Source organism: Flavobacterium frigoritolerans (assembly GCF_025847275.1).
Classification (GTDB): domain Bacteria; phylum Bacteroidota; class Bacteroidia; order Flavobacteriales; family Flavobacteriaceae; genus Flavobacterium; species Flavobacterium frigoritolerans.
The window spans coordinates 57,672-173,014 of the sequence record NZ_JAOZEV010000002.1; the positions used below are offsets into that span (position 1 = coordinate 57,672).

Below are 115,343 nucleotides of genomic sequence, written 5' to 3' on the forward strand. Positions count from 1 at the left end.
TTTGGAAAAATGTTCGCGATAAATGGCAAACTCTTTTTGACAGACATCAAGACTTAAACTTAGAAGCTAAAGTAGAAAGAAAAGCACTTTATTCTCTTTTGTTTGATCTAAAACCAACCGCTACAAAAGCAGAGACAGATGCAATCATCAACAAGTTTGTAAAAAAATAAAACATTTTGTGTTAGTTATAAAAAAGGAAGCTGTCTATTTTTAGACAGCTTCCTTTTTGTTATGCTACTCTATGAAAACTATTATCAGTACCAAAAACAGGAAACGTAAGCATAGAAGTTAGGAAGTGATTAGCCCAATTATTTTTGATTGCACGGGTTTTTGTTATATTTGCAGTTCTAAACTATCAGATTATGACTTCTAAAAAACTTTTGCCCGTGTTGTACGATGGCAGTATCCGAAAGGACTGCAACGCTCTGATAGGTGTAGAACATCTAAATTGCACGGGTTTATATTTTTCTAAACTATCAGATTATGAATGCAAAACACACACTAGCTACAAGCTACAATCCTGAAAAACTTACTGAATTTTTTAATAAGGACATTTCTCCCGAAACTATGGCTAAATTGATTCGTAACCTAAACTACGTAATCACATTGACCTTAATTAGAAGAAATGAAACATTAGAATTTCATAACAAAGAATTAGACCACGGTTTTTATTGGCTAAATGAATTAGCCGAAATTCTAAACCCCTATTTTAATATTGATTAAACAAAAAAAGGCTGTCTATGACAGCCTTTTTTTGTGTTCAGATTTCTGATATTTTTACATTCTTTCAGGAACTTCTATTCCTAATAAACTGAAACTTGATTTTATAATTTCTCCTACTTTCTGAGAGAACTGTACTCTGAATATTTTCTTAGTCAAATCTTCTTCTCCTAAGATATGTACCGATTGATAAAATGAATTGTACTCTTTTACCAGATCATAAGTATAATTAGCAATTAATGCCGGACTATGATTGTGTGCTGCATTTTGGATTACTTCTGGGAAAAGCTCGATTTGTTTTACCAATTCTTTTTCTTTTTCATGAAGCTCTTTAATTCCTGTTAATGTCACTCCAAAATCAAAATCTGCTTTACGAATAATTGACTGGATTCTGGCATAAGTATATTGAATAAACGGCCCTGTATTTCCTGCAAAATCAACAGACTCTTCTGGATTGAACAAAATACGTTTCTTTGGATCTACTTTTAAAATGTAATATTTTAAAGCACCAAGTCCGATTGTACTGTATAATTTTTGTTTTTCGTCTGCAGAAAAACTGTCTAACTTACCTAAACCTTCTGAGATTTCTTGAGCTGTATCGGTCATTTCCTGCATTAAATCATCGGCATCTACAACAGTTCCCTCGCGGCTTTTCATTTTGCCTGAAGGCAAATCGACCATTCCGTATGATAAATGATATAAGCTTGAAGCCCAATCAAAACCTAATTTTTGAAGAATTAAGAACAATACCTTAAAATGATAATCTTGTTCGTTTCCTACTGTATAAACCATTCCTCCAACATCTGAGTGGTCTTTTACTCGCTGGATTGCTGTTCCAATATCTTGTGTCATATAAACTGCCGTTCCATCTGAACGCAGTACAATTTTACGATCTAAACCTTCATCTGTTAAATCAATCCAAACTGAACCATCCGGATCTTTTTCAAAAATTCCTTTGTCTAATCCTATCTGAACAACATCTTTTCCTAATAAATAAGTATTACTTTCATAGTAATAACTATCAAAATTTACTCCTAGATTTTTATATGTAATAGCAAAACCATCATAAACCCATTGGTTCATTTTTGCCCAAAGTTCTTTTACAGCTTCATCTCCAGCTTCCCATTTTAAAAGCATTTCTTGTGCTTCTAGAATTATCGGTGCTTGTTTCTTAGCTTCTTCTTCAGTTTTACCTGTTTGAATTAATTCGTTAATTTGTTCTTTATAAACCTTGTCAAATTTAACATAGTAATTCCCAACCAATTTATCTCCTTTTAAACCTGTACTCTGAGGAGTTTCTCCATTTCCAAATTTTTCCCAAGCCAACATCGATTTACAAATATGAATTCCTCTGTCGTTTATAATTTGAGTTTTATATACCTTTTTACCAGAAGCTTTAATAATCTCTGCAACAGAATATCCTAACAAGTTGTTACGAACGTGACCTAAGTGTAATGGCTTATTTGTATTTGGCGAAGAATACTCTACAATAATTGCTTTATCTGAAGGATTTGGTTCTACAAAACCATATTTTTTTCCATCTTTTATACCGTTAAAGAAATTCACATAATAGGTATCTGCAATAACAATGTTCAAGAAACCCGAAACCACATTAAAACGAGCTACCTCTGGAAGGTTTTCTACAAGATAGTTTCCTATTTTATTTCCTAATTCAACAGGATTACTTTTAATCACTTTTAATAAAGGAAAAATAACCATTGTAATATCTCCCTCAAACTCTTTTCTGGTAGTTTGAAATTCGATTTTATCTACGGTTACTTCAAATAAGGCTTGTATTGCTTTTTGTATAGAAGGCGTAAGAATTTGTGATAATGACATGTAAACTTAGTTTTAAAGTGTGCAAATATACTGCTTATTCATCAATTACAGAAAATGTAAAAGATTTAAAATCTATGATAAGGAGTCTTCTTATTTAAAAAAACAATTAAGACTCATTACAAATAACAATCTTAAATCACTGAAAAACAAATCATACTTCGTAAAAAAACTGTTTTTTTTGACAAATTCTGTAACATAAAATCAAAATAATAGTCTTAATAGAAACTTTAAATAAATTTCAAACAAGAATAATCAACTTGCATTTAAAGAAAAATCATCAATCAAAAACTAATTAATCTATTCTAACAAAATCAAATCTTATGAAACTTAAAATTATCATGTTATTGCTTATTGGAGTAATAACATCGGTGCAAGCTCAAAATTCTGGAAGTATTTCTGGAAAAGTACTAGAGAAAGCCACTAATTCCCCAATATCTTATGCTACAGTTGCTGTAAAAGAAGAAGGGAAAACAATTGCAAGTGGAGTTACTGATGACAAAGGAGATTTTAATTTAAAAAATATTCCTTTAAAAAATTATATTTTAGAAATACAATACATCGGATTTAGACCATACAAAACCAACTTATACTTTAGTGATTCTAAAAAAGAATACACATTTAAAGTAGCTCTTGAGGAAGAAGCTACACAACTTAAAGGTGTAAACATTGTTAGCGAACGCTCAACTATTGAACAAAAAATCGATCGAAAAGTAATTACTGTTGGTAAAGATCTTACTACTGCTGGTGCTTCGGCTTCAGATATTATGAACAATATCCCTTCGGTAAATGTAGATCAAGATGGTAAATTATCGCTGCGTGGTAACTCTAATGTACGTGTATTAATTGATGGAAGACCATCTAACATTGATCCTGCTCAATTACTTAAGCAAATTCCATCTACATCAATCAAAAAAATTGAGTTAATCACTAACCCAAGTGCTAAGTATAACCCAGAAGGAATGTCTGGAATTATAAATATCGTTTTACATAAAAATGCCAATACTGGTTTTAATGGAAATTTCAATGCTGGAATAACTTTTGGTGAAACAGCTAAATACAATAATTCATTAGATTTGAATTACAAAGTAGGAAAGGTAAATTTCTTTGGAACTGCTGGGCGTAACTTTGGAGTTTATGCTAATGGCGGTCAAATTAATAGATTAGACAGAGATTTAACTCAAGGAATTGATGTTACAAGTGATAATGATTCTCACCTTTATAAAATTGGTATGGATTATTACATCAATGACCACAATACTATTTCTTTTTACACGAATCAAAACTCATTTGATGGTTTTACGAATGTAAATACTGATATTAACTATGGTGTAGGTACTACAAATGGTTTTCAAAAATCAAAGTATGACAATAAGAACAATAACAATACCTATAATTTAGCATACAAGCATCTTTTCAAAAAAGAAGGTCATACTCTTGACGTTGAAGGAAATTATAATGATTTCAAGCAACCTCAAACTGCTTATTTCGATTCAAAAAACATTAACAATATAGAGTCGTCAATTTACAACGATTACATAAAAGATGCTAGAAAAAATAGTACTGTAAACGTCGATTATGTTAATCCGTTAAATGAGAAAACAACATTTGAGGCTGGTGCCGAAGCAAGAATCACAAGAACAACAAATGATTACGCTACAGAAAATCCTCTAATTGTTCCTGCACAGCGAGCTTCAAATTATACATATGATATTGATATTTATTCGGCTTATGTAACTTTTGGTCAAAAATTCAAAAAATTCAGCTACCAATTAGGAGCACGTTTTGAAAGTTATAAAGTTCAGGCTAACCTAAATCATAATCAATATAAATTTGACGATGATTATATCACGCTATACCCATCGGCTTATTTCACTTATAACCTTAATGAAAATAACACATTCCAATTTAGTTATAGCCGTCGTGTAGATCGTCCTAGTTTAGAACAAACAAAACCAATCCGTGAATTTTCTACCCCATTGACAACGTCTTTAGGGAATCCAGAATTAAGACCACAATTCACTAATTCGGTTGAAATAAACTACACTAAACTTTTTGGTAAAAGTACTTTTACAGCAGGAGTTTATGTAAGAAGCATCAACGATCAAATTAGCCGTACGCTAAAACCTGATGACAGTGATCCAACAAATCAGAAACAAATTATGACTTATGCCAATTTCGACCGCAATACTGCGTATGGATTCGAAATGTCAGCAAATTACAAAGCTACAAAATGGCTAGACGTTCAACCGTCTATCGATTTCTCAAGTATAAAACAACAAGGAATTGTTTTTATTATTGACCCAGTAACAAACGCTTCAACAGCAATCGATAAAAAAATTGATGCTAACTCGTTTAACGCTAGACTTAATGCAAACTTTAAAGCAAATAAACGTTTGAGTTTCTTATTATTTGGATTTTACAGAGGCCCTGTTGATGGAATACAAAACAACAGTCACGATATGTACAAAATGGATGCTGGTACTCGCTACACCTTGCTAGACAACAAAATGACTTTAAGCTTACGTTTTAACGATATCTTCGATACTATGAAATATGCTTTCGATGCTACAAACCCTTACCCTCAAAACGGAGAGTTTACATGGGAAAGCCAAACCGTTTATTTTGGTCTTAGCTACAACTTTGGTGGAGCAAAAATCAAAAACTTACAACGCAAGCAAAGAGAAGACAATACGAATAAAGGTGGTGGTGGAATGTTTTAATCTATCACACTAATTCGATTTTTTTAATTTTTGAATTATTTTAGTAGTAAAAGCCCAGAGAATGCCACTCTGGGCTTTTTGTTATATATAAATTGCATAGATTGTCTAAAAAATGGATTACTTTCTTTTTTAATTATTTTTAAAAATCCGTTTTTATCCGCGTTCTCTTTATTTAGATAGCGTTTTACAACATGCCAAAAATTACAACTTCGCTTTTAGAGCAATAATTTCTATTGCACTTGCAGTTTCGCTAGAATCAGTAATTGCAGATGAATGAAAAAAAGTGTTTCCAAGCTTTTCTTTTAGTAAACCTATATTCGTAGATCGAAGTCCTCCTCCTGGCATAATTACTATTCTGTTATTTGCTTTTTGAACAACATCAATAAGGACATCTATCCCTTCTTCAACATTCTTCCCCTGACCTGAAGTTAAGATTGTTTTAAATCCACAAGTAATTACATCTTCCAGAGATTTACTGACATCGGTAACAACATCAAATGCACGATGAAATGTACAAGGAAGCGGATATGCTAAATTAACCAATACCATATTTTGTTCTCTATTAACACTTCCGTCAGCATTGAGATTTCCAAATACAAATCCATCTACTTTGCAATTTTTATATTCGATTATACTTTCTTTCATTTCCTGAAATTCAGCATCGGTATAAATAAAATTTCCTCCACGAGGTCTGATTATAACATTTAAATCAATCGTTGCTTTTTCTCTTGCAGCCTGAACTAAACTTAAATCCGGAGTTGTCCCTCCCTCTTTCATATTGACACATAACTCAATTCTATTTACTCCATTTGCCTGAGCAATTTCTACAGAATCAAGGTTAAAACACGCAATCTCTAATTGACTTTTTTCCATTTTTAATTATACTTAAACAATTGTAATGAGCTTTGACTTAGGTTTATCCTAAGCGGAGACGAATGACTCAACCTGACAATACGATGAAGATAAAATAACAATCAAAAACCGCAGTGTCACCCTGAGCGAAGTCGAAGGCTAATTTACTACTAAATCTTCTTTTTATTATAATTTTTAAAATGAGTTTCGTTCAAACATTCCGAGAGTTTTTTCAAATCTTCCCAATTATCAGTTATAATAGCCTCTTTCTTCTTTCTACTCCAACCTTTTACTTGTTTTTCAAATAAAATAGCTTGATTTACATCATTAAACTCAGTACAGAATACTAACTCTAAAGGCCTCTTATAAATGTATAGCAATCGCTATTTAATCCATAATTATGTTCTGTTAATCTTCTTTCAATATTATTTGTTACTCCTGTATAATAACTATTATCGAAGCATTTTAATATATAGACATAATATCTTTTCATTTTAAATAATTTTAATTGAAGCTAGCTTAGACTTCACTCACCTAGGCAAGCCTGCTTTAAAAGTAAGAAAAATAATTCAAAAAATATTGTTCTTGAAATTCTATTACAATATTGAAATAAGTTTACTGTTTGCCAATTGGAACGTGGCTTCGACTTCGCTCAGCCTGACAAGTGCGTATAAAAAAACCTATTCAGTACTGAACAGGTTTTCTTTTAGAAGTATTTTTTAACCATGTAAGTCATTTAAGAAAATATAAGTTTAAAAACATTTCGCTTAGTGAACTTATATAACTTACATGGTTATCTCTTTATAATTTTAAATTACCATTTGATGATTACACTTCCCCATGTAAATCCGCTACCAAATGCAGCAAGAACTACAGTATCTCCAGATTTAATTTTCCCTTGTTCCCAAGCTTCTGTCAATGCAATCGGAATAGATGCTGCTGTTGTATTTCCGTATTTTTGAATATTATTATGTACCTGATCATCATTCAATCCGAATTTCTTTTGGATGAATTGAGAAATTCTCAAGTTTGCCTGATGCGGAATCAACATATCAATATCAGAAACCTGCAAATTATTAGCTACCAAACCTTCATTAATTACTTCCGCAAAACGTACTACTGCATTTTTAAACACAAATTGTCCGTTCATATAAGGGAAATAACTTTCATCATTTGGATCATTATCTGCTAAAATATCTGTTACCCAACGCGCTCCCATTCCTGGTGCAGTTAGAGATAATTCTTCCGCATGTTGTCCTTCTGAATGTAAATGGGTCGATAATATTCCTTTTGTAGTATCTTCTTCTCTGCTCAAAACTGCTGCTCCTGCTCCATCTCCAAAAATTACAGAAACTCCTCTTCCTCTAGTTGTCATATCTAAACCAGTAGAATGTACCTCTGAACCTATTACTAAAACATTTTTATACATACCTGTTTTAATATATTGATCGGCTACAGAAATAGCATATACAAAACCTGAACATTGATTTCTTACATCTAATGCTCCAACAGTTTTTAATCCTAAATCACGTTGCACCAAAACTCCTGGACCTGGAAAATAATAATCGGGGCTTAATGTTGCAAAAACAACAAAATCGATATCTTCTTTTGCTACTCCTGAACGTTGAATAGCTATTTCAGCAGCTTTTACACCCATTGAAGTTGTAGTATCTTCTCCACGAATAATATGTCTACGCTCTTCAATTCCTGTTCGTTCTTGTATCCACTCGTCGTTAGTATCCATTATTTTAGACAAATCGTCATTGGTCACTACATTTGAAGGGACATAATATCCTAATCCCGCTATTTTTGAATGATACATATTTTTTTATTATTCGTTAAAAATTTGGATTGCAAAGCTAAACATCTTTTAAAAATCATGTACACAATTTAGTAATTTTTTCGTAATTACCAATTTTATATATCATTCTCACTGGCTACATTTTAAGGTCACATCTTAAATTGAAAGAAAACTACCCTGTATTTAAAAAAAAATTTATTGCAACACTTTTTCATTACTAGAATGTAACAAGTTTGAACTACTTTAGACAAATTATAACAATCTTTAACCATTAATTATAAAAGTTTCAACTATGAAATTAAAAATTATCTTATTTCTATTTTTAAATCTTGGCTTAGTAGCTTCTGCGCAAGAAAACGTAACGTATCAAAAGCCTTCTAAATCAATTTTAGATTTGGCTGATTACGAAAGAGCTCCCTCTGTATCAATGGATACAAAAAAAGAATACATGCTGTTAAGTTACAGAAATACTTATAAAACATTAGACGATTTAAATCAAGAAGAACTTCGTTTAGCTGGTTTAAGAATTAATCCTGTAACTAACATTTCTAGTACGGTAACCTATGTAAAAAATCTCAAATTGAGAAAAATTAGCGATACCAAAGAAATAGAAATAGCTGGTTTACCAACTGACCCACAGATTAGTTATACTACATGGTCACCAAATAACAAAAAGATATTATTTACTAATACTACAAAAACCGGAGTTGAACTTTGGATTATAGATGTTCCTACTGCAAAAGCAACCAAACTTACTGATGCAACATTAAATGCTAATATAGGAACTCCTTTTAGTTGGTTCAACGACAATGAAACTATTTTAGTAAAAATGCTTCCAAAAAACAGACCTGCATTATTGGATGCTAAAAAAGACTTACCAACTGGTCCAATTGTTTCTAGCGCTGATGGTTCTAAATCACAAAATAGAACTTATGCTGACATGTTGAAAAACAAAAATGATGAGGCCAATTTTGAGAACATCATTACTTCTGAAATCTACAAAGTAAACATTAATGGTACAGCTACTTTATTCAAAAATGCAGCAATGTACTCTTCTGAAAGAATTTCTCCTGATGGAAATTATGTAATGTTGACAACAATCCAAAAACCATTTTCATATATTGTTCCACTAAACAGATTCCCATCAAAGGCAGTAGTTTATGATAAAAACGGTACTGAAGTAAAAATAGTAAACGAAGTTCCTCTTTATGAAATCATGCCTAAAGGTTTTATGGCTGTCCGTAAAGGAAAAAGAGAAATGTCATGGAGAAATGACAAACCTGCAACACTTTCTTATGTAGAAGCTTTAGACGAAGGAAATCCAGCTAATAAAGTTGAGTTTAGAGACGAAGTATTTCTTTGGAACGCTCCATTTAACACCGAAGCAACTTCATTGGTAAAAACACCTCAACGTTACAGTGGAATTATTTGGGGAAATGACAATGTAGCAATCCTTATGGACGAATGGTATGACACACGTAATACTAAAACTTATTTAATCAATCCAGCTGACGCTACTCAAAAACCTAAATTGATTTTTGATAGAAACTCACAAGACATCTACTCTAATCCTGGTAATTTTGAATATAAGAAAAACCAATACAACAGATATGTTCTTGCTATAGAAAATGATAATGCTTTTCTTCTTGGAGAAGGTTTCACTAAAGATGGTCAATTCCCTTTTATTAGTGAACTTAATCTTAAAACATTAAAAACAAAACGCCTTTATACTTCTTCATTTAAAGATAAAAAAGAAGACATATTAAGCATTGAAGATTTTAAAACAGGAAAAGTTTTGGTGCAAATTCAATCTAAAAATGATTATCCAAATTACTATTTCAGAAATATTAAAAAACAAAATAGTTTAACTCAAGTTACTTTTTTCAAAAATCCATTTGAAAGCATTAAAGATGTAAGCAAAGAGGTTATTAAATACAAACGAAAAGATGGTGTTCAATTATCTGGAACTTTATATTTACCTGCAGGATACGACAAAGTCAAAAAAGAAAAACTTCCATTATTAATTTGGGCATACCCTGCAGAATACAAAGATAAAAACAGTGCAGGACAAAGTAGTCAGAACCCAAATGAATTTACATTTCCTTATTATGGATCATTTGTATATTGGGTAACTAAAGGATACGTTGTTCTTGATGATGCCTCTTTTCCAATTATTGGTGAAGGAACTACAGAGCCTAATGATAATTTCATAACACAGCTTGTTGACGATGCAGAGGCTGCTATAAATGCAGTAGATGCTTTAGGATACATAAACAAAAAGAAAGTTGCTATTGGAGGACATTCATATGGAGCATTTATGACTGCAAACTTACTAACACATTCTAATCTTTTTGCTTGTGGAATTGCACGAAGTGGTGCTTACAACAGAACTTTAACTCCTTTTGGTTTCCAGACTGAGCAACGTAACTACTGGGAAGTTCCAGATGTTTACAATACAATGTCTCCTTTTATGCATGCTGACAAAATGAAAACACCACTACTTTTAGTACATGGTGAAGCTGATAACAATCCAGGGACTTTTACTTTACAAACAGAGCGTTATTTCCAAGCTATAAAAGGATTGGGCGGACCGGCAAGAATGGTAATTTTACCAAAAGAATCTCATGGTTATGTAGCCAGAGAAAACATCTTGCACTTACTTTGGGAACAAGATCAGTTCTTAGAGAAATACTTAAAAAACTAGATTTATTTTTACAAATAAAAAACCCGACAGATTTTAAAAACCTGTCGGGTTTGTTTTTTATAGCGCTAAAAGAATTATCTAATTTCTAATTGACAAATTTTCCAATTAAAGATAATTTAAACTTAAGAATATTTCCTGCTCAAGAGGCAAATCAATTTCACTTTCAAAAAAAATCAATTGCCTTTTATAAACTGTTTCAATTAAATAGTGATTTCCTCTAAAATAAGTCCTTCTAATCTTTACTGGCAAGTTAGATTCTGCTACCATTTTTAATTGATGCGGATATACCAACGTTTTATGCATTTCATCTTCATAAGAAACCAATAAATGAGTAGCAACTTCATTTACTTCTCCAAAAAGTGACGCTACATAACGAGTCTCAGGATCTTCATATATTTTTGTTGGATTGTCTTTAATAATAACTTCTCCATTTCGCATTACAATCGCTTCATCTGCAAATGACAAAGCATCTGTACTATCGTGGGTTGCTATAATACAAGTAATTCCTTTTTGTTTTAAATATCGAAACAAATTTCGGCGTAAAGCATTTTTTCGAAAAGCATCAATTTGGCTAAAAGGTTCATCTAGTAAAATCACTTCGGGCTCTAAAGCCAGCACTCTTACCAAAGCTACCCTTTGCTTTTGCCCTCCACTTAAGAGGTTCGCTTTTACATTTGAGAATTGCTCCATTTCGACCATCTCTAATAATTCTTGAACGCGCAGTTTTTTCATATTGGCAAAACCATTAGAAAGAAACTTGCCTACATTTTCAGCAACTGTTTCAAAAGGAGACAAATCAAAATCCTGAGCCAAATATTTCATATAAGGCATTCCGGGAACCAAATTGAATTTAGGTCCTAAAATAGGCTTTTCATTATAAAAAATTTTACCTTCATTTAAATCATATAACCCGTATATTAATTTAAGAAGTGTACTTTTTCCGCAACCACTTTCGCCAATAATAGCAATGTTTTCTCCTTTATTTATAGTAAAAGAGACGTTTTTTATAACAGGCTTTTCGGTATACGAAAAAGAAATATCTTGAACTTGAAGCATTGGTTGGCATTGAAAAATTGAGGACACAAAGATAGTTCCTTTAACAAAACTAACTGAGAGAAAGTTATTAAATTATATACAAAAAAAAGCTGTTTCAAAAGAAACAGCTTTTAAGTTATTTATGTAAGATACAATGCTTATTTACCAGCTTTTGCGTCATTTACCATTTTGTCATTTGCAGTAATAGCAAACTCTACACGACGGTTTTGTGCTCTTCCTTCTGGAGTATCATTTGTTGCAATAGGATCAGCAATTCCTAAACCTGAAGTTTTGAAACGAGAAGATTTTAATCCTTTAGAAACTAAATATGCTTGCACAGAAGCAGCTCTTTGTCCTGAAAGTGTCAAATTGTATTCTGGTCTACCTGTGTTATCAGTATATCCAAAAATTTGAATATCAGTATCTCCGTATTCATTAAATACAGGAACTAATTTATCTAAATTTGCTTTTGCCTGTGTAGTTAATGTTGATTTATTAGTATCAAAACGAACAGAATTTTCATTTAGAGTTAAATGAATACCTTCTCCTACTCTTTCTACAGTAGCACCTGGTAAAGCCTGATCAATCTCTCTAGCTTGCTTGTCCATTTTGTTTCCAATAAGGGCACCAGTTCCACCACCTACAGCAGCACCAATAGCAGCACCTAAAGCAGCGTTACCACCTTTCCCTAAATTGTTTCCTAAAATACCACCTATAAGAGCACCTGCAGCAACACCTATTCCTGCACCCTTTTGAGTATTATTTGCATTTTTTACCGAATCGCAACTTGTAAAAAACCCTGCTAATACAAGTAAAGTACTCAAACCTAAAACTGTTATCTTTCTCATCTGTTTATATTTTTATATGTTTTTTTTAATATTAATTAGCTCTTTGAAATTGGTATGTTACATCCTTAACTTGTCCTCCAACATTAATATTATCAATTAATTGAAATGAATTTTCAGTTACCCCCCCTACTTTTAATAAATATCCGTCTCTCACTTTTTTTGCTTTTATACCAGCATCAAGAATCTTAAGTACAAGCATACCTTGATTATTGATACTCCACACAATCGGAGAAGAAAAAGCAGTACAACTAGATGATGCTAAAGCCATCGATCCTTTGTTATTATTTGAAATAAAATTCCAAGTACTACCAATAAAACATTTAGAGTCAGCAAGATCAAATGAATTTACTTTAATATACTCTGAACCCGGATAAGAAACATTGGTTAAAACCCAATTTCCTTTAATTGCTACTTGAGTCGACTTATCAAGTTTTGTTGAAAGCGGTTCAGCTCCATTAGACGTGGTCGCTGTTGAGGCTGATTTGCATGCAAAAACCGTTACGGCTATTATGCATATTAAAATAATTTTTCTCATCGTTTTAGCAAATTTAAAATTAATACTCCTACAAAGATACAATGCAAAAAAATTAAATTTGTTTAAAAATTATTTTTTTTTCTTGCAGAATTAACACTTACGACAATTTGTCACTCCTTTTGCAATTGGTATTCTATTTGAAGAATCTGAAATGCATAATGTTAAACTTAAAATTTAAAAAAATATGACAACAGGTAAAATTAATGTTTCAGTAGAAAACATATTTCCCTTAATCAAGAAATTCTTATACAGCGATCACGAAATTTTCTTGCGTGAGTTGATTTCTAACGGAACCGATGCTACTCTAAAATTAAAACACCTAATAAGTATTGGTGAAGCCAAAGTAGAATATGGCAACCCAATTATCGAGATTAAAATTGACAAAGAAGGAAAAAAAATTCACATCATCGATCAGGGTCTTGGGATGACAGCTGATGAAGTTGAGAAATACATCAACCAAGTTGCTTTCTCAGGAGCTGAAGAATTTTTAGACAAATATAAAGACTCTGCAAAAGATTCTGGAATCATAGGGCATTTTGGTCTTGGTTTTTACTCTGCTTTTATGGTTGCAGAAAAAGTAGAAATTTTTACTAAATCATACAAAGACGAACCAGCTGCTCATTGGACATGTGATGGTAGCCCTGAATTTACTTTGGAGCCAACTGACAAAACTACACGTGGAACTGAAATTGTTTTACATATTGCTGAGGATTCTTTAGAATTTTTAGAAGATTCTAAAATCTATGAATTATTAAATAAGTATAACAAGTTTATGCCTATTCCAATTAAATTCGGAACAAAAACAGAAACACTTCCTAAGCCAGAAGATGCTCCGGAAGACTACATAAACGAAACTATAGAACTTGACAATATCATCAATAACCCAAATCCAGCTTGGACAAAACAGCCAACTGAATTATCTGATGAAGATTACAAAAGCTTCTACCGTGAGTTGTATCCAATGCAATTCGAAGATCCATTATTCAACATCCACTTAAATGTTGATTATCCATTTAACCTAACAGGAATTTTATATTTTCCAAAATTAGGTTCGGATATGCAAATTCAGAAAGACAAAATTCAATTATACCAAAATCAAGTTTATGTAACTGATAACGTAGAAGGAATTGTTCCTGAATTTTTAACAATGCTAAAAGGTGTTATCGATTCACCAGACATTCCATTAAACGTTTCTCGTTCTGGATTACAAGCTGATGGTGCGGTTAAGAAAATATCAAACTACATTACTCGTAAAGTAGCTGATAAATTAAAAGCATTATTCAACGAAAACCGTGCTGATTTTGAAGAAAAATGGAATGACATTAAAATTGTTTTGGAATACGGAATGCTTTCTGAAGACAAATTTTATGAAAAAGCAGGAGCTTTCTTTTTATATCCAACAGTAGACAATACTTATTTTACTCTAGAAGAATTAAAAGAGAAAATAAAAGAAAACCAAACCGATAAAGACGGAAAATTGGTTGTTTTATATGCTGGAAATAAAGACGCTCAACACTCATACATTGAAACAGCAAAAGAAAAAGGATACGAAGTATTGCTTTTAGACTCTCCAATCATCTCGCATTTGATTCAAAAAATTGAAGGAGACAATACTGGTTTATCTTTCGTTCGTGTAGATTCTGATCATATTGATAATTTAATCAAAAAAGATGAAAACACAATTTCTAAATTATCTGATGAAGAAAAAGAAGCTTTAAAAACTTCATTAGAAGCATACATTCCTAAAGCCTATAGCGTTCAACTAGAAGCTATGGATAGTCAAGCTGCTCCGTTTATCATTACGCAACCCGAATTTATGCGTAGAATGAAAGAGATGAGTCAATCTGGTGGTTCTGGAATGTTCGGAATGGGTAACATGCCTGAAATGTACAACTTGGTTGTAAACACAAATTCTGAGTTAGCAACTAATATCTTGAACACCGAAGATAAAACACATCAAGAACATTTGGTAAAACAAGCTTTAGATTTAGCGAAGTTGTCTCAAAACCTTTTAAAAGGTGAGGCATTAACTGCTTTCGTAAAAAGAAGTTTTGAAATGATCAAATAAGATTAATTTGGTTCTATTATAAACCAATAATTACAAGGCCCTGCAAGTTATACTTGTGGGGCTTTTTGTTTAAAAGAATAAAATTTACTGCCTATGTTTCAAGCACAACCTATTTACATAACTTTAAATTATCTTATTAAAAACCTACCGAAAGAAAAACCGACCATTCAGATAATTACGAATAAGCCAAAAACAACATGAATTTAAGGCATTTTCAATAAATTCAAGAACGAAAACAATACCATAATTATCAATAATTAAATTAAAAACACTTTTTAAATCAATTACTAAAGCCTATCTTTGCCGGTCGTGTTTTTAAAAACAGAAGCAGTAAATTACATTAAATGATAAAAAATAACGTACTAAAAGGAGTTTTTCTAGTAGCACTTGGAGCTACAAGTTATGGCATGTTAGCCACCTTTGTAAAAATGGCATATGACGAGGGATTCACTACAGCAGAAGTAACTACTTCTCAATTTATATTAGGAATAATTGGACTCCTAACCATTAATGCTTTTCAAAAAGTAAAACATAAAAATAAAGTTGTAAATGCAACGCCAAAGAACATTGCTCAGCTAATGACAGCTGGAACTTCGTTAGGAATGACAAGTTTATTCTATTATTTAGCAGTAAAATATATTCCAGTTTCTATAGGAATTGTTTTATTGATGCAAACAGTATGGATGGGTGTTTTGTTAGAAATGCTTTTGGAGAAAAAACTACCTTCTAAACAAAAAGTAGTTGCTGTAATAATTGTTTTAGCAGGAACAGTCTTGGCTACTAATATTACTCAAAACGAAATCCAATTGGATTGGCGTGGTCTTGTATGGGGTTGTTTGGCAGCTGCATCATTTACTACAACAATGTTTACTGCAAACCGAGTTGCTACCGAGATTTCATCAGCACAACGTAGTTTATATATGCTTTTAGGAGGAGCAATTATTGTCTTTTCATTTGCATTAGCAACACAAACGGCTCCATTTAACTTCGAGATTTTTGCCAAATGGGGTATTGTCCTTGCACTCTTTGGCACAATTATAACTCCAATGCTTATGAATGCTGGCTTCCCCCTTACAGGAATTGGACTAGGAAGTATTGTTTCAGCTTTAGAACTACCTGTTTCTGTAATGATGGCCTACGTACTGCTAAATGAAAAAGTAATATTCCTTCAATGGGTTGGAATAATTTTAATCATACTTGCAATTATTATTATGAATCTAAATTTTCAGAAACAAAAATAAACAACTCACAATACTTGTTAAAAATAATTACTAATTATTTATTAAATTACTAATTATTTATTAAATTCGTAACAAATAAACTGTTATGGATCTACCTTGGCATATATACCTAATGGCTTCGCTTTATATTATTGCTGGAATAAACCATTTTAGAAACCCTAGGATATATCTAAAGATCATCCCCCCTTATTTTACAAATCCCAAATTATTGAACGTTTTAAGCGGTATCACCGAGATTACGCTAGGATTACTTTTATTAATCCCAGCGACATCTCATTTTGCCGCGTGGGGAATTATTGCGTTATTGGTCGCAGTTTTCCCAACACATATGTATATGTATCAAAACAAAAAAGCAAGTTTTGGGCTACCTAGATGGATTTTATTATCACGTATGCCTTTTCAACTCGTTTTGATTTTTTGGGCATATCAATATACTATTTAACATTTATACATTAATTAAACACTTTTCATCATGAAAAAACTTTTTGCAGAATTTTTCGGAACATTTTGGCTTGTATTTGGCGGTTGTGGAAGCGCTATTTTTGCTGCAGGGATTCCAGATCTAGGAATTGGATTTGCTGGAGTGGCTCTGGCTTTTGGATTAACTGTATTAACAATGGCTTACGCTGTAGGACATATATCTGGTGGTCATTTTAATCCAGCAGTATCATTTGGACTTTGGGCAGGAGGAAGATTCCCAGCAAAAGACCTAGCACCATATATTATTGCTCAATGTGTTGGAGCAATCGCAGCTGCAGGAACTTTATACACAATCGCAGCTGGCAAAGCTGGTTTCATGATAGACAACACCAAAGCCGGAGCATTTGCATCAAATGGTTTTGGAGCTTTTTCACCAGATGGTTACTCATTACAATCTGCATTTATAGCTGAGTTTGTACTGACTTTGTTTTTCTTATTAATTATTCTTGGTGCTACTGATAAATTTGCAAATGGAAAATTTGCAGGAGTAGCAATTGGTCTAGGACTAACATTAATTCACTTAATAAGCATTCCTATTACAAACACATCTGTAAACCCAGCTAGATCATTATCTCAGGCTTTATTTGTTGGTGGTGAACCATTATCACAAGTTTGGTTATTCTGGGTTGCCCCGATATTAGGAGCAATTGTAGCAGGAATTATATACAAAACATTGTTGCAAAATCATGACGCAGCATAATTTTTCTTAAATCGATTATTAATCCCTTAAACTTTTAAAATATGGAATTTTTATATTTCTTACTTATTGGAGCAATTTCTGGTTGGCTAGCAGGTCAAATATGGAAAGGTGCAGGTTTTGGAATCCTTGGCAATATTGTCGTTGGTATAGTTGGCGGACTTATTGGTGGCTGGATTGCAGGAAGATTAGGTATCGGTGGCGGTGGTTTGCTTTGGCAGATTATAATTGCTGTTGGTGGTGCTTGGGTTTTATTATTTATTATTAGTTTAATAAAAAAAGCATAACTCCACTTACATTACTTGTCGTAAACATTCATTAGACAGGTAATAATATTACATATAAAGAGAAGGAAAAAAAGTTTTACTACTTCATTTCCTTCTCTTTTTTTTCTTTGATAACATTCAATTCATAATTCATAAAGACCTAGCTCAACTACAACATTAAAGATCAAAAAAAGAACCTTATTTTAATTTCATATTATCAAAATCATTAATTTTGAGTAAATACTTTCGGTATGAATGAAATTATTTCTTATTTCAGTACTATTCCTTCTTTACATAGAAGTTTAATTCTCGTTAGCGGAATAACTTTATTTTGGCTCATAGAAAACACTTTCCCTCTTTTTAAATTTAACTACAAAAAATGGAATCATGCTGGAATCAATTTTTTCTTAACATTTACTACAATTATCATCAATTTTGTTTTAGCATTTATTTTATTAAAAACTGCTGATTGGACAATTAAAAACAATTTCGGAATTCTACAATGGTTACCAGAAATTCCTTTATGGATATATACCATTATCGGATTGTTATTATTAGATTTAATAGGTGCTTATTTAGCTCACTTTACGGAGCATAAAATTAAATTTTTATGGCGTTTCCACCTTATTCACCATACCGATACTTGGATTGACACCACAAGTGGCAATCGGCATCACCCTGGAGAAAGTATAATTCGGTTTATTTTCACAACTCTTGGTGTTTTAATTGTAGGAAGCCCCATGTGGATGGTTTTCCTATACCAAACACTCTCTGTTATATCTACTCAATTTACTCATGCAAATATCTCTCTACCCGATAAAGTCGATTCTTTTTTAAGCTACTTTATTGTTTCTCCAAATATGCACAAAATACATCATCATTATGTATTACCTTATACTGATAGCAATTACGGAAATATTTTTTCTATTTGGGACCGTCTTTTCGGAACATTTATGAAACTTCCAAAAGAAAAAATAATCTATGGAGTCGACACTCACATGAACCCTGAAGAGCACAATAATTTGAAGAATTTATTACAAATTCCGTTTCAGAAACAACGTTCGCAAAAAAAGGATTAAAATCAATAAAAAAAATCCACCATAAGCGACGAAGTAATTATTTTTTTCATTAATATTGATATCTAAATTGAAAATCAATCTATTATTAATCATTAACCCCTATTTGAATTAATTTTCACGTGATGAAAAAGAGTAACCGTAAAGAATTGAACTGGGAACAAACAGAAAAACTTGTTACATTAGCCCTAGAAGAAAAGAATCCTTTTGAAATTATCAAAAAAGAATTTGGATTGGCTGAAAAAGAGGTTTTAGAAATTATGAAAAAGAAAATGCCCGCAGAGAAATTTGAAATGTGGAAAAAGAAGGCTATTGCTAACAAACCTAAGCCAAAACCAGTTAAAATAGATGATTTTGATGAAGATTTGGATGGTAAATATTACATAAAGAACAAATTAGACTAACCATAAAACTCCTGGAAACAGGAGTTTTTTTTTATACCTATAAATAAAATTAAAATGTTTTTGTAACTTACTTCGATCTGTAAAGACCAATAGTAAAAATAAACTCATAAGTAATGAAAAAAATAATAGCCACATTAGCATTAGTAGCTGTATTTATAGGCTGTAAAACAGCTAGCTCAACTAGTAATACACTTACAAAACAAGAAATTGGAGTCAGCATTAATCTTACTGATGTAAAAGAAGACAAAGTACTCGTTACAATTACAGCTCCTAAAATCAATACCGATGAAGTAACTTATAGCATCCCTAAAACTGTTCCCGGAACGTATTCTGAGGATAATTATGGTAGATTCATTGAAGACTTGAAAGCATTTGATTCAAAAGGAACACTCCTTCCTGTAAAGAAAACAGATGATAACACTTGGTCAATCTCTAATGCAAAAACATTAAAAACAATTACTTATTTAGTCAACGACACTTTCGACACTGAAAAAGGTACAGGATTTGGCAATGACGATATCTTCTCCCCAGCAGGTACAAATATCGATGCTGATGTTAATTTCATAATAAACACTCATGGTTTTGTAGGCTACTTTCAAGACAAACTTGACATCCCTTACAAAGTAACCATTACTCATCCAGCAACACTTTGGGGAGCAACATCAATGACTGATGAAGATGCAAGCAATACTAGCGACGTATTCACAACGTCTCACTATGCTGTTTTGGTAGAAAACCCAATTATGTACTCTAAACCTGATTACACATCATTTGATGTAAATGGAATGGAAATACAAATAGCAGTATATTCTCCAACTGGAAAATTTACCGCAGAGAGCATCACTCCAGAAATGAAAACAATAATGACTGCTCAGAAAAACTTTTTAGGAAAAATAAATTCAACTAAAAAATATACTGTTTTATTGTATTTATCAACAATGAAACCAGATGACGCACATGGATTTGGAGCTCTAGAACACCCTACTGCAACAACAGTTGTTTTACCTGAGATGATGCCTAAAGATGAATTAATAAAATCAATGAAAGATGTAGTTTCTCATGAATTCTTTCATATTGTAACTCCATTAACAATCCATTCAAAAGAAATTCAATATTTTGACTACAATACCCCTAAGATGTCTGAGCATTTATGGATGTACGAAGGTGTTACAGAATATTTTGCAAATCTTTTCCAGATCAATCAAAGTCTAATTGATGAAACTGAATTTTACTCCCGCATTGCAGAGAAAGTAGAACATGCAAAAACGATGAACGACACCATGTCATTTACAAAAATGAGTACCAATGTCTTAAAACAACCATACAAAGACCAATACTTAAATGTATATGAAAAAGGAGCACTTATTGGTATGTGCCTCGATATTATTATTAGAGAAAAAAGTAATGGTCAAAGAGGAATTCTAGACTTAATGCATAAATTATCGGATGAATACGGTATTACAAAGCCATTTAACGATAATGAGCTCTTTGCTAAAATCACTCAATTAACTTATCCTGAAGTCGGAACATTTTTAAACACTTACGTTGCAGGAACAACTCCAATACCTTACGACTTTTACTTAGATAAAGTTGGAGTAACTAAAGCCGTAGAGAAAGTTCCTGGGACAATTTTCTTAAAAGGTCAAATTCCATACATCACTATAAACCCTGAAACCAAAGAAATTATGGTCATACCTGAAATAGAATTGAACCCTTTTTTCAAAGCACTTGACCTAAGAGGAGGCGATTACATCTTATCTATAAATGAAAAACCATATTCATTAGTAAACATTTACGATATGATAACCGAAAGTCAAACCTGGAAAGAAAACGACCCCGTAACCGTTAAAATAAAACGCAATGGCAAGGACCTAACTTTAAAAGGAGTAGTAAAACTTCCTTACGAAGAAAAGAATACTTTTAAAGCAACCGACAATTCCAAACAATCCCTTAGAAACGCCTGGTTAAAAGGTTAATAAGAAATGAAAACAAGAAAATCCCAATTTAGAAATAGATTGGGATTTTTTTATAAATTAAAAGTTTAGCAATGTTTTTTTTAAAACTATTTTCTTTATTTTGCACCAAAATCTATAAACAATGAAAAAAACTATTATTGCATTCGTTACCCTTGTTCTTTTAGCTTCATGTAGCAAAAACGAATCAAAAACCAATTTGCATATTACAGGAAATATTAAAGGATTAAAAAACGGAACCTTATACATACAAAGAGTTGTAGACACATCACTAGTAGCTATTGACAGCATTAAAATTGATGGTAATTCTGCTTTCGAAACTAACATCGAATTAAAATCACCAGAAATGCTTTACCTATTTCTAGATCGTGGAGTAAGTAATTCACTAGACAATAATATATTATTTTTTGCAGAACCTGGTAACATCAACATAGACACTAATTTGGACACTTACATTTCAAGTGCTAAAATTACTGGATCTAAAAACCAAGAATTATACGAAGATTACCGAAAAATAAGCTCTCGCTTTAATGATTCGAACCTTGATCTTGTTGCATTGAGATTTAAAGCAATGAAAGATAATAATCAAAAAACATTAGACAGTGTAAACGAAAAACAAGAGTCTAATATCAAACGAAAATATTTATACGCTACAAACTTTGCCATTAACAACAAAGATCACGAAATAGCGCCTTATATTGCCTTATCAGACATATACGACATCAACATTAAATACTTGGATACAATCCAAAAATCAATGACTCCTAAAGTAGCTCAATCACTTTACGGGAAAAAACTTACTGAGTATGTTGCTAAAATCAAAAAGCAGCAATAAATACACTCCTCTCATTACAACAATATCAATCCTGTTTTTTTTAAGCAGGATTTTTTTTTGGACTTTTCAAATAGTATTCTATAAATCATATAATTTCAAATACTTTTATAAAATCTACGAAGTCAAAACTCAGACACATTACAGATACTGAAGTCGGAACATAAACATCTTCATACACCCAACCAATGCGTTTATCACCTCTCTATCACAAAGTCACTCATTAAACATTAGTTTGTCTCTATATCCAAAATAAAGACTTTTAAAAGTCAATTTCGAGAGTTGAAAAATACAGAATTCTTTTTTTTTACAGACTAACTAATACTTATACCTAATTTTATAACGTCTAGATTTCGGTACTGATCAATAGAAACTGGATATAGAGCAAAAAAAAAAACCATCATATTTCTATGATGGTTTTAACTCTGAGCCGGCGGAGGGACTCGAACCCACGACCTGCTGATTACAAATCAGCTGCTCTAGCCAACTGAGCTACGCTGGCGACTCATTACGGGTGCAAATGTAAAGTGGTTTTTTGAATTTTCCAAAATAAATTTACACTTTTAATATAAATAAAAAACCATCCTTATCGGATGGTTTTACGTTGAGCCGGCGGAGGGACTCGAACCCACGACCTGCTGATTACAAATCAGCTGCTCTAGCCAACTGAGCTACGCTGGCGACTCATTACGGGCGTAAATGTAAGATTGATTTTGTTTTACCAAATAATTTCACATTTTCAATACTAATAGAAAACCACCCTTATCGGATGGTTTTATTTTGAGCCGGCGGAGGGACTCGAACCCACGACCTGCTGATTACAAATCAGCTGCTCTAGCCAACTGAGCTACGCTGGCGACTCATTACGGGTGCAAATGTAAGATTGATTTTTGTTTTACCAAAATAATTTTACACTTTTTTATCGTTTTTTTTTACTACAATTCGTTGATTTTTGCAATCAATTGATTAGCAGTTTCTTCCAATTCAACATTGATTTGTTTGAAATGAGCTTTTTTATTTTCTACGTTCTTTGTGTTCACTTTAGTGATCAAAGCATCAAAAGCAGCAATAGCTTCATCGATCAAAGCGTTAGTTTCTGTAGTTGGTTTTCCTGTAGTAGAAATTTCAAATAAGTAAACTGCTTCAATAATATCTCCTAAAACGTAGTTGATGTCTTTCTTTAAATTCTTAACGTTTGCCATTTTATTTTAATTTTAATTTGCGTTTGCAAAAGTACACATAATCTTTCTATTACCCGCTATGAAATGTAAATTTCTAAAATAGAAGCTTTTCCATTGAGAATGAACTCATTCAAAGTAGCTGGGATCAACACAGTATCTCCTTTTTTATATTCCAATTTATTTCCGTCGTATTCTATTTCAAAAGAACCTTCAATGCACATATAAACTGTAAAAGTTTCTCCACTTTTATTCGCCTCAACCTGACCATCTAACGGAATAAAATTTGTGGTGAAATAAGGACAATCTACTACTACATTAGATTCATTTGTCTTTTTCTTATACTCCTTATAAGTATCTACCTTATTATAATTAATAGCATCTAGCGCTAAATCTACATGCAATTCTCTTTTATTTCCTTGTGCATCTACCCTATCAAAATCATACAAACGATACGTAATATCTGATGTTTGCTGAATTTCGGCTACGACTAATCCTGCTCCTATGGCATGAACCGTCCCTGTTTCCAGAAAGAAAACATCTCCGGGTTTAGCTTTTACATCGTCCAGAATAGAAACTAGTGTATTGTTATTTAAATTCTCCAGATACTCTTCTTTACTTGAATCTTCTTTAAAACCTACAATAATTCTTGCATCGGCATCAGCCTGCATAATATACCACATTTCAGTCTTACCAAAAGAATTATGACGTTCTTTTGCCAGCTTATCATTAGGATGCACTTGTATTGAAAGATCTTCTCGAGCATCAAGATATTTAAAAAGTAATGGAAATTGTTTTCCAAATCGTTTGTAAACTTTTGTTCCCAAAACTTCACTTGGGAATTCCTCTATTATATCAGTAAGTGACTTTCCTTTCAAACTTCCGTTTGCAACAATACTTACATCTCCTTCTACAGTAGATAGTTCCCAACTTTCACCAGTAATCTTAGATGTAATCGGTTTATTAAGAACTGTTTTTAATTTTTCTCCACCCCAAATTCTGTCTTTCAAAATTGGCTCAAACTGCAAAGGATATAATTTTAAATCCATCAATATTTATTTTTTATACAAATCCATTCATTTGAGGAATCTTGCATACTATTATGTTTTTAACTTATGACACTAATTCTTTAATTGCCTCAAGTGCCTTAGGGATATGCTTGGCAGCAACCATACTATCATAGATCAGGATTATGACTCCATTTTTATCGACAACATAGGTTACCCTTCCTGGCAATAATCCAAGTAATCCTGAAGGAACTCCAAAAAGAGTTCTTATTCTTTTATCTGCATCTGAAAGAAGCACAAATGGCAAATGGTGTTTATGAGAAAATTTTTGATGAGAATCAACACTATCACTACTGATACCTATTACTTCGGCTCCTAAAGCTACAAAGTCTTCATATTGATCTCTAAAACTACAAGCCTCTGTTGTACAACCTGGCGTATTATCTTTAGGATAAAAATAAATAACCAAAGGTTTACGACCAAGCACATCTTTACTCTCAAACACGTCTCCATTAGCATCTTTAGCTGTAAAATTCGGGATAATATCTCCTACTTTTAATGACATTTTATTCTCCTTTATAGGTTACAAAATTACGAGCAGTTTCATATAACACGATTTCTAAATCAAAATCGGGATTTATTTTTTTTCTAATTTTATTCCATATCACAACTGCAATATGTTCTGCAGTTGGATTTAAATCTTGAAATTCTGGTACATCAAGATTAAGATTCTTATGATCAAATGGTAATTCTACTTCTTGATATATAATATCTGCCAATATTTTCACATCTATCACAAAACCTGTTTCTGGATCAACTTCTCCAGTAACACTAACAGTTAATTCATAATTATGACCATGAAAATTGGGATTATTGCATTTCCCAAAAACGGCATCATTTTTCTCTGCAGTCCAATCTTTTCTATACAGCCGATGAGCAGCATTAAAATGTGCTTTCCTTGATATCGTAACTCTCATGTAGGTTTTGGTTTAAATTTTATGGTCTTCCAGAAAATGATAAAACTCGTCAAAAATTATTTTGAACCAAACGGTGTAAATCTCAGGATGTAATTGCATATCTGTTTTTACATCTTCTATTTTCATCAATTTCCAAGCTTCAACTTCTTCTGGATTTATAGTAGGTACTCCATTATAACGTCCGATCATAACGTGATCCAGTTCATGTTCTGTCAATCCGTTATCAAAAGGAGCTTTATATATAAAATGAAAAAGTTCTTTAAGTGGAGTTTTAAATCCCATTTCTTCAAACAATCTTCGACTTCCAGCTTCTATATTAGTTTCACCCTCACGCTGATGGCTACAACATGTATTAGTCCAAAGTAGCGGAGAATGATATTTATGATGCGCACGTTGCTGTAACATGATTTCATTATTATCATTTAAAACAAAAACTGAAAATGCACGATGTAGAACCGCTTTTTCATGAGCTTCCATTTTTGGCATCAAGCCTATTTGCTCATCATTTTGATTAACTAATATTACGTTTTCTTCTATCATAATTGGTATTAAACACACAAAAATACGAAAAAAGAAATTGCTTTAGAGCCTAGAAAAAGTTTGTGAAAAGTTTAACGAGCCTTGCATTCACTAAAATTTTAATTTTATATCATGACAATGAGTGTATTAAAGACATAAGAGCAATAATATTTCCTTTTAAATCTAAAACTACATTTTTTTCGTAAATAGTAATAGTTAAAACACACTTAAATAAGCATCCATTTGTAAAACAGACAACACTTTACCAACAACAAGCATCTTACCTTTACAATACAAAATCAATAAATTATGAAAACTAGAGCCCATTTTTTAAGCTTATTATTTTTGCTCCCGCTGTTTATCCTTCAAGCCTGTGGACAAAACAAAAAAGAACAATATACATCAACAAAAAATAATCCCATGGAAAACAAAATCAGTAAACCTGATAATCCATATTACTCGAATACTGACACTACAAAACTAAATCTTACCGATGCTCAATGGAAAAAGGTATTACCTAGTGATGTATATGAAGTAATGAGACATGCCGATACTGAAAGACCTTTTACAGGAAAATATTGGAACACTGATGAAAAAGGAACCTATTATTGCGCGGCCTGCGGGAATAAACTTTTTAGATCCGGAGCCAAATTTTCAAGCAGTTGCGGATGGCCAAGCTTTTTTGAGCAAGAAAACAAAAAAAGCACAATCTACAAACAAGATAACTCGATAGGCATGGAAAGAACTGAGGTTCTTTGTGGTAGATGTGGTGGTCACTTAGGCCATTTATTTGATGATGGTCCTGCCCCAACTGGAAAAAGATACTGCATGAACTCGATTGCACTTGATTTTATACCCGATAATAAATAACACTATGAAAAACACAATTCTAATATGCCTTTTAATCCTCTCGTTTAATGGATTTGGGCAAGCAAAAAAACAATCCAATTACGATACTATTACACTTGGCGGAGGCTGTTATTGGTGCGTAGAGGCCGTTTATGAAAACTTAAATGGAGTAAAATCTGTTGTATCTGGATTTTCAGGAGGAAAAACTACAAATCCAAGTTATGAAGAAGTTTCAACAGGAAAAACTGGTTTTGCCGAAGTAGTTCAGATTACATATGACAAAAACACAACAAATCTAGATGAGATTTTTAAAGTATTTTTTACTGTACACGATCCTACAACATTAAATAGACAAGGTGCCGATGTAGGAAGTCAATATCGCTCTGTTATTTTTTATAAAAATGAAGAGCAAAAAAATGCAGCAAATAACATTATAAATGCTTTAAAAAAAGCAAAAGTATACAACGATCCTATTGTTACTGCTGTAGAACCATTTACTAAGTTTTACAAAGCCGAGGACTACCATCAAAATTATTATGACAACAATAAAAATCAGCCCTATTGTAAAATGATAATTCAGCCAAAAATAGAAAAGTTTGAAAAAGTCTTTAAAGATAAATTAAAAAAGAAATAATCATTAATTCACTAAGCCACTTACAATTATAAGTGGCTTTTTTATTTTAAGGATCAAAGACAAAATTTCGTAATTTGCATCAATCTACAAGACGATGAACCTTTTAACTAAATAATACTCAGAAAAACCTAACTATCGATTCTCCTAGAAAATGACAAGATATTGAAAAACTAACTTCTCAAAAAAGCAAATGCAATGAATTCAACTTACCAAAACTATAGTCTAAAATCAGTTCTTTTATAAACATTTCACTGCTAGAATTAAATAAAATGAAAGCATTAACTTTTTCTTCTTTTGGTAATTCTGATGTACTTGAATACATCGACATTCCAAATCCACAATTAAAATACGACGAGATCTTGGTCGAAATGAAAGCCATCGGATTAAATTTTGCCGATGTATATCGCCGAAAAGGAAACTATCACCTTAAAGGAAACCCACCTTTTATAGCTGGATATGAAGGTTCAGGAATCGTAGTAAACACCAACAACCACTCCGAGTTTAAAATTGGAGACAGAGTTGCATTTGCCGATGTTCCTTTTGCAAATGCCGAACTTCTAGCCGTTAACATAAACCATGTAATTCCGCTACCTGAAGCAATTGATTTTGAAACTGGAGCTTCTATTTTACTACAAGGATTAACAGCACATTACCTCGCCACAGATAGTCATAAAACACAAAAAGGAGAAACGGTAATCATACATGCGGTTGCTGGAGGTGTTGGACAATTCCTTACACAAATAAGTAAGCTTTTGGGCGCAACCGTAATTGGCTTAACCTCATCTCCCGATAAAGCAAAAATTGCAATCGAACAAGGAGCTGACCATGTTTTTTTATACAACGATAATTGGAAAGCAGAAGTTTTTAAAGTAGCTCCAAAAGGCGCCGATGTAGTTTACGATAGTATTGGCAGCACCTTAAATGATAGTTTTGAAGTAACCAAAAATTGTGGTCAGGTGGTGTTTTTCGGAATGGCTGGCGGCGATCCTGAGTTTATAGACCCAAGAATGCTCATGGATACCTCAAAAACACTAACTGGTGGAGATTTATGGAGTTATTTAACTACAAGAGAGGAAAGAATTAAAAGAGCCAATCAGTTATTTACATGGATTACCGAAGGAAAAGTATCGCTTGCTACACCTACCTCTTTTAAATTATCCGAAGGAAAACAAGCACACGATTACCTAGAAAGCCGAAAAAGTACAGGGAAAATAATTTTGATTCCGTAAAATAATCTGGACGTGCCAAAGAACAGTTTTAAGTCTCAGTTTTTACAGTAATCTTGTCATCCCGAAAAACACTTTTACAGCCCCTTGTCAAAGGTTAAATAAAAATGATTCATGAATTCGTAGCGATTAATTACAGCTGCTCAACCTCAATCTTTGTTAATTCTGATAATTCTAAGATTCTGGCAACATCACTTTTATTTGCCACAAAAAACAAATAATTATCTCCATGCGTATCATAAGTCATTAATTCAAGGTTCTTCTTTTCTAAAGCCGATTGAATATATGGGAACAAATCATGACTATATGTTTCTTCAGGATATTCAAAATTAAGATCCTCACCAATCATTTCAGAGATAAAATACTCAGCATCTTCTGGGTCAAATTTCCAATCACTATTCCAACAATCGATACTTTCAAAAAAGTCCCACTGTCCTTCGACTATCGCATGATATTCTGTTGCTCCTTTTTTAAAATTATTTAAAAGTTTTTTTGACTGTTTTTGAACCAATTTTTCATCTACATCTCCTCTAGAAACCAGTTTGATAAATTCTTCAAATGTTCCCTGCGTAACCTCAACAACTTCTGGCAATAAATTTTCTTGCGTAGGAAGCGCAACACTATCAGGTATTTCAATTTCCATATATTGACAAATCCCCTGCAAAATTCTTTCAAATTCCTTGAATCCTATTTTCTGAATTTCATTTTTAGGATTATTTATGTCGATATATTCAGTGTCCAAAATTCCTTTTGTATAATCTAAAAAATAACTGTTATTGTATAAAATTCTAAAATCATTTGTTTCTAAACTATTCGTACAACAAAAGAAAATGACAAAATTATGCAAGACATGCTTTAGATATTTTTTTGATTCTGGAGTTGGCTCAGAATAAAATTGAATGTGAATATAATCGTATTCTAATTCCGCTTGTATAGTCTCTTCCGAGAGCACTCCGATATCAATCTTTTTATACAACTCATTTAAAACTTCATACGCATTGTTGAAGCCACTTTTCTTGATTTCTTCCCTTCCTTCCTCATGATCGAATGAACTTGGAAATGAGTAAAAATTCACAGAAACCGTATCATGAACCCCTTTCATTTTAAAATCAACACTACTTACCTCATTATATAAATAGGAATAAATTGAATATATAACATCAAAAGAAACAATAGATTTTGGGTCGTTATTTCTACCAAAGAAATTAGAAAAGAAATCTTTCATTGAGTTTTATTAAGTGATTTAATATTTAGTCTAGTATAATTATTACTGATTAGAGTATTCAAAACTCAAATCCATTTTATCAAATGGGATAATTTCAATTAATATCTTTTTTAATTCTACATCTGTTAACAATCCTCTTTTGGTTTCTTTCGCTTTAGGCAACAAGATTTCGTAGTCTATGATTTCTCTATCAAATACAGTTTGTAAAACATCTTTTTGTTTATCTGTTAGATACTTTTTATGAGTTTTAAGAACCTTATCAAGATTATCCTTAAATTCCCCATCACTTACATCATTATAAACATCCTGATCAGACATATCTGTTAGCAGCATTCTAAAAATAAAATCCTGTATATTCTTTGCTAGATAATTTACTTCATTCGCATCATGCCAAACAAAAACTACTGGATTCTCTCCATTATTTTCTTCATTTAAAAAGAAACAATAATGATCTCCAGCTCCGCTCTGCCCGAATGGTATAAATTTGAATTCTTCTTTTATTTGACGATAATCTTCGGGATCCAAAAGTTCTTCTATAGCTTCATCCACATTCTTAGGATTAAGCAATTCAAAATCGTAAGAATGTAAAAGCAACGGAGGATTTTCTTTTAATTTAGGATAAACGGTTACATACCAATCAGGGCCATATTCCCCAACATTAAGCATCCCATCTAGAGAAAGTTCCTTATAGATAATTGGGTATGTAAATCCGTATTTTGCTTCAATATCTAATAGCGGCATAATATATTATTTTAAAAAAGTTACTAAAGACTAAACCACATCCTAAATTTTAGAATTGCAACCAACCTCTTAAAGCAACTAAAATAATACTATTTTTACTTCAAAATAAACAATTCGGCAGATTATTTTAAAGCTTCAGCAATCATCAAAGCACATTTTTCCCCATCAATAGCAGCCGATATAATTCCACCAGCATAACCTGCACCTTCACCACAAGGGTACAATCCTTTTATTTGCAAATGCTCGTAAGTATCTGAATTTCTCGGAATACGAACTGGTGACGACGTTCTGCTTTCTGGCGCATGAAGAATCGCTTCATTGGTTAAATAACCACGCATCGATTTACCAAATTCAGAGAAACCTTCACGTAATATTTGAGATAAGAAACCTGGGAAAACCTGCCCCATTTCTACCGAAGTAGTTCCGGGAACATAAGATGTTTTAGGAATATCCGACGAAACTTTATTTTGAGTAAAATCGACCATTCGTTGTGCAGGAACTTTTTGGGTTTCCCCTGCCAAGTGCCATGCTTTTTGTTCGATACTTTTCTGAAATTCCATTCCAGCCAAAGCTCCAAATTTGGCAAACGGTTTAAAATCTTCTAATTTTAATTCGATTACAATTCCAGAATTGGCTGTAGCCTGATCTCTTTTAGATGGAGACCAACCATTTGTAACTACTTCGCCAGGACTTGTAGCACATGGTGCAATTACACCACCGGGACACATACAAAATGAATACATTCCTCTTCCTCCTACTTGTTTCACGATAGAATATGGTGCTGGAGGCAAATGTTCCCCACGATAGTCACAACTATACTGTATACTATCTATTAAAGATTGCGGATGTTCGGCTCTTACACCCAAGGCAAAAGGCTTAGCCTCTATAAAAATTTTCTTTCTATCTAATAATTCAAAGATATCACGAGCAGAATGTCCCGTTGCCAATATCAGTTTATTAGCATTAATAGTAGTTCCGTCTTGAGTTACAATCCCCTGAACTTCATTATTTTTTACAAGAATATCAGTAACGCGAGTTTCAAACAAAACCTGTCCGCCGCATTCGATAATTTTTTCTCGAATATCCTGAATAATCTTTGGTAATTTATTAGTTCCGATATGAGGATGCGCTTCTATCAAAATATCATCTGAAGCTCCAAAAGCAACCAATAATTCTAAAATTCTGGTTACATCTCCACGTTTTTTAGATCGTGTATATAATTTACCATCAGAGTATGTTCCTGCTCCACCTTCTCCAAAACAATAATTAGAATCTTCGTTTACAAAATGCTCTGTATTTATTGCTTTTAAATCTCGTCTGCGACCTCGTACATCTTTCCCTCTCTCAAGAACTATTGGTTTTAAACCCAATTCTATTAACTGCAAAGCTGCAAAAAGCCCTGCAGGTCCAGCCCCTACAACAATTACTTCTTGTGCTCCAGATACATTTTTATATTCTGGAAGCTCAATTTTAGTTGGCTGAAAAACTTCATTTTGCAAATAAATATTCACCTTCAAATTGATTTTTATTGCTTTTTGGCGAGCATCAATGGAGCGTTTTAAAATAGTTACATGCTGAATTTCATTTAGTGAAACTTTTATTTGTTTCGACAAATGTTCTTTTAGCAATAACTCATTTGCTGCTATTTCGGGCGATACTTGAAGTAAAAGTTCTCTTGGCATTTTGTTTTATTTATTCAATTAGCTTTTCTATCTATGAAAAGAACCTGCAAAAATAACATTTTGAACTGAAATTAGTTTACTAATATAAAATCCATTTTAAAAAATAGACTTTGTACCTTTGTCTATCTGAAACTTTGCACCTATAAATAATGTCAAGAAAAATAAAATTAATATGGGATTTTCGTGGCCCAGCTTCCGCAAAAACTGCAGAACATCATGAGATTCATTTAAAAGAATTCATTGCTATCGAAAAGCTACCTTTGAACATAACTGGATTTACAATCCTAAACGATATGTATGCTATTGCTTATATGGTCGTAACCGATGAAAATATGATTCAGGTTCGTGATGCCTTAAAACCACACCGAGGGGAAGTATTTCCTGAGTAATAGTAACAATTGCAGTTTTTAGCAACAGCAAAAACTACAATAATATTCAGTCGCAGTTTACAAGTCCAGCAAGAACTGAAACTAAAAACTGCGACTGCAAACTTTTAATTAGCTACTTCGCTAATAAATTTTATTCGCATTAAGCGTAATTCGTCGATATCATATTCTCCATCAAACTCTTTGAGGGCATCTTCAATTTTATCAGATTCTGACTCCATAAAGTATTCGTGAATTTCTTCTTGCTGATCGTCATCGAGCATATCATCTACCCAATATTTAATATTCAGTTTTGTTCCTGAATATACAATTTGCTCCATTTCTTTAATCAAGGCATCCATCGAAAGCCCTTTTGCTGAGGCAATATCATTAAGTGATAATTTACGGTCGATATTCTGAATAATATATAATTTATTTACAGAATTAACTCCTGTAGATTTTACAACCAAGTCATCCGGACGAATAATATCGTTTTCTTCAACATACCTATTTATTAAGGCTACGAAGTCTCCACCGTATTTTTTTGCTTTCCCTTCACCTACTCCATGAATATTATACAATTCAGCAATAGAAATTGGGTATTTTAAAGCCATATCTTCTAGTGAAGGATCTTGAAAAACCACAAATGGAGGAACGCCTAATTTTTTGGCCACTTTTTTTCGTAGTTCTCGTAACATTCCCATCAAAACTTCATCAGCAGTACCTCCTGATTTTGATGCCGTTACTATAGCTTCATCTTCTGTTTCATTATATTCATGATCTTCGGACATCATAAACGAAACTGGCTTTTTGATGAAGTCTAATCCCGCTTTGGTAATTTTTATAATTCCGTATGTTTCAATATCCTTCGATAAATATCCTGCTACTAATACTTGACGAAGTAATGCCATCCAGTATTTTTCGTCATGATCTGAACCTGAACCGAAGAAAGATTGCGAATCGGTTCTGTGTGCTTTAATTACTGCATTTACACGTCCTATTAATGTAAATACTATTTCTTTAGATTTATAAATATGCTTTGTGTCACGTACAATTTCCAATAATTTCACCACTTGTTCTTTGGCTTCTATTTTGGTTTTCGGGTTACGAACATTATCATCCATATCTGCACCTTCGCCTGTTTCGCTGTCGAATTCTTCTCCAAAATAATGAAGTAAGAACTTTCTTCTTGACATCGATGTTTCGGCATAAGCCACAACTTCTTGCAACAAAGCAAACCCAATTTCTTGTTCAGCAACTGGTTTTCCTGACATGAATTTTTCTAATTTCTCTACATCTTTATAGGAGTAATATGCCAAGCAATGTCCTTCGCCTCCATCACGACCTGCACGACCAGTTTCCTGGTAATAACTTTCGAGTGATTTTGGAATATCATGATGAATTACAAAACGAACATCTGGCTTATCGATTCCCATTCCGAAAGCAATAGTTGCCACAACAACATCTACATCTTCCATAAGGAACATATCCTGATGTTTAGCTCTAGTTTTGGCATCTAATCCTGCATGATAAGGGACCGCACTAATACCGTTTACCTGCAAAACCTCCGCAATTGCTTCTACTTTTTTACGGCTTAAGCAATATATAATTCCGGATTTCCCTTTGTGTTGTTTTATAAAACGAATAATATCCGATTCTATATTTTTTGTTTTTGTACGAACTTCGTAGTATAAATTTGGTCTATTAAACGACGCCTTAAAAGTATTAGCATCGGACATATCAAGATTTTTCAAGATATCTTCTTGAACTTTTGGAGTAGCAGTTGCAGTAAGTCCAATAATTGGCACATCACCCAACTGTTTAATAATATGTTTTAGATTTCTATATTCAGGTCTAAAATCATGTCCCCATTCTGAAATACAATGCGCCTCATCAATAGCAACAAATGAAATGGGTACATTTTGAAGAAACTGCACGTATTCTTCTTTGGTTAGTGATTCGGGAGCAACATATAATAATTTTGTCAAACCAGAAGTAATGTCCTTTTTTACTTGGGCTATTTCTGTTTTGGTAAGTGAAGAATTCAGAACGTGAGCAATTCCGTTTTCTGAAGACAGACTCCGGATAGCGTCTACCTGGTTTTTCATCAAAGCAATTAAAGGAGATACAACTATTGCTGTTCCTTCCTGAATTAAAGCGGGCAATTGATAACAGAGTGATTTTCCTCCTCCGGTGGGCATTATAACAAAAGTATTTTTTTTATCGAGTATACTTTTTATAACCTCCTCCTGCAATCCCTTAAATTGGCTAAAGCCGAAATACTTCTTTAATTCTTTATGTATTTCAATTTCGTTTGAATTCATTCTTTATTTTATGGTATTTTGTATAAATTTGCATCAATAAAGATACAACTTTCTTTTACACTTACAAATTTTAACTATTCTGTTTTGATAACAAAAGAAAATATATTAGCTATCGCTAAAAAAACAATACTATCTGAAAGTGAAGCAATTGCGAAACTAATTAATTTTTTAGATGAAAATTTCACTCAAGCTGTTCAACAGATATACGAAACAAAAGGCCGATTAGTAGTCACCGGAATAGGAAAAAGCGCAATAATTGCACAAAAAATGGTTGCCACTTTTAACTCTACAGGAACACCTTCATTATTCCTTCACGCTTCTGAAGCAATTCATGGTGATTTAGGAATGATTCAGAATGAAGATGTGATTATTTGCATCTCTAAAAGCGGTAATAGTCCAGAAATCAAAGTTTTAGTTCCGCTATTAAAACGGTTTGGCAATACTCTAATTGCTATTACAGGTAACATGACTTCTTTTTTAGCAAAAGGAAGTGATCATGTCTTGAACACTACTGTCGATATGGAAGCTTGCCCAATAAACCTAGCTCCAACCAATAGCACTACCGCTCAACTAGTAATGGGAGACGCACTTGCTGTTTGTTTAATGGAAATGCGTGATTTTAAACCAGAAGATTTTGCTGTATATCATCCTGGAGGCGCATTAGGAAAAAAACTTTTACTTCGTGTGAAAGACATGATTGAACATTCGTTAAAACCAACTGTCGCACCCGATTCTTCAATCAAAAAAGTTATATTTGAAATATCAGAAAAACGACTTGGCGTTACTGCAGTTGTAGAAAATAATAAAATAATCGGAATTATCACAGATGGTGACATCCGACGAATGCTAAACGACAGAGATACTTTTGCCGATTTAACCGCAATAGACATTATGACCAAAAACCCAAAAATGGTATCATCAGATACAATGGCTGTCGACGCCTTAAATATATTAGAAGATTTCTCGATTACGCAATTAATTGTTTCCGACAACGGAGAATACAAAGGCGTATTACACTTACATGACATTTTAAAAGAAGGAATCGTATAATGGCAAAGAAGAAAAACCTAGGCGAAATGTCGTTCTTAGACCATCTTGAAGAATTAAGATGGCTACTAGTTAGAAGTACAACTGCCATAATAATAATGGCTTTTTTAACTTACTTTATAAGTGATTACTTATTTGACGTAATTATTTTCGGACCAACGAGACCAACTTTCTTTACTTATCAGTTTTTCTGTGAACTATCTCATAAACTAGGATTTGCAGAGAATATTTGTATTACCGAAATGCCATTTATTATTCAGAATACACAAATGGAAGGACAGGTAAACGTTTTTGTATGGATGTGTATCTTGGCAGGATTCATCTTGAGTTTCCCTTATATCTTATGGGAAATCTGGAAATTTATCAGCCCAGCCTTGTATGAAAAGGAACGTAAAAATGCTAAAGTATTCATCTTTGTTTCCTCATTACTTTTCTTTCTAGGTGTAACATTCGGGTACTTTGTAGTAATACCAATGTCTGTAAATTTCGTGGCAACTTTTACGGTAAGTGATATTGTAAAAAATCAATTTACTCTAGAATCTTATATGGGAATGGTAAAAACTAGTATTCTAGCTGGTGGACTATTCTTTGAGCTACCAATCGTTATTTATTTCCTTACCAAACTAGGCTTAGTAACTCCACGTTTTTTACGAAAATATTGGAAATATGCTGTAATTATAATCCTGATTGTAGCAGCAATTGTAACTCCTCCAGATGTTGTGAGCCAGACAATTGTAGCTATACCGATGTTACTGATTTATGAGTTGAGTATCTTTATTTCGGTACTTGTATATAAAAAACAAAACAAAGAATTAAATGTCTGATATCATTCAAGAATTTAACGACTATCGTTCTAAAATGAACGAAAAGTTATTAGCCGATAATAACAAAATTGTAAAACGAATTTTTAATCTAGACACCAATGCTTATGCAGCAGGCGCTCTTGATGTAAAAACAAAAGAGCTTTTAGGCTTAGTTGCCTCAGCCGTTTTGCGTTGTGATGATTGCGTAAAATACCATCTTGAAACTAGTTTCAAAGAAGGTGTCACCAAAGAAGAAATGATGGAAGCCATGGGAATTGCAACCTTAGTTGGTGGTACAATCGTAGTTCCTCATTTGCGTAGAGCGTATGAATTTTGGGAAGCACTAGAAGAAACTACTAATTAGAAAATTTGATAATTAATCTATTAGATAATTTTAACTCAAAATGTTAATTTACTTAATTGATTGATTATTTTACTTTTAATTTGTCCTTTCTAAAATATTTATAAATTGAATTGGGTTAATTTTTAATTATCTCATTTTCAAATTTTCACATTATCTAATTAAAAATGAAGCTAAGAGCCGATAATTTAATCAAAACCTACAAGGGCCGTAGTGTCGTAAAAGGTATTTCTGTCGAGGTAAACCAAGGAGAAATAGTTGGTCTATTAGGTCCAAATGGCGCTGGAAAAACCACTTCATTTTACATGATTGTTGGATTGGTAAAGCCGAATTCAGGAAATATTTATCTTGACGACTTAAATATTACCGATTTTCCTATGTACAAAAGAGCACAACACGGAATAGGTTATTTAGCTCAAGAAGCATCTGTTTTCAGAAAGTTAAGTATCGAAGATAACATATTAAGCGTACTGCAATTAACTACCTTATCCAAAGCGGAACAAGTAGCTAAGATGGAAAGCCTTATTGAAGAGTTTAGCCTAGAACACATTCGTACTAACCGAGGAGATTTACTTTCGGGAGGTGAACGTCGTCGTACCGAAATCGCAAGAGCCCTTGCTACTGACCCTAAATTCATCTTACTAGATGAGCCTTTTGCAGGAGTTGACCCTGTTGCCGTAGAAGACATTCAGCGAATTGTAGCTCAATTAAAAAATAAAAATATCGGAATTCTAATTACCGACCATAACGTACAAGAAACTCTTGCTATTACTGACAAAACATACCTTATGTTTGAAGGAGGCATCCTAAAAGCAGGTGTTCCTGAAGAATTAGTAGAAGACGAAATGGTGCGTCGGGTATATCTAGGTCAAAATTTTGAACTTCGTAAGAAGAAATTGGAATTTTAAAAAGAGTTCATTTTCAGTATTCAGTCGCAGTATTCAGTCAAAAAAACTTGAATACTGCGATTTTTTTTATTAAGACTGTAAACTTCGACTGAAGGCTAAGACTTAATCTACTGTTATAAATTGCAATTGCTGTAAATCTCCGTTATAGATATTCACATCGACTGTATGTTTAATCCCTGGCACAGTTGCTTTTTCTGTAAATTGCCAAAACAACCAATCTTCTTCTATTTTTTCACGATAAAAATTATAATTGGCTATCCAAAAAAGATAATCGCTAAATTCTTCTTTCAAGAAATCATCATAATACCTTTCACCAGTATAAATTATCGGTCGTACTTTATAATGCGCCTCTACTTTATTCAACCATCTTTTTAGTCCCTTTTTCAAACTATCCAATGATTGATTTTTAGGCAATCTTTCGATATCCAAAACAGGAGGCAGATCACCTTTCTCTAGAATTACAGTTTTAATAAAGAGATCAGCTTGTTCAATCGAATTTTCATTTGGGCGATAATAATGATAGGCGCCACGAATCATTTTATTTTCCTTAGCTCCTATCCAGTTGCGTTTAAACTGAAAATCTTTTCTGTCTTTCCCAACTGTAGCTCTAATAAACACAAAATCTATAGGGTACTTTTGCTCTAATGTATCAACATAAGACCAGCTAATTTTTCCTTGATATTCGGACACATCTAACCCAATGGATTTTCCTTTGTGATTTGCCAAAACCTGAAAATTCCTAACATCCGAGAGACGCTTATCTTCAGCTTCTTTTTCAAGAACTTTATCTGTTTTAAAACTGAAGTAATAGGCCAAACCATTACGATAATGGTAAACGGCTCCCAGAAAAAGACCAATTAAAATTGAACTTATAAGAAACTTAAAAACCTTACCAACTGCACTAGTTGATTTAGATTTACGACTTGAGATCTGTTTTCTTTTAGTAACTTTTCTTTTCATTCAATAAAAAAACTACTTTTTCAGAAACTTATTGTTTATAACAGACAGTATTATGTAAGTAATAATTACCAATGGAATCCCTAGATATTTAAAGAAAACTAACAACAAAACAGACAATGATAAAAAGCCTACTTGCAGAAGATTATCTTTTAAATTGAATTTTTTAAACTTTAATGAAAACAAAGGAATTTCTGCATTCAATATATAAGCACTGAACAATGCTATCGCTAATAAAATCCATTGGTTTGTTAAAATTTCAAGAATCATCAACGAATCAGAATATTTTAAAACCAAAGGCAAACTCAATACAAACAATGCATTTGCTGGTGTTGGTAAACCAATAAAAGAATCTGTCTGACGTGTATCTATATTAAAATTTGCCAAACGATAACAAGAACCTAGAGTTACAATGAATCCTAAGAACGGAGTAAACTCTGTACCAATAATATTGTGTGCATTTGAACTACTAACAAATAAACTATACATTACGTAACCTGGCACCACCCCACTAGTTACCATATCTGCCAATGAATCCAATTGTAACCCTAATGGGCTCGACACTTTAAATAATCGAGCAAAAAAACCATCAAAAAAATCAAAAAATATTCCTAAACAAACAAAATAGAAAGCCATTTCATAATCTAATTTAGAAACAAAAACAACTGCTATACAGCCACAGAAAAGATTAATTAATGTAATAGCGTTAGGAACGTGTTTTTTAATATTCATTGCAAATATATTTTAAGTATGATAAACGACAAATTTACTATAATAACTGAATGAGATGCACGTTTTTATTAGAGTTTTTTAAACAAAAGTGAGACTTTAGCATTATTTACTCGAAGGAATAAATAAGCTCGGTAAAAAATTATATTTTTGATAAAAATTAAACAGACTTCGGTTTATAAAAATTAGCTCTTGAGGAAAATTTTATTGTTTTTACTGCTTTGTGTTTACACAGCCAATTACAGCCAAACGGTTCGAAAATACTCTAATGAGTTTATGAACATTGGTGTCGATGCCGCAGCACTTGCCATGTCAAGCGCAGTTGTTGCATCTACTAAGGATGTAAATTCGGTTTACTGGAATCCTGCTGGACTTGCCAATCTCGAGGACCACCAAGTCGCTTTAATGCACGCTAATTATTTTGCCAATATCGCACAATATGATTATATTGGCTATGCTAGCCCAATAGATGATCGAAGCGCTTGGGGAATTTCATTAATTCGTTTTGGTGTAGATGACATTTTAAACACTACTGAACTGATAGACAGTCAGGGTAACATTGACTACAATCGAATTAGTCTTTTTTCGACTGCCGATTATGGTTTTACCTTTTCATACGCAAGAAAATTACCTGTTCCTGGATTTCAATATGGAGTAAATGCTAAAGTTATCCGACGTATTATTGGAAAATTTGCCAACTCATGGGGCTTCGGATTTGATTTAGGATTACAGTTTGAAAAAAATGATTGGCATTTTGGCTTAATGTTGCGTGATATTACAACGACTTATAATGTTTGGAATATTGATGAGAAAGAATACAAAAAAATTTCTGATGCTATTCCGGGAGAAAATCAGGACTTGCCTGAAAGCACCGAAATTACGTTACCAAAAGCGCAATTAGGCATAGCAAAGAAATTTATAATCAGATATGATTATAGTATTTTGGTTGCTACAAATATGAATATGCGTTTTGAGAGAACAAAAGACATAATTTCTAGTAACTTTGTAAGCATTGATCCTGCATTAGGATTGGAATTTGGTTATACCAATCTTGTTTTTTTGAGAGCTGGAGTAGGAAATTTTCAAAATGTGACACAATTAGACAATTCTGAAAAAGTAGGTTTCCAACCTAACATTGGACTTGGTTTTAAATATAAAGGCATTCAAATTGATTATGCTTTAACAGATTTAGGAAATCAAAGTGTTGCTTTATATTCTAATATATTTTCACTTAAAGTGGATTTAGGCGTGTTTAGAAAATAAAAACATTACATATAAAAAGAGTATTGATAATTCATTTAAAAAAATATTTATGAAAACGTATTCATCGAAAAAAGCATTCTTGTTATTATTATTTTTTGCGTTTATCAATAATAGTTTCGGACAAAGTATTTTATTATCTAAAGATTCTAAAGCTAGCGTTCTAACTTGCGGAACTGGTAATGAACCTTACTCTCTTTTTGGCCACACAGCTATTCGAATCAAAGATTCTATTAACGCTCTTGATATAGTATATAATTATGGTACTTTCGATTTCAGAACTCCTAACTTTGTTGCTAAATTCACAAAAGGTGATTTACAATATTATGCTACCGCAAATTCCTATCTCGATTTTATTAATGAATACAACTATACAAAACGTAGTGTTTACGAACAGGAATTAAATATTTCTGATAATTTAAAGCAAAAATTATTTGATAATTTAAATGCAACAATACTATCTGAAGACAGGTATTATACTTATAAATTTATTGATAAAAACTGTACTTCGATGGTAGTTGATATTCTTAACAAATCATTAAACGGTACCATAATTACTAAAAAAGGAGATACCGATAAAACTTACCGAACGATTCTTTATCCTTATTTTGATGGGCATTTTTATGAAAAATTAGGCATCAGTATCATTTTTGGAAAAAAAGTAGATGAACTTGGAACAAAAATATTTTTGCCTTTTGAACTAAAAAATAGCTTAGATAAAACAACTTTTCAAAATCACTCTTTAGTCAAACAAAACAAAACTATTCTATCTTTTGATAAAGAGCCAAATCATTCTTGGTGGAATAATTGGTATACTTACATTATTGTATTAGCATTTATCATCTTCATAAATAAAAGAAGTGTTGATAAAATTTATCTTTTAATAATGGGATTATTGGGACTGTTTTTTGTCTTTGTTGGTTTTTATTCCTTGCACAAAGAATTAGAATACAATTACAACATCCTATTATTTAGCCCTTTCTTATTAATTCTTTTGATTCTTAATCTCATGAAAAATAAAAAATGGACTTATCGTTTCTCACTAATTCATATAATTTCACTAATTACTTATGGGTTATTTATGATTAATAAGGCTTCATTCTTTATCGTTTTACCTTTGATTATAACTAGTGGTGTTATTCTGGTGCGCGTAGCTATCAAGAACAAGAAACCAATCCCTATTATCATTTAATTATTGCCCTCTATAAAATAAAACCGTAGTAATAGTTTTAAAAGTGATACTCATATCAAGAAAAATACTTCTGTGTTTAATATAATACAAATCGTATTGTAGTTTTATTAAACTTTCTTCTATTGATTCTCCATAGGAGTAATTTACTTGTGCCCATCCTGTAAGACCTGGTTTTATGATGTGTCTTGTTTCATAAAATGGCATAACCTGAGCAATCTCTTTTACAAAAAATGGGCGTTCTGGACGCGGGCCTATAACTGCCATATCCCCTTTTATAACGTTAATGAACTGAGGTAGTTCATCTATTCTGGATTTACGCATCATTTTTCCAAAAGGAGTCACACGAACATCATTTGTAGCTGCAAAAGCGACTCCTTTTGATTCCGAATTCTTCACCATTGTTCGAAATTTATATATTTTAAAAACTGCTCCGTCTTTCCCTATTCTTTCTTGGGTATAAAAAAGTTTTCCTCTATTTCCTATATAATTTCCTACAATAATAAATGGCATTAAAAGCAACCCTGTCAGAAGGCCTAACAGAGAAAAGGCGAATTCAAAAAAACGGACAATCACTAAATATAACTTATTACTATTACTGCGGCTAAAAGGAAAAAAACGATAAAAATCTCTCGCTATATATTGCACAGGAATACGGTGTGTTTTACTTTCATAAACTTGGGTATATTCTCTGATGATTTTACCCGACTCAAGTAAATGTAATAATTGTTGATATAAATCGGCAGTAATTCCATCTGTCTTTTGCGATGCTATAACGATTTCCGAAACCCCCTTTTCGAGAACAAACTCTTCTAACTCTTCCTTTTTAACTTCTTTTACATACTGATAGTCAATCGGATTCTTATTCAAAGCATCTAAATTTACAAATCCAATAATTTTATAATTGGGATCAACATTCTCTAATCCCAAAACCAATTCTTCTAACTGGTCTTGATCACATATTAAAACTACATTTTGAAAGAAACGATGTGAGGCAAGGAAATAAACATAAAAGAAACGCCAAAATAGGATAACAAAAAGTATAGCAAAATAAAAGATAACTATCGAGATTCTCTGTTTAGGTAATTCGGGTGATAAAACTGGAGTCAATAAATAAACCAAAACCGTAGTTGATACAGCAATAACAGTACTTTTTAGAATTTGAAACTGATTACTTGCTACTTGTAAATTATACATCTCAAAAATAGATCCAAAAACATTGAGATATAATACCAATACAATTGCTCCATGATAATTAGTACTTGAAACATTAAAATAATGATAATCAAACACCTGACTTAGAAGATACAAAGCTCCCAAAACAAAAAAAGAATCAAAAAATCGAAGAATGACTTTTCGTTCTGATATTTCAAAATGGATTTTATTTTTTTGGGGCATTTAAATTGTATCAGTTAAGTTGTATCATTAAATTTGGGGAAATTTAAAATTACTGGAACAAATGTATTATAAAATTAATAGTTAGTGGTAATTAATCAGGAATAGTATTAGTTTTTACATAATTATCTGTTTTATAATTAATTACACTAATCAAAGTTAATGCATATACGAATGCGGGTGCAGCAGTTCGCATTGCAGCATGATTAATTGTTAGAAACCAAAAAACATAAAATGATAGAAAATACAAATTACTTCGATTAATATAATACAATACAAAAGGCATTATAAAAAGTATTAGCAGTCCTAGTATTCCGAGAAATCCATGTTCACTTATCATACGTGTAATTTCATTATGTGAGGCCACATCTACTCCAAAAGCCTTTTTCCTATACTCTTTTCCCAACCCTGCCCCAACTCCTAGTATTGGATTATCAAAAAAGGTTTTAAGTTCAACCTCAATAATAGCTTCTCTGCCTCCTAATCTATCTTTTTTCACTCTCCCTGTAGCATCTTGATTAGCATAACGCTTTTCTATTAATCCAGAAGTCTGCACAGAAGTATATGTCCAAATTCCTATTCCCATAATAGCAGTAATAACAAATACCATAGCTAGCTTTCCTTTTACTTCTCTACTTGAATGAAAATATAACAACAATAACAATATAGCAATCATAACCACTCCAGTAATTACTCCTCCTCTCGAAAAGGTTACAATTGCTCGATAGCTAATAACTAAAAGTAATATTCCGTTTAAAATCAACATTTTTTTTGATTTCGAAAAGAGAATTAATTGAGTAAAAAACACAAACATCCCTAATCCTAATATCGTAGAAACTTGATTAGGCCCAAATCCTCCCGAAGTCTCAAAGTTAGACTGAGTACCTGTAACCACACTTTGCACACTAGGATTATACAAAAACAAATAAGCAGTAGTTGATACAATTGGTAAGCCCATTGCAAGAACTATATTCTGTAATTCTGAGAAACTAATCTTTCTATTAAATGTATATATTGCACAAAAAGCTAAACAGAAAGGCCCTGATAAATTAAAGAATAAAGCTTTTTTTACATCTACTGATAAAATATCTGTAGTAGCAGTTACCAAAATACTAGGGATTAATAATATCAAGAAAAACCAATACACAAAGGAGCTAATTGTAAAACTGCTGTAAATCATACCCAACAGCATAAAAAAAATGACACTTAACTTAATATACTCATTATTTAAATTCCCCCCCGTCATTCTTAAGAAAACCTCAACTCCTACCAAATATGCAGCAATCAAAAGCACTTCATTATTTTTATTTTTTGTTTTCAAAACAAAAAGCAATCCTAAAATTGGAATAATAAGTGCATAAATCTTAGATAAAAATGGCATCACAAAAATTGCCAAAGCAATTAAAGCATGAATCAAAAGAATATTACCATAAGATAATAGATTGTTTTTCATTAATTAGATATTTTTTGAAGGAATAAAATTAATCAAATAATTTAACCATGAAATATAATCTCTTACAATCGATTCTTGACTGTAATTCAAATTCACAATTTTATTTAATTCCAATCCCATTTCGATTCTTGATTTTTTATTCCTAATTAATTTTTGAATAGATTGTGAAAATTGATTTATATTATTTGATTCAATAATTAACCCTTCTTTTTCTGAAATAATGATAGTAGAAATTTCCCCAACATTTGTTGCCACAACTGGTAACTTATACAATCCGTATTCTAAGATTGCCAACGGAAGTCCTTCTGAGATAGAAGGCAATACAGCTATATTACATTGTTCTAATACTGAAGCAACATTATTCACTGCTCCGTAAAAAAAAATATTTTTATCTAATTCTAAATCTCTAACCAACTCCTTAAGCTTTTTAGAATGATCATCTAAAAAATCTTTCCCAAATAAATGAAAAGTCCAATCTGGGTATTCATTTCTAATTATATTGGCTGCTTTAATTAATAATTCATGATTTTTTTGTGGACGTAAATTTGCTACGCAAACAATTCTTTTTCCTTCCTCCCCATTTAATGATACCTCTTTATTTAAATTAGTTATTTCATCAACAAAATTTGGAAAATAAATAACATTTTTACAATACAAATAAGATTCTGCCCAATCTTTCAAGGCTGTGTTTACCGCTATACTCCCTTTAAAAAAAAGAGAACCAAATTTTAATGCTACGTTTTTTCTTGACTTTAAATCCTGAGAAATACCATAATGGTCATGCCAAATTATTTTTATTTTTGGCAAAGTCAACTTTACTAAAACTGCTATAAAAAAAGAAGAACTATGTGCATGAATTACACTTACTTTATTGTTTTTCAGGTATCTACGCAATAAAAAAACGGCTTTAAAATCTATTATTTTCTTTTTCTTCAAGAATAAATACGAAACTTTCTCATCTATTTGGCTTAACAGTAATCCTTCTTTCCGAGAAGCGATTAAACCTGAAAATTCTATTTTTTCAGATAATGCATTAGCATAATTTAATGCCATGCGTTCTGCCCCTCCTACTTCTAAAGAATCTATAATTTGTACAATCCTCATTTTACTAAAAGCTTTTTAATTTCAGTTTCAAAAACATCTATAGTATAATTTTGAGACCATTCAGTAGCTAATTTACTTTTAGTAAAAAAGATTTTTTCGTCTTTAAGTATTTCGCTTAATTGAATTTCATCTTTCTCTAAGTCCATTTCCAATATAACCCCTCTATTACCATAATCTAGCATCAAAGGGACACAAGAAATTTTACTGGCAACCGGAATACACCCCCAAAACATTCCTTCGGCAACTGCTTTTGGCCAACCTTCACTTTTAGAAGGCAAGATTACAAAATGTTTTTTTTGATATGCTTTTTTTACTGTTTCCTGATTTTGATTTCCCTGCAAAACAATATACTCTCCGAGTTGATTATTTTGAATATACTCTTCTAAAATACCCCGCTCAATTCCTTCTCCATATAAATCTAAAGTTGCTTTATATCCTTTTTCTATTAATTTCTGAACTAATTTTATAGCATAAATTGGATTTTTACCAACAACTAAACTACCAACAAAAAGAAACGCTATAGATTCATTAAAATCAGGCTTGTGAATAATTTCTTTTTCGGTTTCAGAATAAGTAGCAGTAAAAAAAGGTATAGTATTTTTAGATTGATTTTCCCATTCTCCATAAACCAAAACTTGCATATTTCGGGTTAAGAAAGTGTTGTTCAAAATATACTTTTGTAATTTATATGTCCATGGCTGCTTACTCATTGGATCCCAATTACCTGCATATTTAGCTGTTTTTTGTTTATTTGGGAAGAATATTTGAATAAAGCAACCTAATAAACCAATGTTTCCCGGGCAACGTAAATGGATATGATCAGCTGTCTTCATTGCCAAAAATATTTGCCAAGAAACTACTGGTAATTTAAAAAATGAAATTAAACTATTTTTAAAATTGGTAAAATTAATATTGGAGACTTTTCTAAAATCTATTTTGCCATGTTTGTATGCAAGATCAATTATAGTTGGTTCCTGTTTTAAAAATGGCCCCACAACAATTACTTCATCCACATATTTTAACCAAATATTCATCTCACGTACGTAAGGTGCATAACCAAAATATTGATGTTTATTTTGACTATGAGTAACATGAGTTATAATAACAAACCTAATTAATTTCAATGCTAAATATCCTTTTTAATGATAGACAAAATTCTTTGAATATAGTTTTTGGGATGTAAATAAATTTCGCTCCACATCAAATTATCTTCACCCATTTTTAAATATTTTTTTCCGTCTAACAAATATTCAATTTTTTCAGGTAATTCTAAATACGAACTACGATTACAAAGTTTTTCATAATTTATATGCTCATTAAAATTATCCAAATCAATATTAAGTGGAGTTGTTATAACTGCTTTCCCGAACAACAAATACTCTCCAATTTTCCAACCCGGAGTATCTTTAAGTCCATCGTCAGCAATACAAATATTATAATTATTTAACATGTTAAAATAATTATTTTTATTAGAATGTTTAGAATCTAGCAATAAATCAGGAGCCAGCTCACCAGTCAATTTATCTGCAAACCAACTGAAGCATTTTTAAACGTTTTTTTTAGTAGGCGACAAGCATTAATTCTAAATTCATTTTGACTCCTTCTACGTTCTTTCTCATCTTCATCATTATGCTTATCTGGATCCCATAATCTAGTATGAAAAATTATATTCCCCCCATAATCACGTATTTCTTTAGGATATCTTTTTATATCTAAAACCTCATGTGACGAATTTGTAAACAATGAAAATCTATCCATTGCTCTTATAACTTCAGTTCTATTACTTTTATTAAATAACAAATCTGATTTTAGATTCATTAATAATAAATGGCTTTTATATGTCATTGGAACATTAAAGTTTAAAGGGTAGATATTTTCAGTCCGATTTTCTACACGAAGAGATCTTTTAAAATAATAATCATATAGCTCAGCTGAATCTATAAATTTTGGTTCATCAGAATAATCAAAAAAAACACTTTCCCCATCAATATACAATATTGCTCCACCATATTTTATACTTTCATTTCTGACTATGTTAACTTTTATTTTTTCTTTTTTACAAAAATAAAAATAAGCATAAATAAGCTGATTTAAATGGTGTGTCCAAATTGATAACTCTAATTTCATAAATTATTGCTTCTATAAATTTATTTCTAAATAATATTATTAGAATCAGACAAAACGGGCTTATTAAAAAATAAACTCCACCAGCCAATCATTCTCCCAGTTGCTTCTGTCAAAGCTTCTTTTTTCTTATTAGATGTAAGAACATTACTAAATCTAATTAATGTCAAAAGTATGGTAATAGAGTGCCATTTAAAAAAATCTTTCAAATTAGGCTTAGGATTTTTCACGTGCCACACATACCAACCGTTTCGAACTACCATTTTACCATATTGATATTGATTCGGTCGTCCTGAATCTGCATGGAAATGTTCCAATCTAGCCACAGTGTTTAAATAAAGTTTTCCGATTTTTGCGACCCTAAGTGTAAAATCAGCATCTTCATACAAACCATATCCTTCAAAATAAGTAGAAAATGAAAGCTTCTCAAAAATTGATTTTCTGAAAGAGGAAACGCCTCCCATTAATTGTTCTACTTGATAAATTTTATCGCTTGGTGGCAAAAAACCTACACTTCTTCCATGCGAAAAGGATGGAGAAAAACCAGGAATACAATCACTATCCAGATGCAATTTTTTTCGTAAAACAAAACGACTTCCGTCTTTACGTTTCCATCCGTCAAAATAAAACTCATTTATAGAAGCCTTATAATCCTTATTTACTTTTTCCCATTTTGTTTCGTTTATAATATACCCTCCAACTCCCAAAGCTTCAGGATATTTTTTATAGGTCTCCAATAAATTTTCAAAATAATCTGATTCTAAAACGGTATCATCATCCAAAAAACAAACAATTTCAATAGCATCATTTACTTTATTAATTCCAAAATTTCTTTGTTTGGTAAGCCCACGATTTTTATCATCAGCTAAGAAATATTTTAAATTGATAAATTGATTTTCATTTAAAATATTCTCTGTTTTATTATTTGTAGATCCATCAATAATTAAAATTTCGTTTGGATACAAAGTTTGTCTTTGAACCGATTGCAATAATTTCAGCAAAGGCTCGGGACGCATATAAGTACAAATAATTAAGGAAAATTTCATGTTCTATTTGTTAATTTATTAGCCCAATACAAACTCTGCTTCCATTCTTTTTTAAAATTAAAAAAATATCTTATTGGATTTTTAATTGATTGTTTGCTATAATATTTAAAGAATAAAATTATCCTATATCCGTTTATTTGTTCGTTTGTTTCATGCAAAATTTTGTACAGTAATACTGTTGGAGCTGGCTTTGGTTTAATTTTTTCATTATCCCATGCTAGATTTAGTTTTGTCCTAAAACCTCCTACAGGAGCTTTTAGATGTAGAATTTTTGGGGCTGGAAAAAATAAAACATCATTTCCTGTATTTCGAATTTGTATTCCAAAATCTGAGTCTTCTGCAAATCCAAATTCATATTTTATGTCAAAACTTATATTTTTAATTATTTCGCTTTTTACAAAACTACATCCTGACCCAAAAGTATTCCATTGAAATATTTCTTTACTAATAGCTTTCTCTCTTTCCCTTAGACAATTAAAAGTTACTGCTTTATTTTTATATTGTGAAATAAACTCAAATGCTGCTTCAGTAAAAGAATTCGTAACCCTAATATCATCATCTGCAAAGAATACCCACTCACTTTCTACCTGATTAAGAGCAACATTTCTTGCATTACAAGCTCCTGTTTGATGTGTAAAAGTATGCTTAATAACAAATGGCCAATCTTCTGAAGTTAAATAGTCTAACTCTGAAACACTTCCTATTAAAGGATTCTGCTCTACAATTATTACATTTTTAGGCAAATGGGTTTGTTGGGACAAATCTTTTAAAACATTATATAAATATTCTTTTCTTCCAATCGTTGGAATAATAACATCTATAGTACCTGAATTAATTACGTTAAGTGAAGAACTAACTTTAATCGAATCTAGATTAATGCTGTTATCATTTCTATTCTTATAAGTAAAGCTACATAGTAAAGCTAAAATGGGAAATTTAAATTCGTAAATCATTAAATTCAGAAATAGCAAAAATATCCATCGTGTTCTATAATGCTGCTTTACAAATCTAAAAAGAATCTGATCAGAAGATTTCGAAATCAAACGAATTTCGGTTTCTAGCAACAATTTTGGTTCCGAATAACACAATAACCCCAAAGGCATACATACCTTAGCTATTGAATTTAAATAGTAATCAAAATCCCAATCACATTTTATTTTCTTATCAATGGCCAACAATATACTTGCATGAATAACTCCAACTACACTACTCATTTGCCAGGTTGGATAGCTTACCTTTTTATTAATTTTAATAAAAGGAGATTCATCAACATAACCAATTTTTCGACCTAAAAAATCAACTTCATTTGGGCTATAAGACATCATCATTTTATTATGATGAAACAAATTATCTATAAATTCCAAATTAAGAAACTGTTTGTAATCTTCATTACACCAAACTATTTCTGAAAGCGGAAATTGAAAAGCCAACTCCATCAAACTAGATGCAATAGTATTGTTTTCATTAAAAGATAAAGTCTCATTTCTTTCCGAAATAATTCTTGTAATTTTATTGTCTAAATGATATACTACTATCAAGATTTAAAAATTAATGATTTATAAAACTCAATATTATCTTTCGCTACTTTATCTGTGTCAAAAAACTCTTTAACTCTATTTCTTGCATTTCTCCCCATTTCGCTTCCTAGACTGGAATCATCCAAAAGTTGTACTATTCGAGATGCAAACAATTCATGATTTTTTGGACTTACTAAAAAACCACTTTCACCATCAATAATCATTTCATTTGCCCAACCAATATCTGATGCAACAATAGACTTTTGCATAGCCATGGCTTCTAACCAAGATACAGGAAGTGCCTCTGCAAAAGAGGGAAATACGCACATGGTTGCCTCTTCGATTTTTCTCTTTATTTCAGAATAGGGAACGCTCCCTAAATAATTGACATTCATTTTGGCCTTCTCTGAAAATAACTCTTGCATCATTTGCCAAGTAGATGAATTTCCCGAAATAATATCTGGGACGTCTTTACCTATTAAAATCAATTTAGCATTAGGATTATTTTCTATTACTTTATTAAAAATCAATGGCAATTCGAGAAGTCCTTTTTTGCGAATTAGGCTTCCAAAATACAATATGGTTTTTTCTTTCTGAGGATTTTCATTATTAGTCTGAAATAAATCAGCTTCGATAGAATTGGGAATAATTGTAAATTCTTTATTTAAACCAAAAATCACATTTGTTTTATCTGCTGTAAACTGACTCACTGACAACAATCTATCTGCATTTTGTAGTGCCCTTTTTTCATGAAACTTATTAATCCATTTGACTGGACGATTGTCCAAATTACAAAAATAAGTATCTGATCCATTTAAACGTATAATCAACGGGCAAGATTTTGGTTTTATAAAAGATGAAATACCTGTCCAATCTGGTGCTTCTACTAAATCAATTTCTTTGTCTAAAAATAATTGATTTATAATCTTTTCTAACTTTTTTCTAGTTAAGAACCATGATAATCCTTTTAGCTTGACGTTTTTAATTTGTTGTACAAAAATTCCATTATCATCAAAAGTAGCATCTTCTTTCTGACCATAAACAAGAACTCTAACAGAAACATCTTGTTCTAAAAGTCCAATTGCTAAATTTTTAATACTGGTACCAATACCCCCAGAATTACCTGTTTTAGGATGTGGATATTCTGGAGTCAAAAATGCTATTTTCATTTTTATTTATTAAAAAAATCATTTAAAATTCTAGCTGTAAATATTCTTGCGCCATTATCATTCATATGTCCGCAAGATGAGAAATATTTATCCTCCTTTACTACATTTTCATAATTATAAATTTCTGGATATGTTTTTTTTACCTTATCAAAGTAATTCATTCCCACAACATTTTCACACATCGGGGTCATTACTGTAATCAAATTGATATTATTGGTCTTACATAAGCTTTTGATTTCTTCGTAATACTTATTGTGTGGCAAAGGATTTAAATTGACAATATTATTTTTCATATTTCCGTTTTTATGTTTTACCAACGGATAATATCCTAAATTGTCTAAAGCATTTGTTTTTTCGACTATTAGAGTTTTATAAACTTCTCTAAATCCAATTTCAGAATCATATTTCACATATCTATAAAAAGGGATATAATATAATTCATTAAAATTTTCTTCATCATAAAAATGCTTTTTTATAACTTCCGAATTATGAATATAGGGTAGAAACTTTGTCGAAACTCCTTCTGCTTCTTGATCATTAGAAAGGTTCAAATCGGCTTCAAGAATTACATTTTTGATTTCATATTTTCGCTCAATCATTAATTTCAAAAGCAATGATGCTTCAAATAAATGTCCGCCACTCATCCCAAAATTAAAGGTTTTTAATCCTTTATCTTCAAATAGCTGCGAAACAAAATGATTATTTGCACGTGAAGATCCTAAAATTACTACATCATACTTTTTGGCTTTTGAATTTATAACCGTTTCTATTTTTCCACGATTTTTAGACTCCATAAAAATTCTCGTGTATATTCCATCTAGCCCTACTGCTATTAAAATCGTAATAACAATAATTATTCCTGTATAAATTAAAAAACGCTTCATTAAAATTGAAAATATATAAATTCTTTATAATCAGAAAATGTCCCAAATGCCATTATTGCAGTAATAGCTAAAGCTATCTTAAGCAAGCTTTTTTTACCTGAAAGTGGTTCAACTTTGTTACGATTATTCCATTCGACTAGAACAAATATTCCAATCATAAGAAGCAACTCATAATTATAACGCTCATTATCTAAATACTGGAAACTAAAACTCTTATTTGTTATCATTCGCTTTAAATATTCAACTGCATCTGTTATTGTTCTGGCTCTAAAAAACACCCAAGCTACACAAGTCAATAAAAAAGTATAGAGAATATTCATTATTACTTTTGCAGAGCTAAAATTCCACTTTAGTACAATCGCATCCATATTATTTCTGTTGCTATTTGATAAAAGTAAAGGCAAAAAGTAAACGGCATTAATAAAGCCCCAAGCAACGTATGTCCAATTGGCTCCATGCCAGAACCCGCTAACTACAAAAATGATAAAGGTATTTCTTATTTTCATCCAAATACCTCCCTTGCTCCCTCCTAATGGGATATACAAGTAATCCCGAAACCAAGACGAAAGTGAAATATGCCAACGACGCCAAAACTCGGCTATGTCTCGTGAAAAATATGGGTAATTGAAATTTCGTAACAAGTCCAACCCAAACAATTTTGAAACTCCTAACGCAATATCTGAATATCCTGAAAAGTCTCCATAAATTTGAAATGCAAAATATATTGCTCCCAAAATAAGAGAGAAAGAATTCATTGAAGTATAATTGTCAAAAATAGCATTGGCATAAGTGGCACAAGTATCTGCAATGACAACTTTTTTAACCAAACCCCAAATAATTTGGTAAATACCTTCTTTCGCCATTTCAAAATTAAACTCGCGTTTTACTTTTACTTGCGGCAATAGATGTGTTGCTCTTTCGATTGGCCCTGCAACCAAAAGAGGAAAATAACTTACAAACAGAGAATAATCAACAAAGTTATATTCGGCCTTTATTCGTTTAAGATAGATGTCAATTACATACGATAATCCATGAAAAGTGTAGAATGAAATACCAACAGGAAGTATAACGCTTAATAAAATAGGGCTTGCCTGAATTCCAACAGAATTTAATAATTCTGAAAAAGACTCAGCAAAAAAGTTATAATATTTAAAAACTCCTAAGAACCCTAAATTGACTATAATACTAAGCCAAAACCAAAATTTCCGGCTTCTTTCTGTTTTTCCTTTTTCGATTTGAATCCCCGTATAATAATCCAAAAACGTAGAAAAAACCAATAAAAATAGAAATCTCCAATCCCAACAAGAATAAAAATAGTAGCTCGCAATAATTAATAAAGCATTCTGAGTACTTTTTGTTTTATTAAAAACAAACCAATACAAGAAAAAAACGATTGGTAAAAAAATGGCAAAAGCCAAGGAATTAAAAAACATATTTGTTTTAAAAATTATTAATATTAATTTATTTTTTGTTTTCGACTATTATATAACCTTCAGAACCTTTATTGGATATTATAGTTGCTAATGGAGCTGCTACAACTGAGGAATCTGGCACATCAAAAGTGACTATGGCATTAGTACCTAAAAGCACATCATTGCCTATTATTATTTCTCCTAAAATTGTTGCTCCTGGTCCTATGAAAACTCGATTACCAATTTTTGGAACTCCCACTTTATTTCCTCTTACTAAAACCCCAATTGTAATACCTTGTGACAAATTACAGTTTTCTCCAATTATTACATCTCCATGAATTACTACACCGCCAAAATGCCCAATATAAAGACCTTTACCAATCTTTGTTCGATAAGAAATATCAAATCCATATTTAAATTTTAACCTTCGTAACCACAAGAAAAAAAAGTAAAAAAAAAATCGATTCTTTTTTCTATAATACTGTGTTAACCGAAATATTGTTAAAAACTTAAGACCTGGATTAGGCATTATAATAAAAACCTTGATTAAAACTGAAGGTCCTAAAGAATAAATACCACATCGCTTGTAATCTGACAAAATGATTTCTCTTAACATACTCATTTTTTTATAATTTGACTTATTGAAATCCATATGCGTTCAGAAGCTAAATTAGCAGGACTTTCGTTTATTTTTTCAAACCATTTTTGAGCACTCACAATATTTTCATTTGATTCTTCTAATGCCTTGTTTATTTTTTCGGCTATTTCACAAGGTGTATTTAGCCAAATAACAGATTTTTCACTAGGCATTGAACGAAAATGAATAAAATTATATATATTTTTTACCGACCAATTTTTATTTTTTTTATTCGTTACATCATAATTAATAAATGCGCATGGCTTCTTATGCGCAACATAATCAAAAACCATTGATGACCCTAAATTTATTACCATCTCAGTATGTCTTATTGTATTTATTTGTAAATCTACATCTGCTCTTGTAGCCATAATAGCGTCCCACTCATTTCCTGTTTTTTCCCAAAGTGGAGCAATAGGAATAATAACATCCTTATAATCCTTAAGTACTTTATCAAAACGATTAGAAAAATCAACTGGGCAACGTCTAAAAATAATCCCAAATGAATTTCCTTTATCATTCAAAAGCCGAACAGCCTCGGCAACATCAGACAAATATTGTGAATCATCGGGACAAGTAGTAATATCATCCCCTGAATAACAGATATATTTTTTATTTAAATCCAGCTTGTAAGTTTGATAAAAATTTTGTTTAGAAATCACTTTACTTTCATCAAAATGGCTTTCGAATTGTGGCGTACCAGTAACAAAAATCTGACTCTCATCAATATAAGGATAATAATATTGAAGTTCTTTTTTCATGTGTTCACTCCATACAAAATAATAATCAGTTTCCACAACCATAGTTGCCTTAGGTAAATTATCCCATGAAAACACAAAAGTAGCTGTTGGTATCCCCAAATCCTTTGCCGCTAATAACGGAGCAACAGCCAAACTTAAACGTTGATTAGTACAAAAAACAATTGATGGTCTCTCCTCTTTAAGCGTTTGTAAACATTCTTTATAATAAATTGTTTTCCGTTCAAATTTTTTAATTCTTTCTCGAATCCTCTTTAAGCCTTTAGGATAAGAATGTGTGACTATTAGAAACCTTGTTATTGTGTTTTTAAATATATTTCTTATCGTTTTATATGAAAAAGGGAAACGATATGTATCATAAACAATATCATTCTCTTTTTTTATACTTAAATTGAGCTCTATATATTTTCTTGCATTTTTATAGCTATCTGTTAACAGATGAGATTTAGCTTTTTTTATTTTTATTTGTTTAAATCCTAAATTTGCTAGTTCAAATGGTGTATTATTCCAATAGATGATTTCAAAACCTTTCTCTAATCCAAGATTATTAAAATTAGAAAAAACAAAATTTCGTAATCCAATCCCATCTGGTAATAAAATAAAAACCTTATTGTTTGACATTCGTTATCTCTGTTTTTTTTTGATGATTAAGTTTCCAAATATCTGATTTTAAAAGACATTCTGAAAATAATTCTGTACTATTTCCTCGTCCAAAATCATCTTCTATATTTTGTATTTTATGAGAGTCAATAATTAAAAGCGCTCCTTTAATCTCATTTTCAGAATATTCAATAATTAATTATATCTGCATGAACTGCTCTATTTTGCTAACGAGTTCCAATATTAATAATCGGAATTCCATAATATGAAACGAGGAAGTTATTTTTGGGATATCCAGAAACCAAATTATCATTCATCCCATAAAAAGCTTTTATACTTTTGTAAATGAGCAATTTCTTTCCATTTCCTGAGAGCCCATGTTATTTTCCCTTCTTTAAAAACAGTAAGTTCTCTTATTTCAAGCTTTGGGTTATTAACTTTTTGATAGCAACTTTCTGGTAACCTGGAATAAATGATAATTTCATCAAATTTTTCCAATGCCTCTGCTATGAAATCACTCATAACAAAATTTCTAAATCCTACACCATCAGTTATTACTACTCCTATATTTTTTCATTTTTCATAAAATCCTTTTAAAATATACAAACTGCTTTCAAAATTTACAATATCCATTATAAATTTGTTATTTTTTCTCCATATCATCATTAATTCTATGATACAGTAAGAATAAAAACTGATTAACCTACCAAAAATCCAATCTGTTTTTTATTTTTATATAGATTAAAATATAAATCAATAAGTAAAGTTAAAAAGCTCTTTATCCCTTAATTTTCAGCATTTCATAAAAACTTATACACTGCCAAATATGAAAGCTAGACTGAATATTACCATCAAAATATTTTTTTAGTTCCTTATGCAAAGATTCTTTATTAAACCATTTAGCATAATCTAAACGTTCCAATTCAATAAAGCACTGACTTACCCATTCTTGTAAATCAAATGCTAGCCACTCACGTTGTGGTGTTTGTAGAGGACGTTTGGGTGCAAATACCAAATCATTCACAAAGTATTCAGAGGCAATTTCTCGTAAGATAAATTTAGAAATCCCATTTTTTATTTTATAATCTAATGGCAATGAAAAAGCAAATTCGACCAAACGATAATCTAAAAAAGGCTCCCTTAATTCTGTTGAATAGGTCATTGAAATTCGATCATTAAATCGTAAAGCACGAGGAATTTTGGTATAGAACAAATCTCTATATTGTTTGTTTAATATATCATCTTTAAATGGCTTAGGATATAAAGGCTTCACTGCTTTTGCTAAAAAAGAATCCGAAAGTATATTTGTTTTATATGGAGAATCTTGTACCCCTTGTATAGTAGCCTCGTTATCCTGATTGTAATAATCATATCCTGCCCATTGCTCGTCCATCCCTTGTCCGTCTATTAGAACTAAAACTTCATCTCTACGAGCTTGTTCAAAAATTTTAGCATACGCCAATGTTGGAATCCCACCAAAAGGCTCATCTTGTTGGTACTGCATTTTTTGCATTAAAGTTGGTACCTCATCAGCTTGCAAGAGCACCTTTGTTAATGGATTTTGAGTTTGGGAAATCATTTTTTCGACCCATGGCAATTCGTCATAATCCAAATTATTTGTATAAAAAGTATAACCGTTAATTTTTGAATTATCTTCTTGAAGATTAACCATCGCAAGTAGCACTGAGCTATCTAATCCGCCACTAACATTAAACCCTACTGAAACATCGGCTCTAAAACGTAAACGAATACTGTCTTTTAATAGGACAACATATTGCTTTTTGGCCTGTTCGAAAGTTAGATTTTTAGGTTGTTTAGCTACTTCTTCTTCAAAGAAATACCATTTTTTTATGGTTACCTTTTTATTTTCAAACTCTAAAAAATGCCCTCCTGGTAATTGAACAATATCTACCCAAAATGTTTCATCAGGCATACCATAGGAACCAAATGCAAAATAAGAAGCCCAAACTTTTTCGTTAGGTTCTTTGATTATTCCTGCTGCGTGTAATGCTTTTATTTCAGATGAAAAATAAAAAACATTATTAGACAAACTGTAATAAAAAGGTTTTACTCCAAATCGGTCTCGAGCTGCAAATAGTTTTTTCTCCTGATTGTCCCAAATGGCAAAGGCAAACATCCCATTAAACTTTTGCAAACATTTTGCTCCATAAACAATATATGCAGCTAATAAAACTTCTGTGTCTGACTTCGTTTTGAAATCATATTGGCTTTCTAATTCCGCTTTAATTTCAATATAATTATAGATTTCACCATTAAAAACCACAACATAGCGTCCTGAATTATCTTTAAATGGTTGATTTGATTCTACAGACAAATCAATAATTGCTAAACGATTATGTCCTAAAGCTGAAAAATCTAAATCAAAATATTTCCCTGTTGCATCAGGACCTCTATGATACTGACAGGCCAGCATAGCGTCCAATTGAGTTTCTTTATATGCTCCTACGACTCCTGCAATACCACACATTATTTTATTTTTTTTATAATTCGAAGTCTATATCTTATTGCGGTAATTATTTTATAATATCCAAAATTTAACTTTTGTAATAGATTTGGATTTGTGAAAATTAGCTGAAGCCCACCACTCCAATCAGTTGATGGAAATGGTCCATAATCAGGATTTTTATAATTTGAAATTAACCTAACATACAGACTATTTGGAAAACTATTTTTTATTAATTCCAATTGAGGAATCCTATCACCTTCAATTACAATAATCCCTCTATTTGAAATGCTTTTTTTTACTAGTAATAAATTTTCATCTTTACCATCAACTATTATTAAATCAAACTTTTTAGTTGTGAGAACTTTACTTAAAGAATCAACTATTTTTACTTTATCAAAATTATTTTTTAAATATTTAGGTAATGCATTCAAGCAAAAATCATTTGATTCTGTTCCAATATAATTTATTTTTTTATCTGAATATTCTAAAATACAATAAGAAATGGAGCCTATGCCTAGCCCTAACTCGAGAATATTATCTATTTTATAATTCTCTAGAATATCAACTATCTTTTTTAATGCAAACTCAGAAGCTATATGCTGATTTCCTTCTAAACTTGAAAAATATTTATAAGTTTCAATAGCAATGTCTTGCTTTCCCATATTAATTAATCAATTAATTATTTTTTTACTTATTTCAAGAACTTTTTCCCAATCTTCTAATGTATCAATATTGACATAAAATTCAGATTGTGATTCAATGAAAGTAGTATTTTTTCCGTACAAAGAATGCTCTTCTAAAAGCACTTTTGTTTTGGTAATATAAATACTTCCATCTCTGTGATAAGCAATAGGAAGTTCCTGTCTACGACTGATAATTTCCGTTTCACCTGTCGCAATTTTTAGATTTCCCTGTTTATTTACTTCAAATGTCCAATGTGGATTATATTCGTGCGGAACTCTTTGAACAGAAACCAAAGAGTCTGAATCCTTCTCTATAAATTTTTTGATGGCATTATCCAAAAACTCAAGTGTCCTAAATGGAGTAGTCACTTGCAAAAGACAAACAGCATCAAAGAAAATATTTTGACTCTCGTACCACCTCAAAGCATGGATAATTACATCAATTGTCGGACTATTATCCTGTGCCAATGTAATTGGTCTAATAAACGGTACTTTTATTCCTAGACTTTTTGCTACTTCTATAATTTGTTCATCCTCAGTCGAAACGATAACTTCTGTCAAAAATTTGGATTGTAAAGCGATTTCCGAGGTATACGCCAATAATGGTTTATCGTTTAATAATTTAATATTTTTACCTGGAACGCCTTTGGAACCTCCACGAGCTGGAATTATGGCCAAAATTTTCATCTTAATACATAATGGTTTTATGAAACTGCAAAGGCAATTCTGCTAGCTTTACTGCAATTTGTAAACCTGCTTTTCCATCTCCGTAAATAGACGATGAAATCGTTTTTCCTTTTTGCACTGAATCTATAATTGCTACTTCTATTTGCTCTTGTAAATAATCTACATCTACGCTATTTCCTCCACGGTCTCTCCTGTTTTGGCGTGAACCAATATTAATTACAGGAACTCCCAAGAAAGCACATTCTCGGATCCCTACACTAGAATTTCCTATCAAGCAATCGCTATGTTGCAACAATTCTAAGAAATCTTTTCCTTCCATATTCTTGAAAAAATGAACATTCGGCAACTGGTGCTGCTCTCTAAAAGCACGAATCCCTGTTGATGTTCCGTCTGCTCCAGCATCCACATTAGGCCAAAACCAAAGTGTAGGCTTATCTAATTTATAAATAGCTTCTAGAGTAGCTTCTATATGCTTTCGAGAATCTTTATATTCTGTCGTAACTGGATGTTGCATAACTACCAAATAACCTTGAGATAAATCAGGTTTTGCACCTACACCACCGTATTTTTCATAAGGATCAAATGGAAGGATTTTGCTCTTAATAATTTCCTCCGCCAGATCAATAGACGGACAACCTGTATTAAAAACCATCGTTGGGTCTTCTCCTAATTTAATAACTCTTTCTTTTGCACTCTCTGAAGCTACAAAATGATAATCCGATAACTTCGTGATAGCGTGACGCACTTTTTCGTCAATATTCCCAGTAACTTCTCCACCTTGAATGTGCGCTAAAGGAATATTCATATAAGAAGCGGCAATAGCAGTTGCCATAGTTTCAAATCTATCGGCAACAGTAACCACAATATCTGGTTTTAGATTGTCAAAAACAGTTGATAATTCCAAAATTCCGATTCCTGTAGTTTTGGCTGCGGCAGTCAAATTTTCTCCTTCTAGCACATTAAAAACTTTTGCAGCAATTACAAAACCATCTTTTTCAATATAATTTACGGCAGAACCATATCGATCTAACAACGCCGAAGCAGCCACTACCAATAGCAATTCTAAATCGGGATGTTCTTGAATAGCGGATAATACTGTTTTCACTCGACTGTAAGAAGGTCGTGCAGTAATCACGACCGCTATTTTTCTTTTTGGCATTTTAATTTTATTATACTTGGTACGAAATTAGGTAAATATGGCGAAAGGTAAACTGTTATTATTATTTTTCCTTTTTAGTTTTAAACTTTGACAAAATTAAAATATTTTTATAGTAAATCTGTCTCATTTAAAAAACTCCATTGTTTCAAATCCTTATTTAAGGTTTTTCCAATTATTCTTTCAAAACTAGAAGCATCTATTCCAAAACCTTTTGGCTTTTTGGACTCTAAATCATCAAAAGTTAGAATATGATTTTTAGGTAAATCTCTATTTACTGCCAATGATTTTTCAAAAATTTGCTTAAGCGAAGAAAAAGCTTCATTACTATTTTTATCAATACTATTTGAAAGTGCAGTAGCTATATTTCTAATAGCAATTACCAAATCCTTAGTTTCTGAAATAGTCAACGAAGACCTAGAATCTGGTCCGAAAATCTGTCTATCAAAAACAACATGAAATTCGAGAATACTCGCTCCCAAAGTAGTTGCAGCTATACAAGTTTCTTTTTTTGCTGAATGATCAGAAAAACCAATAGGTACATTATAGCGATTTTTCAATTCCTGGATTACATTTAAACCATATTGTTCAGGCTGCGTAGGATAAGCAGTAGTGCATTGCAAAATAGAAAAATCGATATTCCTTTCTTTCAAAAATGCAACTGTTTTATCTAATTCTTCATAAGAACTCATCCCAGAAGACAAAATTAAAGGCTTTTTTGTTTGGGCAATTTTTTCCAAAATCAAGAAATTATTCACTTCACCAGAACCTATTTTGTATTGCTCCACTCCTATTTCTTCAAGCCAATCAATTGCTAAATTACTAAAGGGAGAACAAATAAAATCTAAACCAACTTCGTCGCAATGTTTTTTTATTTCTTTCCATTGTTTTAAAGAAAAACCCATCCGTTTCCAATAATCAAATCTTGTCTCATCTTCTAATGAAAACTTTACACGAAAAGGCTCATATTCGCTACTTTCCGCTTCTGCAATATGCATTTGAAACTTTACAGCATCAACGCCCGTTTTTGCAAGAGCATCAATATAAGAATACAAAATTCCTAAGCTACCTTCGTGCGCCTGACCGATTTCGGCAATAATATAAGGATATGATTTTCTGGTTGACATAATTTAATTATTTTCTGGTTTCCAATAAAGTCTTGTTTCTTCTAATTTTTGATACTTTTTATATTCTTGCATTGATAATCTATTGGAATTTTTTATGATTTTTGGAATTGAAACCAACAAATTACATATGGCTAATATAATTGCTTTTAAAGCATTCAAATCACCTTTAAAAACTTTTAATTTAAGTTGCATCCAAATTGAATACACCAATCTTTTTGGAATAAAACTAACAGGGTAAAACAAAAAATATAAATACCATCCTGAACGTAGAGAACGCTGTAGACGAATAGCATAATCATTATTCTTCTTTCGCGACTTAATATCTACTCGATGATTAACTAAAACAGCTGGTAGGTAATGTACTTCCCATTTTTTCTTAAATAGTTGATAGGAGGCAAAATCTTCTTCTCCATAAAAAATAAACCATTCTGGATAAGCAGGAATATCGCGCCAAGCTTTCATACGCCAAACGTGGGCACAGCCAACAAAACTTTTTACACGTGTTGGCTGATCATTTGAAAAAATGTTATTTGGACTTTCTTTTGACCAGAAAATTCTAAAACCGAGCAAACCTACTTCCTCATTTTTATTAAAATACTCTTCTATTATTTCTAATGGCTCATTAGTAACAAAATGCGCATCATCATCTAATGAAATAGAAAAATCTGTTTTCGCTTCGTTCAACATTTTATTTCTACAATACAAATATCCTTTAGATTCTTTATTCGTATGCAGAATAATTTGAGGATAATTCTTTTTTAAAAAATCTGAAGTTCCATCGATTGATCCATCATCAAAAATAACGCAAACAACATTATCTCTATCTATTAAACTTTTATTTTTTTGTAATGTAAAAGCTAAATCATCTTTACGATTTTTGGTAGTAATTAAGATTGAAAAACTAGAATTCACCATTAATTAGTTGATAGTTTATTGATTACTTCCTTTAAATATGTGGCTGATACATATTCTTCTAAATCTTTTCTGTCTAAATTTAAGCAGTCTGGATTTTGCTTCCATAATTGATATAGCTTTTCTATTAATGAAGCGATTCTATCTACATCATCAACTTCTGAGCAAAACTCATAATCTTTCCCTAATAACCTTCTAGTTTCACTATAATAAGGAGATAAAGAAAGAATAGTTTTATTAGCCTCAACACAATGTGGAAACTTAGCTGGCAAAAAAGGACTGATTTCTCCTTTTGCTTCTAAAATAATATTGACTGATACATTTTTTTGTAAATGATAAACCTCATCAAAAGGTTTATTTCCAATATGAATAAAAATTTCAGAAATATTTTGTTTATAATTTTCAAGCATCTCTGTGTGGTACGAAGCATTTCCTAATAAAATAAGTCTTGATTCATTTCTTGCATTAGGATTTCTCTCTAAAAACATTCTAAATCCCTCTATCAAACCTTCTGGAGATCGCTGTTTCAGTAAATTTCCGGCATGCAGCAAATTGAATTTCGAAATATCAAAATAAGATGGAAAGACAGTATTTTGAACTTCATATTTTTCATTTTGATGTGGAAGAATAGTTCCCGTTTTATCGAAATTAGGAAAATAACTGCTCATCCATTCTTTTAATAATTGACTAGGAAAAGCACTGTATTTTGCTTTTTCTGATAATTCTCTAAAAAAAAGCTCTTTTTGATAATAGCTTGATTCTACCCAGTTATAAGGTCTCGGATAATAATGAAACGGATATGGATCATGTACATAAACTATCCATTTATGATGTAAATGTGGCAATTGAAGTACTGCATAATGTGATCTAAAACTCGCTCCCTTACTCAAAGTCAATACCAAATCAGACTGAAATAATGATTTTTTTAACGATTTACTAATACTTTTTGTATCGTTAAAAAAAGTAAATGAAAAACCAAATAACCGCTCAAAAAAAGGAGCTAGATTAATTTTTAAATTTCGGCTTAAAACGCGCTGTAACCTACTTAAAAAGTAAAAGACACTCCATTTTATTTCAGGAATAGCAATTGTTTTTATCCCTTTTAATTTAATATTTCTTAAAGTATAATGATATACTAAAAGTTCAAAACCAGCTTCTTTTAAATTATTGATCAAAGCCACATTTGCTTTTGACCCGCTACTATCCTCTATATCAATAGAATCTACAATAACTAAAATTTTTAATATATTTTTCAAGCAATTTTATTTAATGAACTTTTCGTTTATAAATAAGGCATCCGTTCTTGAGGCAAAGCCTTCATTAGTATATTCAAAATCATAGAATCTAATCATCTTAAATCCGTTTTGAGAAAGATAATTAAATATATCACTAAATGAAGATTGACCGATATAATTTTCGTGAAAAAATATTTCTACAAAAACAAACTGAACTTTATTTTGATTCATCATTTTGTTTGCTCCTTGCAAGACATTAAGTTCAAAGCCTTCTGTATCTGTCTTTAAAAGATTAATGTATGGAATATCATTTTCACTACAATAATCGTCAACAGAAATAATATCTACAAAATAAGTATCAATTATTTCTGATTTTGTATAAGCCCTTTTAAGAAATGAATTTAAAGCACTCCAAGAATATTCATTAAATTCTAAAGAACCTTTTTCACAACCTACGGCTTTATTATTCAAAAACACATTTTCAACATTCCCATAGTCTTGAGTAATTCTTTTAAAACAATCTTTACTTGGCTCAAAACTATGTAAATATGAATTTGGAAATGTTTTTTTTACTTTGAATATTGTTTGTCCCAAATTTGCTCCAATGTCAAAAATAATTGGATTACTACCCAGTCGCGACTGAATTGCCAAAAATGGATTATCATTTAATAAATTATTTTTATTTATCTTGCTTATTTTATATCCTTTACGATATAAAAATTCTTTAAGTATTTTTTTCATATTTATTTAACGGATTTGCCGCTATAGATATTTTCATTGCAAAACATTAAATAATCAACAATCTTTTTAGAAGTATCTCCATTTCCATAAGGGTTTTTTGATTTTTTAAATCCTTTAAAATCGTCTAAAATAAGTTGAATAGTATTTATAATTTTATTTTTATCAGTTCCTACCAAGGTCGAAAACCCTGCCTTAACTCCTTCTGGTCTTTCAGAAACATCCCTAGTCACCAAAACAGGTTTACCTAATGACGGAGCCTCTTCCTGAATTCCACCGGAATCTGTCACAATCAAAAAAGATTGCTGCATCAGCCAAATAAATACTGGATAAGAAACTGGCTGAATCAGAAGAATATTTTTTTTATTTGAAAGTAATTCAGAAACTATTCTTTTAACATTTGGGTTTAAATGAACTGGATAAACAATCGTAACATCTTCTCTTTCTGAAATTTTTAAAAGTGCTTCACACAGATTTCTTAAACCTGATTCAAAATTCTCTCTTCGATGTCCAGTTACTAAAACTATTCTTTTTTTACTTGGAATTTCTTTTTTTAATTTTTCAATTTCTGGATGATGATAATCTTTTTTTGATATCTTATTTATAGTCCATAATAATGCATCAATAACTGTATTACCAGTTTCAATAATACTTTTTGGGAGAATACCTTCGTTTAGTAAGTTTTGTGTTGCTTGAACTGTTGGAGTAAAATGAAAATCTACCAATCTACTGGTTAATTGTCTATTAATTTCTTCCGGAAACGGTGCCTTTTTATTATATGTTCGTAATCCTGCTTCTACATGACCTACTTTTATACCTAAATGAAATGCAGCCAAAGCAACCATTGAAGATGTTGTAGTATCTCCATGCACTAAAATTAAATCAGGCTTCTCTATTATTAAAACTTCGTCTATTTTACAAAGGATTTTAGCACTTAATTTATTCAAACTTTGATTTGCCTGCATTAAATCGAGGTCATAATCTGGTACTATCTCAAAAAAATCCAAAACTTGATCTAGCATTTGTCGGTGTTGTGCCGTAACACAAACAATAACTTCGAGTTGTTTACTTTTTAATTCATAATATAATGGAGCCATTTTAATAGCTTCTGGACGAGTACCAAAACAGAGAAGGATTTTCATTTTTTAAGTCGTTTTTTTATTTTATAAACTGGAAGACGCAAAGAGTAAGAATGATAAAATAAACTCCATTTTAAACGTTTAAAAAAACTTAGATCTAAAACATTTTGTATTCGATTAAACAAATCATATTCTTTAAAACCAATAGAAAAAGTTACAAAATATTGAATTAATGGAGTTGTAAACAATTGTTTATCTTTTAAATTCTGAACGACCAAAATAACCGCATCAGCCTGAGAAGCTCTCCTAATTGGATTATTCTGAAAAAACTCACCTGTATTTGAATTAGAATGTTTTCTTCCATAAAATAAACATTTATTTATTGAAATACCCTTTATTCCTGTAGATACAATTCTGGAATACAATTCCCATTCTTCTGCAAACATCAAATGTTCTACAAATCGATTATTGACAAAACACTCTCTCTTCCACATTACCGCACAAGAATTAAATGGCAAATCATTATTTAGTATTCTTCCCACATCATTAACATCGATTTTAAATGATGTATATTTTTTAGAATAATCAAAATTATAGTCAAATTCATTAAAAAAAACTTCTCTCTGATATCTACAAAATGAAGCTTCATTTTTATTTAATTCCGTAACACATAATTCTAAATTTTGCGGATGAACAATATCATCATCATCAAAGAAGATAATATACTCCCCTTTAGCCATATCCATACCGTAATTACGGCAACCCGGCAACCCTTTTCCATATTGATTTGGCCGTTTAAAAAATTTAAAACGTAAATCTAAATCTAAAATAGGACTGATTACTTCTAATGTATTGTCTGTTCCTCCATCATCAATAATTAAACATTCCCATTTTTTTAAAGTTTGATTTTGAATTGAAACTAGTGTTTCCAGAATAAAATGACTTCTGTTGTAAGTTGCCATTACTATAGTTACTATAGGTTTCATTTAAAAAAAGAGTACTTAATTAATATTTTAAAATCGTTCTTATTCAACAAATAAAAATAATTTCTTAAAATAAAAAAACAATGTATTTTAATTTTTCTAGGATTAAAATCTAATACCATCAACATAATAATCTTATCCAGAAAAGCCCTTCCTATTGCTCTTTTATTTAAAAAAAATTTATTACTATAAAGATTTTCCTGAAACTTTTTAATATAAAGATGATTCTTTATAATCCAATCGAATGGAATTTTTTCATACGTTAAAATTTTAGTTTGCAACTCAGAAAAAATTTCAAAATGATCCTCTGAAAAGTTTTTTGAAAATTCGTAATACATCTTAGCAATATTCTCCTGCCAAAGTAATTTCTTATCATCAAAAACAGCTATCTGATTGGACAAACTATCTTCATGAGTTCTATAACTATATAAAAATTCATCTAACTTATAATATTTGCTATGTAAAATCGCACGTAACCAAAAATCATAATCTTCAACTAAAAAGAAACTTTCATTATAGCCTTTGTTTTTTTCAAAAACTTCTTTCTTATATAAAAAACAACATCCAATAACATTCCCGAAAATTATATTTTCAAACTCTAATAACCGAACCTCTTTTCTAATATTACCGAAATTATCAATAAGACAGAAATTACTATAAACTACATCCGCATTATTTTTTAGCAATGCATTTAAAAGCTCTTCAATTGCATTTAACTTGTAAAGATTATCATCGCTTGTCCAAGTTATAAAATCACCTTTTGCCTCTCTATGACCAATATTTAAACTTGCTGGTAGTTTTTTATTTTCAGTATTATTTAGAATTTTAATTCTATCATCAAATTCAGCATATTGATTTACAATTGATAATGTCGAATCTGTAGAACAGTCATTTACAACAATTAATTCGATATTTTTATGAGTTTGTTGCAAGCAACTTTCAATTGATAGTGAAATATACTTTTCACCATTATAAACAGGAAGTATAATACTTACCAATCGATTATTTAATTCACTCATTTATATAACCTTTTTTTTACTTCTTTAACAGTTTTTAACCATTCTAGTCCAAATTTCACATCAGGCTCCAAATGATTTCCTTCTGCCCATTCATTCCAGGATTTTATAATTATTATTTGTGGGTTTTTTGGATTTTTCAACAATTCTTTTACTGTTTTTTCTAAATGTTTTCTCCAAGAATTAGGATTTGCATTAACAAAAATCAATGATTTTTTTCCACTTCGGGCTGAATTATCCCAATTAGGAAAAACACAGGGAATATATTTTTCATTATGAAAAGCGCTACTAAAATGAGAAACGGCCTTATCATAATCAAAAATTAAAGGTTTAAGTCTCTTTCCTATTTCGTTTGTAAAACCAAGATTGACTTTTATTTTTCTTTCCAACCATCCTAGATATCTAACATTTTCAAACAAAAATCCTTTGGAGTATCTCATTTTCCTAAAAACATCTGTCCCCACCTGTCCATACACAAACCTATTTTTTAATATCTCACTAGATTCTTTGCTTAATACTGTAACAATAAAATGTATGCCTTTAAATCCATTCTGAATTGCTAAATCATCAAATAGTTCTAAAAACATATTCCAATCAGGTATATCTTCTATTCTATAGATATGAAACATGGGTTTATTATCTACCTTAATGTATCGTTCATCCTTAAAAAATGGCAATAAATATTCAAAATAAGCTCTATAACCTTCTTCTCCTTGATAAGTTTGCTCAATCAATATATCTCCGTTGTCAAGTCCATGCCAAATACCTTTCCATGTTTCATTTGCCCAACAAAAACAAAAGGATAAATCTATTTTTTTATTGTTCAACATAGCCTCAGCAGGTCTCTCCAGTAACATTTTGCTATTTCCAAACCAATATTGATAATATATAAACCCATCAATACCATATTCTTTCGCAAGTTGTGCCTGCTGTTCTTGAACTTCTGGCACTCTTAAATCATAAAAACCTAAATCTGCTGGAAGTATCGGTTGGTAATGTCCTTTAAATAAAGGTTTAGCCTTAGCAACATTTGTCCACTCCGTAAAGCCTTTACCCCACCATTTATCATTTTCTTCTATAGGATGATATTGTGGAAGATAATAAGCTAAAAATTGTATTTTATTTTCAGACATTTCAAATATTATTTCAACAACTAAATCTAAGTTATACTCTAAGTAAGATTATTTATATTTCCCGAACACAGTAAATCCAAAGAATTTTTTGCAAAAAACATCTATTACAAATTTTTCGCTTTTTAGATTTAATTCATTCATTTTTTCTAATACTGTTAATTGATGTTCCATTTCTTTAAATGAGCCATAATATTTTACAAAAAAATCAACATGCTTTACGCTTAAATAATTTAAAATATCAATCTCATTTTTACGATTCATCGATTGAAGCATTGATGTTTTTTTAATTCTATAATAAAAATCAACTTCCTCCAATCGCTTTACAGTACCTCCATTTTTTAAAATAGCGATCCAAAATTCCCAATCTTCCCACCCATGTTTCATTGATATATCATAACCTCCGACTGACTTCCAATCTTCCTTTTTAAAAAAAGCAGAGCAAAATATTAAGTTATTTCTACTTAAATTAAAAAGTGAAAAAGAGGGTAACTTCCATTCACCTATTTCTTCTCCAAATTTTTCTGCTTTACAATACACAACTTTTAAAGAAGAATTCTTCTCAAAAGCTTCTATAGCCAATGAAACATAATTTAAACCTATTTTATCATCTGCATCCAATGGTAAGATCACTTCTCCAATTGCTACAGAAATACCCAAATTTCTAGCACTGCTCAGTCCTCCATTTTTTTGATAAATATTTTTAAACCGACCATCTTTCTTACACCATTTTTCGATTATCTCTTCTGTATTATCGGGACTTCCATCATTTACAATTATACATTCCCAATTGTCATATGTTTGACATAAGACTGATTGTAAAGCCTCTTCTAGATATTGGGCTTGGTTATAACAAGGAACAATAATGGAAACTTTTTTATTCATGCTTTTTTAAAATGTTTTTCAAAAATCTTTTAATGAACTTTTTTATTAAATAAAAATCAAAATACTTCAAATAAAAATATAATATAAAACAAAATTCAGACAATTTTAATTTTCTCTGTTTACTTATTTCATTTTCATAAAATCTGATGATTTTTTCCTTTTCTTGATTCGTATAATTTTTAAGTTTTTTTAAGATTAAAAACCTAAAAAATGATAATACGGAAAAGCTCTTAAGATTATTATTATCTTGTTTTCCGGAAATATTAAATATTGAAAGCCTAACAAATACAACACATTCATTAATCGTAAAAATAGGTTGATTATCAGAAAAATCTAGCCAGGCCCGGTCATCGCTATTCCAAGCTAAAGGATAATCATAGAATCCGAATTTAAGAAATGATTCTCTTGAAAAAATATATTCAGATAGCGAGCTCCTTGTCAAATGTTGAAACTTTCTGTAGAATGAAACTGTAGCAATTTCCCATATAGGATGCGTAAAAATATTACTAACCGTATTATTTTCCTCAATTATTATTTTAGATGCAAATCGAATAACTTGTGCTTTCTTATAAAATAAATTAAAATTTATATGCCATAATTCAACCAAATTATTGTCAATAAAATCATCATCTCCTAAAATCATTATCCATTCTTCTTCTTTGCTTAATTCAATACAGCGTTCCCATTGCCTTGCTAGCGAAATACTTCCTAAATTTTTCTCGAAACGATGATAAAGGAATTCAAACTTTCCATGGAATTGACTTAATAATTCTAATGGACTATCAATACTTGCATCATCTCCTATATAAACTTTAAAACGTTTATCAGTTTGATTTGCCAAAGATTGAAGTGTAGACTGAAAAAAAGTCCGTTTATAGTATGGTATTATTATCGCCAGCATATCCATTATAAAATTTCAAAATCAAACATAAATCTTTAAAAACCAAACCCCTTAATGCTCAATCCTCAGTATTTTAATTTATAGTAAATTTTCTTAATCATCCTTTTAGGAAATTTATAATTACACTTAACAATTTTTAATAGTACAAAAAAAATATGATTAGAAACAAAACTATCCGAATATTTACTGTGTAAAGATAATTCCAAAGCTAAGACTGATTCTAATTGTCGTTTAAAAATAATTTTATTAATTTTTTCTTCATTAAAATAAGATAACAAACAAGTAAATAATTTTAAATTACTTTTAATCATACTTAAATCTGAGCTACTCGAAAAAACACCTACTCCATATCTATAAACTGCCATACCTTCTTCAATATATTTTAATTTCCCTTCTTTGGCAAGCATCATGTATAAAAAATAATCCCCAATAGGAGAAAGCTCAAATTCAAATGGAAATTCTTTTATTATATTCCTAAAAACTACAGAGGGCGTATGTATATAATTTCCTAATCGGGCTAATGTTTCTAATGTTTCATAATTTTCTGGTACTTTTGTAATAAAATCTTCTACAATTGTACCATCTTTATTCAAAATGTTTACTGAGTGAAAACACAAAACATAATCAGGGTTAGCTTCTAAAAAATCAACTTGTTTTTGTAGTTTTAAAGGATCAGTCCAGTAATCATCTCCCTCACACAAAGCAACATATTTTCCATTACATTGATGGTATGCAAAAACACCATTAGCTTGCATCCCTATATTTTCTTTGTGTCTAAAATACTTAATTCTATCCCCCTTGGGATGATTTTTTATAATCGCTTCAATTATTTCGGCAGTAGAATCAGGAGAGCAATCATCAACAATGATTAATTCAAAATCAAAATTAGTTTGTTGCATTAAAACACCTTCTACAGCTTCTTGTATATAGAGTTCTTGTTTAAAAGTAATCATCTCAACTGATACAGTTATTGTTTTTTCGTTACTTTCCATCAATAGAACTTTATCTTTTAACATATATCAACATGACATTATTTATTATTTTAAAAATCAGCAAAAACAATGATAATGCTCTGCTCTAATTTAACTATGTTGCCATATAAATTGAGGTCTTATAAAACCCGGTTCTCTTCCCATATAAGTCCCCAATTCTCTACCAGAATCAACAACTGTAAATGCAATAATATCTTTTTCAATAAAAATTGCTTGTCTTGAATCCTCAACTATAAAAAGTGATAAAAAATATTGTCCTGATTGAAGAAAGTAAATTGGGAAATTACATACAATCTTATTCGTTCCATATTTTAAGGCTAATGATTCAACATTAGAAAAAGAGAACATTGCTTCACCCATCTCATTATATAAATGATAGGTTAAGTGATACCTTTGAGCATTCTTTACTTTTATATCTATTCTTGTATTAAGATTAATTATCTCATTTTCTCTTAATACATCATCTGAGCTCCTTCCTAAATTATTTAAAGAAATTTCATTTAACTTAAAGATTGGTAAATCATATTCTTTACCAAATGTTTTAAAATTCATTGAATTAGTATCACCTCCAAGATAATAACTCACTACATTTTCTATTTCTCCTTCAAAAACTACTTTACCATGCTCCAAAACAATCCCTCTCGTACACAAACTCTTCACTGCCGCCATATTATGACTGACAAACAAAACAGTACGACCTTCTCCTTTGGAAATATCTTGCATTTTCCCAATAGCTTTTTTCTGAAACTCAGCATCACCAACAGCTAAAACCTCATCGATAACCAAAATTTCAGGCTCTAAGAAAGCTGCAACTGCAAAAGCCAAACGAACTGTCATTCCGCTACTATATCTTTTTACAGGTGTATCTATATAACGTTCACATCCTGAAAAATCTATAATTTCATCTAACTTTGATGTGATTTCTTTTTTCGTCATTCCTAAAATGGCACCATTCAGGAAAATATTTTCTCTTCCAGTAAGTTCTGGATTAAATCCTGTACCGACTTCCAACAATGATGCAATACGGCCACGAGATTTAATACTTCCTGTAGTTGGGGCGGTAACCTTTGATAAAATTTTTAATAGTGTGGACTTACCTGCTCCATTTTTACCAATGATTCCTAAAACCTCACCACGCTCAACTTCAAAATTAATATCTTGTAAAGCCCATACATAATCACTGGTCCCTTTTGTACTCCGATCATTTATATCACCTATTTTTAAATAGGGATTTTCTTTTCCACGTATGCGATACCACCACCGATTTAAATCATGGCTTAAAGTTCCCGTACCCACTTGTCCTAATCGGTATTGTTTTGAAATACTTTCGGCTTTTAATATAATGTCTTTGCTCATTTTTATTTAAAATCATCTTCCAGCCATATTGAAGGAGGATAATCGATTATATTTATTTAGTGTAATACATATAAAAACTATACTGTGTCTATAAAACTTTTCTCTGTTTTATTAAAAACTAATAATCCTGCAAAAAATATAATTATTGTTATTATGAAAGTATAGAGAAGACCATAAAATGAAATATTACCAACACTCAAAAGCATGTACCTCGATGTCTCAATTATATAAGCTAACGGATTGTAATGTACCAACCACCCATAATTTGGTAATTTATCTTGAATCAATGCCATCGGATATACAACAGCAGAAAGATACATCAGCAATTGTACACCAAAACCAATTAAATTACTAAAATCTCTATACTTAGTAACTAGTGACGATATAAACATTCCTAATCCTAGTCCAAGAATTCCCATCAATACAATAATTACAGGAAAAAAAAATGCTGCAGCATTTAAATTAATAACCGCACCTTGAAGATAATAGTAAATATAAAAAACAATAAAAATCAAAAACTGAATTCCAAATTTTATCAAGTTAGAAATTACAATAGATAAAGGGGTAATTATTCTTGGGAAATATACTTTACCAAATATACCTGCATTGGCTCTAAAAGTATCAGAAGTCCCAGTAAGACAAGCTGTAAAATAATTCCAAACCGTAATTCCAGCAAGATTAAACAAAAAAGGAGGTACAGATCCTGTATCAATTCCTGCAACATTATTAAATATTATAGTAAAAGTTACAGAGGTAAATAAAGGCTGAATTAAATACCAAAGCGGACCTAGCACTGTCTGTTTATAAACAGTCACTATGTCTCTTTTTACAAAAAGAACCAGCAAATCACGATATTGCCAAACTTCTTTTAGATTCAGTGAAAAAAATTTATTCTTAGGTGTTATTTCAAACAACCAAGACGCTGAAACATTTTCTGATTTATTCATTGACATTTTAAAATTCTGCTTTTAAAATAAGTTCTATTACTTCTTTTTAAAGACTAAAAAAAGGTATGGTATTATTAAGGGCAAATGTAATAATTAAAATAAATTATCTTCTTCATACACACATTTGTATTCTAAATAATAAAAACAAAAAAGGTGCTTTTAATTAAAAAACACCTTTTTATAAGAAATTAAAGCATAAATATATTCACGCTCATTATATCTATTTATCAAGAATTTCAAAACTAGAGTTCATACTTTTAAACTCTGGCACTATTTTTTTCATCTTGGCAACAATATCATCATTGTCAAAAAATTTAGAGATACCTATTAACTCATCTATTTCAATATGCAAGGTCTCATATTCATCTTGAATTTCTTCAGCAATCATAATTTTGTTATGATATGTAGGAAGCGTTTTTGAAGTATCATTTAATAATTCTTCAAAAAGTTTTTCTCCTGGTCTAAGTCCAACTATCTGAATCTTGATTTCCTTTTCCGGAATAAACCCTGCTAATTTTATCATTTTCCGAGCCAAATCAATAATTCGAACGGGTTTTCCCATATCAAATATGTAAATTTCTCCACCGTTACCCATTGCGCCAGCTTCAAGAACTAACTGACATGCTTCAGGAATAGTCATGAAATATCTAATAATATCTGGGTGTGTTATAGTAAGTGGTCCACCTTCGGCAATTTGTTTAGTAAACAAAGGAACAACTGATCCATTAGAGCCTAATACATTTCCAAAACGAGTTGTGATAAATTTCGTAGTATCCTTCCCTTTTTCTTTCTGATTTTTCAGGTGTAATGACTGTACATATTTTTCAGCAATACGTTTACTAGCCCCCATTACATTGCTAGGATTTACTGCTTTATCTGTAGAAACCATTACGAATTTCTTCACTTTATATTTGCAAGCTAAATCAGCTAAATTTTTTGTTCCTTCTATATTTGTTAATATAGCCTGAGATGGATTCCCTTCCATCAAAGGTACATGTTTATAAGCGGCGGCATGAAAAACAACTTGTGGCCCATGCACTTTAAACACTCTCTCCATTGCCTCTTTACTCTTCACATCGGCAATTACAGCATGAATTCGAGAATCCGAAATTATATTTTGAGTTTCTAAACAAAGACTATGCAGTGGCGTTTCTGCCTGATCTAATAAAATTATGTTTTTAGGATTGAACCCTATTACCTGTCTTACTATTTCACTACCAATGGATCCTGCAGCCCCAGTAATTAAAATGGTTTTATCTTTTAATTGTTTCGATATAGATTTACTATCCAATACGATTGGTTTTCTTTCCAGTAAATCCTCAATCTGAATATTCTTTACTTTTTGAGAGATTTCTTTCTGGTTTTCCCAATCCGAAATTAAAGGCACTGTATAAACCCTATAGTTAAATTCTAAACACTGATCTACAATAATCAATTGTTCATCCTTAGATAGACTTTTATCAGCAATAATAATCCCTTCTGCTGCAACTGAGCGCATTAATGCAGGTAATCTTTTCTTTTGAATTAAAATTGGTAAATCCAGCATCCTCTTCGATGCATTCTGGTTATTTTTATCTACGAAACCTACAATTTTAAAACGAGAAGGCGTTTCAAATTTTAATGCATTTGCTACTGATATCGCGTTGGCATCCGTTCCGTAAATAATAGTTCTTATTAATTTACTATTATTTTTTTCTGCAAAATAAAGTTCAAATGTTTGTTTAACGACAACTCGATATAAAAACAAACCACAAAATGAAAGCACTATATTTATAAAAAGTGCGGTATTTAAAAATGCTTTATCTCCATGATATAATTCAAATACAAAATTGAAGAACAAAAAAACAATCAATACTGACATTTGTGAGAACAACAGCTTTATTGCATCAATATATGATGAGTGTCTAATTATACCTGAATAAGTTCTAAATAGCCAAAAGAAAAAAACATTAACTCCCAAGAGTGAGCCAACAAAATAAAACTCATGATGCGTTATAATATATCCTAGACCAGTACCTTTAAATAATAAATAAGTAAAAGTAAAGGAGAAAATCAATACCATAACATCCATTAAGACTATAATCCACCTAGGCAAATAACTCAGGTTATGGATATTAAGCCTTAAATTAGCTATCGAGAAATACTTAGCAAATAAAATTGCTAAATTGGTTGGTTCGTTATTCAAATTAGTTTGTCTTAGAATTATAGAGTCCGATAATAATTACAAAAATACGAAATAATGGATTCAAAAAATTAAATTTTAACACCAGCTCTCTTTTGTTTCAAAAAATCCAACAAATATGCTCCATAACCAGATTTAACAAGAGGTGATGCTAATTCTTCAAGTTGAGTGTCATTAATAAAACCTTGTCTCCAAGCGATCTCTTCAATACATCCAACTTTTAGCCCTTGTCGCTCCTCAAGAACCTGTACAAACTGCCCAGCTTGCATTAAACTATTAAAAGTTCCAGTATCAAGCCAAGCTGTGCCTCTACTTAAAATCCCCACCTTTAAAGCTTCTTTTGATAGATATACTTTATTTACATCAGTAATTTCATATTCTCCACGCGCACTTGGCTCAATATTTTTGGCTATTTCAACAACTGAATTATCATAAAAATACAACCCTGGAACTGCATAATGAGATTTAGGATTAACTGGCTTCTCTTCTATAGAAATGGCTTTTAAATCTTCGTCAAATTCTACTACTCCGTAACGTTCTGGATCCGAAACATGGTATGCAAAAACTACTCCTCCATCTGGCTTTGTATTAGAACGTAAGAGTTCCTGCATATTGGCTCCAAAAAATATATTGTCTCCTAAAATTAAAGCAACATCATCATTTCCGATGAATTCTTCTCCAATTACAAAAGCTTGTGCTAATCCATTTGGTATAGCCTGTTCCGCATAACTAAATTTACAACCTAAATTCTCACCATTTCCTAATAATTTTTTAAAATTTGGTAAATCATGAGGCGTTGAAATAATCAAAATTTCATTTATCCCTGCCATCATTAAAGTTGATAGTGGATAATAAATCATTGGTTTATCATATACTGGCATCATTTGCTTGCTCATTGCAAGTGTTAATGGATGTAGTCTGGTACCCGAACCTCCTGCTAAAATAATTCCTTTCATTTGTCTGGATTATATCTATATTATACTAATAAAAATTAAGCAACTATAATTGTGCCAGCATTTTTTTTAAACTCTCTTTGTAATTTGGAACGTCCACTCCATAGACTTTCTTTATTTTATTTTTATCTAATAAAGAAAAAGAGGGGCGTTTTGCTGGAGTGGGGTATGCTGAAGAAGGAATTCCTCCAACTTTACAATTATAACCACCAACTTCTTTTATAGTCAATGCAAATTCATACCAACTAATCTCTCCTTCATTCGAATAATTATAAATTCCAGGAATCCATTTACTTGATGAAATAATATCGATTAGAACTTGTGCTAAATCAGCTGCATAAGTTGGTGACCCTATTTGATCATTAACTACACTAATTGACTCTCTTTCTTGCATCAATCGTTGCATAGTTTTTACAAAATTATTACCAAATTTACTATAAACCCACGATGTTCTTATAATGATTGAATTTGGATTTTCTTGCAAACAAGCTAATTCCCCCAATCTTTTAGTTTCCCCATAGACATTGATAGGATTTGTCAAAGCTTCTTCATCCAGAGCAACTGAAGATGTTCCATCGAAAACATAATCTGTAGATATATGAATTAGTTTTACTTTATTTCTAGCTGAATATTTTGCTATTACTTCCACTGCCAAATGATTAACAATCTCTGCCAATTCCTTTTCAGTTTCAGCTTTATCAACTGCTGTATAAGCTCCACAATTTAATATAATTGTGGGATTAATATCGTATAATTGCTCTTTTAAGAGATCCAAATTATCTAAAGTAATTTTTGTTCTGTCTGCAAAAAACCATTGGTATTGTGAATAATTTGAAGATAATACAAATAACTCTGATCCAAGCTGTCCATTTGCCCCAGTTACAAGTATCTTTTCCATTAAAACAAGCTATTACAATTTTCCATAAAAGGAAGAACTTGATCTTTTTCAGAAACTATTGCCTCATCTAAATCCATTCCCCAATCAATATTTAAAGATGGGTCATTAAATTTGATTCCACCCTCTGAGGCTTTATTATAAAACTGATCACACTTATACATTACTGATGCTGTTTCACTAATTACCGAAAAACCATGAGCAAAACCTTGAGGCACTAACAATTGCTTCTTGTTTTCTGCTGAAAGCAGTATACTAAATGTTTTTCCATAGGTAGGAGAATCTTTTCTTAAATCTACTGCTACATCTATTATTTTTCCTTCTAAAACACGTACCAATTTAGTTTGTGCGAAAGGAGGATTTTGATAATGTAATCCCCTTAAAGTTCCTTTTTTAGAGAAAGATTGATTATCCTGTACGAAATCAATATCAATCCCTAAATCTTTAAACTTAGTCTTACTGTATGATTCAAAGAAATAACCTCTTTCATCACCAAATACTGTTGGTTCAACTATTACTAAATCTTTTATAAATGTTTCTTCAATTCTCATATTAAAATATAATTCTTATTTATTCTTATGTTAATAAAAAAAGGCTTCAATTGCTCCTTTAATTCTATTCTTATCATCGTTTGTAAGGTTTGATCCTGAAGGCAAACACAACCCTTTTTCGAATAAACTTTCAGCTATTTTTTCTCCATAAAATGGATAACCAAAAAACAAGGGCTGTAAATGCATTGGTTTCCATAAAGGCCGCGATTCAATATTCTCTCTTTCAAATACCAATCGTAAAGATTCCTTATCAATCTTTTTATCATTATTATTGTCAATCAAAATGGTACTCAACCAATAATTAGAGAAATAATCGTCACTTGGCTCTTCAAAAACTGTTACCTCATTTATATCTTCGAATACTCTTTTATAAAAATCATGCATCTCTCTACGGAAAGTAATATTTTTATCCAAAATTTCCATCTGACCACAGCCTATTCCTGCACAAATATTACTCATCCTATAATTATAACCTACCTCACTATGTTCATAATGTATTGCATCATCTCTTGACTGAGTAGCATAAAAAATAGCTTTGTCTTTTAATCTATTAGAATTTGCAATTAATGCACCTCCACTTGAAGTTGTAATCATTTTATTACCATTAAAAGAAAGAATCCCAAATAAACCAAAAGTCCCACATTTTCTCCCTTTGTAACTACTCCCTTGAGCTTCTGCACTGTCTTCGACTATTGGAATTTCATATCGATCTGCAATCGCATGAATTTCATTTATTTTATAAGGCATTCCATATAAAGAGACAGCAATAATTGCTTTAGGTTTTTTCCCTTTTGCAATTCTATCCTTAATTGCAACCTCAAGAAATTCTGGACAAATATTCCAAGTATCTGGTTCGCTATCAACAAAAATAGGAATAGCACCTTGATATAAAATAGGGTTTGCTGATGCAGAAAAGGTCATACTCTGACAAATTACCTCATCACCCGATTTCACTCCCAATAAAATTAATGCTAAATGAATCGCGGCTGTGCCCGAATTTAAAGCAGCTATAGAAACTTTATTATTAAAATAGTCTTCTAACTTATTTTCGAACTCATTAACGTTAGGCCCTCCGGAAGTAATCCAAGAATCTTTTAGTGCTTTTTGAATATATTTTTCTTCAAATCCACTTTGTTGCGTCACTGATAAAGAAATTCTCTTTTTACTCATCTATCTTCCAATAATTTGAGTCATAACGAACATCATCTTCATTAACATTTTCTAATGGTAAAGTCGAAAATGATATCAATTTTGAATCTTTTTCTAAAGACTGAATAGCATTAGCATAGCCCGCAGGAATATGAACTATTTTACTTTCCGAAGCAGAAACAATAACTGTTTCAATAACTAAATCTTTTGAAGGTTTTTTCCAATTATCAATTTTTACAAAATGGATTTTAAAAGATCCGCTAACACAATAAAAGTTTTTAGCATCCAGTTTATGTCCTTGCCAGGCACGAATAGGGTTTTCTTCTGAATTACTAATCATGTAGAACCTTTCGATATTAGCAAAACTAAAGTCATTCACATATGAAATAGTCCCGCGGTGGTCGGAGAAATTCCCACCTTGAATTATTTTAGGATTCATACTAAGATAATATATGTTTTTTATTTGAATATGCAATCGTCATTCTATACTATTTGTTGACTTTTTTTGAATCATGACAATTTCATCTACTTAATTTTAAATTGCTTTTATTTAACAAATAAAACTTTAAAGAATACACCAAAAGTAAAGGTGTTATTATGATTACAAGTAACAAAATATCATGAACTTTTTGATATAAAGACACAACAAAAATAGAGATAATCGTTTGTGCAATTGCGTAATATAGAGCAACCAATCTGTGCTGAATTTTATATTCGTTACTTAAAACTTGATATAAATGCAAACGATGCGCCTCAAAGATGTTTTGCTTCAAAAACAAACGATGCATTATTGTACAAATAGCATCAACTCCATAAACAGCTAAAAATAACAACCAGATAACCGAATTAGTCACCAAAATTAATTTTAAAACTAGATAAATTACCCAAAAAGCAATTGCAATACTTCCAACATCTCCAGCAAAACATTTGGCTTTTTTTCTATAATTAAAGAATAAAAAAACCAAACTAGCTATCATTGCATACTTTATAAAAGCGGCATCAATGAATAATTGAATTTTTGTGTTTACATATAACAATGCCCCCATAACAACCAAAGTATACAAACCTGTAATACCATTTATCCCATCCATGAAATTATAGGCATTGATTAATCCTATGGATAAAATATAAGTAATAACGACTCCCCATACTGGCATCAAACTAAAGACGCCTAAATCATAAAAAATTAATGTAATAGCAAGAAAGTGAACAGAGATTCTTATTTTATTTGACAAACTTTGGATATCATCCCAAAAACTGACTAAACTAACCAAAGTTATTCCTGCAAAGAAAAAATAGTTACTTTGTACATGCTGAGTAAAATATAGTAAAGCAGAAAACCAAAAAATAATTCCACCTCCTCTTAAAGTAACTTCCGAATGAGAACTTCTTTTGTTTGGTTTGTCAATAATATTAAAGCGATCAGCAACTTTAAAATAAAGTAACATTATAATCATTAAAATGAATCCTAATATTGTGTATTGCATTATTAAATTTTTAAATCATTTTTCATTTTTCCAGAAAGCTATATAGATTTATTATTATGTTAAAAGAGTAATGATTTATAAGGAACTAATTTTAATTCCTTCTGAGGCTGTTCTTTACTGTCGATTATTATAGCTCTAAAAAACGGAAAAATATAAAAGCAGCAAGCAAAACTTATTAACCAAAGTTTTTTATTTACTAATGCTGATCGAATTACTTCTGAAACCAAAACGATTTCAAAAATTCTAAAATAAATATAAATTCTAGTCAATTCTGAAGATTCTGAAAAGATATTTACAAAGATGACTGAACAAATGTATGCCAGCAATAAATACTTTTGATGTAATAGTTGAAATCCATATTTATCATAATACCATAAAACAATTAAACCCATAACATTTAACAACAATAACTTCATCAAAGGAACTGGTATAGCAAACTTACTAGAAACATAAAATAGATAGTGAGAGTCCCTTAAAAAGAAACTCAACAAATGAATAATTCCGATTTGTGATATAATAAATGAAAGTCCCATTACTACATATAGATAACGGATTTTTATATATTGCCCCCATTTAAACAATATCAAAAAAACTACTAAAGGAATTAAACAACTGTAATGAATTGAGGTAGCTAATCCCATTAATAAAAAATATTTTAAATACTTTTTATCTAATAAAAAACTAAAAGCATAAAAAGAAATTGTAACCGACAAAAATTGTCTCATATACGTAAAGGAATACAAGAACAAAACGGGTATCAGGAAATATAGAACTAGGGGGAGACTACTTTTTTTTGTATATTTTCTGATACCTAGATAAGCAAAAAGATATGTAAAAAAAGAAAAAAAGAAAAAAAGGAATTTATGATCGAGATTTAAATATCGAAAGGCTTTCATTATAGCCAAAAAACCAAACTCTAAGCCATTATCCCTGGTCCCATTAAGATACCAATTAGTATAATTATTATAATCCCAACCAATTCTATCTCTGAATCCTCCAATTAAAACAAAAATCACCAACAGTATTAAACTAATATTTTTTTCTTTATTAGGATACTTAGAACTAAAAAAAAATAGAACTAAAACTATCAATAATAATAAAATATAAAAAATCATACTGTTAATTTATTTGCCTTCTTAAATAATAATATAGCAATTAAAAAATAAAATTGTTTTTATTTTTTTGGAATTAATTAACTCCAATGAACATCTTTTATTTCATCATAAACTTTTTGAATACCTTCTTCTAAAGTTGTTTTAGCTTTCCATCCATAGCTACTTAATTTAGAAACATCCATTAATTTACGTGGTGTACCGTCCGGCTTCGTTGTGTCAGTTAGAATTTCACCTTCAAATCCTACTATCTTTTTTATCAAGATTGCTAGATCTAAAATTGAAATATCATGTCCAATTCCAATATTAACTAAACCAGAATCATTATAGTTTTCCATTAAAAACAAACAAGCTTGGGCAAGATCATCAGCATGTAAAAATTCTCTCTTTGGACTTCCAGTCCCCCAAATAGTTACAGAACTATCTCCATTTCGTTTTGCCGTAATAAATTTTCTAAGCATTGCAGGCAATACATGAGAATTTTTCAAATCATAGTTATCATTTGGGCCATATAGATTTGTAGGCATTACAGAAATGAAATTACAATCAAATTGATCTCTGTATGCATCACACATCTTAATACCTGCAATTTTTGCAATTGCATAAGGTTCATTTGTAGGTTCTAATTCTCCCGTAAGTATATATTCTTCTTTTAATGGCTGCGGGGCCATTTTAGGATAAATACATGAAGACCCCAAAAACATTAATTTCTTTACGTTATTTATATATGATTGATGAATTACATTATTTTGAATCATCAAATTTTCATAAATAAAATCTCCTTTATAAGTATTATTGGCGATAATTCCGCCTACTTTTGCTGCCGCTAAAAAAACGTAGTCAGGTTTTTCCTCTTCAAAAAAATTAGTAACCGCTTGCTGATTTCTTAAATCTAATTCAGAAGATGTACGTAAAATGAAATTATTGAACCCTTTGCTTTTTAATTGACGTAAAATAGCTGAACCTACCATTCCGCGATGCCCAGCTATGTATATTTTATCATTTAAATTCATAATGATTGTTTTTTAATTCAAGAATAGACTTATTTCCTATTCATTCGGATTAATAATTAATACTAGATCTTACTTCTTTTAACATTTTTTCTTTTAAAACATATTGAAGATCTGAGGCCATCATTTCTTTAACTAATCCACCTAAATCATATTTAGGTACCCAGCCTAATTGTGTTTTTGATTTTGTAGGATCTCCAATAAGTAAATCTACTTCTGTCGGACGGAAATATTGTGGATCAACAGCGATAATCTGTTTACCCAGCTCAATCTGGTAGGCAGGATTACTGCAAGAAGCAACATATCCCTTTTCATTGACTCCTTCTCCATTAAATTCGATATCGATTCCTACTTCTGCAAATGACATTTTAACAAAATCACGTACATAGGTAGTTTCTCCCATCGCGATGACATAATCTTCAGCAACATCTTGTTGTAGAATGCGCCACATAGCTTCAACATAGTCTTTTGCATGTCCCCAATCACGTTGTGCATCTAAATTACCTAAATATAGGCAATCTTGCTCTCCTAAAGCAATAGCGGCAGTAGCCATAGTTATTTTTCTGGTCACAAAAGTTTCTCCTCGACGAGGCGATTCGTGATTAAATAAAATCCCATTACAAGCAAACATATCATAAGCTTCGCGATAATTCTTAGTAATCCAAAAACCATAAATTTTCGCTACTCCATAAGGCGAGCGAGGATAAAAAGGTGAATGCTCATCATAAAACCCTTTTTCATTTTTATTCTCGGCCAAACCACCATACAATTCAGATGTTGACGCCTGATAAATACGAGTTTTCTTTTCTAAACCTAAAATACGGACTGCTTCTAAAATTCGTAATGTACCAATACCATCAACATTCGCAACATATTCTGGCGAATCAAATGAAACTTTTACATGGCTCATCGCTCCCAAATTATATATTTCATCAGGTTTTACCTCTTGAATAATTCGAATAATATTAGTAGAATCTGTTAAATCTCCATAATGTAGCTTAAAATTTACATGGGTTTCATGTTGATCCTGATAGATATGGTCTATACGTTGTGTATTAAAAGAAGAAGCTCTTCTTTTAACACCATGAACCATATAACCTTTCTCTAATAATAATTCTGCCAAATACGAACCATCTTGTCCAGTGATCCCCGTTATAAGTGCAATTTTCATTTTTTTATTTTTTTATTTTATCTTTTCTTTAAATGAGTTAAAAGTTTTTATTAACCCCTCATTACCTTGTATAGGCAAAGCCATACTCATCGCTTTAACAATTTTATCATTACTAACTATATAGTTCTCGGTCAATTTATGTAAACGCTCTGAATTTAGAGGTAAAAATAAATAATCTCCTTGTTTTGCTACAAATTTGATCAAAGAAGAATTAATCTTCCATATTCTTGATTTTTTTCCTAAACATTCCGCTAGTAATTTTATCAATTCATTTGTAGATACTGGCTCATCATCTGCTAAATTATACACTCCAGATTGAATACTCTTATTAATAATTAATTCCTTAATAACAAAACAAAGATTTTCTATACTCAAAAATGATCGCTTATTCTCAAAAGCACCTAACGGCCAAGGAAAACCTTTGTCAACAAGTTTATATAATAGATTTAGATTCCCTTTATTCCCTTGACCATGAATCATACATGGTCTAAGAATATAGACTCTCTTATCTTTAGGAATTTTCTTATTTAAAATATACTGTTCAGCTTGATATTTTGCAATACCATAATGAGTTTTGGGATTCGTAATACTTTCTTCTGTCAAAACTCCATCTACTTTATCTGAAACTGCCTTCACTGTACTCATAAAAACAAATACGCTAGCTTTAGATATAAGAAAAGCATCAAATAGTTGTTTTGTCAATTCAAAATTAGCTTCATAATAATCTTTAGGATTTGATACATTTTTTAAATCGTGAGCCTTACCCGCTAAGTGTATAACTATATCCTCTTGAATATCAAAACATTGACCAATCTTATATCGAACACTCATTGGTATCACTTCATAATCCGTTTTTAAACAATCATACAAATTTAAACCTACAAATCCCGAAGTACCAGTTATAGCTATTTTCATTATTTAAACTGAGATAGTGCTTTATTATTTATTTTACTTCTTTCTAAATCAAAAAACCAGCCCCATTTATTAAAATATATTATTGCAGAATTTATAAAAATTTTAAATAACCTTCTATTTTTATTTGCTCCTGATTCGTATCCATGATAAACTGAAACTAATGGGAAATAAATAGTTTTATAATATTGGTGAACTCTACGAGATAAATCCCAATCTTCGAAATACATAAAAAATTTACCATCATATCCTCCAACTTTTTCTATAGCATTCAAGTTTAATAATGTAAAACAGCCCGAGAGAATTGGAGCATTATAAATTGTTTTTTTGGGAATTTCTCTTAATTCATATTGATTAATAAATTTCTGATAAGCTTTATTAGGTTTTTTTACTTTTCTCCATAAAATACTTAATGGAGTTGGTAATAATTTCGGCAAATTTTGAACACTCCCATCCAAATTTAAAATTTGAGGCATCATCATTCCAATTGTTTTATCACTCTTCATATAAGATATCATTACTGATATTATGTCTCCATCAAAATAAATATCAGGATTCACAATAAAATGATACTCCCCATTGGTTTCAATTGCACTTTTAATAGCAATATTATGTGCAGCTCCAAATCCTGGATTAGATGGATTGTGTATATATTTAATTCTATTATCAAAATCTTTAAATATTTTTAAATCATCTAATTCTGAATTATCAATCAAATAAAGCATCACTTTTTGTTCAGTATCTAAAATACTAGAAATAGTTTTTCCTAACTCAAATTTATCGTTATTATAAAGTACAATACTAGCGGTAATTAACATTCTCAAATCAAATTTTATAGCTTCTGTAATTGAAACTTTTATTATATAAAATTAAAGCCTCTCTATCCTGTTCATCAATAATGCCAATATTCAAAATATATCATTTGTAATTAACCAAACTACATATCTATAAATAATACTTTGCTTTTCTAATTCCAAACTCAAAATATTTAGATAAGAAATTATCTCTTATGAACAATTCTTTATTTAATCATACTTTCACAAATTTGCAGATATTTTTCTGTCCTCTGTTTTGAAGTTAAAAATGAAGATAAATTTTTTTCTCCATTCCTAATTAAATTTTCTCTAATATTTAAATCATTAACTATGGTTATTATTGCAGAAACAATTTCATTTTCATTATATGGATCAAAATATAACGCAGCATCTTTACACACAGTAGTTGCAAATGACAAATTAGAAGTCAAAATTGGTCTTTTCATTTTCATAGCCTCTGGATAATTAGCTGAGAAACACTCAAGCGTTGTGGGCAAAAAAAGAGCATCACATTCATAATATAATTTCGGACATTTGGCAACATCAATTCTTCCTATATTAATAATAGAATCTTTGGTATGTTTTTCAAAATGTTTTTCAAAAGATAATTCATCTATAGTTAAAACAAATTTTATATTTATTTTAAGTTTCATTTTATTTAATAAAGGAACTACTTTATTTAATATAGTAATATTTTTATGGGGTGCAAATGAACATAAACTCAGAAAACGATATTCATTTTGCTCCTTAATAGGCAATAATCTACCGTCAGAAAAATCAGGATTGTTAAAATAATTATTATAAGTGTTAGTTGCTGTAAATACATTATTTTTATTACAATTTAAAAGCTCAGTTAATCGTTGAGAAACATCTTCCGTCTCGCAAACATAATGATTACCATTTCTTTTTAAAAAATAAGTATGGATAACTTTAAATATTTTTCTTTTAATAATTTCGCCAAAAGAAATATTTTTAAACAAAGGAGATTCAGGATAAACATAATGAGGATATGCATATCCCATCAAATGTGGACATGATGGTGTCCAATATGAAGGCCCAAAAACGCTAAAAACACAATCTGGTTTTATCTTTTTTTCTAATATTTTTATTTTTTTTCTAATTTGAAACCCTTTTAGTCCATATAGGGGATGTGATTCAATAAGATAAAAGAAAAAATTATTAGGAAACTGTAATTTATCAATTTCATTTGAAACTGTCTTACTCAAAAAAACATGATATTCGTTTGATGGTATATTAATACATTCTGTTATAAAAGATACTGCCACTTGAGTAACACCAGTACCACTAAGTGTAGATGCGTTTATTAAAAGTTTCATTTAATTTTAATTGAATAAATAATTATAATAAGGATAAAATTTATGAAAGAAAGTCTTTCTTAATTTATTTAAATAACCTGAAGACTTTAATTCGAACGATACTAAACAGTATTCCTCAGAAAATTTATTTACATCATTCAAGGATGGGGAAGTAGTTTTTAAATAAACAGAACCATCTCTAAGCCACTTCTTAGTAATAAAGACACACTTTTCTGGATAATGATTTTTAATATAATGTCCATAAGTTTCATATTCGCTAAACAAACTTCCATCATTACCTTTTAAATTATTCATAATTGTCCAATTCCAAGTTGAAGTATTCTTAAATTGTTTTTCGATATGAGCAAAAAATTCTTTAACAATCATTTTATTAAAAACCATATATTGAGAAATAAAAGAAAATTCTCTATTAGGTTCTTCATTCAATAAAACCTTGTAATTTTCAAAATATGGTTCATGAAATTCTGTGGCTTTCAAAAAAACAAATTGATTTTTTTCATTTATAAAAGAGATGTGGTTCAAAAAAACTGTATCAGCGTCAATAACAATATAGTTTTCATTTAAGGAATCTATATTTGAAACTCCTAACTTTAATAATTGTTGAAAATACCATCCTGATCTTTTTGGAAAAAAAGGCAATTCTAAGCTTTCCAAATCTGATTTTATCATATTTGGTAAAACCTCGTTTTGATCGATAAGAATTATTTTAACTGAAACATTAAAATTGAAGAATTTAAAATACTTCCTATCTGTAACTATATATATCGAATTAACTTCATAAAGTTCTAAAATCTTAATGATACTTAACTTTAACGTATATAGATGATCTATTTTTGTTACATATACAATGTCTAACATTTTTTAAATTGAATTTAAAATTTTCCTCAATTGATATTTTAAAAAAGCTATATAAAAGTCGTAATAACACAAAGTAGTCATCCTTGCATTATTTTGAACTTTTGCCTTCATTTGCTCCTTAAATACTTTTATTACATTATTATTACTGATTCCACCATCTCTAACAATTACATTAAGTTTAGGTAAAAAATATGGAACAATTTCCCGTCTAGCTCTGAGTAAAAAATCATAATCTCCAGCAATTAAAAAATTTATATCAAACTTTCCAAAGCGTAAAAACAAAGATTTATGATGCAAACTTCCAACATGTGCTATAGTACAATATTTTTTAAAATTTTTATTAAAGGGCTTGCCATAAAATCGTATCGGCTTTATATCTTCTGTTACCAGTGCATTCATTGCTGAAATAAAATTTACCTCTTGATTATTATTTATAACATTATAGTAGTTCATACAAAAATCCTGCAACAGAAAATCATCCGCACCTAAAAAAGTAATCCAATCACCAGTTGAAAGTAGTATCCCTTTATTCCAAGCATCATAAATACCTTTATCTTTCTCCGAAATATATTTTAATCTCCCATCAAATATTTTTTCATATTTTTTTATAATTTCTAAAGTACCATCTGTTGAACTACCATCAATTATAACCAACTCAATATTAGAATAAGTTTGAATAAGTACAGAATGAATTGTTTGTTCTAAAGTATTTTCAATATTGTATGTAGCAATAATGATTGTTATTTTGGGAAATTTCACGTTATAGGAGAATAAGAGTGTTTAGATGTTTTTAAATTTTCTAAAAAGTATATTAGACAATAAAAAATAAGTAATGATAAAAGACTTGAAAATTCAGGTCTATGCATTAATGAAATTAATAGAACTACAAAAAATTTAAAATAATAAAAGGACTTTATTTTTATAATGGCCCAAAAAAGATATATAAATAGTAGGTAGTAAAAAATGGAGCCTATAATTCCAAATCTTGCAAAAATAGAGAAAAAATTAGATCCTGAAATTTTTGGATTAGAATAACCTACTCCTAAAATAGGGCTTTCACTAAAGAGTTTGAAATCATTTACAACTAACTCACCTCTATTAGAATTAGAAAAATCAGTAGAAGTCTCTTCTAATCTAGAAAATGACATTTCGTTAATCTTGTCTACTATTGGACTATCAAAATTAATCAGAATTACATAAAATAAAATTAGAATAGAGAAAAAAGCAAAAAAACCTCCTATATTTTTTTTATTGAAATAGAAGAAAAAAACATAAACAGTTATCGCAAAATAAAATGCCACTGAAAACGTAAAAATAGTTATTAAAATAAGTAAAAATTCAATTTTCACATTTTTAAAATAAACCTTGTTTAAAATAATAGCGTAAAGTGCATAAAGACCAAAGGTTCCTGGTTCATCAAAAAAACCAGCAAATCTCATCATTCTAATCGACCCTACGTCAATAAAAATATTAGTCGTAGTGAGACCTAAAAAAAAAGAATTATCGGTTCCATATGAAACTACAAAAAAAGGAGTTACTCCAATTAATAAATGTGTAAAAAAAACTAGAACACCTCCTATACCGGTAATCAAAACTATATAAATAAATGATTTAACAAATAATTCAAAACCTAAAAAATACTTAATATACAGTATGGTTATTAAGAAAGATATTAACTGAACTATTAAGTTAAAATTAGCAACATCGCTATGATAGATTAACATCAAAAAATAAAATGCTATTTGTACAAAAAGCAAAAAGATGATTTGCCGAGGCATGGCTAATTTATTTTTTTTTATAGATAGCAAAAGGATAAAAAACACCAAACATATAAAAGTCAAAATTTTATATGGATGACCAGGCCATCTATAAAAAATCCAAGGAGCAGTACTAGTAAGAAAAATCCAAAGCAAAATTAGCAAAGAATATTTTTTAATCAAACTAAAACAATCTTTATAGGTCATTTTACAAATATTATTTAAAAAGATCTAATTGTTTAGAATGGATATGTAAATTACTTATCTTATGCATTTTACCATTATATGTCAAAAAAGGGATCTTTCGTCCCAAATCATCTATTTCCCAAACGTAATTAAAGTCACTTACATTATATACTGCACTTTCATTAATAAATTTTGAATTACGCTTAAGCAACTTAGAGAAAATATTTGGCTTGACATTCCTTGAATCAACCCCTCCCAGATATTGTCCTATTGCAGCAGCGTCAAAAATTGATTTAAATTTATCAAAATTCTCAAAGTATTTTAATTTATTTCTGACTGTTATTCCTGAAACAGATTTTAATTCCCTTTTATAATCATTCGGTATTACTGGCAACATCTCTATTAGGCTATATTTTTCATTAAACATTGCAATTAATTCCATATCATTATAATCTGAAAACTGAAACATAAATCTATTTAGCTCAGAAAGTACTTCATTTCCCTTGAAATAAACAAAACTAGGAATGCATCTAGAATCATTATCAAACGGAGCAGCCATCTTAATTTTATTTTGACTCATAACTCTTGACATTTTTTCTAAATCACAATATATCATAACGTCATTTTCAAAATGAAAAACGTTCTCCAAATTATGCTCTATAATTACATCTTCAATATAATAAAATCTTTCTACAACTGATTTCCAAAAACCATCTCTAAAATTATCATCTCTTTTTGAAGTTCGAAGAAAATCTATATGATTAGTACTTTTTTTAACATTTTCTATTGATAGCAAAATCACTTTTGATTTTATCATTTCGAAATGTTTCTCAGACAAAATTAAATAAATATTACAATCATTAAACTTTTGAATTTGTTCTATACAATCATTTATATAACTCGCAAAAACATCACCTACATGAACAAGAACTACTGAAGGTTTCATATCTATTCTATTTTTTTAAATGCGTTTTAAATACACATGTTTTTATTATCCTTCTACTATAAGCTGCATATCTATTGAGAAAACTTATCAAAAACTTAAAATTGTTTTATTTATTTTTATATTTTCAAAATTAGAAATATTTTTGGTCATGTAAGCTCCAAAATCATCTTAAAGTTTTTCTTAATTGAGAATGCCAAATCAATTGTCATAAATTCTTACTCGATCCCAATTAACATTTTCTTTAATAACTTTAGCCGGAATTCCAGCTAGTAAAACATTCTCTTTTTCAAATTTACCAGCTACAACCGCTCTTGTTGCTACAACAGAATTGGATGAAACCACTGAACCTTTTAAGATAGAAACATGTGACGCTATCCAAACATGATCTCCTATTTCAACATTTTGTGCATGGTTTATTCGTTTTTTCGTTCTTTGATCTAAAATAGAATGTGAATCTCCTGTTCTTATATCAATATCTTTAGCAAACATACAATCTTTACCTATTATAATTTTTGAATTGGGCTCAGTAACCGCAATATGTACGTTTTCAAAAGTTGAATTTTCACCAATGATAGCTTCACCATTATCATCTTCAATCCAAATGGAACCACCATGGTTAAAAAGGACTTTTTTAGAAAGATAAATTTTATTATTATTTCCACGAATGTAGAATACAACATTTTTCAACACTACAGAATCGCTAATTATAATGTGATTGTTGTTTCCCACAATATCAATTTTATTACCAGTACATATAGCGGTGTAATCGATATCCAGACTATTCCCAACTCCCTTTATATTTTTTGTAAAGGCTAATCTACCATTTAAAAAGTTCCTAACTTTTCTAAAGCCATTCAAAAAAATTGGATTATTTATTATAAAATCTTTTATAGCCATTATATTAGTTTAAACTCAATTTTTAATTAGTTAATGATTACGTTTTATGTTTAAAAAAAGTAAAAACTCGGCATATCCTAAATTTCCAAGCAAATAAAAATCTTTCAAATCCAGAAAAGTATATCCTTTTTAACGTGTCATTTTCTTTGATGTATGTAGGGATATTTTCTTTAGAAAATCCCTCCTCATCCCAAATGCTAAAAATTACTGGAGTATAATTAAATTTCACTTTTAAAATGGTGGCTTTTAATAACCATATTCGATCCGCAATTATTTTATAGTTTAAATTAAATATTCCAACGATTTGAAATGCTTCCTTTTTAAAAAAAACACTTTGATGACAGATTGTCTCTGCAAAGAAAAACTCTTTCTGAATTTTTTTTGGAGGCTTAATAGTTGTTTTTGCATTTTTTGTTAACGTATCTCCATAGATTACCATTTCATTGTTATCAAAAGTTTGAGAAAAAACATTTTTTAAAACTAGATCATCATAAAAATTATCTCCACTATTCATAAAGATCAACCAATCTCCATTAGCTTTAAAAATACCTTTATTCATTGCATCATAAATCCCTTTGTCCTTTTCACTAACACAAACAAACTTAATCTCTTTTTCTTTAAACTTTTCCTGATAGCCATTTGCAATGGCGAATGTATTATCAGTAGATAACCCATCAATAATAATATATTCAATATTGTGGTATCTCTGGCTGACAACTGACATCATTGTTGCTTCAATGGAATCTTCACTGTTACGACAGACAGTAATAATGGAAATTAATGGCATATTCATTTTCGTTGGGAAGGATTTACTACAATTAAAAATAAAAGACTAATTGCTGAATAATTTTAACATTACTCTCGAAGATTTATGTTTTATAAGATCAATAACACTAAAATCCTTTCTGATCGTATTCCAAAACTCTTTATGAAAACTACTCGATTTTCTTTTATAAAATTGATTTAAGATAAAAAATGCCATTAATCTTTTATCAAATTCCTTAACAAAATAATATTTTGCCAAATCATAATACTTTTCGAGATTATTTTCTACACTAAAAGATTCTCGATGAAATCGAAATTTAGAAAGTAATTCCGGGACTATTTTTATGAATTTATAGTCTCGGGCTGTAAGCATAAACATCAATACATCATTCCCAGCACCGTATTTTTTAAAATCCAAACCAAATTCGTTGGGCACGTCAATTAACAGGTTTTTTCTCAAATCATCTCTCCTAAAAATACCACAACCTGGTGACAACTGAAATTCGGCTTGATTACTACTTAATATATTTTCAGAAAGATATACTTTTGTAGATAATACATGAGGGAAAGCATCTTGAAATTCAGAATACATAGTTTTATCACCAAAATATTCTACCCCAGTAATTACAAAAGCAGTATCATCATCAAATAATGGCAATGTCTTTTGAATAAAATCATTAGTCATCAAATCATCTGACCATAGAATTTTAATATATTCTCCTTGAATTTTGTCTATACAATTTTTCCAATTTAATACAGGTCCTAAATTAATTTCATTTTTATATATTTTAATTCGATCATCTTTTTTAGCATACTCTTCCAAAATAGACCAAGTTTTATCTGTACTGCAATTATCTGAAACAATAATTTCAATATTATTATATGTTTGATTTATTGCGCAGTCTAAAGTTTCTCCTATAATATTCTCCCTATTATATACCGGAATCATTATACTTACTAAAGGTCCAAAATTATTCATGCCAATGATTGTTTTTAAAAAATTTATATGTAACGATTGGGCCAAAAATAGAGAAAATAACCAAACTAAAGCACATTGAATACACCACTCCTACCAAACCTAAATTAGAATACTTTACAAGAAAAATAGCCAATGGAACATTCAGCAATGCACCAATTATTGATGTCTGAACTTGTATTCTTACTATTCCTAATCCGTTGAGAAAAAACGAATAAATATTATTCCATATTGAAATTATAACAAAAAAAGAAAGTGCAATAATTAAATTAAAAGGGGGGGTAATCCTACTCTTTGCAGGCAACCAAATGTCTAAAATTGGTTGGTAAACAAATAACATTACCATTAATCCTAAAACAACAACTAAAAATAATAAATTAAGTTTTTTTATTGCTGATTTCATCCAAACAAAATCTTTTCTTTCATTGGCCTCTGTAAAAGCGGACCATAATGGTGAAATTATGATACCAAACGCTATCGTAAAAATTGAAAATAATTTATATACAATATTGTATACTGATACTTGTTCTGTGCCTAACAATTGTAATATTATGTAATTATCTACTGTAAATATCAGTAGTACAGCAATCTGAATTACAAAAAAACTACCTCCCAAAGACAAGACATCTTTTATTTTTGACTTAGAGAAAAAAGAAAGACTTGGAACAACATTCTTATGTTTAGTAAAAAACCAAAAAGTAAGAACTAAATGACTAACTACCAACGAAACACAATATATAAATACAATTTTAACTATGTTAGACAAAAAAAATGTTTTAAAAACAATCAAAAATAAAATAAAAATAAAATTTGTTATAATTGAAATAATATTGGTCATTGCTGTTTGCTGATATGCATTCAAGATCGAATTTATTAATCCCAAGACAAAAGAAAAAACAATGCTAAATAAAAATAAAAACATCATTAATCTGTACTCTTCAATACTCAAAATTCTACTATTAAAAACAGCGGTCCAATTTACAAGATAAATGCTACTTCCGAATAAAATAAGCAAAACAAAAGCAATGCTAGCTAAAATGATATATGCTGTTGAAATGTAAACTCTTGAGCCTTGTAAGTCATTATTAGTTAAGGTTATTGTTAATTTATTTCTTAAACCATTTCCAACACCAATATCAAATAATGATAACCATGAAATTATCGACAATAACACTATCCATATACCATAAAGGTCTTTCCCTAAATATCCTAACGTTATTCTAACTACGAAAAAACTTAAAAAAATTGAGATTCCTCTTAAAAAAAAAGAAAAGTAAATCTGGAGCTTTATGTTTTTTGTTCGTTTATCTGCATCAAAATTTGCAAAATCTAGCATCTTAAATAGTTTTTACCCAATCAACCATTTTTCTCACTCCTTCATCACTATTAATTGAAGGTGACCAACCAAAATAATCTTTTGCCTTATCTATATCAGCAACATATACTTTTTGATCACTTATTCTCCAAGGCAGATTAGTATATTTCATTTCAATATCTAACTCTTTCTCTAATGTTACAAAAAGCTCTAATAAAGAAAGACTATTTGACATACCTCCACCAATATTAAATGCTTGACCTTTTGTTTTTTCAATAGAATTAATCGCTGAGAAATAACACTTTATAAGATCATCACCAAACAGAACATCCCTTACTTGTTTTCCTGATCCCGATATAGTAAAATTATCTTTTAAAGTTCCGTTTTTAATATCTATAGCTTGTTTTACAAACCAACCAATCCAACCTTGATCTGCAGTAGCATATTGCCTCCCTCCAAAAATTGATGAATGTCTAAAAACAACCGTCTTTAAATCAAACATTTTTGCATAGTCAAGCATATACTGATCAGTAGCGCCTTTTGAACAGCCATAAGGAGATTGAAAATCAAGAGATATTTTTTCATTAAAACCTTTTTCAAAGTCTTTTGCCTTATATCTTGTTTCCGATTCTATATATTCAATCCATTCTAAATCTCCATAAACTTTATTAGTTGAAGAATAAGTAACAATAGTATCTGGTAAAAATTTTCGAACAACTTCCAAAACATTATTTCCTCCAATTACATTTACTTCAAAATCAAATCTAGGGTTTTCTAATGATGTTGTCATCGCTACTTGTCCTGCCAGATGAAAAATAACGTCTGGTTTACAATCTCTAATAGCATATTCAACATCATTATAAGAGCGTATATCTGAATGATAAAATTTAAACTCACCTAACGATCTCAACCATTTTAAATTTTGTTCAGTACCTGTTCTATATAAATTATCAAAAACAAAAAGTTCATCACCTCTTTGTAAAACTTCAGCTGCCAAATTAGACCCTAGAAATCCGCAACCACCTGTTATTAAATATCTCATATTGTTAAGAATTTAAATAATCTCTAATTACTTTAGCAATGTAGTCATAATGCGTTTCATTTAATCCCGGCCAAACTCCTAACCAAAAAGATTGATTCATAATGATATCGGTATTTGTTAAATCCCCTACTACTCTATGTTCTATATTCGCATAAGCAGGTTGACGCAACAAGTTACCACCAAACAACAATCGAGTGCCAATTTTTTTCTCTTCCAAATGTTGTACTAACATATGACGGTCTGCGGCATCTCCTTCTCTCAAGGTTAATAAAAACCCAAACCAAGATGGTTCTGAATTTGGTGTAGGTTCTGGAAGTATAAATACCTCTTCAAACTCTTTCATACGTTCATACAAAGCCGCATAATTTTCTCTACGTTTTTGCACAAAACCATCTATTTTTTTTATTTGCGATACACCAAAAGCCGCTTGCATATCGGTTACTTTCAAGTTAAAACCTATATGAGAATAGGTATATTTATGGTCGTATCCATAAGGTAAAGTTCCTAATTGTTGCCCAAATCGGCACCCACAAGTATTATCTTTACCTGGTTCGCAATAGCAATCTCTTCCCCAATCTCTAAAACTTTCCGCTAATTTAGATAATATAGGATTATTAATCAATACAGCTCCTCCTTCACCCATAGTAATGTGGTGCGCAGGATAGAATGAAAATGTCGAAATATCCCCAAAAGTTCCAGTTTTTTGCCCTTTATAAGTAGCACCAAGCGAATCGCAATCATCCTCTACTACCCAAAGATTATATTTTTTTGCAACACGCATTACTTCATCCAAATCAAAAGGATTACCTAAAGAATGCGCAATCATAATGGCTTTTGTTTTAGGACTAACAGCAGCCTCAAGTATATCTGCTTTTACATTATGAGTTGCAATATCCACATCGATAAAAACAGGAATCGCTCCAAATTGAATAATTGGATTTATAGTAGTAGGGAATCCAGCTGCCACAGTAATCACTTCATCACCTGCTTTAATTGCACGCTCACCTAATTTTGGAGAAGTTAGAGCGTAAAAGGCAACCAAATTTGCGGATGATCCTGAATTAACTAATAAAGCCTTATGTGCTCCAAAATATTTTGCAAAATCTTCTTCAAATGTATTTGCAAAACGTCCTGCAGTTAACCAAGCATCTAACGCTGCATCAACCCCCATTAAAACATCTTCTTCATCTAATACTTTTCCTGTCACAGGAATATAATTTTCTCCCGCTATAATTACCTGAGTTGTTTTTACTTTTGCGATTGCTCTCAAACTATCCTGTAAAGAAACATCTTGTATATTTTTTAACATATTCTCTGTCGTATTTATTATTTACTTAAAAATAAAATTACTTGTTGTTTTTAAATTCTATATCAATTATTCTATTTAATCCCTCTTCGATATTTATAATTGGCTCCCAGCCTAGACCAAGTAAAAATGATATATCAACTTTTGATTCCATTACATCACCTTCTCGCATTGGGATTATTCCGAAGTTAAGTTTTGTTAACTTGTTATTAGATTTTTTTTTGATTAATTCAACCAAACTTCTCAAACTTATTGTTGTTGCTGATCCTAATGGAATGTTTGTAAATTGGCTAAATTTATCTAAATGCTTAATCACACACATATAAGCCGCAATAACATCATCTATATATACAAAATCTCTTTTTTGAATTCCTTCACTTAAATCAATAGATTCAACATTTCCTTTCAACTTACGCAATATTCCAGAAATGAACTTTGTATCATCGTCATTTGGACCATAAAAATATTCAGGAATTACATTAATTATTTTTAATTCATTCGACTTCATTTTAAGCCAAGCTCTAAACTGTGCCTTTGATAATGAATAATAATTCAAATTTTCAGGTAAAGAAGTATCAGTATTTATAAAGAATCTGACTTTATTTTGTATTGCCAATTCAAGCAATTTTATAGGTAAAGATAAATTTGAAGTTATTATGTCTGAAAGACTCTCACCTTTTCGTCCATAATTTGTAGCAACATGAATAATTCCCTCTATCTGTTCCTTTAAAAAAAAAAAGTCTAAATCTTCAATTTTTACTAGATTCAATTTTTTTTCAAATGAATTTAATCTTAACATAGATGAATTCGCTCTTACTAAAATCGAAATTGTATATCCTTTTTTCAAAAGCGCTTCTGTAAGATGACTCCCTAAGTATCCAGTACTTCCTGTAATTAAAATATGACTATTCATTTAAAAATTTATTAATCTGAAAAGCAATATATTCAGAGATACTTTCTTTATTCATAAAAAACTCTCTATACCAATCCATTGTCATGCTTACTGCTTGTTCAGCATTCATTCTAGGATGCCAGTTCAATTCAACAATAGCTTTACTAATATCCAATTTCAATAATCCAGCTTCATGTGGTTGTCTCTCAATATTTTCAACAACATACTCTCCTTTTCCCCAACTTTGTATAGCTAATTTTAACATTGCTGCTACTGGTAAAGAATCTGATAATTGTGGTCCAAAATTATAAGCTTGACTGTATTTCTGAGGTTCTTTCATTAAATGTGCTCCTAACAATAAATAACCAACTACCGGCTCCAATACATGTTGCCATGGACGCACAGATTGAGGATTACGTATACTAACAGGTTTTTCTGCTGCCAAAGCTTTTACAATATCAGGTATTAAACGATCCTTTGACCAATCTCCTCCGCCAATTACATTTCCGGCTCTTGCAACAGCAATGCCTTTTTTATGAATATTATAGTTCTTTATATTAAAAAAAGAATTCCTATAAGAATCAATAACTAATTCAGCACAAGCTTTACTAGCACTGTAAGGATCATAACCACCTAATCTATCATTTTCACGGTAAGGATAAATCCATTCATTATTATGATATACTTTATCAGTAGTAATTAATATTACTTCACATTTTTTATTTAGTAAGTGAACTGCATCTAAAACATTTGCTGTACCAATCACGTTTACTTCAAAAGTTTCTGCAGGAATATCATATGACAAACGAACTAACGGTTGTGCGGCAAGATGAAAAACAAAGTCAGGCTGAAAATCCATAATTTCATCCTCTAAACGTTTTTTATTTCTTAAATCATCTATAACTGAATCACATATTTCATTTCCATTAATAAGATAAAAAAGATCTTCTTTAGTTTTTGGCTCAAGTGCATAACCTTTAATATCTGCTCCTAGTAGTGATAAAGTTTTTAACATCCAAGCTCCTTTAAAACCAGTATGTCCCGTTAAGAATACTTTCTTCCCTTTATATGTATTTTCTAATTTATTTAACATCCTACCAGTTTTTCCAAGGTGCAGTATTTGAGTCCCAGCTTAATTCCAATTCAGTTTTGTCCCTTAATGTATCCATAGGTTTCCAAAAACCTTCATGCAAGTGAGCCATCATTTCACCGTCTGCAGCAAGACGTTCCATCGGTTCCTTTTCAAATACAGTTTCATCTCCAGCTATATAATTAAATACTTCTGGCTGGCAAACAAAAAAACCTCCATTTATCCAGGCACCATCTCCTTTAGGCTTCTCTAAAAATGAATTTACTCTGTTATCGTTAGTTAAATTTAAGGCTCCAAAACGCCCTGAAGGCTGGACTGATGTCACTGTACAAAGTTTATTACCTGTTTTATGAGCTGAAACTAAATCTGAAATATTAACATCTGACACACCATCTCCATAAGTCAATAAAAAAGGTTCATTTCCTATATGTTTCTGAATACGTTTAATACGCCCTCCAGTCATTGAATTTATACCTGTGTCTACTAACGTAATAGTCCAAGGTTCAGCTTCAGATTCATGAACTTTAATTGAGTTATTTTTTAAGTCGATTGTAACATCCGATTTATGTAAAAAATAATTTGCAAAATATTCTTTAACTATATATCCTTTATAACCTAAACAAATAATGAAATCATTATAGCCATATGATGAATAAATTTTCATTATATGCCAAAGAATAGGCATTCCTCCAATTTCAACCATAGGTTTAGGACGTAAAACAGTTTCTTCAGATAATCTAGTTCCAAGACCTCCTGCTAAAATTACAACTTTCATTTTATTATACATTTTTTATCGTTATTATATTTCAACACTTACGTTTTTTGTTAAAGGATAGCTACAACATAATAAATACTCATTCTCATTCAAATCTTTTCTAAGTTTATTTAATCCTATCATTTTCATTTCTCCCGATTTAAGAACCGCCTTACAAGTATTACAATTACCAATTTGACAAGAATACGGTAATTCTACATCAACATCTAATGCTGCTTCCAAAACACTCTTACCCTTTAAAACATCAAGATCAATAACTTTACTTTCAAACTTTAAGGTTATTTTCTGTGTTTCAACTCCAATAAAATCTTCCGGATTTTTCACCAATTCAAATTCTTCTGATAATATATTATCCTCTAAAAAACCTAAATTTAACAATGTTTCTTTGACTGTGTTTTTTAAATCTTTTGGGCCACATATGAAATGCTTACTTGGATTTTCTACATCCCTCATTAATTTTTCTATAAAATCAGAATGAATTCTTCCCCTATGGTTATGCGTGTTTTCTTCGAAAAATTCTTCTCTAGAGTAAAAATTCCAAACTTTAAAACGCTTACTATATGTTTTTTTTAATTCTTCTAATTGGCTTTTAAATATTACCGATGAATTTAATTTATTTCCATAAATCAAATAAACATTAATCAGAGACTGATTGGTCAGTAATTCTTTAATTATTGAAAACAGCGGAGTGATTCCACTACCAACACCCCAAAATACAACTGATTTCATCAATTGATTTTCATCAAAAATAAAATCTCCTAAAGGTTGTTGAACTTCAATGACATCATCTACCCTTATAGTATCATTAATATAGTTTGACACAATCCCACCTGAGACCCGTTTTACAGTTACATTAAGCGTTGAATCTACTGATGGCGTCGAAGAAAATGAATAAGGTCTTATATATCGTCGCCCATTAATTCTAAATTGTAATGTTAAATATTGGCCCGCTAAATATTTAATTTTTTTTAATCCAGGTTGTTTAAAACATAATGTGACTGTGTCAATTGTTTCTTTTCTAACTTCTAGAACTTTTAATGTATAATTTTTCATAGTTAGTTTAAAAAATCTATCTTATTATCTCTTTTAAGATTCTTTTAAAAATTAAAACGAAAACGGCAAAAAAAACAGCAAAAAAACCGCCTAAAATTAATCCCTTTGCTTTACCAAAACGTTCTTTAGGTAAAGGCAAAATTGGTCTATCAATAACCTGAATTAGAGGTGTTTCTTTGCGCAAGGTCACTTTAGCCAATTCACTCTGCTTTACCAACTCTGTCAAAATAGCCGTATTAGCCTGAACATCAATTTGTTTCCTAGCTGACGGCGCTCTTCTCACATTTAATGCTGGATTTAAGTTAAATGTATTATCATTTGCAACCGCTACCCCAGTAATCGCACCATTGAGCTCTCTCCGAATAGAATCTGTCTGCCTTTCTAAAACATCCATGTTGTCACGTGCTTTTTTACTTTTTGTAACCACATAAAAATTTGAAACTTCTTTCACTAATGCCTCACAAAAAGATTTAGCAAATAACTCACTAGTAGAAGACATATCAACAGAAATGATAGATATTTTTTTATCTTTTTGACCAACCAGTAATCCTCCTCTAGATAATCCTTGGTAAATTGTTCCTAAAATACTGTCATGAACCCTTGTATATTTAACACGACTTTCATTTGGCAAAAATTTAATAACTGCAAACTTCGGATTATTCTTCCAGCTATCTCTTATTTTATTAATTTCAATATACATTTCAGCCAAAGAAATTGTTTTACCATTATAATCAACAGGAGTCAATAGAGTTTGCTCAACCATTCTACGAGATTTAAACAACTCTGTCAAATTAGATCCAGTAAAAATGCTACCTCCACTTCCACCTAAATCCAAACCTAAAGATCCAGCTAAACCTAATGCGCTACCTAATCCACCACCTCCAGATTTTTCATCCTCTAAAGCAAATGACAAAGTAGCCGTATAAACTGGTTTTTTCATAAAAGAATATGTCAAACCTAAAGCTCCCCCTACTATTCCCGCCAGTACAATAATTTTCCATTCAGAAATTAAATAAGTGTAACATTTGTTTACTTTTACTAATAACTCTTTTAACGAAATCTCATCGTGCTCTATAGGTCTATTATTATCCATTTTTAGAAATTATTTTTTATTTAAAAGCAGTTATAACTAACAATGCCAAACTCGAAATTACGCTACCAATACCAACCCATTCTCCCGCAGTCATCTTTTTAGTCACTGGCTTTTCAGGAACTACGATTTGAGAATCTGGAGTTACTTTAGGATATGATCTAAAAAATAAAAAAGAACTTGCTACAGCAGCTTTTCCATTCGGGTAAATTATATATGCCTTTTTCTTCCAACCCATATTATCAACACCTCCAACAGCATTTAAATAATACTTAAAACTCTTACCGCTTCTATATGGAATTTCCGAAGTCAACAATACATTACCTGTTACTTTTACCCCTTCATTATACGTCGCAACTTCTATTTCATCCCCAGGGAATAAAGTAACATTTGAATAATGGTTTTTATCTTTTACAATTCTTTCCCAATCTACAGGAATAGTCGCATATTTAAGTTCGTCTTTTAATCTTTTAACTAATTGCTTTTCCTTTAAAGAATCATCTTTTCTTAAATTCAAGTCGATGCTCTGTAATTTTTCTATTTGCTCTTCTTTAATCGGTCTTTTTATCTTCATCCCATCTAAATTCGCAATAGATGTTAGTCCTCCAGCACGCATTACAACATTATAGACAGTTTCTTTTTTGTTAGCCAAAACATATTTACCAGGATAAGAAATTGCACCACTAATCTTAACCATTTCTGGTTTTTCATAAACAGCCATTCTTCGTACATTAATCACATCAAATGGCATTAACTCAAAGTTTTTAATTTGTTCATTATTACCTTCATTAATCTCCAATTCAAATACATCTACTCTTTTAGGATCTGCATCATCAATTGCATCTGACTTTTTCATTCTTGCAATCTCAACTCGTTTTGATGCTGAGCCTGTTAATCCTCCAACCTGAACTACCAAATCATTTAATGTTAGATTTTCATAAAACTCATACTCTCCTGGGTTTTTAATTTCACCATCAATTGTAACTTTATATTCTTCTCTAAAATCTAAAATAGAATATACTGTTACAATATCCTCTCTTTTTAAAAGCACATCAGAGTTTAAGTCCCCCGATAAAGCACTTGCTAAATCAACATTTACAATTTCTGTTGTTAAATCCGATTTTAAACGAATAATTCTAGCTCTTTTAGTATAAGCATCTTCTTTTAAACCTTCTGCACGTGTTATTAATTCAGATATACGCATCCCTTCTGTAAAAGAATAGAAATCTGGTCTAAAAACCGCACCTTCAATTTGAATACGATTTTCAAATCGATTTAAAATTTTTGCTACTTTAACAACATCCCCAGATTGCGGTTGATATATTTTAAATTCACTTTCATTTACATCGTGAACTTTAAACTCTTTTCCCGTTTTTTGTAAAATATTAACAGAAGCTGTATAAGCAAATTCATTAAATCCTGAAGCAAAAGATAATAGATCTGCAAAAGTTTCTCCTTTTTTCATCTCAAAAACTCCTGGGCGTTTTACTTCTCCTTCTACTGTTACTCTCTGACTATAGGCTGGAATTCGAATTACATCATTTTCTTTTAAATTCACATTATCTGACTGATCTCCCTTCACTAAGAACTTATAGATATCAATATTTCTATAAACTCTGTTATTACGAATCAATTCAATATTTCTATAACTTCCGTTTTTTCCTGGTCCACCTGCTAAATGCAGAGCATTGTATACTGTTGCCAAAGAAGATACAGAATAATTACCTGGTTGTTTCCCACCAACAATAGTAATTTTAATAGTTCTGATTTGTGCTAAACTAACACTTACCTGTGATTGACCTGATCGGACTGTGCTATATACTTTTGCTATAGCTGCTTTGATTTTTTGCGTAGCTGCTTCTATCGTCATTCCCGAAACAGCGATTTGCCCAACATATTGTATCGTAATCTTTCCTTCAACACTTACCGGAATATTATCTTCAAATTCCTGAACACCATAAACGCTAATTTGTAATTCATCACCAGGTCCTAGAATATAATTCATTGGTGTTGCTAATTTCAAATCAGGTTCAAAATTTAATGTTGGATTATCAAATAATTCAGAGCCAAAGATTAAAGCATTTATAGAATCTTTTATTTTATTATTAACAATTTCTTGTTGTTTCCTTCCAAACTCAGTCTTTTTATTTTTATCCTTTGAATCTTCATCATTTGAATTCTTATCCTTTGAATCTTTATCTTTCGAATCCTTCTTTTTAGAGTCTTTTCTAGAAGCTTCTTCCAATCTTGTTTTCAATTTAGAAAACTCAGATTTACTCATTCCTTTTGATAAAATTGCTTCCTCTACATCATCTATAGTAAGGTCTTTCGCATCTAATTGATTTTTGATTTTATTAATATCGCTATCAGATAAATAATCGACCTTAACAGTACTTAAGTCTTTAGACTTTAAAATATCCTGAGCTGACATATTTAATGACACCAAAAGAGTAAAAAATAATATGAGTACTGCTGTTATCTTTTTCATATAGTTTATTTTAATAAAATTCATTTAGACAATTCCTAATTCAATATCTTGAATTAAAAATTACAAATATTAAGAATATTGTTTTTTATAATAGTCTTTGTAAGTTCCAGAAGTCACATTTTGCAACCACTGTTCGTTACCTAAATACCAATTTATAGTTTTTTCTAATCCTTCTTCAAAAGTAACTAAAGGCTTCCATCCTAACTCAATATTAATTTTTGAAGCATCGATTGCATAACGCAAATCATGTCCTGGTCTGTCTTTTACGTAAGTTATCAATTCTTGAGAAGTTCCTTTATCTCTTCCTAATTTCTCATCCATGATTTGGCACAATAATTTTACCAAATCAATATTCTTCCATTCATTAAAACCTCCAATATTATAAGTTTCATGATTTTTCCCTTCATGAAATACTAAATCAATAGCAATAGCATGATCCTCAACAAATAACCAATCACGTGTGTAATTACCATCTCCATACACAGGCAATGGTTTATTATTGATAATATTATTAATAAAAAGAGGAATTAATTTTTCTGGAAAATGATAGGATCCATAATTATTGGAACAATTTGTTAAAACATAAGGCAAACCATAAGTTTCTCCATAAGCTCTTACAAAATGATCAGAACTAGCTTTTGAGGCTGAATAAGGGGAATTAGGATCATACGCCGTTTTTTCTGTGAATAATCCTTCAGCTCCAAGCGATCCATATACTTCATCCGTACTAATATGATAAAATCTCTTCCCTTCTTGACTATTCTTCCATTGATTTTTTGCGGCATTCAACAAATTCATTGTACCAATAACATTCGTTTTTACAAACGAAAGCGGGTCTTCTATCGAGCGATCTACATGAGACTCAGCTGCTAAATGCAGAACTCCTTCAAAATTATTTTCTAAAAAAAGATTATTTATAAAAGTTTCATCAACAATATCTCCCTTAACAAAAGTGTAATTTGGTTCCGCCTCAATATCTTTTATATTCTCTAAATTACCAGCATATGTCAAAGCATCTAAATTAAAAATATGATATTGTGGATATTTTGTCACAAAACGTCTCACTACGTGCGAACCAATAAATCCAGCCCCCCCAGTTATAAGTAATTTTTTCATTTTAATCTTAATTCAATAATTCTGAGTTCTTACTCTCTAATTCGCCATATAAATCCTTGACATCTTGTGAATTTTCTTTTTGCAGAATCAAATTAGCAGTATCAGTATATACAAAAATAGTATTTTTTAATCCCAAAAATGTTGTATGCTTATCAGAACCAATAACCATATTCCCAAACTTATCGACAAAATGTCCTTTAGTGATTAAATAATCATATACCGATTCAAAAGATCCTAAATCAGACCAAGCAAAAGCTGCAGGTACTACTTTTATTTTTTTACTACGCTCCATAACAGCATAATCAATACTTATAGAAGGAATGTCTAGTGATAAATCTAAATTTAGATTACCATTTTTGTTATTCTCCCAAGCCTTTTTAGATTTCTCATATACTTCAGGCTGGTATGCTTTTAATTCATCTAATAAGACACCGGCTTTAAAACAAAACATTCCGCTATTCCATAAAAAATTACCTTGCGCAATAAAACTTTTTGCAGTAACACTATTAGGTTTTTCACGAAAAGAAACTACATCATCACCTTTTGATTCGATATAACCATACCCTGTTTCTGGTTTAGTAGGAACTATTCCAAAAGTCACAATATAACCTTCACTTGCTTTGGTAATTGCATTTTTTATAGCTTCGTTATATTTGTCCATTTCATCAATAATATGATCTGAAGGCGTAATGATTAATATATCGTCAGATTGTGAAGCAAAGGCAGCAAAGGCAATAGCAGCTGCTGTATTTCGAGGAGTTGATTCTACAATATTGATATAATCCTTTCCTAATTTCTTCATTACCTTTTCACTCAAATGACAGTTATCAATGTTTCCAACAACCATAACTTTATCTGCCAAATTAGCATTTCGTTCCACTGTCATTTCAAATAATGATTTTTCTTCAAATATTTCTAAATATTGTTTAGGCATACTTTTACGAGAAAGCGGCCATAATCTACTTCCAACTCCTCCTGTTAAAATAACATGTATAATTGAATTCTCTATCTTCATAATTTTATTTAAAACAAATATTATATTCTATAGTCTACTATCTGCAATGTTTCCTAAAATCCCTTTTACATCATACAACAAACTATTCTCTTTTTGTAATTCTGAAAAGTTTAAACTCAAAAATTCAGCATGAGCTACCCCTAGAACAACAGTATCAAATTTTTGATTTGGGATAATATTGGTTATATCTAATTTATATTCTTTATATACTTCTTCTAAACTAGCTAATGGATCAAATATTGTAATTGTAATACCGTATTCTTTCAAAGCCAGAATTAAATCAACAATTTTGGTATTACGAACATCTGGACAATTTTCTTTAAATGTAATTCCAAGCATTAAAAGATTAGCTCCATTTACGTAAATTCCTTTTTTTAACATTAACTTCACTACTTGTGATGCAATGTATTCTCCCATGCTATCATTTAAACGACGTCCTGCTAAAATAATTTCAGGATGATAACCAAATTCCTGAGCTCGTTGTGCCAAATAATAAGGATCAACACCTATGCAATGACCACCAACCAATCCTGGTTTGAATGGTAAAAAGTTCCATTTTGTTCCTGCAGCTTCTAAAACAGCCTGAGTATCAATATTCATTAAATTGAATATTTTAGCTAACTCATTTACAAATGCAATATTAATATCTCTTTGTGAATTCTCAATAACCTTAGCCGCCTCCGCCACTTTTATTGTTGGCGCTAAATGTGTTCCGGCTGTAATAACCGTTCTATATAATTCATCGACTTTTTTTCCTATTTCTGGAGTTGAACCCGACGTTACTTTTAAAATTTTTTCAACCGTATGCTCTTTATCTCCTGGATTAATACGTTCTGGTGAATACCCTGCGTAAAAATCAACATTATATTTCAATCCTGATATTTTCTCCAAGACAGGCACACACTCTTCTTCAGTTACCCCTGGATAAACAGTAGATTCATAAATAACTATGTCTCCTTTTTTTAAAACTGAACCAACTGTTTCACTTGATTTGTATAAAGGCGTTAAATCTGGCCTATTATTTTTATCAACCGGAGTAGGAACTGTAACTATATAATAATTACAATCTTTTATGTCTTCAATTTTTGAACTACAATACAAACCAATAGCACCCCCTGTTTTATCGAGTAAAACTTTTTGTAAAGTTTCATCATCAACTTCTAATGTTGTATCCGTTCCTGATTGTAACGAGTTAATTCTTGATTGATTAATATCAAAACCAACAACAGAATATTTTGTAGCAAATAATCTAGCCAATGGCAAGCCAACATAACCTAAGCCTATAACTGCTATTTTTACGTTTTTATCCATTATTACTAGTTTTATTAATTATTTTAATCATTTATCAACACAGCTTCGCTTATCCAAGTCACATTTTGACGCAGATAAACGAACATACTATTTCGGCAAATATACCATAATAAGGCTATTAATTCAATAGCAAAAATCATAGAAATATAAAAATTCTATATTATCCAACCTAAAAAAACACAATGAGCTAAAAATCAATTTAAAAAAAACTTCCAAATCGAAATATTAAACAAAAAAATCACTAAAATTAGTGACTTTTTTTTTCGAACAACCTTACTTATTTTCCGAAATTCTCTTGTTAATTTATTTAAACTTAATCTTTAGCACGCATCCCAATGACTCTAAAACCAATATATAATGAGTATTAGATATCTCTTGTACGATGGCATCCTGACTGCTAAAAACTCCAGAATCTAACTTAATTTTATCTCCTATTTTAAATGGAGCAACTGAAATCTCACCAATAGTTGGAGACTCTAAACTGTTTTTAATAACCTTAATTTCTTCATCACGCACAATGGCCGGTTTACCTAACCAAAACAAATAACGAATTACTCCTGGAATTTGAAATACTAAATTCCTATCCAAATCTTCTAATTGAACAAAAACATAAGAATTAAACAACGGCACTTCAACCTTTTTTTTCCTATCCGACCACTGTCGTATTTGAATAATTAATGGACAATAACAACTTATTCCTATTTTATTTAATTGATCCGCAACTTTTTTTTCCCATTTGGGTTTCGTATAAACTACATACCAATTCATTACTACTTAATTTGTTATGAAATTTATCTATAAACGTTAACAACTCTTAATTACAATACTAATATCATGACCCAATTCCTAAATACACAAATCCAATATCCTTTAATTCTTCCTTATTTAATATATTTCTTCCATCAAAAATGAAAGCTGGCTTTTGCATTGAATCATAAATCTTTGCCCAATCATATGTCATAAACTCATCCCACTCAGTCAAAACTGCAATTGCATGAGCTCCATTACAAGCATCATAAGCATTTTCAAAAGTTGCAACTGCTTTAGTATTTTTCTCTAAACTTCTAGTTTCTAAATAATTTAAATCATTTAGCATTTTTTCTCTAGAAACTTTAGGATCATAAACAGCTATCTTGGCTTGTTCATTAATTAAATCATCTGCCACATAAATTGCAGCCGACTCTCTCGTGTCATTTGTATCCTTTTTAAATGCCCAGCCTAAGAATGTTATTTTTTTACCAGAAACAGTATTATATAACGTCTGAACTATTTTACTTGAAAACCTTCTCTTCTGATGGTCATTCATAATAATTACCTGTTCCCAATAATCAGCTACTTCATGCAATCCATATGTTTTAGCGATATACACTAAATTTAGAATATCTTTTTGAAAACATGATCCTCCAAACCCAACTGATGCTTTGAGAAATTTAGACCCAATTCTCGTATCCATTCCAATTGCTCTAGCGACTTCGTTCACATCTGCTCCTGTTTTCTCACATAATTCAGACATGGCATTGATTGAGGATATTCTTTGAGCCAAAAATGCATTTGCAGTCAGCTTCGACAACTCCGATGACCAAACATTTGTAGTTAGTATTTTATCTGATGATACCCAATTTGAATACACTTCCACTAAAGCATCTATTGCTTCTTTACCTTCTGATGTAGAATCTCCACCAATCAATATTCTATCCGGATTTAATAAATCAGTAACTGCAGTCCCTTCTGCTAAAAATTCTGGATTTGATAAGATTTGAAATTGTACTCCATTTCCTGTATTATCCAAAATACTTTTAATAGCCTCAGCTGTTCGTACTGGTAATGTCGACTTTTCAACTACAATTTTATTATCTTTTGCAATTTTTGCAATTTGTCTTGCGCACAATTCAATATACTTTAAATCCGCAGCCATTCCCTTCCCTTTTCCATAGGTTTTAGTAGGTGTATTTACAGATATGAAGATAATTTGAGCCTCATCTATAGCTTTTTCAACATCTGTAGAAAAGAATAAATTTCGTCCTCTGGCTTCAGCTACAATTTTATCAAGACCTGGCTCATAAATTGGTATATTATCAGTATTCTCATCATTCCATGCTTTGATTCTATCTTCATTTAAATCAACTACTGTAACTTGTATATGCGGGCATTTTTGTGCTATAACTGCCATAGTTGGCCCTCCTACATAACCCGCACCAATACAACAAATCTTTGTGATTTTCATCTAATTAAATTTACTAATGTTTTTTATTTTATTTTTTTCATTCTACATCAAAAGAATGTTCTTATTTTAAATTATTCCAATACCAGCCTACAGCTTCCTTTAAACCTTCTTGTAATGAATATTTTGGATTGTATTCTAGCATTTTTTTTGCTTTATCTATACTTGCCAAAGAATGTGGAATATCTCCTACCCTATTTGGACCGTACGTTACTTCTACCGAAGCTATTTTTGGATTATACTCAGATAAATATTTTTTCAAATAACCAACTAAATCATTTAAGGTATTTCTATCCCCATACGCAGTATTATATACTGTATTAACTGCTTCTGGATTCTTAGTCACCATAGCCAAAGCATTCATTTGAATCACATTATCAATATAAGTAAAATCACGAGAAAAATTCCCATCACCATTAATCAAAGGACTTTCCAATTCCATTAATTGCTTCACAAATTTTGGAATAACTGCCGCATAAGCCCCTTGCGGATCTTGTTTTCTACCAAAAACATTAAAATAACGCAATCCTATTGTTTCTAAACCATAAGTTTTACTAAAGATTTCAGCATATAATTCATTTACATATTTTGTAATAGCATAAGGAGACAATGGCTTACCAATTACTTCTTCAACCTTCGGAAGTCCTTCTGAATCACCATAAGTAGATGAACTTGCTGCATAAATAAATCGCTTTACTTTAGCATCTCTTGAAGCTACTAGCATATTTAAAAAACCCGAAACATTAACATCATTGGTCGTAATCGGATCATTTATTGACCTTGGAACTGAACCTAAAGCAGCTTCATGTAAAACATAATCAACTCCTTGAACCGCTAGGATACAATCTGTAATGTTACGAATATCTCCTTCAATCAATTTAAAATTAACATCAGAAATAAAATCTTTTAAATTATGTCGGTGACCTGTAGAAAAATTATCTAAGCAAATAACTTTATGTCCTTGTCTTAAAAAATATTCACAGAGATTAGAGCCTATAAAACCAGCTCCTCCTGTAATTAATATCGTGTTTTGTGATTCCATAATTAATTCTTTTAAATTACTCGATATTATTTTTTATTCCATTTATTAAAAATCGTTTTTAACAAACTCACTTTTTTTGTTTCTTCATGATATCCATTAGAATAATTCCCATAACCATATCCGTAAGTGGAACCGTATTTGGCCTTATTCTCAAATCCGTTCAAAACAATACTCGTATTTGTAAGCTCCCCTCTTTTTACTCTATTATTTAACAACGTTATCATATCCTTTTTGGTATAATTTTGTCTCACGATATATAAGATAACATCACTATATTGTGCCAATTCTAAAGAATCCGAAACAAGTCCAACTGGAGGGGTATCTAAAATTATATAATCGTATTTTTTTTTCAACTCATCAATAAATTCTTTCATGGTTTCCCCTAAAATCAGTTCAGAAGGATTTGGAGGAATTGGCCCTGAAAGAATAACATCTAAATATGGAATCTTGGTTGTATTCGTAATTTCGGCTAGGCTTTTTTTATTAATCAAATAATTAACTACTCCTACATCATTAGTCAACTCAAATTCTTCTGCTAATCTTGGTTTCCTTAAATCCAAACCAACAATAATTGTTCTTTTTTCGCTCAAGGCAAAAACGGTAGCTATATTAATAGAACAAAAAGTTTTTCCTTCACCACTAACCGATGAAGTTATCATTAATGTCTTTGCTCCATCAACTTGCTGTTTTTTATATAAGAACTGCAAGGAAGAACGAATTGCCCTAAATGATTCCGACAATGCGGATTTAGGTTTATCAAATACCGCTAAACTCGAAGCTTCATTATTTACACCCACTACTCCAATTAATGGAATCTGTGTTTGTCTACTAACATCTTCAATATTTTGAATTGAATTATTAATAAAGAAAATAGCAAAAATGGCTAACAACGGAATCAATAACCCTAAGAATAAAGCTAGAACATAATTAACTGAAGTTTTAGGCCCTATCAACCCTCCTCCAACATCTTTAGCTGGATCTATAAAATGAATATCGGATAAATTAGCTGCTTTTACAATATCGGCTTCACTTCTTTTTTGAAGAAATGTGCTATAAATATTATCACTTAAATCGTACTTCCTCTTAATTTTTAATAATTCCTGCTGCTCTTCTGGCAATCTTTTTATTGTACTTTCAGTCTGGCCAATTTTACTATTAACCATTGCCAAATCATATTGCAGTGAAGCTTTTGCCGAAGCAATATTTTCTAACAAAACATTTTTAACAGCCACCATTTGATTGTCAAAATCCTTAAAAATCTTATCACTTTTTACTGCATAAGCCATTTCTGATCTTTGTGTAGAAAGCGATATCAATTTAGAAACATTCACAACAATATTTGGATCTTCAATTCCTGCTACTGATGGGGCTGGCAATTTAGAATAATCAACACTATTTTTTAAATAAGCTTTTAACGAATTATAATAGGCAATTTTGCGAGTAACTTCATCTCTTTCGACATCAAAATCCATTATTTTGTCTGAGAATTTACTCCCTCCTTCTTCTATATTATAAACATTTTTGCCCTTTCTAAACGATTTTAGCTCATCTCCAGTTTGCTTTAACTGAGTTTCCATTGCCACAAGTGTGCTATCGATAAAATTAATCGTATTTGTCGCAAACTGATTTTTACTATCAAGTTGAATTTTTATTAGCATCTTCACAGTCGAATTTAAATACTCAACCATCCTTGCTTTATTAGTTCCTTGCATTCCTAATGTAAGTATCGAACCTCCCCTTTCATCCGATTGCACGCTAACTCCACGGTATCTTGCAACAGTTCCGTCAAAATTATTAAATCTTACAAAATATTCTTTGCCTTTATAAAAACCTGGATTATCATTTATTTGCAATTTCCAATTTAAAAAAGGCAACGAAACTTGTTCTCCAACTTTATATTTTTTCACAAACTCTCCTATTTCTACAGCTGTATTACTATATGAATTATTTGTGTAAGTAATTAATGAAACCGAATTATTCTCAAAAGGGATTCCGATTTCATATTCATTAGCATTTAAAAACTTAATACTAATTAACGAACTAGCTAGCTGTCCTTTCGATTTATCTATAGCTACATAAAAAGGGACAGCTCCATAAGAATCTACCAAATTATATTCACCTTGTTCTAGATAATCAATATAATATTGTAATTTATCTACAACTAGCTCATTATGAGATCTTGATTGCAATACTGTGGTTGTACTACTAATTTGATCAGAAGTTCCTCCCCAATTAAAGACTAAACTTGTATTTGAAGTAAAAAATGGATTGTTTTCTTCTTTTATAGAAATCAACGTTTCCATTCCGTATATTTTTTCTTTACGAATGTTTACTTGATAGGCAATTGCAAAAGCAATAATTAAACTCAATAAAAACCATTTCCAGTACCCTCCAATTTTTAATAAAAACCCTCTAAAATCAAAATTGGATTGATTGTCAAAAATTGAAAAATCTTTTATATCTAACATTTTCTGAGTAGGTTTTTAAAGTTTTAAAAGTAAAAATGTAGTTGTTGCCAAAGAAATTATCGTAATTATTGTTCCAATAGATTCTATTCCTGTTTTACCAGTTCCCCAAGTTTTTTGCTTAAGCGGTTTCACATATATATAATCATTTGGTTGTAAATAATAATAAGGAGATTTCATGACATTAAGATCCGTAAGATCTATATCATGCATTTCGACTCCTGTAGGTGATTGACGAATAATGGTAACTGATTTTCTATTTCCTGTAATCGCAATATCACCAGAATTAGCAATTGCTTCCATTACATTTACATGTTGTTGAAAAAGTGTCTTTGTACCTGGAGAGCCTACTTCCCCATTTATTGTATATCTAAAACCTGCTAACTTAACTGTTACAAATATATTTGCTTCAGATTTAAAATGTTCGTCTAATAATTGTTTTTCAATTTTAACACGCACCTCTTCAAGAGTATACCCAATAACATTTATTTCCCCCAAAACAGGCATCCTTATATTCCCATGATCATCAACAGTAAAACCATCAAAATATAAACTCGCTTCTGAATTAGAAGAACTTTGTCCTATTGCCTTTTCAGTAGTATTAAAAATCGCTACTAATTTTGGATCAATAGCTTTTATATTAATACTTAAAACATCATTTGTTTGTAATCGATACGGCTTTGATTCTACAGCTGCAA

The 115,343-nt window shown here is 30.7% G+C and carries 108 protein-coding genes, 3 tRNA genes and 1 pseudogene (2 of these 112 cut by a window edge); 23 read left to right on the plus strand and 89 right to left on the minus strand.

The features are described from left to right. Positions 1–170, plus strand: partial view of a DUF6607 family protein gene (locus OIU80_RS02745; RefSeq protein ID WP_264285564.1) — the 3' portion only. Its footprint begins 739 nt before the window's first position; only the last 170 of its 909 coding nucleotides appear in the window; its start codon lies off the left edge, out of view; the stop codon is at positions 168–170. A gap of 313 nt (positions 171–483) precedes the next feature. After that, a complete protein-coding gene (locus OIU80_RS02750; RefSeq protein WP_264285565.1) occupies positions 484–723 on the plus strand; it encodes a hypothetical protein in 240 nt (79 codons plus the stop codon). Positions 724–777: 54 nt separating this feature from the next. Here the strand turns inward: OIU80_RS02750 and argS are convergent, their stop codons facing one another. After that, positions 778–2,559, minus strand: coding sequence for an arginine--tRNA ligase (argS, locus tag OIU80_RS02755; protein ID WP_264285566.1), 1,782 nt, complete (start codon positions 2,557–2,559; stop codon positions 778–780). Between the two features lie 320 nt (positions 2,560–2,879). Here argS and OIU80_RS02760 point away from each other — a divergent pair, with 320 nt between their 5' ends. After that, positions 2,880–5,279, plus strand: coding sequence for a TonB-dependent receptor family protein (locus tag OIU80_RS02760; protein ID WP_264285567.1), 2,400 nt, complete (start codon positions 2,880–2,882; stop codon positions 5,277–5,279). A 201-nt stretch (positions 5,280–5,480) separates the two neighbouring features. On the opposite strand, the gene OIU80_RS02765 is transcribed toward OIU80_RS02760, so the two are convergent. The 3 genes and pseudogenes from OIU80_RS02765 to OIU80_RS02775 form a co-directional block, all read right to left on the minus strand. Continuing rightward, positions 5,481–6,152 carry a copper homeostasis protein CutC gene (locus OIU80_RS02765; RefSeq protein WP_264285568.1) on the minus strand — a complete coding sequence of 224 codons (672 nt, stop codon included), beginning with the start codon at positions 6,150–6,152 and terminating at the stop codon, positions 5,481–5,483. 149 nt (positions 6,153–6,301) lie between these two features. Continuing rightward, positions 6,302–6,624, minus strand: a pseudogene (locus tag OIU80_RS02770) (GIY-YIG nuclease family protein). A gap of 321 nt (positions 6,625–6,945) precedes the next feature. Further along, a complete protein-coding gene (locus tag OIU80_RS02775; protein ID WP_264285569.1) occupies positions 6,946–7,953 on the minus strand; it encodes a 3-oxoacyl-ACP synthase III family protein in 1,008 nt (335 codons plus the stop codon). Between the two features lie 271 nt (positions 7,954–8,224). Between OIU80_RS02775 and OIU80_RS02780 the strand changes: the two genes are divergently transcribed. Then, positions 8,225–10,636, plus strand: a complete 2,412-nt coding sequence (locus OIU80_RS02780) for an alpha/beta hydrolase family protein (RefSeq protein WP_264285570.1) — start codon at positions 8,225–8,227, stop codon at positions 10,634–10,636. 105 nt (positions 10,637–10,741) lie between these two features. On the opposite strand, the gene OIU80_RS02785 is transcribed toward OIU80_RS02780, so the two are convergent. The 3 genes from OIU80_RS02785 to OIU80_RS02795 form a co-directional block, all read right to left on the minus strand. Then, a complete protein-coding gene (locus OIU80_RS02785) occupies positions 10,742–11,692 on the minus strand; it encodes an ABC transporter ATP-binding protein (protein WP_264285571.1) in 951 nt (316 codons plus the stop codon). Between the two features lie 137 nt (positions 11,693–11,829). Beyond that, positions 11,830–12,519, minus strand: a complete 690-nt coding sequence (locus OIU80_RS02790; protein ID WP_264285572.1) for an OmpA family protein — start codon at positions 12,517–12,519, stop codon at positions 11,830–11,832. 31 nt (positions 12,520–12,550) lie between these two features. Continuing rightward, the gene (locus OIU80_RS02795; RefSeq protein ID WP_264285573.1) at positions 12,551–13,054 is read right to left on the minus strand and encodes a lipocalin family protein; all 504 of its coding nucleotides are present in this window, start codon (positions 13,052–13,054) and stop codon (positions 12,551–12,553) included. Positions 13,055–13,238: 184 nt separating this feature from the next. On the opposite strand from OIU80_RS02795, the gene htpG reads away from it, so the two are divergent. The 9 genes from htpG (at position 13,239) to OIU80_RS02840 (ending at position 22,094) form a co-directional block, all read left to right on the plus strand. Further along, positions 13,239–15,122, plus strand: a complete 1,884-nt coding sequence (htpG, locus tag OIU80_RS02800) for a molecular chaperone HtpG (protein ID WP_264285574.1) — start codon at positions 13,239–13,241, stop codon at positions 15,120–15,122. Positions 15,123–15,466: 344 nt separating this feature from the next. Continuing rightward, entirely contained in the window at positions 15,467–16,363 is an 897-nt protein-coding gene (locus OIU80_RS02805; protein ID WP_264285575.1) for an EamA family transporter, read from the plus strand. Between the two features lie 85 nt (positions 16,364–16,448). Beyond that, complete coding sequence (locus OIU80_RS02810) at positions 16,449–16,805, plus strand: DoxX family protein (RefSeq protein ID WP_264285576.1); 357 nt, start codon at positions 16,449–16,451, stop codon at positions 16,803–16,805. Between the two features lie 30 nt (positions 16,806–16,835). Beyond that, complete coding sequence (aqpZ, locus tag OIU80_RS02815; RefSeq protein ID WP_264285577.1) at positions 16,836–17,543, plus strand: aquaporin Z; 708 nt, start codon at positions 16,836–16,838, stop codon at positions 17,541–17,543. A gap of 41 nt (positions 17,544–17,584) precedes the next feature. Continuing rightward, positions 17,585–17,827, plus strand: a complete 243-nt coding sequence (locus OIU80_RS02820) for a GlsB/YeaQ/YmgE family stress response membrane protein (RefSeq protein WP_195735479.1) — start codon at positions 17,585–17,587, stop codon at positions 17,825–17,827. Between the two features lie 230 nt (positions 17,828–18,057). Next, a complete protein-coding gene (locus OIU80_RS02825) occupies positions 18,058–18,885 on the plus strand; it encodes a sterol desaturase family protein (protein ID WP_264285578.1) in 828 nt (275 codons plus the stop codon). Positions 18,886–19,007: 122 nt separating this feature from the next. Next, entirely contained in the window at positions 19,008–19,286 is a 279-nt protein-coding gene (locus tag OIU80_RS02830; RefSeq protein ID WP_039111648.1) for a DUF2805 domain-containing protein, read from the plus strand. A gap of 113 nt (positions 19,287–19,399) precedes the next feature. Next, entirely contained in the window at positions 19,400–21,262 is a 1,863-nt protein-coding gene (locus OIU80_RS02835; protein ID WP_264285579.1) for a M61 family metallopeptidase, read from the plus strand. A gap of 121 nt (positions 21,263–21,383) precedes the next feature. Further along, positions 21,384–22,094, plus strand: a complete 711-nt coding sequence (locus tag OIU80_RS02840) for a DUF4369 domain-containing protein (RefSeq protein WP_264285580.1) — start codon at positions 21,384–21,386, stop codon at positions 22,092–22,094. 425 nt (positions 22,095–22,519) lie between these two features. Here the strand turns inward: OIU80_RS02840 and OIU80_RS02845 are convergent. The 8 genes from OIU80_RS02845 to idi form a co-directional block, all read right to left on the minus strand. Further along, a tRNA-Thr gene (locus OIU80_RS02845) sits at positions 22,520–22,593 on the minus strand. Between the two features lie 105 nt (positions 22,594–22,698). After that, positions 22,699–22,772: transfer RNA gene (locus OIU80_RS02850), tRNA-Thr, on the minus strand. A 102-nt stretch (positions 22,773–22,874) separates the two neighbouring features. Then, a tRNA-Thr gene (locus tag OIU80_RS02855) sits at positions 22,875–22,948 on the minus strand. 78 nt (positions 22,949–23,026) lie between these two features. Next, positions 23,027–23,293: a hypothetical protein gene (locus tag OIU80_RS02860; RefSeq protein ID WP_195735483.1), complete on the minus strand. Its 267-nt coding sequence runs from the start codon at positions 23,291–23,293 to the stop codon at positions 23,027–23,029. A 56-nt stretch (positions 23,294–23,349) separates the two neighbouring features. Continuing rightward, positions 23,350–24,318, minus strand: a complete 969-nt coding sequence (locus tag OIU80_RS02865) for a type I phosphomannose isomerase catalytic subunit (protein WP_264285581.1) — start codon at positions 24,316–24,318, stop codon at positions 23,350–23,352. Between the two features lie 64 nt (positions 24,319–24,382). Beyond that, on the minus strand, positions 24,383–24,841 hold the full coding sequence (locus OIU80_RS02870) for a peroxiredoxin (RefSeq protein WP_264285582.1): 459 nt from the start codon (positions 24,839–24,841) through the stop codon (positions 24,383–24,385). Position 24,842: 1 nt separating this feature from the next. After that, positions 24,843–25,253 (minus strand): 6-pyruvoyl trahydropterin synthase family protein, encoded by a 411-nt coding sequence (locus OIU80_RS02875; RefSeq protein ID WP_230605135.1) that lies wholly within the window; start codon positions 25,251–25,253, stop codon positions 24,843–24,845. Positions 25,254–25,265: 12 nt separating this feature from the next. Continuing rightward, complete coding sequence (idi, locus tag OIU80_RS02880; RefSeq protein WP_264285583.1) at positions 25,266–25,793, minus strand: isopentenyl-diphosphate Delta-isomerase; 528 nt, start codon at positions 25,791–25,793, stop codon at positions 25,266–25,268. A gap of 288 nt (positions 25,794–26,081) precedes the next feature. On the opposite strand from idi, the gene msrB reads away from it, so the two are divergent. The 3 genes from msrB (at position 26,082) to OIU80_RS02895 (ending at position 28,484) form a co-directional block, all read left to right on the plus strand. Then, positions 26,082–26,642: a peptide-methionine (R)-S-oxide reductase MsrB gene (msrB, locus tag OIU80_RS02885; protein ID WP_264285584.1), complete on the plus strand. Its 561-nt coding sequence runs from the start codon at positions 26,082–26,084 to the stop codon at positions 26,640–26,642. A gap of 4 nt (positions 26,643–26,646) precedes the next feature. Further along, a complete protein-coding gene (msrA, locus tag OIU80_RS02890) occupies positions 26,647–27,255 on the plus strand; it encodes a peptide-methionine (S)-S-oxide reductase MsrA (RefSeq protein WP_264285585.1) in 609 nt (202 codons plus the stop codon). Positions 27,256–27,524: 269 nt separating this feature from the next. Continuing rightward, positions 27,525–28,484: a quinone oxidoreductase family protein gene (locus OIU80_RS02895; RefSeq protein ID WP_264285586.1), complete on the plus strand. Its 960-nt coding sequence runs from the start codon at positions 27,525–27,527 to the stop codon at positions 28,482–28,484. A gap of 130 nt (positions 28,485–28,614) precedes the next feature. Here OIU80_RS02895 and OIU80_RS02900 read toward each other — a convergent pair whose 3' ends face one another. From OIU80_RS02900 to OIU80_RS02910, 3 genes are all read right to left on the minus strand, one after another. After that, on the minus strand, positions 28,615–29,706 hold the full coding sequence (locus OIU80_RS02900; RefSeq protein WP_264285587.1) for a DUF6630 family protein: 1,092 nt from the start codon (positions 29,704–29,706) through the stop codon (positions 28,615–28,617). Positions 29,707–29,748: 42 nt separating this feature from the next. Then, the gene (locus OIU80_RS02905) at positions 29,749–30,447 is read right to left on the minus strand and encodes an SMI1/KNR4 family protein (protein WP_264285588.1); all 699 of its coding nucleotides are present in this window, start codon (positions 30,445–30,447) and stop codon (positions 29,749–29,751) included. A gap of 122 nt (positions 30,448–30,569) precedes the next feature. After that, positions 30,570–32,129, minus strand: coding sequence for an NAD(P)/FAD-dependent oxidoreductase (locus OIU80_RS02910; RefSeq protein WP_264285589.1), 1,560 nt, complete (start codon positions 32,127–32,129; stop codon positions 30,570–30,572). A gap of 149 nt (positions 32,130–32,278) precedes the next feature. On the opposite strand from OIU80_RS02910, the gene OIU80_RS02915 reads away from it, so the two are divergent. Beyond that, the gene (locus tag OIU80_RS02915) at positions 32,279–32,518 is read left to right on the plus strand and encodes a hypothetical protein (RefSeq protein WP_035619471.1); all 240 of its coding nucleotides are present in this window, start codon (positions 32,279–32,281) and stop codon (positions 32,516–32,518) included. Between the two features lie 104 nt (positions 32,519–32,622). On the opposite strand, the gene recQ is transcribed toward OIU80_RS02915, so the two are convergent. Next, positions 32,623–34,818, minus strand: coding sequence for a DNA helicase RecQ (gene recQ / locus OIU80_RS02920; RefSeq protein ID WP_264285590.1), 2,196 nt, complete (start codon positions 34,816–34,818; stop codon positions 32,623–32,625). Positions 34,819–34,902: 84 nt separating this feature from the next. Here recQ and OIU80_RS02925 point away from each other — a divergent pair, with 84 nt between their 5' ends. The 4 genes from OIU80_RS02925 to lptB all read left to right on the plus strand — a co-directional run bounded on the left by OIU80_RS02925 (position 34,903) and on the right by lptB (position 37,937). Further along, complete coding sequence (locus OIU80_RS02925) at positions 34,903–35,868, plus strand: KpsF/GutQ family sugar-phosphate isomerase (RefSeq protein ID WP_264285591.1); 966 nt, start codon at positions 34,903–34,905, stop codon at positions 35,866–35,868. A 26-nt stretch (positions 35,869–35,894) separates the two neighbouring features. Further along, positions 35,895–36,689, plus strand: coding sequence for a twin-arginine translocase subunit TatC (tatC, locus tag OIU80_RS02930; RefSeq protein WP_264285882.1), 795 nt, complete (start codon positions 35,895–35,897; stop codon positions 36,687–36,689). Then, on the plus strand, positions 36,682–37,032 hold the full coding sequence (locus OIU80_RS02935) for a carboxymuconolactone decarboxylase family protein (RefSeq protein WP_264285592.1): 351 nt from the start codon (positions 36,682–36,684) through the stop codon (positions 37,030–37,032). The genes tatC and OIU80_RS02935 overlap by 8 nt, the downstream gene beginning before the upstream one ends. Before the next feature lie 164 nt (positions 37,033–37,196). Further along, positions 37,197–37,937: an LPS export ABC transporter ATP-binding protein gene (gene lptB, locus OIU80_RS02940; protein WP_035619478.1), complete on the plus strand. Its 741-nt coding sequence runs from the start codon at positions 37,197–37,199 to the stop codon at positions 37,935–37,937. 102 nt (positions 37,938–38,039) lie between these two features. On the opposite strand, the gene OIU80_RS02945 is transcribed toward lptB, so the two are convergent. Together OIU80_RS02945 and OIU80_RS02950 are read right to left on the minus strand one after the other, a co-directional pair. After that, positions 38,040–38,897 (minus strand): glycoside hydrolase family 25 protein, encoded by an 858-nt coding sequence (locus OIU80_RS02945; protein WP_264285593.1) that lies wholly within the window; start codon positions 38,895–38,897, stop codon positions 38,040–38,042. A gap of 12 nt (positions 38,898–38,909) precedes the next feature. After that, on the minus strand, positions 38,910–39,626 hold the full coding sequence (locus tag OIU80_RS02950; RefSeq protein WP_264285594.1) for a CDP-alcohol phosphatidyltransferase family protein: 717 nt from the start codon (positions 39,624–39,626) through the stop codon (positions 38,910–38,912). Positions 39,627–39,815: 189 nt separating this feature from the next. Here OIU80_RS02950 and OIU80_RS02955 point away from each other — a divergent pair, with 189 nt between their 5' ends. Both OIU80_RS02955 and OIU80_RS02960 read left to right on the plus strand, forming a co-directional pair. After that, positions 39,816–40,886 (plus strand): putative type IX sorting system protein PorV2, encoded by a 1,071-nt coding sequence (locus OIU80_RS02955; protein WP_449757800.1) that lies wholly within the window; start codon positions 39,816–39,818, stop codon positions 40,884–40,886. 49 nt (positions 40,887–40,935) lie between these two features. After that, positions 40,936–42,075: a DUF4105 domain-containing protein gene (locus OIU80_RS02960; RefSeq protein WP_264285595.1), complete on the plus strand. Its 1,140-nt coding sequence runs from the start codon at positions 40,936–40,938 to the stop codon at positions 42,073–42,075. On the opposite strand, the gene OIU80_RS02965 is transcribed toward OIU80_RS02960, so the two are convergent. The 68 genes from OIU80_RS02965 to OIU80_RS03300 all read right to left on the minus strand — a co-directional run. Next, positions 42,076–43,470 (minus strand): exopolysaccharide biosynthesis polyprenyl glycosylphosphotransferase, encoded by a 1,395-nt coding sequence (locus OIU80_RS02965; protein WP_264285596.1) that lies wholly within the window; start codon positions 43,468–43,470, stop codon positions 42,076–42,078. Between the two features lie 91 nt (positions 43,471–43,561). Beyond that, positions 43,562–44,920, minus strand: coding sequence for an O-antigen ligase family protein (locus tag OIU80_RS02970; protein ID WP_264285597.1), 1,359 nt, complete (start codon positions 44,918–44,920; stop codon positions 43,562–43,564). Positions 44,921–44,923: 3 nt separating this feature from the next. Then, complete coding sequence (locus OIU80_RS02975) at positions 44,924–46,024, minus strand: glycosyltransferase (RefSeq protein ID WP_264285598.1); 1,101 nt, start codon at positions 46,022–46,024, stop codon at positions 44,924–44,926. Continuing rightward, positions 46,021–47,148: a glycosyltransferase gene (locus OIU80_RS02980; RefSeq protein ID WP_319004953.1), complete on the minus strand. Its 1,128-nt coding sequence runs from the start codon at positions 47,146–47,148 to the stop codon at positions 46,021–46,023. Before OIU80_RS02980 ends, OIU80_RS02975 begins: the two co-directional genes overlap by 4 nt. A 2-nt stretch (positions 47,149–47,150) precedes the next feature. Beyond that, a complete protein-coding gene (locus OIU80_RS02985; protein ID WP_264285599.1) occupies positions 47,151–47,474 on the minus strand; it encodes a hypothetical protein in 324 nt (107 codons plus the stop codon). Positions 47,475–47,539: 65 nt separating this feature from the next. Next, the gene (locus OIU80_RS02990; RefSeq protein ID WP_264285600.1) at positions 47,540–48,151 is read right to left on the minus strand and encodes a hypothetical protein; all 612 of its coding nucleotides are present in this window, start codon (positions 48,149–48,151) and stop codon (positions 47,540–47,542) included. Positions 48,152–48,177: 26 nt separating this feature from the next. Further along, positions 48,178–49,194 (minus strand): glycosyltransferase family 2 protein, encoded by a 1,017-nt coding sequence (locus OIU80_RS02995; protein ID WP_264285601.1) that lies wholly within the window; start codon positions 49,192–49,194, stop codon positions 48,178–48,180. Further along, positions 49,191–50,732: a glycosyltransferase family 2 protein gene (locus tag OIU80_RS03000; RefSeq protein ID WP_264285602.1), complete on the minus strand. Its 1,542-nt coding sequence runs from the start codon at positions 50,730–50,732 to the stop codon at positions 49,191–49,193. The genes OIU80_RS02995 and OIU80_RS03000 overlap by 4 nt, the downstream gene beginning before the upstream one ends. Continuing rightward, positions 50,729–51,880, minus strand: coding sequence for a glycosyltransferase family 4 protein (locus OIU80_RS03005; RefSeq protein WP_264285603.1), 1,152 nt, complete (start codon positions 51,878–51,880; stop codon positions 50,729–50,731). Before OIU80_RS03005 ends, OIU80_RS03000 begins: the two co-directional genes overlap by 4 nt. Positions 51,881–51,882: 2 nt before the next feature. Continuing rightward, positions 51,883–52,764 carry a hypothetical protein gene (locus OIU80_RS03010; protein ID WP_264285604.1) on the minus strand — a complete coding sequence of 294 codons (882 nt, stop codon included), beginning with the start codon at positions 52,762–52,764 and terminating at the stop codon, positions 51,883–51,885. Next, positions 52,764–54,197 (minus strand): MBOAT family O-acyltransferase, encoded by a 1,434-nt coding sequence (locus OIU80_RS03015; protein ID WP_264285605.1) that lies wholly within the window; start codon positions 54,195–54,197, stop codon positions 52,764–52,766. Before OIU80_RS03015 ends, OIU80_RS03010 begins: the two co-directional genes overlap by 1 nt. Positions 54,198–54,225: 28 nt before the next feature. Beyond that, on the minus strand, positions 54,226–54,798 hold the full coding sequence (locus OIU80_RS03020) for a serine O-acetyltransferase (RefSeq protein ID WP_264285606.1): 573 nt from the start codon (positions 54,796–54,798) through the stop codon (positions 54,226–54,228). Next, the gene (locus tag OIU80_RS03025) at positions 54,795–56,192 is read right to left on the minus strand and encodes a glycosyltransferase family protein (RefSeq protein WP_264285607.1); all 1,398 of its coding nucleotides are present in this window, start codon (positions 56,190–56,192) and stop codon (positions 54,795–54,797) included. The genes OIU80_RS03020 and OIU80_RS03025 overlap by 4 nt, the downstream gene beginning before the upstream one ends. A gap of 288 nt (positions 56,193–56,480) precedes the next feature. Further along, a complete protein-coding gene (locus tag OIU80_RS03030; protein ID WP_264285608.1) occupies positions 56,481–56,693 on the minus strand; it encodes a hypothetical protein in 213 nt (70 codons plus the stop codon). A 256-nt stretch (positions 56,694–56,949) separates the two neighbouring features. Continuing rightward, on the minus strand, positions 56,950–58,659 hold the full coding sequence (asnB, locus tag OIU80_RS03035; RefSeq protein WP_264285609.1) for an asparagine synthase (glutamine-hydrolyzing): 1,710 nt from the start codon (positions 58,657–58,659) through the stop codon (positions 56,950–56,952). Continuing rightward, entirely contained in the window at positions 58,659–59,300 is a 642-nt protein-coding gene (locus OIU80_RS03040) for a hypothetical protein (RefSeq protein WP_264285610.1), read from the minus strand. Before OIU80_RS03040 ends, asnB begins: the two co-directional genes overlap by 1 nt. Positions 59,301–59,309: 9 nt before the next feature. Next, positions 59,310–60,008 carry an acylneuraminate cytidylyltransferase family protein gene (locus OIU80_RS03045; protein ID WP_264285611.1) on the minus strand — a complete coding sequence of 233 codons (699 nt, stop codon included), beginning with the start codon at positions 60,006–60,008 and terminating at the stop codon, positions 59,310–59,312. 1 nt (position 60,009) lies between these two features. After that, positions 60,010–61,167: a UDP-N-acetylglucosamine 2-epimerase gene (neuC, locus tag OIU80_RS03050; RefSeq protein WP_264285612.1), complete on the minus strand. Its 1,158-nt coding sequence runs from the start codon at positions 61,165–61,167 to the stop codon at positions 60,010–60,012. A 107-nt stretch (positions 61,168–61,274) separates the two neighbouring features. Next, on the minus strand, positions 61,275–62,291 hold the full coding sequence (locus tag OIU80_RS03055) for an N-acetylneuraminate synthase family protein (RefSeq protein WP_264285613.1): 1,017 nt from the start codon (positions 62,289–62,291) through the stop codon (positions 61,275–61,277). A gap of 3 nt (positions 62,292–62,294) precedes the next feature. Continuing rightward, positions 62,295–63,206 carry a glycosyltransferase family 2 protein gene (locus OIU80_RS03060; protein ID WP_264285614.1) on the minus strand — a complete coding sequence of 304 codons (912 nt, stop codon included), beginning with the start codon at positions 63,204–63,206 and terminating at the stop codon, positions 62,295–62,297. Then, positions 63,206–64,459: a glycosyltransferase family protein gene (locus tag OIU80_RS03065; RefSeq protein ID WP_264285615.1), complete on the minus strand. Its 1,254-nt coding sequence runs from the start codon at positions 64,457–64,459 to the stop codon at positions 63,206–63,208. The genes OIU80_RS03060 and OIU80_RS03065 overlap by 1 nt, the downstream gene beginning before the upstream one ends. Positions 64,460–64,465: 6 nt before the next feature. Continuing rightward, positions 64,466–65,179: an FkbM family methyltransferase gene (locus OIU80_RS03070; protein WP_264285616.1), complete on the minus strand. Its 714-nt coding sequence runs from the start codon at positions 65,177–65,179 to the stop codon at positions 64,466–64,468. Positions 65,180–65,181: 2 nt separating this feature from the next. Beyond that, on the minus strand, positions 65,182–66,318 hold the full coding sequence (gene wecB / locus OIU80_RS03075; protein ID WP_264285617.1) for a non-hydrolyzing UDP-N-acetylglucosamine 2-epimerase: 1,137 nt from the start codon (positions 66,316–66,318) through the stop codon (positions 65,182–65,184). Continuing rightward, positions 66,315–67,241, minus strand: a complete 927-nt coding sequence (locus OIU80_RS03080; RefSeq protein WP_264285618.1) for a glycosyltransferase family 2 protein — start codon at positions 67,239–67,241, stop codon at positions 66,315–66,317. The genes wecB and OIU80_RS03080 overlap by 4 nt, the downstream gene beginning before the upstream one ends. After that, the gene (locus tag OIU80_RS03085) at positions 67,238–68,257 is read right to left on the minus strand and encodes a glycosyltransferase family 2 protein (RefSeq protein ID WP_264285619.1); all 1,020 of its coding nucleotides are present in this window, start codon (positions 68,255–68,257) and stop codon (positions 67,238–67,240) included. The genes OIU80_RS03080 and OIU80_RS03085 overlap by 4 nt, the downstream gene beginning before the upstream one ends. Beyond that, positions 68,254–69,387 (minus strand): glycosyltransferase WbsX family protein, encoded by a 1,134-nt coding sequence (locus tag OIU80_RS03090; protein ID WP_264285620.1) that lies wholly within the window; start codon positions 69,385–69,387, stop codon positions 68,254–68,256. The genes OIU80_RS03085 and OIU80_RS03090 overlap by 4 nt, the downstream gene beginning before the upstream one ends. Before the next feature lie 48 nt (positions 69,388–69,435). Next, entirely contained in the window at positions 69,436–70,269 is an 834-nt protein-coding gene (locus tag OIU80_RS03095; RefSeq protein WP_264285622.1) for a glycosyltransferase family 2 protein, read from the minus strand. After that, complete coding sequence (locus OIU80_RS03100; RefSeq protein ID WP_264285623.1) at positions 70,262–71,176, minus strand: glycosyltransferase family 2 protein; 915 nt, start codon at positions 71,174–71,176, stop codon at positions 70,262–70,264. The genes OIU80_RS03095 and OIU80_RS03100 overlap by 8 nt, the downstream gene beginning before the upstream one ends. A gap of 59 nt (positions 71,177–71,235) precedes the next feature. After that, positions 71,236–72,162 (minus strand): glycosyltransferase family 2 protein, encoded by a 927-nt coding sequence (locus OIU80_RS03105; protein ID WP_264285624.1) that lies wholly within the window; start codon positions 72,160–72,162, stop codon positions 71,236–71,238. A gap of 90 nt (positions 72,163–72,252) precedes the next feature. After that, positions 72,253–73,518 (minus strand): ABC transporter ATP-binding protein, encoded by a 1,266-nt coding sequence (locus OIU80_RS03110; RefSeq protein ID WP_264285625.1) that lies wholly within the window; start codon positions 73,516–73,518, stop codon positions 72,253–72,255. Positions 73,519–73,595: 77 nt separating this feature from the next. After that, positions 73,596–74,465 (minus strand): ABC transporter permease, encoded by an 870-nt coding sequence (locus tag OIU80_RS03115; RefSeq protein WP_264285626.1) that lies wholly within the window; start codon positions 74,463–74,465, stop codon positions 73,596–73,598. Between the two features lie 220 nt (positions 74,466–74,685). Then, the gene (locus OIU80_RS03120; RefSeq protein ID WP_404827350.1) at positions 74,686–76,650 is read right to left on the minus strand and encodes a nucleoside-diphosphate sugar epimerase/dehydratase; all 1,965 of its coding nucleotides are present in this window, start codon (positions 76,648–76,650) and stop codon (positions 74,686–74,688) included. 68 nt (positions 76,651–76,718) lie between these two features. After that, positions 76,719–77,603 (minus strand): glucose-1-phosphate thymidylyltransferase RfbA, encoded by an 885-nt coding sequence (gene rfbA / locus OIU80_RS03125; RefSeq protein ID WP_264285627.1) that lies wholly within the window; start codon positions 77,601–77,603, stop codon positions 76,719–76,721. A gap of 43 nt (positions 77,604–77,646) precedes the next feature. After that, positions 77,647–78,498: a dTDP-4-dehydrorhamnose reductase gene (gene rfbD, locus OIU80_RS03130; RefSeq protein WP_264285628.1), complete on the minus strand. Its 852-nt coding sequence runs from the start codon at positions 78,496–78,498 to the stop codon at positions 77,647–77,649. Further along, the gene (gene rfbC, locus OIU80_RS03135; RefSeq protein ID WP_264285629.1) at positions 78,498–79,046 is read right to left on the minus strand and encodes a dTDP-4-dehydrorhamnose 3,5-epimerase; all 549 of its coding nucleotides are present in this window, start codon (positions 79,044–79,046) and stop codon (positions 78,498–78,500) included. The genes rfbD and rfbC overlap by 1 nt, the downstream gene beginning before the upstream one ends. A gap of 30 nt (positions 79,047–79,076) precedes the next feature. Continuing rightward, positions 79,077–80,216: a DegT/DnrJ/EryC1/StrS family aminotransferase gene (locus OIU80_RS03140; RefSeq protein ID WP_264285630.1), complete on the minus strand. Its 1,140-nt coding sequence runs from the start codon at positions 80,214–80,216 to the stop codon at positions 79,077–79,079. Further along, positions 80,209–80,634 (minus strand): WxcM-like domain-containing protein, encoded by a 426-nt coding sequence (locus OIU80_RS03145; RefSeq protein ID WP_264285631.1) that lies wholly within the window; start codon positions 80,632–80,634, stop codon positions 80,209–80,211. The genes OIU80_RS03140 and OIU80_RS03145 overlap by 8 nt, the downstream gene beginning before the upstream one ends. 82 nt (positions 80,635–80,716) lie before the next feature. Further along, the gene (locus OIU80_RS03150) at positions 80,717–81,682 is read right to left on the minus strand and encodes an MraY family glycosyltransferase (protein ID WP_264285632.1); all 966 of its coding nucleotides are present in this window, start codon (positions 81,680–81,682) and stop codon (positions 80,717–80,719) included. A 59-nt stretch (positions 81,683–81,741) separates the two neighbouring features. Further along, positions 81,742–82,797: an EpsG family protein gene (locus OIU80_RS03155; protein WP_264285633.1), complete on the minus strand. Its 1,056-nt coding sequence runs from the start codon at positions 82,795–82,797 to the stop codon at positions 81,742–81,744. 77 nt (positions 82,798–82,874) lie between these two features. After that, the gene (locus tag OIU80_RS03160) at positions 82,875–83,807 is read right to left on the minus strand and encodes a GDP-L-fucose synthase family protein (protein WP_264285634.1); all 933 of its coding nucleotides are present in this window, start codon (positions 83,805–83,807) and stop codon (positions 82,875–82,877) included. A gap of 49 nt (positions 83,808–83,856) precedes the next feature. Further along, positions 83,857–84,975 carry a GDP-mannose 4,6-dehydratase gene (gene gmd, locus OIU80_RS03165; protein WP_264285635.1) on the minus strand — a complete coding sequence of 373 codons (1,119 nt, stop codon included), beginning with the start codon at positions 84,973–84,975 and terminating at the stop codon, positions 83,857–83,859. 12 nt (positions 84,976–84,987) lie between these two features. Further along, complete coding sequence (locus OIU80_RS03170) at positions 84,988–85,890, minus strand: NAD-dependent epimerase/dehydratase family protein (RefSeq protein ID WP_264285636.1); 903 nt, start codon at positions 85,888–85,890, stop codon at positions 84,988–84,990. Next, positions 85,890–86,705 (minus strand): glycosyltransferase, encoded by an 816-nt coding sequence (locus tag OIU80_RS03175; RefSeq protein WP_264285637.1) that lies wholly within the window; start codon positions 86,703–86,705, stop codon positions 85,890–85,892. The genes OIU80_RS03170 and OIU80_RS03175 overlap by 1 nt, the downstream gene beginning before the upstream one ends. A gap of 203 nt (positions 86,706–86,908) precedes the next feature. Further along, positions 86,909–88,039 carry a glycosyltransferase gene (locus tag OIU80_RS03180; RefSeq protein ID WP_264285638.1) on the minus strand — a complete coding sequence of 377 codons (1,131 nt, stop codon included), beginning with the start codon at positions 88,037–88,039 and terminating at the stop codon, positions 86,909–86,911. 6 nt (positions 88,040–88,045) lie between these two features. After that, positions 88,046–88,897: a DUF6492 family protein gene (locus OIU80_RS03185; RefSeq protein ID WP_264285639.1), complete on the minus strand. Its 852-nt coding sequence runs from the start codon at positions 88,895–88,897 to the stop codon at positions 88,046–88,048. 3 nt (positions 88,898–88,900) lie between these two features. Continuing rightward, a complete protein-coding gene (locus OIU80_RS03190; protein WP_264285640.1) occupies positions 88,901–89,656 on the minus strand; it encodes a glycosyltransferase family 2 protein in 756 nt (251 codons plus the stop codon). Further along, a complete protein-coding gene (locus tag OIU80_RS03195; RefSeq protein WP_264285641.1) occupies positions 89,653–90,861 on the minus strand; it encodes an O-antigen polymerase in 1,209 nt (402 codons plus the stop codon). Before OIU80_RS03195 ends, OIU80_RS03190 begins: the two co-directional genes overlap by 4 nt. A 10-nt stretch (positions 90,862–90,871) precedes the next feature. After that, complete coding sequence (locus OIU80_RS03200) at positions 90,872–91,786, minus strand: hypothetical protein (RefSeq protein ID WP_264285642.1); 915 nt, start codon at positions 91,784–91,786, stop codon at positions 90,872–90,874. A 198-nt stretch (positions 91,787–91,984) separates the two neighbouring features. Continuing rightward, positions 91,985–92,683, minus strand: a complete 699-nt coding sequence (locus OIU80_RS03205) for an acyltransferase (RefSeq protein WP_264285643.1) — start codon at positions 92,681–92,683, stop codon at positions 91,985–91,987. A 37-nt stretch (positions 92,684–92,720) separates the two neighbouring features. Further along, complete coding sequence (locus OIU80_RS03210; RefSeq protein ID WP_264285644.1) at positions 92,721–93,476, minus strand: glycosyltransferase family 2 protein; 756 nt, start codon at positions 93,474–93,476, stop codon at positions 92,721–92,723. A 39-nt stretch (positions 93,477–93,515) separates the two neighbouring features. After that, entirely contained in the window at positions 93,516–94,427 is a 912-nt protein-coding gene (locus OIU80_RS03215) for a glycosyltransferase family 2 protein (protein ID WP_264285645.1), read from the minus strand. Continuing rightward, complete coding sequence (locus OIU80_RS03220) at positions 94,420–95,760, minus strand: oligosaccharide flippase family protein (RefSeq protein WP_264285646.1); 1,341 nt, start codon at positions 95,758–95,760, stop codon at positions 94,420–94,422. Before OIU80_RS03220 ends, OIU80_RS03215 begins: the two co-directional genes overlap by 8 nt. A 1-nt stretch (position 95,761) precedes the next feature. After that, complete coding sequence (locus tag OIU80_RS03225; protein WP_264285647.1) at positions 95,762–96,781, minus strand: GDP-mannose 4,6-dehydratase; 1,020 nt, start codon at positions 96,779–96,781, stop codon at positions 95,762–95,764. A 4-nt stretch (positions 96,782–96,785) separates the two neighbouring features. Then, on the minus strand, positions 96,786–98,090 hold the full coding sequence (gene rfbH / locus OIU80_RS03230) for a lipopolysaccharide biosynthesis protein RfbH (RefSeq protein WP_264285648.1): 1,305 nt from the start codon (positions 98,088–98,090) through the stop codon (positions 96,786–96,788). 37 nt (positions 98,091–98,127) lie between these two features. Continuing rightward, entirely contained in the window at positions 98,128–99,000 is an 873-nt protein-coding gene (locus tag OIU80_RS03235; protein WP_264285649.1) for an NAD-dependent epimerase/dehydratase family protein, read from the minus strand. Next, on the minus strand, positions 98,993–100,072 hold the full coding sequence (gene rfbG, locus OIU80_RS03240; RefSeq protein ID WP_264285650.1) for a CDP-glucose 4,6-dehydratase: 1,080 nt from the start codon (positions 100,070–100,072) through the stop codon (positions 98,993–98,995). Before rfbG ends, OIU80_RS03235 begins: the two co-directional genes overlap by 8 nt. Before the next feature lies 1 nt (position 100,073). Further along, a complete protein-coding gene (gene rfbF / locus OIU80_RS03245; RefSeq protein WP_264285651.1) occupies positions 100,074–100,844 on the minus strand; it encodes a glucose-1-phosphate cytidylyltransferase in 771 nt (256 codons plus the stop codon). 24 nt (positions 100,845–100,868) lie between these two features. Further along, positions 100,869–101,897 carry a ferredoxin--NADP reductase gene (locus OIU80_RS03250; protein WP_264285652.1) on the minus strand — a complete coding sequence of 343 codons (1,029 nt, stop codon included), beginning with the start codon at positions 101,895–101,897 and terminating at the stop codon, positions 100,869–100,871. 16 nt (positions 101,898–101,913) lie between these two features. Next, the gene (locus OIU80_RS03255) at positions 101,914–102,990 is read right to left on the minus strand and encodes a Wzz/FepE/Etk N-terminal domain-containing protein (RefSeq protein ID WP_264285653.1); all 1,077 of its coding nucleotides are present in this window, start codon (positions 102,988–102,990) and stop codon (positions 101,914–101,916) included. 16 nt (positions 102,991–103,006) lie between these two features. Next, positions 103,007–105,475 carry an SLBB domain-containing protein gene (locus OIU80_RS03260; protein WP_264285654.1) on the minus strand — a complete coding sequence of 823 codons (2,469 nt, stop codon included), beginning with the start codon at positions 105,473–105,475 and terminating at the stop codon, positions 103,007–103,009. Positions 105,476–105,544: 69 nt separating this feature from the next. Beyond that, the gene (gene rfbB, locus OIU80_RS03265; protein WP_264285655.1) at positions 105,545–106,591 is read right to left on the minus strand and encodes a dTDP-glucose 4,6-dehydratase; all 1,047 of its coding nucleotides are present in this window, start codon (positions 106,589–106,591) and stop codon (positions 105,545–105,547) included. Between the two features lie 7 nt (positions 106,592–106,598). Next, on the minus strand, positions 106,599–107,606 hold the full coding sequence (locus tag OIU80_RS03270) for a mannose-1-phosphate guanylyltransferase (RefSeq protein WP_264285656.1): 1,008 nt from the start codon (positions 107,604–107,606) through the stop codon (positions 106,599–106,601). 27 nt (positions 107,607–107,633) lie between these two features. Next, complete coding sequence (locus tag OIU80_RS03275; protein ID WP_264285657.1) at positions 107,634–108,917, minus strand: nucleotide sugar dehydrogenase; 1,284 nt, start codon at positions 108,915–108,917, stop codon at positions 107,634–107,636. Between the two features lie 303 nt (positions 108,918–109,220). Next, on the minus strand, positions 109,221–109,685 hold the full coding sequence (locus OIU80_RS03280) for a UpxY family transcription antiterminator (protein ID WP_264285658.1): 465 nt from the start codon (positions 109,683–109,685) through the stop codon (positions 109,221–109,223). 64 nt (positions 109,686–109,749) lie between these two features. Next, positions 109,750–111,141, minus strand: a complete 1,392-nt coding sequence (locus OIU80_RS03285; RefSeq protein WP_264285659.1) for a UDP-glucose 6-dehydrogenase — start codon at positions 111,139–111,141, stop codon at positions 109,750–109,752. Positions 111,142–111,202: 61 nt separating this feature from the next. Further along, the gene (locus OIU80_RS03290) at positions 111,203–112,180 is read right to left on the minus strand and encodes an SDR family oxidoreductase (protein ID WP_264285660.1); all 978 of its coding nucleotides are present in this window, start codon (positions 112,178–112,180) and stop codon (positions 111,203–111,205) included. A gap of 26 nt (positions 112,181–112,206) precedes the next feature. Then, positions 112,207–114,648: an exopolysaccharide transport family protein gene (locus tag OIU80_RS03295; protein ID WP_264285661.1), complete on the minus strand. Its 2,442-nt coding sequence runs from the start codon at positions 114,646–114,648 to the stop codon at positions 112,207–112,209. 15 nt (positions 114,649–114,663) lie between these two features. Beyond that, positions 114,664–115,343, minus strand: the 3' portion of a protein-coding gene (locus tag OIU80_RS03300) for a polysaccharide biosynthesis/export family protein (RefSeq protein ID WP_264285662.1). Its footprint extends 118 nt past the window's final position; only the last 680 of its 798 coding nucleotides appear in the window; its start codon lies off the right edge, out of view — the gene reads right to left on this strand; the stop codon is at positions 114,664–114,666.

Coding starts and splice junctions, on each gene's coding strand:
- rfbD (WP_264285628.1), bottom strand. CDS start 78,498: ATGGAAAAGATACTTGTAACTGGGGCAAATGGACAGCTTGGATCAGAG.
- tatC (WP_264285882.1), top strand. CDS start 35,895: ATGTCGTTCTTAGACCATCTTGAAGAATTAAGATGGCTACTAGTTAGA.
- argS (WP_264285566.1), bottom strand. CDS start 2,559: ATGTCATTATCACAAATTCTTACGCCTTCTATACAAAAAGCAATACAA.
- OIU80_RS02790 (WP_264285572.1), bottom strand. CDS start 12,519: ATGAGAAAGATAACAGTTTTAGGTTTGAGTACTTTACTTGTATTAGCA.
- OIU80_RS03260 (WP_264285654.1), bottom strand. CDS start 105,475: ATGAAAAAGATAACAGCAGTACTCATATTATTTTTTACTCTTTTGGTG.
- rfbC (WP_264285629.1), bottom strand. CDS start 79,046: ATGAGAATTGAAGAAACATTTATAAAAGATTTAGTAATAGTTGAACCA.
- OIU80_RS03145 (WP_264285631.1), bottom strand. CDS start 80,634: ATGAATCCTAAAATAATTCAAGGTGGGAATTTCTCCGACCACCGCGGG.
- OIU80_RS02935 (WP_264285592.1), top strand. CDS start 36,682: ATGTCTGATATCATTCAAGAATTTAACGACTATCGTTCTAAAATGAAC.
- OIU80_RS03155 (WP_264285633.1), bottom strand. CDS start 82,797: ATGATTTTTTATATTTTATTATTATTGATAGTTTTAGTTCTATTTTTT.
- rfbB (WP_264285655.1), bottom strand. CDS start 106,591: ATGAAAAAATTACTTATAACTGGGGGGGCTGGATTTATTGGTTCGCAC.
- OIU80_RS02990 (WP_264285600.1), bottom strand. CDS start 48,151: ATGAAATTAGAGTTATCAATTTGGACACACCATTTAAATCAGCTTATT.
- OIU80_RS02830 (WP_039111648.1), top strand. CDS start 19,008: ATGAAAAAGAGTAACCGTAAAGAATTGAACTGGGAACAAACAGAAAAA.
- OIU80_RS02785 (WP_264285571.1), bottom strand. CDS start 11,692: ATGCTTCAAGTTCAAGATATTTCTTTTTCGTATACCGAAAAGCCTGTT.
- OIU80_RS03275 (WP_264285657.1), bottom strand. CDS start 108,917: ATGGATAAAAACGTAAAAATAGCAGTTATAGGCTTAGGTTATGTTGGC.
- OIU80_RS03095 (WP_264285622.1), bottom strand. CDS start 70,269: ATGAATAAAAAAGTTTCCATTATTGTTCCTTGTTATAACCAAGCCCAA.
- OIU80_RS03005 (WP_264285603.1), bottom strand. CDS start 51,880: ATGAAAATAGCATTTTTGACTCCAGAATATCCACATCCTAAAACAGGT.
- gmd (WP_264285635.1), bottom strand. CDS start 84,975: ATGAAAATTGCACTTATAACGGGGATCACTGGACAAGATGGTTCGTAT.
- msrB (WP_264285584.1), top strand. CDS start 26,082: ATGAAAACTAGAGCCCATTTTTTAAGCTTATTATTTTTGCTCCCGCTG.
- OIU80_RS02985 (WP_264285599.1), bottom strand. CDS start 47,474: ATGTTAAATAATTATAATATTTGTATTGCTGACGATGGACTTAAAGAT.
- OIU80_RS03115 (WP_264285626.1), bottom strand. CDS start 74,465: ATGAATAAATCAGAAAATGTTTCAGCGTCTTGGTTGTTTGAAATAACA.
- OIU80_RS03195 (WP_264285641.1), bottom strand. CDS start 90,861: ATGACCTATAAAGATTGTTTTAGTTTGATTAAAAAATATTCTTTGCTA.
- OIU80_RS02840 (WP_264285580.1), top strand. CDS start 21,384: ATGAAAAAAACTATTATTGCATTCGTTACCCTTGTTCTTTTAGCTTCA.
- OIU80_RS03220 (WP_264285646.1), bottom strand. CDS start 95,760: ATGCTAGATTTTGCAAATTTTGATGCAGATAAACGAACAAAAAACATA.
- OIU80_RS02750 (WP_264285565.1), top strand. CDS start 484: ATGAATGCAAAACACACACTAGCTACAAGCTACAATCCTGAAAAACTT.
- OIU80_RS03210 (WP_264285644.1), bottom strand. CDS start 93,476: ATGAATATGCCATTAATTTCCATTATTACTGTCTGTCGTAACAGTGAA.
- OIU80_RS02905 (WP_264285588.1), bottom strand. CDS start 30,447: ATGCCGCTATTAGATATTGAAGCAAAATACGGATTTACATACCCAATT.
- asnB (WP_264285609.1), bottom strand. CDS start 58,659: ATGTGTGGTATTGCAGGAGTCGTAGGAGCATATAAAGAAACTCAATTG.
- OIU80_RS03025 (WP_264285607.1), bottom strand. CDS start 56,192: ATGTCAAACAATAAGGTTTTTATTTTATTACCAGATGGGATTGGATTA.
- OIU80_RS02765 (WP_264285568.1), bottom strand. CDS start 6,152: ATGGAAAAAAGTCAATTAGAGATTGCGTGTTTTAACCTTGATTCTGTA.
- OIU80_RS03255 (WP_264285653.1), bottom strand. CDS start 102,990: ATGGATAATAATAGACCTATAGAGCACGATGAGATTTCGTTAAAAGAG.
- OIU80_RS03090 (WP_264285620.1), bottom strand. CDS start 69,387: ATGTCTGAAAATAAAATACAATTTTTAGCTTATTATCTTCCACAATAT.
- OIU80_RS02960 (WP_264285595.1), top strand. CDS start 40,936: ATGAAAACGTATTCATCGAAAAAAGCATTCTTGTTATTATTATTTTTT.
- OIU80_RS03020 (WP_264285606.1), bottom strand. CDS start 54,798: ATGAGTATGTTAAGAGAAATCATTTTGTCAGATTACAAGCGATGTGGT.
- OIU80_RS03150 (WP_264285632.1), bottom strand. CDS start 81,682: ATGCAATACACAATATTAGGATTCATTTTAATGATTATAATGTTACTT.
- OIU80_RS02810 (WP_264285576.1), top strand. CDS start 16,449: ATGGATCTACCTTGGCATATATACCTAATGGCTTCGCTTTATATTATT.
- OIU80_RS02795 (WP_264285573.1), bottom strand. CDS start 13,054: ATGAGAAAAATTATTTTAATATGCATAATAGCCGTAACGGTTTTTGCA.
- OIU80_RS03140 (WP_264285630.1), bottom strand. CDS start 80,216: ATGAGTAAAAAGAGAATTTCTTTATCAGTGACGCAACAAAGTGGATTT.
- OIU80_RS03185 (WP_264285639.1), bottom strand. CDS start 88,897: ATGTTAGACATTGTATATGTAACAAAAATAGATCATCTATATACGTTA.
- OIU80_RS02895 (WP_264285586.1), top strand. CDS start 27,525: ATGAAAGCATTAACTTTTTCTTCTTTTGGTAATTCTGATGTACTTGAA.
- OIU80_RS03055 (WP_264285613.1), bottom strand. CDS start 62,291: ATGTCAACCAGAAAATCATATCCTTATATTATTGCCGAAATCGGTCAG.
- neuC (WP_264285612.1), bottom strand. CDS start 61,167: ATGCCAAAAAGAAAAATAGCGGTCGTGATTACTGCACGACCTTCTTAC.
- OIU80_RS02910 (WP_264285589.1), bottom strand. CDS start 32,129: ATGCCAAGAGAACTTTTACTTCAAGTATCGCCCGAAATAGCAGCAAAT.
- OIU80_RS03030 (WP_264285608.1), bottom strand. CDS start 56,693: ATGAGTGATTTCATAGCAGAGGCATTGGAAAAATTTGATGAAATTATC.
- OIU80_RS03160 (WP_264285634.1), bottom strand. CDS start 83,807: ATGAATTTAAATGATAAAATATACATAGCTGGGCATCGCGGAATGGTA.
- OIU80_RS03105 (WP_264285624.1), bottom strand. CDS start 72,162: ATGGAAAGTAACGAAAAAACAATAACTGTATCAGTTGAGATGATTACT.
- OIU80_RS03205 (WP_264285643.1), bottom strand. CDS start 92,683: ATGGCTATAAAAGATTTTATAATAAATAATCCAATTTTTTTGAATGGC.
- OIU80_RS03015 (WP_264285605.1), bottom strand. CDS start 54,197: ATGTTTTTTAATTCCTTGGCTTTTGCCATTTTTTTACCAATCGTTTTT.
- OIU80_RS03270 (WP_264285656.1), bottom strand. CDS start 107,606: ATGAAGATAGAGAATTCAATTATACATGTTATTTTAACAGGAGGAGTT.
- OIU80_RS03295 (WP_264285661.1), bottom strand. CDS start 114,648: ATGTTAGATATAAAAGATTTTTCAATTTTTGACAATCAATCCAATTTT.
- aqpZ (WP_264285577.1), top strand. CDS start 16,836: ATGAAAAAACTTTTTGCAGAATTTTTCGGAACATTTTGGCTTGTATTT.
- OIU80_RS03045 (WP_264285611.1), bottom strand. CDS start 60,008: ATGAAAATTTTGGCCATAATTCCAGCTCGTGGAGGTTCCAAAGGCGTT.
- OIU80_RS02870 (WP_264285582.1), bottom strand. CDS start 24,841: ATGTCATTAAAAGTAGGAGATATTATCCCGAATTTTACAGCTAAAGAT.
- OIU80_RS03170 (WP_264285636.1), bottom strand. CDS start 85,890: ATGAAAATAGCTATAACTGGTACTTCGGGATTTGTAGGTTTAAATTTG.
- msrA (WP_264285585.1), top strand. CDS start 26,647: ATGAAAAACACAATTCTAATATGCCTTTTAATCCTCTCGTTTAATGGA.
- rfbA (WP_264285627.1), bottom strand. CDS start 77,603: ATGAAAGGAATTATTTTAGCAGGAGGTTCGGGTACCAGACTACATCCA.
- OIU80_RS03225 (WP_264285647.1), bottom strand. CDS start 96,781: ATGAGATATTTAATAACAGGTGGTTGCGGATTTCTAGGGTCTAATTTG.
- OIU80_RS03040 (WP_264285610.1), bottom strand. CDS start 59,300: ATGGGAAAGCAAGACATTGCTATTGAAACTTATAAATATTTTTCAAGT.
- OIU80_RS03250 (WP_264285652.1), bottom strand. CDS start 101,897: ATGAAAAATTATACATTAAAAGTTCTAGAAGTTAGAAAAGAAACAATT.
- OIU80_RS03280 (WP_264285658.1), bottom strand. CDS start 109,685: ATGAATTGGTATGTAGTTTATACGAAACCCAAATGGGAAAAAAAAGTT.
- OIU80_RS02865 (WP_264285581.1), bottom strand. CDS start 24,318: ATGGATTTAAAATTATATCCTTTGCAGTTTGAGCCAATTTTGAAAGAC.
- rfbH (WP_264285648.1), bottom strand. CDS start 98,090: ATGTTAAAAAATATACAAGATGTTTCTTTACAGGATAGTTTGAGAGCA.
- OIU80_RS02945 (WP_264285593.1), bottom strand. CDS start 38,897: ATGAAAAGAAAAGTTACTAAAAGAAAACAGATCTCAAGTCGTAAATCT.
- OIU80_RS03080 (WP_264285618.1), bottom strand. CDS start 67,241: ATGAAACCTATAGTAACTATAGTAATGGCAACTTACAACAGAAGTCAT.
- OIU80_RS02835 (WP_264285579.1), top strand. CDS start 19,400: ATGAAAAAAATAATAGCCACATTAGCATTAGTAGCTGTATTTATAGGC.
- OIU80_RS03010 (WP_264285604.1), bottom strand. CDS start 52,764: ATGAAGCGTTTTTTAATTTATACAGGAATAATTATTGTTATTACGATT.
- OIU80_RS03175 (WP_264285637.1), bottom strand. CDS start 86,705: ATGTTAATTACCGCTAGTATTGTACTTTATAATAACGATAAATTTGAG.
- OIU80_RS02780 (WP_264285570.1), top strand. CDS start 8,225: ATGAAATTAAAAATTATCTTATTTCTATTTTTAAATCTTGGCTTAGTA.
- OIU80_RS02965 (WP_264285596.1), bottom strand. CDS start 43,470: ATGCCCCAAAAAAATAAAATCCATTTTGAAATATCAGAACGAAAAGTC.
- OIU80_RS02915 (WP_035619471.1), top strand. CDS start 32,279: ATGTCAAGAAAAATAAAATTAATATGGGATTTTCGTGGCCCAGCTTCC.
- OIU80_RS02760 (WP_264285567.1), top strand. CDS start 2,880: ATGAAACTTAAAATTATCATGTTATTGCTTATTGGAGTAATAACATCG.
- OIU80_RS02860 (WP_195735483.1), bottom strand. CDS start 23,293: ATGGCAAACGTTAAGAATTTAAAGAAAGACATCAACTACGTTTTAGGA.
- OIU80_RS02995 (WP_264285601.1), bottom strand. CDS start 49,194: ATGAAATTTTCCTTAATTATTTGTACTTATATGCGTCCCGAGCCTTTG.
- OIU80_RS03290 (WP_264285660.1), bottom strand. CDS start 112,180: ATGGAATCACAAAACACGATATTAATTACAGGAGGAGCTGGTTTTATA.
- OIU80_RS03060 (WP_264285614.1), bottom strand. CDS start 63,206: ATGGTGAATTCTAGTTTTTCAATCTTAATTACTACCAAAAATCGTAAA.
- OIU80_RS03100 (WP_264285623.1), bottom strand. CDS start 71,176: ATGGATATGCTGGCGATAATAATACCATACTATAAACGGACTTTTTTT.
- recQ (WP_264285590.1), bottom strand. CDS start 34,818: ATGAATTCAAACGAAATTGAAATACATAAAGAATTAAAGAAGTATTTC.
- OIU80_RS02970 (WP_264285597.1), bottom strand. CDS start 44,920: ATGAAAAACAATCTATTATCTTATGGTAATATTCTTTTGATTCATGCT.
- OIU80_RS02805 (WP_264285575.1), top strand. CDS start 15,467: ATGATAAAAAATAACGTACTAAAAGGAGTTTTTCTAGTAGCACTTGGA.
- OIU80_RS03215 (WP_264285645.1), bottom strand. CDS start 94,427: ATGAATAATTTTGGACCTTTAGTAAGTATAATGATTCCGGTATATAAT.
- htpG (WP_264285574.1), top strand. CDS start 13,239: ATGACAACAGGTAAAATTAATGTTTCAGTAGAAAACATATTTCCCTTA.
- idi (WP_264285583.1), bottom strand. CDS start 25,793: ATGATAGAAGAAAACGTAATATTAGTTAATCAAAATGATGAGCAAATA.
- OIU80_RS02820 (WP_195735479.1), top strand. CDS start 17,585: ATGGAATTTTTATATTTCTTACTTATTGGAGCAATTTCTGGTTGGCTA.
- OIU80_RS03085 (WP_264285619.1), bottom strand. CDS start 68,257: ATGAGTGAATTAAATAATCGATTGGTAAGTATTATACTTCCTGTTTAT.
- OIU80_RS02975 (WP_264285598.1), bottom strand. CDS start 46,024: ATGAGGATTGTACAAATTATAGATTCTTTAGAAGTAGGAGGGGCAGAA.
- OIU80_RS03070 (WP_264285616.1), bottom strand. CDS start 65,179: ATGAAAAAAATACTTAAAGAATTTTTATATCGTAAAGGATATAAAATA.
- OIU80_RS02875 (WP_230605135.1), bottom strand. CDS start 25,253: ATGAGAGTTACGATATCAAGGAAAGCACATTTTAATGCTGCTCATCGG.
- rfbG (WP_264285650.1), bottom strand. CDS start 100,072: ATGTTAAATAAATTAGAAAATACATATAAAGGGAAGAAAGTATTCTTA.
- OIU80_RS02950 (WP_264285594.1), bottom strand. CDS start 39,626: ATGAATATTAAAAAACACGTTCCTAACGCTATTACATTAATTAATCTT.
- rfbF (WP_264285651.1), bottom strand. CDS start 100,844: ATGAAAGTTGTAATTTTAGCAGGAGGTCTTGGAACTAGATTATCTGAA.
- OIU80_RS03110 (WP_264285625.1), bottom strand. CDS start 73,518: ATGAGCAAAGACATTATATTAAAAGCCGAAAGTATTTCAAAACAATAC.
- OIU80_RS02775 (WP_264285569.1), bottom strand. CDS start 7,953: ATGTATCATTCAAAAATAGCGGGATTAGGATATTATGTCCCTTCAAAT.
- OIU80_RS02900 (WP_264285587.1), bottom strand. CDS start 29,706: ATGAAAGATTTCTTTTCTAATTTCTTTGGTAGAAATAACGACCCAAAA.
- wecB (WP_264285617.1), bottom strand. CDS start 66,318: ATGAAAATCCTTCTCTGTTTTGGTACTCGTCCAGAAGCTATTAAAATG.
- lptB (WP_035619478.1), top strand. CDS start 37,197: ATGAAGCTAAGAGCCGATAATTTAATCAAAACCTACAAGGGCCGTAGT.
- OIU80_RS02825 (WP_264285578.1), top strand. CDS start 18,058: ATGAATGAAATTATTTCTTATTTCAGTACTATTCCTTCTTTACATAGA.
- OIU80_RS03180 (WP_264285638.1), bottom strand. CDS start 88,039: ATGAAACTTTTAATAAACGCATCTACACTTAGTGGTACTGGTGTTACT.
- OIU80_RS03200 (WP_264285642.1), bottom strand. CDS start 91,786: ATGAAACCTTCAGTAGTTCTTGTTCATGTAGGTGATGTTTTTGCGAGT.
- OIU80_RS03285 (WP_264285659.1), bottom strand. CDS start 111,141: ATGAAAATCACAAAGATTTGTTGTATTGGTGCGGGTTATGTAGGAGGG.
- OIU80_RS03235 (WP_264285649.1), bottom strand. CDS start 99,000: ATGAATAGTCATATTTTAATTACAGGAAGTACTGGATACTTAGGGAGT.